The following is a 112,895-nucleotide window of genomic DNA, read 5'->3' as shown; positions in this document are numbered from 1 at the left end:
GTGGACGAGTACCCGCACCAGCTGTCCGGCGGCATGCGCCAGCGCGTGATGATCGCCATGGCGCTGGCCTGCCGCCCCGACATCCTGATTGCCGACGAACCCACCACCGCGCTCGACGTGACGGTGCAGGCGCAGATCTTCGACCTGCTGCGCGAGCTGCAGCGCGAGAAGGGCACGGCCATCCTGCTCATCACGCACGACATGGGCGCGGTCGCCGAGATGGCCGACCGCGTGATGGTGATGTACGCGGGCCGCGTGATCGAACAGGGCACCACCGAGCAGGTGCTGAGCGAGCCCGGCCATCCCTACACGCGCGGGCTGATCGACTGCCTGCCGGAACTCGGCAGCAGCGCCGCGTACGGCGACGGTGCGCGCGAAGACCTGGCCGAGATCGCGGGCGTGGTGCCGTCCATCTGGGAGCTGGGCACCGGCTGCGCGTTTCGCGAGCGCTGCCCGCGCGCCATGGCGCGCTGCGCGGTGGAAGTGCCGCCGATGTTCGCGGTGCATGGCGAGGTGGCGGCAGGCTTGCCGCACGGCGCGGCCTGCTGGCTGCATGCCGAAACGCCATCGCAGTCCCTCGATCGACGCGACAAGGTGGCCGCATGACATTCATCGGCAACACCGACACCTTGCTCTCGGTCGACGACCTGAAGGTGCACTTTCCGCGCGGCAAGGCCGGCTGGGGCCGCACACCCGAGGTGGTGAAGGCGGTGGACGGCGTCTCGTTCGAGGTGCGGCGCGGCAGCACGCTCGCGGTGGTGGGCGAATCGGGCTCGGGCAAGACCACGACCGCGCTGGCGGTGATGCGGCTCGCGCCCTTCACCTCGGGCCGCATGCGGCTGGGCGACACCGACCTGGGCGCGCTGCAGGGCGCGGCGCTGCGCCAGGCGCGCACGCGCATGCAGATCATTTTTCAAGACCCCTTCTCTTCGCTGAACCCGCGCGAGCGCGCGGGCGCCGCCGTGCGCGCGCCGCTCGACCTGATGCGCGTGGGCACGCCCGAGGAGCGCACGCGCCGCGTGGCCGAGCTGTTCGAGGCCGTGGGCCTGCGGCCCGAGCAGCAGCACCTGTTTCCGCACCAGTTCTCGGGCGGGCAGCGCCAGCGCATCAACATTGCGCGGGCGCTGGCCACCAACCCCGAGCTGGTGGTGTGCGACGAACCGGTGTCGGCGCTGGACATCGCCATTCGCGCGCAGATACTGAACCTGCTCGCACGGCTGCAGCGCGAGCTCGGGCTCACCTACCTGTTCATCTCGCACGACATGGCGGTCGTGGAGCACATCTGCGACGACATCGCCGTGATGTACCTGGGGCAGATCGTCGAACGCGCGCCGCGGCGCAGCTTCTTCGCGCGGCCGCTGCATCCGTACAGCGTGGCGCTGATGTCGGCGGTGCCGACCGTGAGCGGTGGGCGGCGTCGCGCGGCGCACCGCATCAAGCTGAGCGGCGATCCGCCGAGCCCCATCGACCCGCCCCAGGGCTGCCGCTTTGCCGGCCGCTGCCCGGTGGCGGAGCCGGCCTGCGCGGCCGAGCTGCCCCCGCTGCGCGAAGTCGCGCCCGATCATTGGGTGCGCTGCCGGCGCGTCGACGTGGTCGACGGCCTGGCGCGCCCGCCTCTTTCGCTTCCAGAATCGCCATGAGCCCCGACAACCACGCAACCACCACTGTCTACACGGCCCGCAAGGTGATCACCATGAACTCTATGCAGCCGCACGCCACGCACGTGGCGGTGCGCGACGGCCGCGTGCTGGCCGTCGGCACGCTCGCGGACATGCAGGCCTGGGGCACTTTCACGCTCGACGAGCGCTTTGCCGGCAAGGTGCTGATGCCCGGCCTCGTGGAAGGCCACTGCCACCTGAAGGAAGGCAGCATGTGGGACTGGACGTACCTCGGCTGGTTCGACCGGCGCGACCCGGCGGGCAAGGTGTGGAGCGGGCTGCGCTCCATGGACGAGGTGGTGTCGCGCCTGGGCGAAGTGGCCGCGAAGATGACCGCCGACGGCGTGCCGGACACCGAGCCGCTGATCGCCTGGGGCTTCGACCCCATCTACTTTGGCGGCGAGCGCATGACGGTGCGGCACGTCGACCGCGCGAGCGCCACGCGGCCCATCGTCATCGGCCATGCCAACGGGCACCTGATGAACGTGAACAGCGCGATGTTGAACATGGCGCAGATCACCAGCGACCACGAGGTCGAGGGCATGGTCAAGTTTGCCGAAGGCGCCAACGAAGGCGAGCCCACCGGCGAGCTGCAGGAGCCGGCCGCCATGTTCCTGGTGCTGCGCAAGATCGGCAACGCCGGCCTGCTCGCGCCGATGACCGAGGCCGGCGTGCGCTCCTTCGCCAGGCTGGCGTGCCTGCAGGGCGTGACCACCGCGACCGACCTCGTCAACAAGCTCACGCCCGAGGACTGCGGCGTGCTGGAGAGGACGACCAGCGACGACGGCTTCGGCGTGCGCATACTGCCGGCGTTCCAGGCCTTCCATGGCACGCACGGTGCGCCGCAGGGCGCCGAGCATGTGAAGGCGCTGCTGCCGCGCAACACCGACCGCCTGCGCTACGGCCTGGTGAAAATGATGCTCGACGGCTCGATCCAGGGCTTCTCGGCGCGGCTGCGCTGGCCCGGGCATTTCAACGGCGCGCCCAACGGCATCTGGGTGACCGCGCCCGCGCAGTACGAGGCCGATTTCGAAACGTACCACCGCGCCGGCCTCACGATCCACACGCACACCAACGGCGACGAGGCCAGCGAAGTGGCCATCGACGCCATCGAGCGCGTGCTCACGCGCGCACCGCGCCCCGACCACCGCCACACGCTGCAGCACGGCCAGATGATCGACGCGCCGCTGTTCCGCCGCATGGCGCAACTGGGCCTGTGCGCCAACCTGTTCGCCAACCACATCTGGTACTGGGGCGACCAGCACTACGAGATGACCATGGGCCCCGACCGCGCCAACCGGCTCGACGCCTGCGGCAGCGCGCTGGCGGCGGGCGTGCCGCTGGCCATTCACTCCGACGCGCCGGTCACGCCGCTGGGGCCGCTGTTCACCGCATGGTGCGCCGTGAACCGCGTCACGCCCAAGGGCCGGCTGCTGGGCGAGGCCGAGCGCATCACCGTGGCGCAGGCGCTGCGCGCCATCACGCTCGGCGCGGCATGGACGCTGAAGCTCGACGGCGAGATCGGCAGCATCGAATGCGGCAAGCGCGCCGACTTCTGCGTGCTGGAAGACGACCCGCTCGAGATGGACCCGATGGCGCTGAAGGACGCGCGCGTGTGGGGCACCGTGCTGTCGGGCCGCGTGTTCGAGGCACAGAGGGGTTGAAGGCCGCGTGACGACCGCAACCAAGAAGCGCCTGCCCCTCACCGTCATCGGCGGTTTCCTGGGCGCGGGCAAGACCACGCTGCTCAACCGCTGGCTGCGCGAGGCCAACGGGCTGCGCATGGCGGTGCTGGTGAACGACTTCGGCGCGCTCAACATCGACGCCGAACTGATCGCAGCCACCCACGGCGACACCACCGCGCTGACCAACGGCTGCGTGTGCTGCCAGATCGGCGACGACCTGGGCCGCGCGCTGGTCGGCGTGATCGAGGCGAGCCCGCCGTTCGACGCGGTGGTGATCGAGGCGAGCGGCGTGTCGGACCCCTGGCGCATTGCGCAGATCGGCATGGCCGCGCCGGAGCTGAGCCTGGAAGGCGTGATCGTGCTGGTCGATGCGAGCGCGGTGGCGCAGCAGGCGCTAGACCCGCTGCTGGCCGACACGCTGGTGCGGCAGCTGAAGTCGGCCGACCTCGTGGTGGTGAACAAGGCCGACCTGGCGTCAGCCGAGGCGCTGGCTGCCGCAACGGCCTGGGTCGAGGCGACGGCACCCGGCACGCCGTGCATTGAGACGCGCAACGCGGCGGTGCCACTGGCGCTGCTGTCGGGGTTGCCGCATGCGGAGCAAGCACCGCATGCCTGCGGCCCTGGCTGTCACGCGGACCACGGACATGACGCGCCCGACCACGGCGCGATGTTCCAGACCTGGAGCGCGAAACCCGAGGCCGTGATTCCCGCGTCCGCGCTGCGCGCCTGGCTGCGCCAGATGCCGCCGGGCGTGCTGCGGCTCAAGGGGCTGCTGCGCACCGCCCACGGCGAATGGTCGGAGCTTCAGTTCGCCGGGCGCCACGGCTCGCTGCGCAAGGCGGCGCCGCCTGCGGACGACGCGCGCGCCGGGGTGGTCGCCATCGGACTGCGGGGACGGTTGCCTGAAGGCGCACTGAGGGAATTCTTCGCTCGCTGAGATCGCCGCGGCACGCCACCGTTGAACTTCAACGCGCGGGCCATGGCCACCGGCCCGGCCCGGGCCATCGGTTGGCTTATTCGGCGACCTCGCCTCTTTCGGCGTAGCCGCCAAGAAACACCTGCACCGCGCGCCGCGTTGCCTCTCGGAGCTCCTTGCGGGTCAAGGGCCCCTGGATGCCCAGCAGGCTCGGCTTGACGGTCTCCGAATCCAGCAGGCTCATCAGATGATGCGCCGCCGAGATGGGGTCGGCCGTTCGCAAGCGGCCCCTTTGCATCTGCCGCGAAAGGAAGCCTGCCAGCGCGGTCACGCCCTTCTTGGGCCCGCCCTCGTAGAAGAGCCGCCCGATGTCGCTGCGGCCGGCCTCGGCGATCACGGCCCTGTGCCCCTGAACGACCTCCTGCGAGCACACCACGGCGAGCACCTTCTCGCCGAAACGCTGCAGCACCTGCGCCAGATCGTCTTCCCCTTCCTGCGCCAGCACCGAGAAGATGGGGTCGAAATGCTGGCTCGCCGAGGCGTGGATCGCCGCGACGAACAGTTCTTCCTTCGAGCTGAAGTACCCGTACAGGGTCGCCCTGGAGCCGCCCACGCGCGCGGCGATCTCCACCATGGAGGCGCCCTCGAACCCCAATTCCCTGAAGACCTCCGACGCCACCTGAACGATCGCGTCGCGCTTCGCTTCGGTTTTCACCCGCATGTCATTGCCTCCTATTTCTGTACACGTTTGATCATTATTGATTGACACGCCCTCGAAGTCAAAATACATTTCAGTACAGCACTGTCTATTTAACCGCCGATCGGGCCCTCCATGTCCCGTCGCTTTTCCCCCGGAGAACCGCCATGCGCCCCCCTCTCACCTACGGCCTGACCTGTGCCGCGGCCCTCGTCTCCACCTGCATGCTCGTGGCCTGCGGCAAGCCGCCGGGCGGGCCGGCGCCGGCGCCCGGCACGCCCCAGGTCGGCGTGGTCACGGTGCAGCCGCAGCGCGTGGCCCTCACGACCGAGCTGCCGGGGCGCACCGTGCCCTTCCTCATTGCCGACGTGCGCCCGCAGGTCGGCGGCATCGTGAAGGCACGCAAGTTCCGCGAAGGCAGCGACGTGAAGGCCGGGGAGGCGCTCTACCAGATCGATCCCGCCACATACAAGGCCACCTACGACAGCAACGTCGCCGCGCTGGCCAAGGTGCAGGCCAGCCTGGTCACCACGCGGCTCAAGGCCGAGCGCTACAAGGAGCTGGTGGCCATCAAGGCGGTGAGCCAGCAGGACTACGACGACGCCGCAGCCTCGTTGCAGCAGGGCGAGGCGGACGTCGCCGCGGCCAGGGCCAATGTGGAAACCAGCCGCATCAACCTGGCCTATTCACGCATCGATGCGCCGATTTCGGGCCGCATCGGCAAGTCGTCGGTCACGCCCGGCGCGCTGATCACGGCCAGCCAGTCGACCGCGCTGGCCACCATCCAGCAGCTCGACCCGATCTACGTGGACGTGAACCAGCCCAGCACGGCCATGCTCCGGCTCAAGCAGGCCATGGCGCGCGGCGACCTCGAGAAAAGCGGTGCCAATGCCGCCCGGGTGCGGCTGCTGCTCGAAGACGGCAGCACCTACCCGCTGGAAGGCAAGCTCGAGTTCTCCGACGTCACGGTCGACCAGAACACCGGCGCCATCACGCTGCGCGCGGTGTTCCCCAACCCCAACGCAGACCTGCTGCCCGGCATGTACGTGCGCGCGGTGCTGCAGGAAGGCGTGAAGGAACAGGCGCTGCTGGTGCCGCAGCAGGCGGTGTCGCGCGACGGCGCGGGCAAGCCGACGGCCTATGTGGTGGACGCCGGGCACAAGCTGCAGCAACGCGCGCTCGAGACCGATCGCGCCATCGGCGACCAGTGGCTGGTGCGCAGCGGCCTGCAGGCCGGCGACCAGCTCGTGGTGGACGGCCAGCAAAGCGCGGCGCCCGGAGTGCAGGTGAAGACGGTGCCATGGACGCCCAAGCCGAAGGCCCAGGCCGAACCCAAGGCGGGCACCGAGACCGCCAGGGCCGCCCAAGCCGCCCCCGCCGGTGCGGCCAACTGATCGGAACAGACCGCCATGGCACGTTTCTTCATCGACCGCCCCATCTTCGCGTGGGTTCTCGCCATCATCGTGATGCTGGGCGGCGTCATGTCCATTGCCAGCCTGCCGATCGCGCAGTACCCCAGCATCGCGCCGCCGGCCGTGGCCATCACCGCCAACTACCCCGGCGCCTCCGCCAAGACGCTGGAAGACACCGTCACCCAGGTCATCGAGCAGAAGATGAAGGGGCTGGACCGCCTGAGCTACATGGCCTCGACCAGCGAGTCGTCGGGCTCGGTCACCATCACGCTCACCTTCGAGAACGGCACCGACCCCGACACCGCGCAGGTGCAGGTGCAGAACAAGCTGTCGCTGGCCACGCCGCTGCTGCCGCAAGAAGTGCAGCAGCAGGGCGTCACCGTCACCAAGTCGGCCACCAACTTCCTGAACGTGCTGGCCTTCGTCTCCGAGGACGGCCGCATGAACGGCTCCGACCTGTCGGACTACGTGGCGGCGAACGTGCAGGACGCCCTGAGCCGCGTCGAGGGCGTGGGCGACACCACGCTCTTCGGTTCCCAGTACGCCATGCGCGTGTGGCTCGACCCGAACAAGCTCGCCAACTTCAGCCTCACGCCGCTGGACGTGAAGACCGCGATCCAGGCGCAGAACGCGCAAGTGTCGGCCGGCCAGCTCGGCGGCATGCCGGCGGCGGACAACCAGCAGATCAACGCGACCATCACCTCGCAGACACGGCTGAAGACCGCGCAGGAGTTCGAGGACATCCTGCTGCGCACGCAGACCAACGGCGCGCAGGTGCGCCTGCGCGACGTGGCCCGCATCGAGCTGGGCAGCGAGTCGTACAGCACGGTCGGCCGCTACAACGGCAAGCCGGCCGCCGGCTTGGCCATCAAGCTGGCCGCGGGCGCCAACGCACTCGACACGGTCAAGGGCATCGACGCGCGCGTGGCCGAGCTCGAGAAGTTCTTTCCGCCGGGCATGAAGGTGCAGAAGCCCTACGACACCACGCCCTTCGTGCGCATCTCCATCGAGGAGGTGGTGCGCACGCTGATCGAGGCCGTGGTGCTGGTGTTCCTGGTGATGTACCTGTTCCTGCAGAACCTTCGCGCGACGCTCATTCCCACCATCGCGGTGCCGGTGGTGCTGCTGGGCACCTTCGGCGTGCTCGCGGCCTTCGGCTTCACCATCAACACCTTGACGATGTTCGCCATGGTGCTGGCCATCGGCCTGCTGGTGGACGACGCCATCGTGGTGGTCGAGAACGTCGAGCGGGTGATGACCGAAGAAGGCCTGTCGCCGAAAGAGGCTACGCGCAAGTCGATGGGGCAGATCACCGGCGCGCTGGTCGGCGTGGCCCTGGTGCTGGCGGCGGTGTTCGTGCCGATGGCGTTCTTCGGCGGCTCCACGGGCGTGATCTACCGGCAGTTCTCGATCACCATCGTCTCCGCCATGACGCTGTCGGTGCTGGTGGCGCTGGTGCTCACGCCAGCCCTGTGCGCCACGCTGCTCAAGCCGGTGCACAAGGGCCACGCGATGGCGACCACCGGCTTCTTCGGCTGGTTCAACCGCAGCTTCGACCGCGGCAACCATCGCTACCAGGGCGTCGTGCGCCACATGGTGGGCAAGGGCTGGCGCTACATGGCCCTGTACGCCGTCTTGCTCGCCGTCGTGGTGTTCGCCTTCATGAAACTGCCGGTCGGCTTCTTGCCGGACGAAGACCAGGGCACGATGTATGCGCTGGTGCAGCTGCCGCCGGGCGCCACGAACGCGCGCACGGAAGAAGTGATCCGCCAGGTGGAGCACCACTTCCTGGTCGACCAGAAGGACGCCGTCTCGGGCATCTTCACGGTGGCGGGGTTCAGCTTCGCGGGCAGCGGGCAGAACACGGGCTTTGCCTTCATCAAGCTCAGGCCCTGGGACGAGCGCAAGGGTGAGGCACTGAGCGTGACGGGCGTGGCGGCGAAGGCCGGCGCTTTCTTCAACACGATCCGCGACGCGAAGGTGTTTGCCTTCGCGCCGCCGGCCGTGGCCGAGCTCGGCAACGCGACCGGCTTCGACCTGATGCTGCAGGACCGCGGCAACCTCGGGCACGCGGCCCTGATGCAGGCGCGCAACCAGCTGCTCGGCACGCTGTCCAAGGACAAGCGCCTGGTGGCCGTGCGCCCCAACGGCATGGAGGACACGCCCGAATTCAGGCTGGAGATCGATCCGCACAAGGCGCAGGCCCTGGGTCTTTCGATGAGCGACATCAACGACACCTTCTCGGCCGCATGGGGCAGCAGCTACGTCAACGACTTCATCGACAAGGGACGCGTGAAGAAGGTGATGCTGCAGGCCGACGCGCAGTACCGCATGCTGCCCGCGGACATCGACCGCTGGTATGTGCGCAACGGCGCAGGCACCATGGTGCCCTTCACCTCGTTCGCCAAGGCGAGCTGGAACTCGGGCTCGCCCCGCCTGGAGCGCTACAACGGCGTTCCGTCGGTGGAGATCCTGGGCATGGCCATGCCGGGTGCCGCATCGAGCGGCGAGGCGCTGGCCATCGTGGAAGCGGCAGTGGCGCAGTTGCCGGCGGGCATCGGCTACGAATGGACGGGCCTGTCGCGCCAGGAAAAGGCGTCGAGCGGGCAGACCGGCCTGCTGTACGGTCTGTCGATCCTGATCGTGTTCCTTTGCCTGGCCGCGCTCTACGAGAGCTGGGCCATTCCGTTCTCGGTGATCCTGGTGGTGCCGCTCGGGGTGCTGGGTGCGCTCATCGGCGCCATCCTCACCTGGAAGATGAACGACGTCTACTTCCAGGTGGGCCTGCTGACCACCATCGGCCTCGCTTCGAAGAACGCCATCCTGATCGTCGAGTTCGCGAAAGACCTGCATGCGCAGGGCAAGGGCCTGGTCGATTCGGCGCTGGAAGCGGCGCGCCTGCGCCTGCGCCCCATCCTCATGACATCGATGGCCTTCATCCTCGGCGTGCTGCCGCTGGTTCTGGGCAGCGGTGCGGGGGCCGGCGCGCAGCATGCGCTGGGCACGGCCGTGATCGGCGGCATGCTGTCAGGCACCCTGCTCGCGATTTTCTTCGTGCCACTTTTCTTCGTGCTGGTGCGCCGCCTGTTCAAGGGCACTTCCGCACCGGTCGCGCCGACCGCATCGCACACGCAACCGGCCGCGGCCGCATCCTGAGGTGTACGTCATGAACCTGTTCCGCTTCACACCCCTCGCGCTCTGCGCCCTCACGGCCCTGACGGCCGGCTGCAGCCTGATGCCCGCCTACCAGCAACCCGCGGCGCCCGTGCCGCTCAGGTTCGCTGGCGACGCCAGTGCCGACACGGCCGCCACGCCGGTCTCCGATCTCGGCTGGCGCGACGTGTTCACCGACGCGTCGCTGCAGCGCGTGATCGAGATGAGCCTTGCCAACAACCGCGACCTGCGCGTGGCGGTGCTGAACATCGAGAAAGCCCGCGCGCAGTACCGGGTGCAGGACGCGGCGCTGTTCCCCAGCGTCAGCGCCAGCGCCGGCGGCAGCGGCAGCCGCACCCCGGCCGACCTGTCGTCCACGGGCGCCGCGCTGACTGCCCACCAGTACAGCGCATCGCTCGGTTTCAGCGCCTACGAGATCGACCTGTTCGGCCGCGTGCGCAGCCTGAGCGCACAGGCACTGCAGCAGTTTCTGTCCACGGCCGAGGCGCGCCGCAGCACGCAGATCACGCTGGTGGCCGAGGTGGCGACCGCCTACCTCACACTCGCCGCCGACCAGGACCGCCTGCAGCTGGCACGCGACACGCTGCAGAGCCAGGGCGACTCGTACCGGCTCAACCAGCGCAGCTTCGAGCTGGGCGTGGCGTCGGCGCTCACGCTGAGCCAGGCGCAGACCAGCGTGGACGCCGCGCGTGTCGACGTCGAGCGCTACACCTCGCAGGTGGCGCAGGACCGCAATGCGCTCGTGCTGCTCGTGGGCGCCGACGTGCCGAACGAGCTGCTGCCCAAGGCCTTGCCGGACGGCACGACCGCGGCGGCGAACCCGCTGGCCACCATTCCGCCGGGGCTGCCTTCCGACCTGCTGCAGCGCCGCCCCGACATCGTGCAGGCCGAGCGCGATCTCAAGGCCGCCAATGCCTACATCGGCGCGGCGCGCGCGGCCTTCTATCCGAGCATCAGCCTCACCGCTTCGGCCGGCACGTCGAGCAGCCAGCTCTCGGGCCTGTTCAAGGGCGGCTCGGGCGCCTGGAGCTTCGCGCCGCAGGTCTCGCTGCCGATCTTCGACGGCGGTGCCAACCGGGCCAACCTGAAGATCGCCACCGTGAGCCGCGACATCTCGGTGGCGCAGTACGAGAAGGCGATCCAGACGGCGTTCCACGAAGTGTCGGACGCGCTGGCCCAACGCAACACGCTCGGGCGCCAGCTCGACGCACAGCAGTCGCTGGTCAATGCGACGGCGGAGAGCTATCGCCTGTCGCAGGCGCGTTTCCAGCGCGGCGTGGACAGCTACCTGAGCGTGCTCGACTCGCAGCGCTCGCTCTACACGGCCCAGCAAGACCTGATCGGCACGCGCCTGTCGCGCTTCACCAACCTGGTGACGTTCTACAAGACGCTGGGCGGAGGATGGCTAGCGACCACGGACACGCCGCTGGCTGCGCAGCCTTGGGTCAATGCCTCTTGACCCGGCACACGAAGCTTGAAGCAGGACTCGCACGCCTGCGGAATCCAGAGCACCGGGATGCAGCGACGCGATCGATGCGATCGCGGTGCAGGCGGGCGTTCAGCCGCGCGCAGGAAACACCGGCTCGCCCAGGTTCAGCATCAAACGGTTGGCCCAAGCGAAGATCGCCACCGCGTGCACGGTGTCCAGGATCTCGAGCGGCGTGAGGCCGGCGGCACGCACGGCCTGCAGTTGCGCCGCACCGAAGCCGCCCGGCTCGCGCGTGAGCGCGATCGACAGCTGCACGATGGCGCGTTCGCGCGCCGTGGTGCCGGCCGTTTCCGGGTCGGTGAAGACCTGCGCGATCACGTCGTTGCGCCGCGCCAGTTGCTCGAAGCGCTGCGCGTGCACCGAAGCGCAGTACACGCAGCCGTTGACGCGCGACACCACCGCGCTGGCCAGCTCGCGCTCGGCGCGCGACAGGCCGCCCGGCGCGTACATGATGGCGTTGAACACCGTGGCGCGCTCCTGCAGGATGCGCGGCTGGTGCACCAGCAGCAGGTAGTAGTCGGAACTGCGCGCCTTCGGGTGGCTGCTGTCGAGCACCCGCACCTGCTCGGGCGAGGCCTGCGCCAGGTCGATCACCGGCAGCCAGGCCTTCCAGCCCAGCGTCTCGCTGGTGTAGCCGTCGATGCGCAGCGGCTCGCCCGGCGGCGGCAGGTTGGCCGGGTGGACGAAGGGCGCCGCCTGGTCGTCCACCACCGGTGCGGCGCCGTCGCCGCCGTCGCTACCACGGAGGGCGGCCAGCGCCTGCAGGCCCGCGACCACGCGCACCTGGTAGGCCACGAAGGCGATCAGCTGCGCCAGCGCCACCACCTCGGGCGTCGAGAGGCCGGCCGCGGGCAGCTTCAGCAGCGCCTCGCGGTCGCCCTCCACGGGGCGGTCGGTCAGCGTGCGCGTGAACGCGAGCACCGCCTGCAGCCGCGGCTCAGCGCCGAGCGCTTCGACCGGCGCGCCATCGGCCGCCGCCTGCTGCGCCGCACTCAGCGGCGCCAGCGCATCGAGCCGCGCACGGTAGTGCGCCTGCAGCGCGGCGCTGCCCGCGCTGCGTGCGATGGCATGGGCGGCCAGCAGCCGCTCGGCCAGCGGCGGACCCGACAACTGCGGATCGAACAAGGCGTCGTAGCTGCCCTGCGTGGCGGCCACCACCTTGTCGCGCTGGTGGCGCACCGCATGCGCAGGGCTGCCGGCGACCAGCGGCACGCAGGCGTCCACGAGGTCGGCAATGTCGGCGAGGTCGACGGAAGGGCTTGAATCAGTCATGGGCGTTGTCTCCGAAGGATGTGTTGCGTGCGGCCACGGCCTGCTGCAGGAAGCGCAGCACGCCCTGCCAGGAGGCCTCGTCCGCATGCGCGTTGTTCGCGGGCGTGCCGCCCGAGGTGCTGCGCCGGCCCGACACCGGATGGGCATAGCCGAGCTGCGTGGTCGGCACATACGGAAACAGGATCGAATGGCCCGCGCCCTCGAAATCGAGGTGTTCCACCGCGTGCGGATGCGCGAACTGCGCGAGGCGCTCGGTCACCATGCGGCTGTACAGGCTCGACGGCCAGGAGCCGTCGTCGGTGGCCGACAGCAGCATCACCGGGCCGCGGATCTGCTCGACCTTGATGCGCGCGCGCTCCACGGCTTCGGGGTCCTGCAGCGCGGTGAAGAGCGCATCGGCATGGCGGCGCGGCTCCGGGCCTTCGTCCCAGGGCGCCCAGGTGGCCGTGCGGTTGTGCTCCCACACATGCGGCAGCGGCTGCCCACGGAAGATCCAGGCCGGGCCTTCGCGCCCCAGCGCCGGGTCGCAGGCGTTCTGCGCGCAATGCACCACGGCGCCGGGCACGTAGCCGATGACGGCCGACACCGATTCCGGAAACAGCGTGCCCAGCAGCAGCACCAGCTCGCCGCCGCGCGACTGGCCGCTCAGCGCGACGAAGCCATCGGCCGGCCGCACCGTGCGATGCAGCCACGCCAGCGCGGTCTCGAAGTATTCGAGCGGGGTGTTCGAGATGTAGTCCGACAGGCCCGGCGCCTTGAAGTACGCGAGCGCAAAGGCCGCGTAGCCGTGCGAGGCGTACAGCGCGGCGCGCGGCTCGTTGATGCCGCCACCGGAGCCGTTCAGGATCATCACGGCCGGATGCGGCCCAGGGCCCGCGGGCAGGTAGAGCGTGCCGACCAGGCCTTCTTCGCGCACTTCGCGGCGCGTCACGCCCTGCGCGGCAAGGCGCTGCACGAAGCCGCCATGGATTTCGCTCGCATCGCCGGCGCGGCGCACGGTGATGTCGGTGCGCAGCGCCGCGCCCGGCTCGGCGCCGAACTGCTCGCGCGCACCGGACGTGTCGGGCACCTGGGACCAGACCAGGCCCATTGCCGACACGCCTTGGTAGCTGCCCGAGAGCGGCGCGTCGCGTTGCAGGTCGACCGTGCCCTGCGCATCGGCCACGAAGCGCGCCGATGCGCGCCAGGGCACGGCCGCGCCGCGCAGCGTCGTGCTCGCAATCTCGATCTGCTCGCCCGGCGCCAGCCCTTCGACCGCGATGCGGCGCGGCACGTCGATCAGCGCGTCCTCCGGCGTGATGCTCAGCATGCGCGCACCTTCACTTGAGCTTGGTGACCTGCATCGCCGTCGTGCGGTCGCTCAGCAGCGGCTCGACCTTCAGGCCCTTCTTCGCGGCCCAGATGTTCTGGTAGTGGTACAGCGGGATCTGGCCCACGTCGTCGGTCACCAGCTTGGCGGCGTGGCGGAAGATGGCTTCGCGGCGCTTGGCATCGAACTCGACGGTGGCGGCGTCCAGCGCCTTGTCGACCGACTCGTTGCTGTAGCGGCCCCAGTTGTTCGAGCCGCGGCCGCGCTTGGCGTCGGGCGTGGTCAGCGTCTGCAGCAGGCCATAGCCGGCCTCGCCCGTGCCGTTGCCCCAGGCGATCACGCTGACGGCAAAGTCGTTCTTGTTCGCGCGGCTCGAGTACACGGCCCACGGCACCACCTCGACCTTGGTCTTCACGCCGATGCGGCTCCAGAACTGCGCCACCGCCTGCACCGTCTCGGGCGCCTGCGGGTAGCGGTCGCCCGGCACGTGGATCGCAATCTGGAAGCCCTGCGGAAAACCGGCATCGGCCAGCAGCTTCTTCGCCTGCTCGGGGTTGTAGGCGATGGCGGGCACTTCGGGGTTGTAGCCGAAGCTGTTCTTGGGCATCCACTGGTTGGCCTCGGTCACCGTGCCCTGCAGCACCCGGTCGACGATGGCCTTGCGGTTGATCGACAGCGACAGCGCCTGGCGCACGCGCACGTCGAGCAGCGGGTTCTTCTCCAGCGGCTTGCCCGCGTTGTCGGTGATGAACTCGTTGGGGCCCGCCTTGAAGCTCGGCTGCAGCAGCAGCACGCGCAGGCCCGGGTACGTGTAGACGCTGACCTTCGGGTCCTTGCGCAGCTTCTCGACGTCGGTGACGGCCACCTTGTCGATCACGTCCACGTCGCCGGCCAGCAGCGCCGCGGTGCGCGCCGCGCCGTTGTTGATGAAGCGGTAGTTGACCTTCTCCCACAGCGGCTTGGGGCCGTAATAGCCGGGGTTGCGCTCGAACACCGTGCGGTCGCCCGGCACGTAGGAGACGAACTTGTAGGGGCCGGTGCCGACCACGGCGCGGCCCGCGTTGTAGTCCTCGGTCTTCGACTTCTCGCCCACGTGCTTGCTCACGATGTAGATCGACGCGATCTCCAGCGGCAGCATCGGGTTGGGCGTGTTGGTCTTGATGACGAGCGTGGCCGGGTCCTTGGCGGTGGCCGACTCGACCGTGCGCAGCGCGCCCGAATATGAGGCCACGCTGCCCGGCACGTTGCGCGCGCGCTGGAAGGAATACACGATGTCCTCGGCCGTGAAAGGCGTGCCGTCCTGCCACTTGATGTCGGTGCGCAGCTTGAATTCCCAGGTCTTGTCGTCCAGCGTCCTCCAGCTCGACGCCAGCGCGGGTTCCAGCTTGCCGCCGTCGCGCGAGTTGACGATGGAGTCCCAGAAATGCAGCGCGAGCGAACGGTCGCCCGCATGGTTGTTGAGCTGCGGGTCGACCGAGGAGACCGGGTCGGCGAAGCCGATGGACAGGGTCTGGGCCGATGCGGCGGCGCCCGTGGCGAGCAGCGCGGCGGCAACGATGGGAAGCAGGCGGTTCATGAAAAATCCTTTAGCGAAATCAGGGGGCGGTAGAAGCAGGAAGTCAGTGCGCGTCGTACAGGTGGCACGCGGTTTCGTGCCGTATCGCGATGCCGCGCAGCTGCGGCGCCTCGGTACTGCAGCGCGGCATCGCCTGCGGACATCGCGGATGGAAGTGGCAGCCCGTGGGCGGCGCGATGGGGCTCGGAATTTCGCCGCGAATGGCGCTGAAGCTGGTGCGCCGCGCGTCGATGCTCGGAATCTCGGCCAGCAGCGCCTGCGTGTACGGGTGGGCGGGCCGCGCGAACAGCTCGGCCACCGGTGCGCTTTCCACCACGCGGCCCAGGTACATCACGACCACGCGGTCGCACAGGTGCTCGATCACCCCGAGGTCGTGGCTGATGAACAGGTACGCCAGCCCGAGCTGGTCGCGCAGATCCATGAAGAGGTTGAGGATCTGCGCCTGGATCGACACGTCCAGCGCGGCCACCGCCTCGTCGCACACCAGCATCGAGGGCTGCACCGCGAGCGCGCGTGCGATGCCGATGCGCTGGCGCTGGCCGCCGCTGAACTGGTGCGGGTAGCGATGGCGCAGCGCGGGGTCGAGCCCGGCGCGCCGCAGCTGGGCGCACACGTAGTCGTCCTGCCCGGCGGCATCGGTCAGGCCGTGCAGCAGCGCGGCCTCGCCCACGATGCGCGAGACGCGCAGGCGCGGGTTCAGGCTCGCATACGGGTCCTGGAACACCATCTGGATGCGCAGGCGCGCGGCGAGCTGTTCCTCGGCCGACAGGCTCGCCACCGGCTTGCCGCCGACGACCACCTCGCCCTCGGTCGGCGTGAGCAGGCCCGCGGCGATGCGGCCCAGCGTCGATTTGCCGCAGCCCGATTCGCCGACCAGCCCGACCACCTCGCCGGGCCGCACCGACAGGTCGACACCGTCGACCGCGTGCGTGACCACCGGCGGCTTGCCCAGGCCGATGCTGCGCAAGGTGCGGCCCACCGCGCCGGGCGGCGGCGTGGCGCCGAAGCGCTGCGCGACCTGGCGCAGTTCGATCAGCGGCACGTCCTGTTCCTGCGCCGGTGCGCGCGTCGTCGCGGGCAGCACGGCCGGCACCGCAGGCGCCAGCTTGCCCCGCTGCGGATGAAAGCAGCGCACCTCGTGCCACGGCGCATCGTGCCGCGGGCGCGACACCCCGGGCCGCTGCCCGCAGGCGGCGTCCGCATGCGGGCAGCGCGGCGCGAAGGCGCAACCGGCCGGCATGTCGAGCAGGCTCGGCGTCATGCCCTGGATCTGCCGCAGCCGCGCACCGCGTGCGTTGGCGCTCGGCAGGCTGTCGATGAGCCCGCGCGTGTACGGATGCTGCGGATGGTCGAGCACGTCGGCCACGGTGCCGTGCTCGACGATGCGCCCGGCGTACATCACGGCAATCTCGTCGGCCAGGCTCGCCACCACCGAGAGGTCGTGGCTGATCCAGATGAGCGAGGTGCCGGTCTCGCGCACGAGCTTCTGAACTTCCGAGAGGATCTGCGCCTGGATCGTCACGTCGAGCGCGGTGGTGGGCTCGTCCGCGATGATCAGGTCGGGCCCGTGCAGCATCGCGATGGCAATGGCCACGCGCTGGCGCATGCCGCCCGACAGCTGATGCGGATACGCGCGCAGCCGCTCTTCGGGGCTGGGAATGCCCATGCGCCCCAGCGTGTCGCGCGCATGGCGGCGCGCTTCTTCGGTGGACACGCGCTGGTGCGCCTTCACCGCCTCGATCATCTGCGTGTCGACCCGCAGCACCGGGTTGAGCGTGGCCATCGGGTCCTGGAAGATCATCGCGATGCGGTTGCCGCGCAGCTCGCGCCGCTCGGTGGCCGGCAGCTGCGTGAGCTCGCGGCCCTGGAACAGCACGTGCCCGCCCTCGACCCGTCCGGGCGGATCGACCAGGCCCATGATCGAGAAGCCGGTCACCGACTTGCCCGAGCCCGACTCGCCCACCAGCCCCAGCACCTTGCCGCGGCCCAGCGTGAACGAAACCCCGTCGACCACCGGCAGCACGCCGGCGCGCGTGTGGAAGCGCGTTTGCAGGTTGCGCACTTCGAGCGTCGGCACCTCGAGGTCTTGCACGGGTACGGCGCTCATTTCTGCAACCTCGGGTTCAGCACGTCGCGCAGCTGGTCGCCCACCAGGTTGATCGCGACGATGGCGGCCAGCAGGGCGACGCCGGGAAAGAAGCTGATCCAGTATTCGTTGGACAGCAGGTACTGGTAGCCGTTGGAGATCAGCAGCCCCAGCGATGGCTCGGTGATCGGCACGCCGAGCCCCAAGAACGACAGCGTCGCTTCCAGCGTGATGGCGCGCGCGATCTGCAGCGCGCCGATCACCAGCAGCGGCGGCAGGCAGTTCGGCAGGATGTGGCCGGTGACGATGCGCCAGCGCGCAATGCCCTGCCCGCGCGCCGCGTCCACGTACTCGCGCCGGGCCTCGACCAGCGCCTGGCCGCGCGCGGTGCGCGCGTAGTAGGCCCATTCGAGCAGCACCAGCGTGAGCATCACGTTGCCCACGCCCTTGCCGACGTACGCCAGGATCATCAGCGCCATCAGGATGGTGGGGAACGACAGCAGCAGGTCGACCAGCCGCATCAGCAGCGCGTCGACCTTGCCGCCGGCATAGGCGGCAATGAGGCCGACCAGCGTGCCGACCACCGCGGCGATCAGCGCCGAGCCCACGCCCACCGTCAGGCTGATGCGCAAGCCATAGACGATGGCCGAGTACAGGTCGCGGCCTTGCCCGTCGGTGCCGAGCCAGTAGGTGTAGCCGCCCTCGCTGCTGTGGGAGCCCGGCGGCAGGCGCGCGTCGAGCACGTCGAGCTGCAGCAGGTCGTAGGGGTTCTGCGGCGTGATCCAGGGCGCGAGCAGCGCGGCCAGCACCACGACGGCCAGCAGCACCAACCCGCCGACGGCGATGCGCGAGTGCAGGAAGTCGGCGGCCACGCGCCACCAGATCGAGCGTTCGTCGTAGCTTTTCGCTGCGCTCATTTCGCACCTTCCAGCCGCACGCGCGGGTCGAGCAATTTGTAGAGCAGGTCGACGACGAGGTTCAGCGTCACGAAGATCACGACGACCACCATCAGGTAGGCCACCACCACGGGCCGGTCGAGCGAATTGATGCTGTCCAGAATCAGCTTGCCCGCACCCGGCCAGGCGAAGATGGTCTCGGTGACCACCGCATAGGCGATGGTCGCGCCCAGCTCCAGCCCCAGCACCGTGACCAGCGGGATCATGGTGTTGCGCAGCACGTGCATCAGCACCACGCGCGTGGGCGTGAGGCCCTTGGCGCGCGCGAACTTCACGTAGTCCTGCGGCAGCACCTCGCGCACCCCGGCGCGCGTGAGCCGCAGCACCAGAGAGATCTTGAAGAGCGCGAGGTTGAACGCCGGCAGCAGCAGGTGCTGCCAGCCGTCGAGCGTGAGCCAGGACCACTGCACGCCGAACAGCTCGCGCGTGGCGCCGCGCCCGCTGGCGGGCAGCCAGCCGAGCTGCACGCTGAACACCATGATCAGCATCAGCGCCACCCAGAACGCCGGCAGCGAGAAGCCGACGATGCTGGTCGCCATGAGCACGCGCGACACCGGATGCTCGGGCTTCATGCCCGCGAACAGACCCAGCGGCACGCCCACCACGATGGCCATCAGCAGCGCCGCGAAGGCCAGCTCCATCGTCGCGGGCAGGCGCTGCAGGATGAGGCGCACGGCGTCTTCCTGGTAGACGAAGCTGCGGCCCAGGCTGCCGTGCAGCGCGCCGTCCACGAAGGCCAGGTACTGGCGCCACAGCGGCTGGTCGAGCCCGAGCCGGGCGATGGCGGCCAGGCGCTCCTGCTGGTTCATGTCCTCGCCGATGAGGATGTCGATCGGGTTGCCGATGGCGTGCAGGCCGACGAAGACGATCAGCGTCATCGCCACCACCACGAGCAGCGCCTGCAGCAGCCGGCGCAGCAGCCAGCCGGTCACGGCGTCACCTCGCGGCCGGGCGCGGCGTCATGCTCGACGGGCTCGCTGTAAGGCGGCAGCGCCGAGGGCGTCCATTCGTCGCCGTCGAGCTCGGGCTCGGCATAGCGCTGCATGGCGGCGAAGTGCTGGTCGGCGTCCTCGCTCAGCAGCTTGGCCGCAAGCCCGCGCGCCAGGCGCTGGGCGCCGTCGGTGATCTGCGGAATGTCGCCGGCCGCGGCACCGTGCGAGAGCGAGGCCGCGTAGTTGAAGCAGTGCACGCGCTCCAAGCCCGGGCAGGCGCCTGGCGTCTTCGGCTGGAACTCGAAGAGGGGCCCGAGGTCCGGCGATTCCGCGAGTTCGCTGTCGGCGGTGCCTTCGGGCGGCGTGAAGCGGTCCTGCCACACGCGCACCTGCGACGAAAAAGCAGCGAACTCGGGCCGCAGCGCCCAGTCGGTGCGAAAGCCCGTGCTGAACACGACGAAGTCCGCCGCCAGCGGTCCCTTGGCCGTGTCCAGGCGCAGCGCACCGTCGGCGCGCTGCGCGGCGCCCAGCACCGGCGTGCCGAGCTGGAAGTGCGCGTTCGCATGGCGCGACACGCGCAGCGTGCTGCCGTGCGGCGGCGGCACCTGCTGCACGTTGATGTAGTGGCGCATGCGCCATTTCCACTCGTCCGGCAGTTGCCAGAAACCGTGGACCATGCCCGGGTTGCCCGCGCCCTTGCCCTTGTTGACGCGCGGCAGGTCGGCGCGGCGGATCAGCAGGTCGACGCGCGCGGCGCCGGCCTCGAGCGCGGTCGCGGCGGCGTCCATGGCCGAGGCGCCGCCGCCGACCACCGCGACGCGTTTGCCGCGCAGGCTCGCGGCGTCCCAGCGCTCCGACGAATGGGCCCAGCGGTCGCGCGGCAGCGAAGCCGCCCAGTCGGGCACCCAGGCGCCGCCCAGGCCGTCGCGGCCGGTTGCGAGCACCACATGGCGCGCCTGCACGCTGTACGGCTTGCCTTCGGCAGCAAGATCGGCCAGGTCGAGCTGCACCACGCCGTCGGCGCGGGGCAGCACCGCCCTCACCTGCTGTTCGTTGCGCACGTCGAGGCCGAGCACGCGGCGGTACCAGCGCAGGTACTCGGCCCATTGCAGGCGCGGGATCTTGTCGAGCGCGTCCCAGGCCGCCAGGCCCCACTGCGCCTCGAACCAGGCGCGAAAGGTCAGCGCCGGCAGGCCCAGCGCAGGGCCGGTGAGTTCCTTGGGCGAGCGCAGCGTTTCCATGCGCGCGGTGGTGGCCCAGGGGCCTTCGAAGCCGGCAGGCGACCGGTCGTAGATGCGGGCGTGCAGGCCCAGGTGCGTGAGCGTGGCCAGCAGCGCCAGGCCCGCCATGCCGCCGCCGACGATCGCCACGTCAAGCGGCACCTCGCCTGGCGCCGAGGTCGACGGCACCCAGCGTTTGGCCGGCAGGCCGAGCCACGACAGGTCTTGCCGCAGGCGCGCCTCGAGCGCGGCCAGGCCGATGGGCGCGGCCGTGAGGGGTTGTTCGGTGGGGGCGTTCATCGCAGGGTTTTTCAGGAAGGGCTGTCGTCGCCGGCCACGGCATCGCCGTTGCCGGGATCGTCAAGGTCGGTGCCGTACAGGGTGCGCAGCAGCGCGGCATGGGCCGACGCGTCGTGCTGCACGAAATGCGGCAGCGCAAGGGCGGCGGCCAGCAGCGCGTCGATCAGCGCGCGCACCGGCGGCGTGATCGGCTTGGCCTGCGGCGTGACCACGCCGAAGACGAAGGGAATGTTGGTATCGAGCGGCCGCACGGCCAGGCCTTCGAGCGGCGCACCGCAGGCGGTCAGCGGCTCCAGCACCGCCACGCCCAGGCCGGCGCGCGCCAGCGCCTGTGCATTGACCGACGAATTGGTCTCGATCAGCGCTTCCCTGCGCGCCGGGCTGTGGCCGGCACGTGCCAGCGTCGCGTCGAGCCGGTGGCGCAGGCGGAAGGGGTTGCTCATGGTGATCAGGCGGCGCTGCGCCAGCGCCGCCAGCGGCACCACCGCGTGCGCGGCGAGCGGGTCGTCATGCGGCAGCACCGCCACGCACGGCATCTCACCGATCCAGTGCACCTCGAGGCCCCGGTGCTCCAGCGGCAGGCTGCTTGCGCCGAGCTGCACCGCGCCGCTGAGCACCGCATGCACCACCTGTTCGGGCGAGGCGCTGCGCAACTGGATGGGCACGGCGCCGGCCTGCGCCTCCACGCGCCGCAGCGCCTGCGGAAGCAGCCCGAGCGCCAGCGCGGAGGTGGCCGCCAGCAGCAGCGGCTGCGAACTGCCGCGCGCGATGTCGGCCGCGCGCAGGTGGATCTGCTGGAGGCTGCCCAGCGCGCGGTCGACGTCTTCATAGAGCAGGAAGCCCTGCTCGGTGGGCGTCACGCGGGGGCCGTGGCGGTTGAACAGCGCATAGCCGATCTCGGCTTCCAGTTCCTGCACCAGGCGGGAAACCGCGGGCTGGGAACGCGACAGCAACCGCGCAGCGCCGGTGACGCTGCCGGTCGACATGACGGCAGCGAAGGCCTCAAGCTGCCTGAGTTCCATCGGTTTCAGTATCCATTTTCATGATCATGGGGCATTGATCATGTAAATTGCAAATACTTCCTCCTCATAAGCTTAGTCAGAGGCCGTTGAAGCGGGCGCAAGCCGTGCGCCCGCCCACAGCGGTCAGTGGCCGCTGGCGCTCTGACGACACGTTCGGTCTGCGCCCAGATCGCAAGGCCGGCGTCTTCCATGTCCAGCGGATCGCCGTGGGGCTGGCTCACGCACCACGGCGTGTCGAGCGCGAAGTCCGGGCTGCCGATACCGTAAAGTTGCGCGTGCAACACCGATCGTCGCGTCCTCGCACTGCCGTTACCGAAAGACCTCGATGCTTGAACTTCTGACCGATCCTCAAGCCTGGATCGCCTTCGCCACGTTGACCGCGCTCGAGCTCGTGCTGGGCATCGACAACATCATCTTCATCTCCATCCTGGTCGACAAACTGCCGCCCGCCCAGCGCGAATTTGCGCGGCGGGCGGGCCTGTTCATGGCCATGTTCATGCGCATCGGGCTGCTGCTGGTGCTGGCCTGGATCGTCGGCCTGGTCACGCCGCTCTTCTCGCTGTTCGGGCAGGAGATTTCGGGCCGCGACCTGATCCTGATCGTGGGCGGGCTGTTCCTGATCTGGAAGAGCACCACCGAGGTCCATCAGTCGCTGGAAGGCGAGCACACTCAGAAGTCCGGCCCAGTCAAGGCGACCCTGGCCTCCGTGCTGCTGCAGATCATGGTGATCGACCTGGTGTTCTCGCTGGACTCGATCATCACGGCGGTCGGCATGGTGGACGACGTGCGAATCATGATTGCCGCGGTGATCGTGTCCGTGCTGCTGATGATGGTGTTCGCCGGCCCGATCGGGCGCTTCGTCTCGAACCACCCCACCATCAAGATGCTGGCGCTCTCGTTCCTGGTGGTGGTGGGCGTCGTGCTGGTGGCGGAGGGCTTCGAGCACCACGTGCCCAAGGGCTACGTGTACTTCGCCATGGCCTTCTCGCTGACCGTGGAGATGCTCAACATCCGCATGCGCAGGAAGTCGGCCAAGCGCGTGGCGCTGAATCCGCCCCACATGCCGGGGAGCTGAGCCGGGAGGCCGAAGGACCCGGCCCGGTGCCGTACCTGCTCCGGCCCTTCAACGCAACGCCGGTGTCGCGTGCTGTGCTCCCCTGAATACAGCTCCGTTGGACGGACCGAAGGCGGGTGTCGAGCAGCAGCTCGCAGTTCTTCTCAAGCCCTGCAAAGCCGCGCGCGACGATCCGGCGTCAGAGCGCCGGCCCCAGTCCGATGGGCGCGGGCACGCTGTTCACGATGCGTGTGAACAGCGCGTTGTAGGCCAGGTCGGGCACGTGCCCGGTCAGCGGGTCGCGGTTCTGCCCGAAGGCCTCGTCCAGCTCGCGCCAGTCGTCGTCGCTCAGCACACGTTCGGCCAGCGGCAGAATCTCGCGCTCTTCCATGGCCATGTGTTCGAGGTAGAAGTCGACGTACTTCCCCATCGCCGTCTCGAAGGCCTCGCGCCGCGGTTCGCCGAGCATCTCGAAGGCCAGCAGCGCGTGCTCGACATGGCGGATGCGGCGCTCGCCCCAGGCGTGGTCGTTGTCGAGCTTGTCCAGCAGGTCGCGCGACATGGGCGTGCGCGCGCGCAGCTTGGGAAACAGCAATTCGGTTTCCTTGCGGTGGTGCCGCTGCTCGGGAAATTCGTCCACGTAGAACAGCATGGCCCGCAGCACCGCGAAGTCGGGCAGGGTTCCCTTGCGGCGGTGCTGCTCCAGCAGCATGACGATGGAGCGCAGCATCGCCGCGAGCGCGGCATGCTCCTGGCGGATGATGCGCACGGCGGCGTGTGTCGCGAGGGGTGTGGCTTGCATGCCGCCAGCATCGCGCCTGGCGGGCTGCACGGGCTTGATCGATATCAATGCCGCGCCACAGCGCGCTCCCGATACTGGCATTCACACCCACTCGCCCCGGAGGCACGCCATGTACCAGCGAATCCTTGTTCCCATCGACGGCAGTTCGACATCCACCCGCGGCCTCGCCGAGGCGATCCGTCTGGCCCAGCTCACCGGCGGGCGACTGCGGCTGGTGCACGTGATCGACGAGCTCTCGTTCGCGCTTGCCATGGACGCCTACGCCGGCTACGCCGGCAACTGGCTCGAAGAGCTGCGCGCCAAGGCCTCGGCGCTGCTGCAGGAAGGCCGCGCGCAGGCTGCCTCGCAAGGCGTGGAAGCGGACGTGGTGCTGTGCGACAGCGTGAGGGGCGCGGTGCACGACCAGGTCATCGCGCAAGCCGTGGCCTCGCACGCCGAACTGATCGTGATCGGCACCCATGGCCGCCGCGGCCTGGGCCGCTGGGTGATGGGCAGCAGCGCGGAGCACATCCTGCGCATGTCGCCCGTGCCGGTGCTGCTGATCCGCGCGCCGGAGGAACTGGCCCGGGTCGAGTCCGAGCACTTCACGCTGCCGGTTGGCGAAGTCGCCAGCCAGTAGCCAGCCAGCGGCGAAGGCGCTTCGGGCCCGGCCGCAGGCTCAGGCGTAGGACCGCAGCCGCATCGAGAAGTCGGCCAGCGGTGCGATGCCGCTGTCTTCCGCGCGTTCGCACCAGTCCTGCAGGCGCCGCACGAGCTGGTCACCCGTGGCGCCCGAGCGAGCCCACAGCACCGTGAGCTCGCGCCGCATGGCGTACATGGTCGCCAGCGCATGCGAGGCGCCCAGCGCCGCCAGCATCTGTGCCTGCCGGGCGGCGTCGAGCGCGCGTTCGTCGGTGCCGAGCCAGCGCTTCACGCCGCGCAGCGCACGCGCCTCTTGCGGCGACGCTTCGCGCAGCCGGCCGAACTCGCGGGCATGGGCCGTCTTCAGCGAGCGCGTGTAGCTCGACAGCACGTCGTAGTGATGGCGAATGACCGCCTGCACGGTGTCGATGTCGACGACGGGCCGGGGCGCCACCAGCCGCGGCTTCGGCGCCAGGTGCTTGACCTTCGCCAGGCCCAGCGCCTGCAGCGTGCGGATGTAGAGCCAGCCGATGTCGAACTCGTACCACTTGCTCGACAGCTTGGCCGAGGTCGGAAAGGCATGGTGGTTGTTGTGCAGTTCCTCGCCGCCGATCACGATACCGATGGGAAAGATGTTGGTGCTGGCGTCGGCCGCCGGCCAGTTGCGGTAACCCCAACAGTGGCCGATGCCGTTCACCACGCCGGCCGCCCAGAAGGGAATCCACGCGATCTGCGTGAACAGGATCAGCGCGCCCGGCACCACGCCGAACAGCGCCATGTCTAGCACGCCCATCAGCACGATGCCCATGACCTGGTGGCGGGTGTACAGCCGGCGCTCGATCCAGTCGTCCGGCGTGCCGTGGCCGTAGCGCGCCAGCGTTTCCTTGTTGGCCGCCTCGCGCGCATACAGCGCCACGCCGCCCCACAGCACGCGGCTCAGGCCGTACACCTGGGGGCTGTGCGGGTCTTCGGGCGTCTCGCACTTGGCGTGGTGCTTGCGGTGCACCGCGGCCCACTGCCTGGTGACCATGCCCGTGGTGAGCCACAGCCAGAAACGGAAGAAATGGCTGACCGTTGGATGCAGGTCGAGCGCGCGGTGCGCCTGGTGGCGGTGCAGGAAGATGGTGACCGACGCGATGGTGACGTGCGTGAGCGCCAGCGCGACGAGCACGCAGCCCCACCAGGGAAGATCCAGAACGCCCGAAAAAAACAGTGAATGCATGCGTGCCTCTTGAACGAAGCGGCAATTCTGTGCAGCCGGGCGCGAGAGACCCTTGCGCCAGATCAAGCATGACGCCGCCGAAAACCGGCGCTGGAAACCTCGCCCCGCACAGGGGCTGCTTCCAAGGCATGCGTGCTACGCTCCCCCGGATTCCCGACGCCCCCTCTCGCATGAAACCCGCACCCCATATCGCGGTGCTCGACGACGAAGTCGACATCACGCAGCTCCTGGCCACCTATTTGCAGAGCCACGGCTTTCGCGTGACCCAGCTGCACAACGGCCGCGCCCTCATGGCGCTCATGGCGGCCGACCCGGCCGACCTGGTGCTGCTCGACCTCGGCCTGCCCGGCGAAGACGGTTTTTCCATTGCGCGGCGCATGCGCGAAAGCTGGCGCTGCGGCCTGGTCATCGTCACCGGGCGCGGCGACGCGGTGGACAAGGTGGTCGGCCTGGAAGTGGGTGCCGACGACTACGTGACCAAGCCCTTCGACCTGCGCGAGCTGGTGGCGCGCGTGAAGGCGGTGCTGCGCCGCACGACGCCCGAAGCGCCGGTCGCGGTCCTTGCAGCGCCCGTGGGCGCCGTCGAGCAGTTGCGCTTCGCCGGCTGGCAGCTGGACACCGCCGCGCGCCGCCTCACCGACCCGAACGGTCAGGACGTGGCGCTCACCGGCGGCGAGTTCGACCTGCTGTGCGCCTTTGCACGGCACCCCGGACGTGTGCTGTCGCGCGACTTTCTGCTGGAGCAGACCCGCGGGCGCGAAGCCGCCCCCTTCGACCGCACGATCGACGTGCAGGTCGGCCGACTGCGCAAGAAGATCGAGGCCGACGCGGACGAACCGCAGCTCATCAAGTCGGTGCGCGGCGCGGGCTACATCCTGGTGCCGCCCGTGTCCCATGGCTGACGCACCGCGCCCCCCTTTCCTGCTGTCGCTGCCGTCCGGCATCGAGGAAGGCAGCGTGTTCCGCTCGCTCTTCATCGCCTACCCCGACTCACTGCTGCTGGTCGACCAGGCCGGGGTCATCATGCTGGCCAACCCTTCGGCCGCCGCGCTGCTGGGCTATGCCGTCGAAGAGCTCATCGGGCTGAACGTCGACGTGCTGGTGCCCGACAGCATCCGCCCGCGCCATGCGTCCTACCGCGAGGCCTACGGCCGCGCGCCGCGCCCGCGTCCCATGGGCACGCACATGGAGCTGGTCGCCAAGTGCAAGGACGGCAGCGAGGTCATGGTCGAGATCGCGCTCAGCCCGCTGCAGGACCACGGCCTGCCCTTCGTGGTGGCCGCGATCCGCGACATCGGCGCCTACCCGCGCGTGAAGCAGGCGCTGCAGCGCGCACGCTACAGCGACCACCTGGCGCAGCTGGGCCGGTTGGCGGTGGACACGCGCGACCTGCAGGTGGTGCTCGAGCAGGTGCCGCACATCGCCGCCGCAGGCCTGGAGGTCGAGGTGGCGATGGTGCTGCTGCTCGAAGACAGCGGGCTCGAGTTCCGCGTGGCCAGCGGCGTGGGCAACGTGGCGGGCGAGGAGATCGGCGCGCGCATCGCCAACCGGCCCGACACGCCACCGGGCTACGTGCTGTCTCAAGGGCGCCCGGTGGTGATTGCGGACTACCGCAGCGAGCAGCGCTTCGCGGTGCCGCCCGCCTACCTGGCGGCCGGGCTGGTCAGCGCGCTCGCGGTGCCGCTGTCCGACCGAGGCCGGGTGATCGGCATGCTGTCGGTGCGCTCGCGGCAGGCCAAGCGTTTCGGCGACGAGGAGCTGCGGTTCCTGGAGTCGCTGTCCAACCTGCTGGCCACCAGCCTGCAGCGCGTGCGCACCGAAGAGGCGCTGGCCCACGCCCAGCGGCTCGAAAGCGTCGGCCAGCTCACCGGCGGCATCGCGCACGACTTCAACAACCTGCTCACCGTGATCATGGGCAACCTGCAGGTGCTCGAGGAGCTGCCCGCGCTGGCGCAGGACACCCATGCGCAACAGCTGGTGGGGGCGGCCATGCGCGCCAGCCGGCGCGGCGCCGAGCTCACCGGCAAGCTGCTGGCCTTCTCGCGCCGGCAGATGCTGCAGCCCGACGTGGTCGACACCCACGCCCTGCTCCATTCGCTGGCCGACATGCTGCGCCGCACGCTGGACCAGCGCATTCACATCGCCATCGACACCGGCCCGGCCTGCCCGCCGGTGCTGGCCGACCCGGTGCAGCTGGAGTCGGCGCTGCTGAACATCGCCATCAACGCGCGCGACGCCATGCCCGAAGGCGGCACCCTGCACTTTCGCTCCGAGGACTGCGGCCTGCTGCCGCTCGCCCTGCGCACGGAGCGCAACGACCCGAACATGCAGGGGCACGGCCGCTTCGTGGCCCTTTCCATTTCCGACAGCGGCACCGGCATGGCCGAGGACGTGAAGGAGCGCGCCTTCGAGCCCTTCTTCACCACCAAGGAGGCCGGCCGCGGCACCGGGCTGGGCCTGAGCACGGTGTACGGCTTCGTCAAGCAGTCGAAGGGCGCCATCGCGATCGAGAGCCAGCCGGGTGCGGGCACCACGGTCACGCTCTACCTGCCGCAGCTGGAACGCGGCAGCCGCGCCGCGCCGCCGGCCGCGGAAGAAGAGCGCGCCGATGCATCCGTCCCCGCCGGCCTGCGGGTGATGCTGGTCGAGGACGACGCCGAGGTGCGAAAGGTGGCGCACACCTTCCTGGTCACGCTGGGTTGCAAGGTGGCATCGGCGGCCAACGGTGAAGAGGCCCTGTCGGTGCTGCAGAACGCCACCGCCCCCTTCGACCTGCTGCTGAGCGACATCGCGCTCGGCGCAGGCATACGCGGCACGCAGCTCGCCACCGAGGCACAGCAGCTGTTCCCGCGCCTGGCGATCCTGCTGATGTCGGGCTTCTCGTCGGAGCTGCTGGACGCCGACCGCGACATGCCACCCAGCTGGGAACTGCTGCCCAAGCCCTACACGCGCGGCGAACTCGCGCGCGCCATCGCGCGGCTGCTGGCCTGAGGCCTCACTGCAGCATGGCGGGCGCCGGCACCGCCACCGGTGCCAGGCAGCGCTGCACGAAGGCCGACAGCGCGCCCACGTCGGGAATCTGCACGTCGCGCCGCCCCTTCTCGGCAAAGCCGATGACCTTGTCGCGCGCCAGCCGCGACAGCGCCCGGCTCACCGTCTCCAGCGTCATGCCCAGGTAGTTGCCGATTTCGGCGCGCGTCATGCGCAGCGTGATCTGGTCGGTGCGCATGCCGCGTTCGGCCAGCGACTCGGCCCAGTAGCGCAGGAAGTCGGCCACCCGTGCGTCGGCCGGCAGCGTGCAGACCGACATCAGCGAGTCGCGGTCGCTCGCAATCTCGCGGCTCATGGCGGCGTGCAGCACCTGCAGCAGGTCGGGGTGCACCCGGCTGGCCGCGATCAGCGCGTCGTAGGACACCACCCAGACCTCGCCCGTGTCCATGGCCACCGCGTCGCAGCCGTAGCAGCCGCCGGCAATGCCTTCGAAGCCGAGCCAGTCGCCGCGGAACTTCAGCCCCACCACCTGCTCGCGGCCGTCGGCCGTGAGGTTCACGATCTTGTAGAAGCCGGAGTTCAGGATGTACAGGTGCTCGAAGCGCTCCCCCGCCTGGTAGACCACGTCGCCGGTGTGCACCAGACGGCGCTCCGGCTGCAGCTGCGCGGCCAGGCGCTTCAGCGTTTCGGTGGTGTTCTCGGTGGCGGTGAAATCAGGCATCTGAAACTCCTTGGGCGCAACGGGGGTGTCGCGTGTCGATGGACCGATGCTAGGAAGCGCACGGCAACTCAGCGACAACGCTGCGCATCGGCGGGTAACGCTCGGTGAATGCCCGGTGTCCGGCATGTGTCCGGCGTGTATCAACGCCGGCGCGACACGCGGCCCTTGACGCGCATCAAGGGCCGCGCGCGGCGGCGAACTAGCCTTGGCGGCGTCACACACTTGTCGCACCATGCTCTTGCCATCCGAACCCACCGATCTGCGCACCTCGAATGTTCCGCCGCCGCAGGATACGGCCGAACTGCTCAGGCTGGCGCTGCGCCTGCGCCACCTTGCGCGCACGAATGCCCTGCCGCTGCTGCTGCGCGGCATGAACATCGGGCTGCTGCGCGCCGCCGCGGTGGTGGACGACCCGGCGCCGCTGCTGCGCGCCGCCGGCGAACTGGGCGCGCACGTGGCCACGGTGCGCTGGAACCTGTCGGGCGCCGGCGACCCGCGCGAGGTGCAGCACACCGGCCGCACGCTCGGGCGGCTGTACGACGCGGTGATCTGCCAGGGCATGCCGGCGGCGCTGGTGCGGCAGATCGGCCAGGCCGCCGGCATTCCCGTGTACGACGACATCGCCTGCGACACGCACGCCTCGGCGCGCCTGGCGGACAGCCTCGGCGAAGAGGCCGCGCCGGGCGACAACCGGCGCTTCATGCTGCAGGCCCTGTTGGTGGAAACGCTCGCCTGACGCTGCCGCCCCGACCCGTGGTGCGGCCAGACGTGCAGCCAGGGGTGCGGCCCGCCGTTCAGTGCGACATCAGCACCGGCAGCGTCATCGACTGCAGGATCGACAGCGTGGCGCCGCCCATCATCCACTCGCGCGCGCGGCTGTGGCCGTAGCAGCCCATCACCAGCAGGTCGGCGCCGAGGTCCGCGGACAGGGAAAGCAGCCGGTTGCCCACGTCGCCCTCGTCCTTGTCGCCGAAGTGCAGCGTCGGCTCGACGATGCCCTGGGCGCGCAGGTAGCCGCGCAGGCCCTCCAGCGATACCTCGGCCTCGCCGCCGTAGGACACCGCATGCACGCGCGACGCGGTGCGCAGCCAAGGCAGCGCCGCCGTCACCGCGCGCGCCGATTCGCGCGTTTCCTTCCAGGCCAGCAGCACCGTGTGGCCGATGGGGGCCACCGGGCCCACGCAGGGCAGCACCAGCGCGGGCCGGCCGCTGTCGACCAGCACGCCGGTGAGGAAGTCCGCTGGCAGCTCGGCGTCGAACGGGTCGTTGCGGTCGCGCTGGCCCATCACCACCAGGTCGGCGTAGAGCGCGCGCCGGGCGAAGCCCCAGGGCGCATCGGGCATCGGCTCCAGCCAGTGCATGCGACGCGAGCCCGCGCTTTGGACGGCGAAGGCCGCGTGCATGCGGTCGCGCGCTTCCTTGTCGAGCGACTGCATGATCGCCACCGCCTCGGCCGCGCCTTCCAGCGCGAGCGGATAGCGCATCAGCGACGACAGCGTGCACGGCTGCGCCGTGACCTGCGCGTCGAAGGTCTCGGCCAACTGGCGCGCGAGCCGGATGCGCTCCACCGCGCGCGCCGAGCTGTCGAGGTGAAGCAGGATGGATCTGGGGGTCTGCATGGAATAGCTCCTTGGGGAACTTGAGGCAAGGCCGGGAAGGCGGGGGCCGATGGCGCCACATGGCGCCACATGGCGCCACCTTAGGCCGCGCCCTCGGCGCGCGGCTTGCGCTGCGTCAAGCCCGCGACGCGCCCGCGTCCGTACGCTCGGGCGACACAGCGCTTGCGCCACCGCTTTCCCGAGGAACACCCCATGCCCCCTTTCACCCAGGCCACCATCGTCGGCAGCGGCATCGGGGCGCTGAGCGCGGCCGTGCTGCTGATTCGCGACGGCGGCATGCACGGCTCGCGCATCCGCATCCTGGAGGAGTCGCCGCTGCCCGGCGGCGCGCTCGACGGCGCGGGCGACGCGAAGCAGGGCTACGTGACGCGCGGCGGGCGCATGTTCACCGACGAGACCTACACCTGCCTGTGGAACGTGCTCGACAGCATCCCGTCGCTGAACACCCCCGCGCGCACGGTGCACGAGGAGGTGCGCGACTTCAACCGGCAGGTGCACTCCGACGCGAACGCGCGGCTGATCGACCGGCACCACCGCATCCTGGACGCCAGCGACCTCGGCTTCGACCTGCAGGACCGGCTGGAACTGATGCGCCTGCTGGCCATGCCCGAGCGCGTGCTGGGCACCCGGCGCATCGAGGAGTGGTTCTCCCCGCACTTCCTGGACACCAACTTCTGGGCCATGTGGCGCACCACCTTCGCGTTCCAGAACTGGCACAGCGCGGTCGAGCTCAAGCGCTACATGCTGCGCTTCCTGCAGGAGCTGCCGCGCATCCACACCCTGGGCGGCGTGCGCCGCACCGAGCTCAACCAGTACGACACCATCGTGCGGCCGATGGTGCGCTGGCTGCGCGCGCACGGCGTGCTGTTCGAGTTCGGCACGCGCGTGGTCGATGCGGACTTTGCCAAAACCGACACCCACGACGGCGCGGACGTCGGCTTGCGGCTGCGGACGCTGCACTGCGTGCGCGACGGCAGGCCGCTGTCGTACCCGCTGGGGCCGCAGGAGTGCGCCCTGCTCACGCTCGGCTCCATGACCGCCGACTCGCGCAACGGCAACGACCACCAGGCGCCCGAGCTCGTGCGGGTGCCGCACGACGGCGCCTGGACGCTGTGGAAGAACCTGGCGCGCAAGGCCCCGGGCCTGGGCCGGCCCGAGGCCTTCTGCGGCAACGTGGACGAGAGCAAGTGGGAGTCTTTCACGCTCACGCTGCGCAGCCCGTTGCTGCTGCAGCGCATCCAGGCCTTCTCGGGCAACGCGCCCGGCACGGGCGGCCTCATGACCTTCAAGGATTCGAGCTGGCTGATGTCGATCGTGGTGCCGCACCCGCCGCACTTCGACGCGCAGCCCGACGGCGTGTTCACGCTGTGGGGCTACGGCCTGCTGCTGGAAACGCGGGGCAACTTCATCGACCGCACGATGGCGCAGGCCACGGGGCAGGAAATACTGACCGAACTCATCCACCACCTGGGCTTCGAGGACATCCTGGACGAGGTGCGGCGCACCACCACCGTGGTGCCGGTGATGATGCCGTACATCACCAGCGAGTTCGAATGCCGCGCCCCGACGGACCGGCCAGCCGTCATTCCGCACGGCGCGAAGAACTTCGCGCTGCTGGGCCAGTACGTGGAGATTGCGGAGGACGTGGTCTTCACCGTCGAGTACTCGGTGCGCGGCGCCATGCATGGCGTGTACGGTCTCATGGGCGTGGACAAGGAAGTGCCGCCCATCTACCACGGCATCGCCGACCGGAAGGTCGCGCTGGCCAGCCTGCGCACGCTGATGGGCTGACGCCATGGCATGGCCGGGAGCGCGACGATGTGCATGAATCTCCTGCGGGCGCTGGCCGAGGCGCCGCCGCCTTGCACGGTGTCCGAGCCGGTGAGCATCGACCGGTTGCGGGTGCTGCAGGCTGCGGGTCTGGTCGAGGCCCGGATTCCGTGGCCTGGCAACGAGGTCCGGTTGCAGGTGCAGGATGCGGCCGCCGTGACGGCGATCACCGCGCGCGGGTGGAAGGCCGTTCGCAGCCCCGTCGTCGACGAGGCATTGCCGCCGAACTGGCTCGGTCTAGGCCTGAAGCCGCCAAGAGACGCAGAACTGCCTTGACAGACGAGTGACCCGGCGAAGCGCAGCTACCATCGCGCGATGCTGAACTCAGGCTCAACGAATCCCTCTGTCTCCTTCGACCGCGTTTCAGCCGACATGTTCGTGAGCGGCATCATCCTGCCGATCGTCGCAAAGGCTGTTGCCCCCGGCCTCTGGTCGAACACCCTCTGCGTCGTCGCCCTGCTGTGCTGGTTCGTGTTGCCGCTGTGGTATCCCTATCGCGCGATCAGGACGGGTGTCATCGGTGCCCGGTACGGGGTCTTCAGGAAGAAGGAACCGTTCAGGTTCTGGGTGGGGCTCGCGACCTACGAGGTGCTTCTTCTTGTTCTGAGCATCGTGATGGCGCTGGCTGTGTATGCCAGGTTCATGAAGGATTAGGCGCCGCGGCTGTTGCGTCACGCGCACTGCGCCGCAGCGAATGCGGAAGTGCCCAGCGCCCGGAAGGATACGATGCTTGAGCACCCTTGGACATTCGTGTTGCCCATGGAAGTCTCCAACCCCGAACGTCCTGGACCGTCACGGAGGTTGTAACCCGCACAGACCGTGTGCTTCGCACCGGCCCCAACCAAAGGTAGAGCCCATGGGCGCCCCCATCATCATCCGCGGCAGCTTCGACCTCTGGATCAGCAACGGCCTGAAAGACGCGTTCTGCGATGTACTCACGGCCGTTGCGACCCTGGAGGGCAAGGACATCATGGCCATCTACGAAGAGGCACCCGGCGTGGCCGGCACCTATGGAGTCTCCGGGTTGGGCATCGATCTCGAGGAATTTCACCTCTACCTCGGCGGCTCCGAGGGCGTCCGGCGCCACCTCGATGTCTGCCGCGCGCGACTGGATGAAGTTGCCGAGTCATGCGGCCTGTCGTCTGTTGGCTCCAGGTACATGGCACATGTACTCGCATGGGCGGCGCACACGATGGATGGGCACTCGATCCCCGAAAGCATCAACTTCTACGAGGAATGGCCGCCGGGCATGGCGGGTTGAAGCGACTGCGCATCGCTCGGTCGGCAAACCTTGCCGATGGCGCCGGCCAGACGCGACGACCCTCGTTCAACTGACGCACCCTCGCTGCTACAGTGCGTCAAAGGCTCTCGATGCGGATCGGCTTTCGCCGGCGATTGCAGAACTCATCGCACCGATGCACCCAGCTCTGCCCTTCGGTATTTCTGATCCCAGGCGCCGGTGCCGCCTTGCCGAGGCGATCCGCCTTCCGCGATGGCGGCATGACTGAGCACCCCGCACGATGGCGCCTGCCGCGTGTGGCCCGCATTGCGGGTACTGCCATCGGCAGCAGCATCAGCCTCTGGGTCCTGCTCGGTTACGCACTGGATGTGCCGGGCATGTGGCGCCCGGTCGCCAACCTGCCTGCCACCCACCCCGGCACGGCGCTGTGCCTGCTGCTGCTCACGATCGCGCTGATGCCCGGCAAGACGACCGGGCTTGCCCGAACGGTCGCTCGAATCGCCGTGGCGGCCGCCCTGTGCCTCGTATCGATCAGGCTGCTGGTCCCCCTGACGGGCGACCGGCTCTTCAACGCATTGACACCGTTTCGCGGCACGCTCGAAGCGCATCGGCAAGCCACGGGCAACCACATCGCGATGCCGCTGAATGTCGCCTGGACGTTGCTGCTGCTGTGCCTTGGCGAAATTGCGCGGCGCATGCGGCAGCCGCTGGTGTCGCAGCTCCTGGCTGCGGCTTCACTGGCAGTGCTCTTCGTGGCACTTGTGGGCTACCTCGGCGGGCTGCTGGCCTTCAAGGGCGCCATGGCGCCCTGGACCGTGGCGGGCACGGCATCGCTGGCGCTGGCGCTTCTGCTGGCGACCTCGCGCCGGTCTTTCATGCAGGCCCTGACCGCGGGCTCCGAGCCGGGCCGCCTGGCGCGCCGCCTGCTAGGCAGCACCACGCTGCTGCTGGCACTGGGGGTCTGGCTCATGTCGAGGTGGCTCGCCAACCCGGGCATGCAGCTGCCGCCGGACGGCGTGCTGCTGGTCTACCAAGGCGCCTTCATCATCGCGTTGATCTGGGCCGTGGTCACCATCGTTACCGTGCGCGCCCACGGCGTGGATCGGCTGCGTGGCATTGCCGAACGCCTGACGCGGCGAGCGGCCGACCACGACGCCCTGACGGGGCTGCTCACCCGCAACAAGATGATGGACCTGCGCCGAAGCGGGACGGCAGCCGCGGGCCCGGGTGCGAGCGAGGTGCTGATTGACCTGGACGGTTTCAGGGCGGTCAATGAGGCCTTCGGCCATGAAGAAGGCGACCGCGTGCTGGTCGAGGTGGCGACGCGGCTGCGTGCCGCGGCGAATGGCGCGCCGGTGGGCCGCATCGGCGGCGATGAATTCGCCATCTATTGCGCGGACCTGAGCCCCGGGGAGGCCGAGCAACTGGGCGCCGCGGTCAGCCGCTCGCTGGCCCGGCCTTACGAGGTGCGCGGACGAAGCTTCAGGCTGGTGGCAAGCGTGGGTACCGCGCATGCGCAGAAAGCCGCCGGCGCCAACCTGGCGCAGGCGGCCGACCAGGCCATGTACGTCGCCAAGGCCCGCGGCGGCAACCAGGCCGTGGCGTTCGCGAAAGCCATGCACGACACGCGCCAGCAGGAGGTCGAGCTCGAGCAGGACCTCCACCAGGCCTTGGCCAGCGACGATGAACTCTGGCTGGCGTTCCAGCCCGTGGTGGGCGTGGCCGACCGGAGGATCATGGCCGTGGAGTCGTTGGCAAGGTGGCGTCACCCGCGGCTTGGCGCCGTCCCGCCCGACCGGTTCATTCCGCTGGCTGAACGCAAGGGGTTGATCGCCGCGCTGGGGCGCAAGCTGCTCGGCCTGGCGGTCGACCAGGCGGCGGCCTGGGAGCGAACGGCGCCCGGCCAATGGCCGGTGATCAACCTGAACGTGTCACCCGCCCAGTTCGCCGCCGGCGATGTGGTGGCCGACCTGCTGGCGCTCCTGGCCCGGCAGGACCTGCCGGCCGGCCGCTTCTGCATCGAGGTGACCGAGGGCGTGTTCGCCGACGCGCACGCGGTCGCCGCGCTGGAGCGCGCGCGCCAGCACGGATTGAAGGTGGCGATGGACGACTTCGGCGTGGGCTACTCGACGCTGTCGCAGCTGCCTCGCATGCCCCTGACGTCGGTGAAGCTGGACCGCAGCTTCATCGTCAATGCCGGCGAGAGCGCGGGCGATGCCGCGGTGTTCCGGTCCATCGTCCAGCTCGCGCACGCGCTGGGGCTGCTGGTGGTCGCCGAGGGCGTGGAAACGCAGGAACAGTTCGACCTGACCGCCAGTTGCGGTTGCGACGGGGTCCAGGGTTACTTCATCGCGCGCCCGATGGCGCCACCGGACTTCGACCGATGGCGAACCGACGCTGCCACTGCTTGATCTGGCGCAACGCGCCGCGCCCACGGGCTGCCTAAGCTGGCACCTCACACCCGAAAGGCGCTTTCATGTTCAAGCACATCCTCGTCGCCACCGATGGCTCCGCGCTCTCGAAGAAGGCGGTCAAGGCCGCCGTTGCGCTGGCGGCCGGCAACGGCGCCGAGCTGGTGGCGCTGACCGTGGTGCCGCGCTACCCACAGAGCTACCTGGAGGGCGCGATGACCTTCTCGCCCGACGACATCGGCCGCGTCGAGAAGCAATGGGCCGACAAGGCGCAGGCGATGCTCGACGCCGTGCGCGAGCGCGCGCAGGCCAGCGGCGTGCAGGTGAAGACGGCACGCATCAGCTCCGACCTGGTGGCGGAGTCGATCATCGCGGCCGCGAAGAAGCACGGCAGCGACCTGATCGTGATGGCCTCCCACGGGCGCAAGGGCCTCAAGCGCCTGCTGTTGGGCAGCGAGACGCAGCATGTGCTGACGCACTCGGCACTGCCGGTGCTGGTGCTGCGCTGACGCACTGACTCGCTGAGGCACTGGCGCATCGGCAAGCTCGCGCGTCCGCGCGCCTCAGTCCGGCAGCGCCTCGAACCAGTCCCGCGCCGAGTGCCCCTGGTCGGGCCCCAGCATCGAGAAGCCGCCGTCGACCGGAATGTCCGCGCCGGTCACGAAGCGTGCCGCGTCCGAGCACAGAAACAGCACCACCTGCGCCACGTCGTCGCCGTCGCCCACGCGGCCCAGCGGGTGCATCGGCGCGCCGACGCGGTCGGCGAGTGCGCGGTCGGCGCCGGCCATGCGCGACAGGGCGTCCGACCAGGTCCACCCCGGCGACACCGAGTTCACCCGCACGCCGCGCGGCGCCAAGCTGGCGGCCTGGTTGCGCGTGAGCTGCAGGATGGCGGCCTTGGCCGCCGGATAGAGCGCCCTGCCCGCCGTGCCGAACTTGCCGCCCACGCTGCCCATATTCACGATGGCGCCACGCTGCGCCGCCAGCGCGTCGGCGGTCTTCTGCACCAGCATCGCGCCGGAAACCAGGTTGACGTTCAGCGCGCTCAGCCACTCGCCGCGCGCGGCGGCCAGGCCGGCGTCGCCATAGACCACCGCGTTGTTGACCAGGAAGTCGATGCGCCCCTCCACCCGCAGCACGTCGGCCACCAGCGCGTCGAGCGCGTCGTCGCTGGCGATGTCGCAGGCCACGAAGCGGCAGCGCGGCCCCAGTTCGGCGGCCAGCGCCTCGCCGCGCGGCACGTCGATGTCCACCGCCAGCACGCGCGCGCCGGCCTGCACCAAAGTGCGAACGATGGCGCTGCCGAGCATGGCGGCCGCGCCGGTGACGATGGCGACCTTGTCTTGCAACTTCATGGCGGGCCTTTCATTTGAGTGACCGCATCATCCACGCGAATCACCTGCGCCAGCAGCGCCAGGGTTTCCAGGCTGGCCGCATGCAGGTGCGCCTGCGCGGTGCTGCAGGCGTCGGCCACCACCGCCACGTCGTAGCCCAGGTCGCTCGCATGCCGCGCGCCGTGCTCGACCACATGGTTGGTCGCGATGCCCGCCACGTACAGCCGGCCCGCCCCGGTGGCGCGCACCGCCTCCTCGAGCCCGCTGGCCCAGAAGGGGTTGTTGCGCTTGTGGGTGACCACGGCTTCGCCCGGCAGCGGCGCCAGCTCGGCGTAGAACTCGGCGCCCCAGCTGCCGTCCTGCACGGCGCCGGTCTCGGCCACGCGGCGGAACAGCGTGCAGTTGCGCAGGCAGTCCGCATAGCCGGGCGCGAAGGCGATGCGCACGAAGATCACCGGCACGCCGCTCGCCCGCGCAGCCGCGATCAGGCGCGCGGCCGAGGCGATGAGCCGCGGGCGCGCCGGGTCGTCGGCGGCCACGCCCACGCGCACCTTGCCGTCGACGTGCAGCACGTCGTTCTGGTAGTGCATGGCCAGCAGCGCGGCCTTCACATGAACACCTGCAAGGCTTCGTGCGGTGCGTCGCAGTTGACGAGGTCGATGCGCTTGGTCTGGATGCGAAAGCCGCCGCCGGCCTGTTCCGCCTTGCGCAAGGTGTGCAACACGCTGCCGCCGAACACACGCTGCTCGGTCTTGCGCCACTCCAGCAGCATGAAGGTCGAGCGCACCGTGCAGCCCGCTTCGTCGCGCGATTCGAGCGCGATGTTGCCGACCACGTGCACGGTGCGCGTCACGGGCTGCTGCGAATAGGCGCGGGCCTGCTCGAGCCGGCGTGCGCGCATGGAGCGCAGCAGCGCGTCTTCGCAGAACAGCGAGGCATGGTTGAGGTGGTCGGTCTGGCCGTGCACCAGCGGCACCCAGTACAGCCCGTCGGGCGTGAAGAGCTTCTGCCATTCGTCCCAGCGGTGCTCATCGAGCAGGCGCGCCTCGTGGTGCAAGAACTGCACGACGTCCTGCTGCTCTTGCCAGTCGATGAAGTTCATGCCTTGTCTCCCGCCGGGGCATCCGCGCCGGCACCCATGTACGAAGCCCAGGCCGCGAACATGTTGCGCGAGGGCATCTCGCTGTTGCCGTTGGAGGCGCGCCCGCCCGGCAGCGGCTGGTCGCGCCCGGCCGCGCGGTGCATGCTGACCCAGTCGCCGCCGTCCGAACCCAGGCCTTCCTGCACGCGGTTGTAGGCCTCCAGGTCGTCGGGCATCACGTTGGACGAGGGCGAATTGACGATGTTGGTGTACTTCAGCGTGCGCTGGAAGGTGGCCTCCGGCGCGCCCTTCAGGCGGAAGCTGAAGATCTCGACCAGCGTGCGGTCCACCGACAGCGGCCGTATCACCCGGATCTGCTGGAACGAGGTGTGCGGCGAACAGCTCGGGTAGACGATGGTGTTGTGCCGGTTCACGCGCAGGATTTCTTCGGCGCGCTGTGCGCCGTGCGCGGCCTCCAGCGAGGCCACGTAGGCCAGGCTCACCGGGTCGGTCGGCGGCACGAAGATGCCTTCCATGAAGCCGTGGCCGTTGTCGTAGCCCTTGAGCTCCAGCTTCTCCCAGAAGTCCAGCGGCTCGCCGTTGCCGTCGACGATCACCACCTCGAAGGGCTTGGGCGTGCCCGCCGGCATGGCCTCGTACTCTTCCTTGGCCGCGCGCCACGACGACTCGTGCGTGGCCACCGCGTGGATGGTGTCGTGCAGGTTCTCGAAGAAGATCTTCCAGTTGTTGCGCTGGATCACGCGCTGCACGCCGCCGGCCACCTCCACCTCGCCCTCGGGCGCGCGGTCGCAGAAGTTGTCGAGCGAGGTGGCCACGCCGCCCAAAAAGTCTTTCAGCTCGGGGCCTTCGGCCGCGAGGCTCGCGAACACGAAGCCGCGGTGCGTGGCCACGCGCGCCACCTTGCGCACGCCGTACTGCGGGTCTTTCAGGTCGAGCGCGGTGTCTTCGTAACCGCTGCGCAGCGGCACCGAGAGCAGGCTGCCGTCGCACTTGAAGGTCCAGCCGTGGTACAGGCAGCGCAAGAACTTGCCCGCGCTGCCGCTGCCGTCGGGCACGATCTTGGCGCCCTTGTGCGGGCAGCGGTTGAACAGCACGTGCACGGCGCCGTCGGTGTGCCGCAGCATCACCACGGGCTCGCGGCCCAGCCGGGTGGTGAAGTAGTCGCCGGGCTTGGGCACCTGGCTCTCGTGGCCGACGTAGAGCCAGGCCTGGCCGAAGACGCGGTCCATCTCCAGCTCGAAGATGGCGGGGTCGGTGTAGACGCGCTTGTGCACGCGGTCGGGCTGCACGAGCGTGCTCGGATCGATGGTCATGAGTGGGTCTCCTGAAGCCTTGTCGTCAGATGTCGAGCACCAGGTGCGCCGTCTTCGCGCGCGACACGCAGGTGCAAAGGGTCTTGCCGCTCGCTTTTTCGCGGGCGCTGAGGTTGTGGTCGCGGTGGTCGGGCACGCCCTCCACCACGTCGACGGCGCACACGCCGCAGTCGCCCTGGCGGCAGTCGTACAGCGGGTCGAGCCCCGCGGCGATGAGCACGTCGAGCAGGCTGCGCTCGGGCGGAACGGTCAGCGTCCTGCCCGAGCGCAGGGTGCGCACCTCGAAGGCCGCATCGCCGGCCTGTTCGAGCGCGCCCGCGAAGAGCTCGAAGTGCACGTGGTCGCCGGGCCAGCCGAGGGTGCGGGCGCTGTCCGCCACGGACTGCACCAGGCCGCGCGGGCCGCACACGTGCAGGTGGCGCCCGGGGGCAGGCGCGGCCAGCAGCGTGCGCAGGTCGAGCCCGCGCGCAGGGTCGCCGCCGTCGTGCACCAGCGTGCCGCCGAGCGCACGCACTTCCTCCAGATAGGCCGTGGCGTCTTCGCTGCGCGTGGCGTAGAAAAAGTCGAAGGGCCTGTTTTCGGCCGCGAGCGATCGCGCCATGCACAGCAGCGGCGTGATGCCAATGCCGCCCGCGATCAGCAGCGGCGGCGCGCTGCCCGCGTGCAGCGCGAAGTCGTTGCGTGGCGGGTGGGCGGCCAGCACCGCGCCCGCAGCCAGCCCGTGCATCCAGGCCGAGCCGCCCGCCCCCTGCGGTTCGTGCAGCACCGCGATCTCGTAGCCCTGCGCGCCGTCGTGCGGTTTCACCAGCGAATACGCGCGCTGCCCGGTTCGTCCGTTGGGCTGCATCACCTGCACACCCAGGTGCGCACCCGGCGCGAACGGCGGCAGGGGCGCGCCGCTCGCGCTGCGCAGCACGAAGGCCTTGATGGCCGGGGTGAGCGGCGTGACCGACGCGACGACCAGTTCCAGCATGTGCGGAGCGCCCGTCATCCCAGCGGCAGCGCCGGGTCGGCGATGGTCAGCGCGGTCGATTTCGCCCAGCGCGGCATCAGCGTGTTCGACGGCAGCGTCTCGTCCACCAGCTTGCGCGCGGTCTCCACGCCGGCCACGGGCAGGCCCTTGGCGTCGAGCAGGCCGATCTGCACCAGCACGCTGGCCTGGTCCCAGTAGATGTGCTCGTGAAAAAGCTTGTCGCCGCGAAACTTCACGATGGCCACCAGCGGGATCTCCACCGCCTTGCCGGTGGGTGCGATGCCCGGCAGCATCCAGTCGATCTCCACCGTGTGGGTGAAGCAGAAGAGCATCTCGTCGACGATCTGCGTCGCGCCCACGGTGCGCGAGATGGGCGTGAGCCGCGTGTCCGGCGGCGTGGTCGGAATGAAGTGGTGCTTGTAGAAGCGCGACAGCTCCTTCGCGCCCACGCCGCCGGTCATGGTCGGAATGTGGTTGACGTAGGGCTCGCTCACCATCGTGGCCATGGTGGCGACCACGTCGCGCGTGGCGAACTCGTATTCGCAGTGCTTGTCCCACAGCGCCGACAGGTCGTAGACCGGGCCGATCGCTTCCTTGAACAGCGCCATGGAGCGCTGGTGCGCCATGAGCGTGGAAGGCTTGTCGAAATGGTCGCCGCCGGTGCGCGCAAAGGCATGGTCGACGCCGGGGTACACGTACATCTGCGCGCCCGGCTTGCCGGCAAAGGCCTCGAGCACCTGGGCACGCGCCTCGGGCGGGCAGAACTGGTCGAGCTCCGCAAAGTGCAAGGCGATCGGGCATTCGATCTTCGGTACCAGGTCGAGCGCACCCTCGATGCCCACGCCGTAGTAGCCCACCGCCGCATCCACGCCCGAATGCGCCGCCGCCAGGAAGGCCAGCTTGCCGCCCAGGCAAAAGCCCAGCGCGCCGACCTTGCCGGTGCAGGCCGGATGCGCGCGCAGCGCCTGCACGCTGGCCGTGACGTCCGCAATGCCGGCGTCGATGTCGAACTTCTGGAAGAAGCCGAAGGCGCGCTGCCAGTCTTCGGGCGAATAGCCCAGCTCGACGTTGGGCTCCATGCGCCAGAACAGGTCGGGGGCGAGCACCACGTAGCCTTCCTGCGCGTAGAGGTCGGCCACCTCGCGCACGTAGTCGTTGATGCCGAAGATCTCCTGGCACAGCACGATGCCGGGACCGCGCCCCGAGGCGGGCAAGGCCAGGTAGCCGCGGAAAGTCTGCGAGCCGTCTCCGGCCGGAATGTCGATGTAGTTGCTCATCGTGGTGTCTCTGGAGTGGTGGGGTTCGGCGGCGATTCTGTGGACCGCCCGCCCCTGCTGTCTGTCCATTTCGTGCAGCCCCCCTTGCTGCACGAAACGGATAGCGGCGTGCCGCGGCGGCCCACAGACTGCGGCCTGCATCGCACCCCACGTTCAACGAATTTCCCCTACCGAGGAGCTTGTCCACCATGTCGCAGGAATTCCCCAGAACCGCCCTGTGCGCGCTCGCCATCATGGCTTGCGCGCTGGCATTGCCCACACTGGCCCAGGCGCAGGCACAGACCGTGAAGGTCGGCCTCGCCATGGACCTCTCGGGCCCGTTCGCCGTCGGCGGCGCCGAGGCCAAGGCCGGTTTCGCCGTGGCGATGAAGCAGCTGGGCGGCAAGCTCGGCGGCGTGTCGGTGGAATACGTGGAGGCCGACACCGCCGGCAACCCCGAAACCGCGCGCCAGGCGGTCGACCGCATGCTGATGCGCGACAGGATCGACCTGTTCACCGGCCCGGTCGGCTCATCGGTGGCGCTGGCCGTGGGCCCGCCGCTCTTCGCGGCCAAGGTGCCCTACCTGTCGAGCAACACGGGCCCGAGCGACTACTCGGGGGCGCGCTGCAACGCCTACTTCTTCGGCGCTTCCTACCCCAACGACGCGTACCACGAGGCGGCCGGCAAGTTCGCCTCCGACAAGGCGTTCAAGAAGGTGGCGCTCATTGCGCCCAGCTACCCCGGCGGCAAGGATGCCATCACCGGCTTCAAGCGCACCTTCAAGGGCACGGTGGGCGACGAGCTCTACACCAAGCTCGGCCAGCTCGACTACTCGGCGGAGCTGGCGCAGATTCGCGCGTCCAAGCCCGACGCGCTCTACTTCTTCCTGCCCGGCGCCATGGGCGTGAGCTTCATCAAGCAGTTCGTGGGCGCGGGGCTGTCGAAGGACGTGGCGCTGATCTCCACCGCCTTCTCGGCCGACGAGGACATGATTCCCGCGGTCGGCGAGCCGATGCTCGGCCTGTTCAACACGGCGCACTGGTCCTTCGACCTGGACAACCCGGCCAACCAGCGCTTCGTGGCGGCCTTTCGCGAGCAGAACAACGGACGCAACCCCTCGTTCTACGCGGGCCAGGCCTACGACGTGCTGATGGCCATGGACGCTGCGGTGCGCGACGTGGGCGGCAAGGTGGCCGACCGCCCCGCGCTGCTGAAGGCGATCAAGGCGGCCAACTACAAGTCGGTGCGCGGCGACTTCCGCTACGGCGCGAACAACTTCCCCATCCAGAACTACTACCTGCGCGTGATCGGCAAGGACGCCAGCGGGCGAATCTCGAACAAGGTGATCGGCACCGTGCTGCAGAACTACCAGGACACATCGGCCGCGCAGTGCCGGATGAAGTCCTGAACGCTTCGGCGCCGGTCGCGCGCCGGGCGCTGCCCCGTCAGTGCCTGGCGACCGATGTGCGCGCGGCACCCGACGAGGTGTCGCGCGGCAGCTGCCCGAAGCGCTCGCGGTAGCAGGCGGCAAAGCGGCTCAGGTGTGAGAAGCCGCAGTTGAGCGCCACCTCGGTCACGCTGGCGCCGTCGTTGCGCGCCAGCTGCGCGTGCGCGGCGTCCAGCCGCATGTTGCGCAGCACCTCGCCGGGCGACAGCTCGCGGTAGCGCCTGAACAGCAAGGCCAGGCCGCGGCGCGTCAGGCCCGCGGCCTGCGCCACGTCTTGGAGCGCGATCGGCGTGTCGAGCCGCTCGCGCATGAACTCCTCGGCCCGGCGCAGCTGCCGCAGGCCGGCTTCTTCGGAGCCGCGCCGCACGGCGGCGTGCCGTTGCAGCACCGAGTTCGGCCGGTGGCACAGCAGGTAGAGCATCAGGTTGTCTTCGCAATGCGCGAGCCACCGGGGGTCGTAGGCCTCGAAGTCGCTCGACGGCAGCAGCGACGCCAGGCCCGCCACCATGCGGCACCACTGCGTGCCGGCGGCGTCGTCCAGGCGAAAGGGCATCTCGAAATCGATCTCGCCCACGGCGTCGGTGCCGCGCAGGGCGAAGGCATGGCGCGCCACCTCCTGCAGCCGGCTGAGCTCGATCTTCAGCATCAGCTGTTCGCAGTCGGCATGCCAGCGCAGCCGCACCGGCTTGTGCGCGGAAATGACCGCGCCCTGGCCGGGATGGATCTGCAGCGTCTGCCCGCCGGTGTGGATGTCGGCATGGCCGCGCAGCGGCATCTGCACCAGCACGAAGTTGCCGAGCGCATCGGGCTCGATGTCGACGTCGCAGCCGTAGCGCAGGATGCACAAGGACAGTGCGCTCAGCTCGGCGCGGCAGAAGACGGCGTCGACGTCGCCGCGCCCCCACACGCTGCGGTGCGGCTTGAGCTCGCGGGATACGCGCGCATGGGTCTCGTCCGCCTCGCGCGAGCGGAAGACCTCGCGTCCGTACAAGGGGGAAAGCTGCTGGCTCGACCATGCGTCCATGGACACTCCTGCGGATCAAGGTGGGGGAAGCGACTCTGGGGTCGATGCCGGAATCTACGTCCGTGCGCCGCCCGCCGCCATGGGGGTTGCCCGGGCGGCAAGGCCCCTGCCGCAAGAAGCTTGCCCGCGCTGCCGGCGATGTGCCGGCAACGGGAAAATCGCAGCGGTCAGGCCGGTTCGTCGCGCTGGTTCAAGTGCATGCGCCCCAGCCCTCTCGTGCGTTTTTCACGTTCTCCGGGGCGGATCGCTGTGTCGACAGGCTGTTGACCATTGTTTGCAAGGGTGCGCAAGCCACGGGCCGCAGACTTCCGGCCCGTCGTTCATCACACAGGCTCACCGCATGCACCCGTCCCCGTCCTCCTGCAGTCTCCCGACTGCCCATTCGTCCGATCGACCGATGTTCCCGGCCCCGCAAGGCGGTCGTCGACCCCTTCGAAGCCGGGGTCGCCCGGCATGAGCGCGCTTCTGCTCATCCAGTCCCATGACAAATGGCGCAAGGGCATCGGCGGTGCGCCGGCCGGCGTGACAGGCCAGAGCGACGGCAACGCCTATGCGGGGCTGGACCTGAACCTGATCACCTTCACCGCCAGCACGTTCAGCGGCAGCAGTTTCATTGCGACCTCGCTGCAAGACGCCGTGTGGACCGGCTGCCAGTTCAGCGGCTGTTCGTTCCGGCAATGCGACATGCGGCGCATTGCCATCAGCGGGTGCACTTTCGTCAATTGCACCTTCGCCGGCACGCAGCTCGACGCCAGCAGGCTCGGCAACTGCTCGTTCAGCCAGTGCAACTGGACAGACCTGAGCTTCGACGCCAGCACCTGGACGCAGGTGAACCTGCGCGACTGCACCGGCGAACGAGTGAACGCGACCGGCCTGCAGGGCGAACAGGTCGACTTCACCGGAAGCCAGTTCCAGGACATGCACCTGAGCGACGCGCGAATCAACTGACCGATGAAGCCGGAGCCACCGCCGGCCTGTGCCACGCGGCCATCCCGCTGCACGGCGGCGCATCGGCATGACCGAGGAATACGCGGTTGGCCGCTGCATGACCCCGGGGCCGCTCAAAGCCTGGCAGCCACCACCTGCCGCACCGCATCGATCAGGGCCCTGGCGGCCGGCGACGCCAGCGCGCCCTTGCGCTGCGTGATGCCGATGCGCCGCCGGGTGCTCTCCAGCGGATGGTTCAGCACCACCAGCGCGCCGGTGTCGATCTCGTAGTGCAGCTGGTGCGCCGACATGGCGGTCACCATGTCGCTTTGCAGCAGCAGGCCGCGCAGCAGGGCCAGGTCGCCTGTTTCCACCGTGGGCATGGGGGCCGGACGGCCCGCTTCGCGGAAGGCGCGCTCCAGCAGCTCGCGCGACGGCGAGCCGGGGCGCGACAGCACCCATTGGGCCCGCTGCAGCGCCGCCCGCCCGATGCGCGGCAGCCCGGCCAGCGGATGGCCGGCGCGCACGATGAGGGAGATGCGGTCTTCGAACAGCGGCTCCTGCACCAGGTCCCTGGCTTCTTCCGGCGGGCGCAGCGCGCCGATGATGAAGTCGATGTCTCCGCTGCGCAGCGCGGCGGCCAGCGCCTCGTACGGACTTTCGACCGTGCTCACGTGCAGCCGCGGATGCCGCGCCACCAGCGCCGCGATGGCCGACGGCAGGATCTGCGTGCGCGACAGCGGCAGCGCGCCCACCGCCACGCGGCCCTCGACCGCGCCGCGCAAGGCCGCGAGGTCCGGCCCGATGCTGCGCAGCTCGGCCAGCGCGCGCTTGCAGCGAAAGGCCAGCAGGCTGCCCGCGCGCGTGGGCGTGACGCCGCGCGCCGTGCGCGTGAACAGCGTGCGGCCGGTGCGCGACTCCAGCTCGCGCACCAGCGCACTGAGGGCCGGCTGTGTCACACCGAAGGCGGCGGCCACCGCGGGCATGTTGTGCAGCTCCGACAGGCTGGCGAACAACGCAAGCCGGCGCGCACTGAACATCGACGCCAGCAGGCTGCGCGCCTCGATGGCCTGTTTGGGCGCCGCGGCGTCGCTGCCCGCGAGCTCCAGGCAGGCCGCCGCGAACTCCTGCTCCACCCGCTGGGCGCGCACGCGCACGGCCTCTCCGTAGACGTTCATCAGCATGCCGCGGGCCTTGCGCTCGAACAGCGACACGCCCAGGCGTGCCTCCAGTTCCGCCACCGCACGGGTCACCGCCGAGGCGACGCGAAACAGGGCGTCCGCCGCCTGCGTGACGCTGCCGGCGGCGGCCACGGCCGAGAAGGCCTGGAGATGCCGCAGGTTGAGCTGCAATGCACCGCCCGCGTTCGCCGGCTTCTCGGTGTCGATAAGTTTCTTTGCCGCCATGCAGCGATTCTGCCAACCACTCCCGGATGCCATTCACTCATTCAGCAGCAAGGGTTAACCCTATATCGATAAACAGATGAGAACGCAGTGCGCGTGGAACTCAACCCGCCGGAGGCGCTGCGCGCCCACACTGGCCGCATGCCTTGCGAACCCTCCCCCGACCTGATTTCGCTGCCCTGCACATGGATGCGCGGCGGCACGTCGAAGGCGGCCTTCTTCCACGCGAAAGACCTGCCCGGCGAGCCCGCCGAAAGGGACGCCCTCATCCTCGCCGGCATGGGCCACACCGAGCCTCGGCAGATCGACGGCATCGGCGGCGGGCATCCGCTGACCACCAAGGTCGCGATCGTCTCGCCGTCCACCGACCCGCGCGCCGATGTGGACTACCTCTTCGGCCAGGTCGTGGCCACCGAGTCGCGCATCGACTACGCGCCGACCTGCGGCAACATCCTCTCGGCGGTCGGCCCCTTCGCGCTGGACGAGGGCCTGGCGCCGGCGCAAGACGGCCAGTCGGTAGTGCGCATTCGCATGGTGAACACGGCGTCGTATTGCGATGCGGTGGTGCAGACGCCCGGCGGCCGCGTGCGCTACAGCGGCGACACGGCCATCAGCGGCGTGCCCGGGCACGGCGCGCCGGTGGAGCTGCGCTTCTCCGACATCCTCGGGTCCAGCTGCGGCGCACTGCTGCCCACGGGTGAGGCGCGCGAACGCATCGACGGCGTCGAGGTGACCTGCATCGACAACGGCATGCCGGTGGTGCTGATGCGCGCGGCCGACATCGGCGCCACCGGGCGCGAGACGCCGGCCGAACTCGACGCCGATGCGGCGCTGAAGGCGCGCATCGAATCGATCCGCCTGCAGGCCGGGGAGCGCATGGGCCTGGGCGACGTCAGCGCCAAGGTGGTGCCCAAGATGACGCTGGTCTCGGCCGCGCTGGCCGGAGGCACGCTGAACACGCGCACCTTCATTCCGCGCAAATGCCATGACGCCATCGGCGTGCTGGGTGCGGTGTCGGTGGCGTCGGCCTGCGTGGTGCCGGGCACCGTGATGGAAGGGCTGTGCGTCATCGCACCCGATGCAGCGCCCAGCCCTGCGCAACGCCTGCACGACCTGTCGGTGGAACATCCCACCGGCGAATTCACCGTGCGCCTGCTGATGGACGCGAGCGGCCGCGGCATCGCCGGCGCCGCGCTGCTGCGCACCGCGCGGCCGCTGTTCCGCGGACACGTCCTGGTGCCCGGCGCAGCCCACCATTCAACCCCTACGGAGACCCCGTGATCATCGATTGCCACGGCCACTACACGACCGCCCCCGCCGCGCTGGAAACATGGCGCAAGCGCCAGATCGCCAGCCTGGGCAACCCGGGCGAAGCGCCCTCTGCAGCGTCACTGCGCATCAGCGACGACGAACTGCGCGAATCCATCGAGCAGAACCAGCTGCACAAGATGCGCGAGCGCGGCAGCGACCTGACCATCTTCTCGCCGCGTGCCAGCTTCATGGCGCACCACATCGGCGGCTTCGAGACCAGCGCCACCTGGGCCGCCCTCTGCAACGAGCTGTGCCACCGCGTGGCGCAGCTGTTTCCCGACCACTTCGTGGGCGCCGCCATGCTGCCGCAGTCGCCGGGCGTGGACCCGCGCACCTGCATTCCCGAACTGGAACGCTGCGTGCAGGACTACGGCTTCGTCGGCATCAACCTGAACCCCGACCCCTCGGGCGGGCACTGGACCTCGCCGCCGCTGTCCGACCGCCACTGGTACCCGCTGTACGAAAAGATGGTGGAACACGACATTCCGGCCATGGTGCACGTGAGCACCAGTTGCAACGACTGCTTCCACACCACTGGCGCGCACTACCTGAACGCGGACACCACCGCCTTCATGCAGTGCCTGAGCTCCGACCTGTTCACCGACTTCCCCACGCTGCGCTTCGTGATTCCGCACGGCGGCGGCGCGGTGCCCTACCACTGGGGGCGCTTCAGGGGCCTGGCACAGGAGATGAAGAAGCCGCTGCTCAAAGACCACCTGCTGCACAACATCTTCTTCGACACCTGTGTGTACCACCAGCCGGGCATCGACCTGCTCACGCGCGTGATTCCGGTCGACAACATCCTGTTCGCGAGCGAAATGATCGGCGCGGTGCGCGGCATCGACCCCGAGACCGGTTTCCCCTACGACGACACGCGCCGCTACATCGACGCCGCCACCACGCTGGACGCCGCCGCGCGCCACCAGATCTACGAAGGCAACGCGCGCCGCGTCTACCCGCGGCTGGACCGCGCACTCCAAGCCAAGGGCCTCTGACATGACCACGACTTCCAACCTTCAACAGCTCGGCGTCGTGCATCGCACCATCGAGCGCGCCGACCCGGCCGCCGTCGAGAAGCTCTCGCGTTTCGGCGTGTCCACCGTGCACGAGGCACTGGGCCGGCTCGGGCTGATGCAGCCGCGCATCCGCCCGATCCACCCCGACGCACGCTTCTGCGGCCCGGCCGTCACCGTGCTGCTGCAGCCCGGCGACAACTGGATGCTGCATGTGGCGGCCGAGCAGATCCGCCCCGGCGACGTGGTGGTGGCCGCGTGCACCAGCGACAGCACCGACGGTTTCTTCGGCGACCTGCTCGCCACCTCTTTCAAGGCGCGCGGCTGCATGGGCCTGGTGATCGACGGCGGCGTGCGCGACGTGCGCGACCTCCACGCGATGAACTTCCCTGTGTTCAGCCGCGCCATCCACGCCAAGGGCACCATCAAGGCCACGCTCGGCTCGGTCAACGTGCCGGTGGTGTGCGCGGGCGCGCTGGTGCACCCGGGCGACGTGATCGTGGCCGACATCGACGGCGTGGTGGTGGTGCCGGCCGCCCGCGCGCAGGAGGTGGCCGATGCGGCCGAGGCCCGCGAAGCCAACGAAACCACCAAGCGCGCGCGCTTCGCGGCAGGCGAGCTCGGGCTGGACATGTACGGCATGCGCGAGCCGCTGGCCAAGGCCGGACTGCGCTACGTCGACTGAAGCCCAGGCACAGGACACACACCATGGCTCGCATCATCGGCGCCGTCGCGTGCTCGCACACGCCCACCATCGGCTTTGCCTACGACAGGAACAAGCAGCAGGACCCGGTGTGGGCGCCGATCTTCGAGGCCTTCGCGCCGGCGCGGCGCTGGCTGGAGGACAACAAGCCCGACGCGCTGTTCTTCATCTACAACGACCACGTCAGCTCGTTCTTCTTCGACCACTATTCGGCGTTCTCGCTCGGCGTGGGCGCGCAGCATGCGGTGGCCGACGAAGGCGGCGGCGCGCGCGACCTGCCCGCGCTGGCGGGCCATCCGGCGCTGGCGCAGCACATCGGGCGCTCGCTGGTGGCGGACGAGTTCGACATGTCCTTCTTCCAGGACCGCGCGCTGGACCACGGCGTGTTCTCGCCGCTGTCGCTGCTGTGCGCGCACGCGCCCGCGTGGCCGGTGCCGGTGATTCCGCTGCAGGTGGGCGTGCTGCAGTCGCCCGTGCCCTCGGCGCGGCGCTGCTGGCGCCTGGGGCAGGCGCTGCGCCGCGCCATCGAAAGCTACCCCGAAGACCTGAAGGTGGCCATCGTGGCCACCGGCGGGCTGTCGCACCAGGTGCACGGCGAGCGCGCGGGCTTCAACAACCCCGCCTGGGACGCGCAGTTCCTGGACCTGGTCGAGAACGACCCGGTGCGCCTGACCGAGATGACCCAGGCCGAGCTGGCCACGCTGGGCGGCATGGAAGGCGCCGAAGTGATCATGTGGCTGGTGATGCGCGGCGCGCTGTCGTCGAACGTGCGCAAGATGCACCAGAGCTATTACCTGCCGTCGATGACCGGCATTGCCACCGCCATCTACGAGAACCTGGCGAGCCCGCCGGTGGCGGGCGAGGTGCAGCGGCACCTTCGCCACATGAGCGAGCAGTTGGCCGGCGTCGAGGCGCTGGAGGGCAGCTACCCCTTCACGCTGGAGACCAGCGTGCGTGCCTACCGGCTCAACAAGTTCCTGCATGGCATGACGCGGCCGGCCCACCGCACGGCCTTCCTGGCGGACGAGGAATCCGCCTTCGAGGCGGCCGCGCTCACGCCGCAGGAACGCGAACTGGTGCGCCGGCGCGACTGGCGCGGCCTCATTCACTACGGCGTGATCTTCTTCATGCTGGAGAAGCTGGGCGCGGTGCTGGGCGTGTCGAACCTGCACATCTACGCCGCCATGCGCGGCCAGTCGCTCGAAGACTTCCAGCAGACGCGCAATGCGCCCGGCGCGCTGTATTCGGTGGCCGGCAAGGACGCGGCACCCCAGGCATGGGACACGGCCCCTACAACGCCGGCCCGTTGAACACACGACACACAAGGAACCGACCATGAGACAACTTCTTCGCACCGCCGCATGCGCCCTCGCCGGCCTGCTGGCACTCTGCGCCCTGAACACGGCGGCAGCCGCCGACGCCTACCCCTCGAAACCGGTGAAGATCCTCGTCGGCTACAGCGCCGGCGGCGCGGTCGACGCCATCGCGCGCTCGGTCGGCCAGCGCATGACGGCCACGCTGGGCCAACCCGTCATCGTGGAGAACAAGCCAGGCGCGGGCACCAACATCGCGGTGAAGGCGCTGACCAGTGCCGCGCCCGACGGCTACACGCTGCTGCTGGCGGCCAACGCGCTGGCGGTGAACCCCTCGCTGTTCGAGCCCGCGCCCTATGACCTGGACCGCGACGTCACACCGGTGGCGCTGGTCGGGCGCGTGCCGGTGGTGTTCACCGTGCGCGACGGCTCGGCCATCAGGACCGTGGCCGAACTGGTGGCCGCCGCCAAGGCCAAGCCGGGCAACGTGACCGTTGCCACGCCGGGCAACGGCTCGACGCCGCACCTGGCGATGGAGCTCTTCCAGCACACCGCCGGCCTGCAGCTGCGCCATGTGCCCTACAAGGGCGGCGCGCAGGCGATCACCGATGTGCTCGGCGGGCATGTGGACGTGGTCGCGGTCAACGCGCTGGAGGTGTTGCCTCTGGTCAAGGCCGGCAAGCTGCGCGTGCTGGCGGTGATGAGTGCCGAGCGCTCCGCCGTGCTGCCCGGCGTGCCGACGGTGGCGGAGTCGGGCTACCCCGGCTTCGAGGCCAGCGTGTGGTACGGCTTCGTGGCACCGGCCGGTACGCCCAAGCCGGTGCTGGCGGCGGTGCACGACGCGGTGCAGAAGGCGCTGGCCTCGACCGAGGTGCGCGAACAACTGGCCGCGGCGGGCGGCGTGACGCTGGCCGGTCCGCCGGAGCAGTTCGCCAGGTTGCTCAAGAGCGACGCGGCGCGCTACGGCAAGTTGATTCGCGACGCCGGCATCAAGCTCGACTGAAGGCCGGCAGGCTGCTCACAGAAAAGAAGAACCGGGAGGCGCGGGCCGTGCTCAGCCGCCGAAGAACGCCAGCAGCCGCGCGCTGACCTCGTCGGCACGCTCGTACTGCGCCCAGTGCCCGGCGCCGTCGATCACCGCGCCCTCGCGGTGCGGCCCTTCGGCCACCAGCTGCGCCACCAGCGGGCGCGGGTCGGCGGTGACGTCGTATTCGCCCCAGAGCAGCAGCGTGGGCAGGCCGAGCGCATCCAGTGCCTGCTGCAGGCCGCCCGACTGCGACACCTCCTTGCTGCGAAAGCGCGTGCCGTGGCATGAGACGTCGTGGATCTCGAAGGCCAGCGCGTCGATGGCGGCGGGGTCGTGCAGCATCAGCGCGGCCAGGTTGTTCAGCAGGGCGGCGCGTTCCGCCTCGCGGTCGGGCGCGGCGCGCCAGTTGATCATCTGCGCCGTCATGCGGCGCATCGTGCCGTGGCCGCCGCTGCCCACGAGCGCCAGGCGGCGAACGGCGCCGCGCTGCACCGCGAAGCGTGCGGCCGTCAGGCCTCCGAAGGAAAAGCCGCCCAGGTCGATGGGCGTGCCCGCGCCGATGAGCTGGTCCAGCGTGCCGCCCAGCGCGGCCAGCAAGGGCGGCAGCGAGTCTTCGCCGGGTGCCACGCGCGGCGGCGTGCCGGACTCGTTGAAGCCCGGCATGTCGGGCAGCCACAGCGTGCGGCCGGCCGACAAGGCCTGCGCGTTTCGCAGCCAGTGCATCCAGCTGCCGTGGCCGCCGTGCAACAGCACCAGCGGTGGGCGGGCGGTGTCGGTGCCGAAGCGGCGCCAGCGCACGCGCACGCCCTCGTGCACCGGGTCGTGGTGGGTGGACAGCGCGTCGATGCGCGCGATGGCCTCGCGGGCCTCTTCGCTGCGTTGCGCGGTCACGGCCACATCCGCTGCAGTTCGCGCTCACCGTCGAGAAACTGGTGCTTGAGCGCGCCCAGCACGTGCAGCGCGAAGATCACGTACAGCACATAGCCCGCCCAGGTGTGCACCCCGCCCAGCACGGTGTGCCAGGTTTCCTTGACCGCCGGCTCGATGGCCATGATCCAGCCGATGCGCGGCCATTCGAACAGGCCGAAAAGGAACATCGGGTTCGCGCCGGCGTCCTTCCAGGCCGAGTCGTGCATCCAACCCGACACCGGCAGCAGGATCATCAGCGCATACAGCGCCCCGTGGGCCGCATGGGCTGCCAGCCGCTCGAGCGCGCCGAAAGAGCCCGGCATGGCCGGCGGCTTGTGCGTCAGGCGCCACAGGATGCGCAGGAGCACCAGGCCCAGCACCGTGATGCCGATCGACTTGTGGGTGTCCACGGCCGGGCGCACCCAGTCGTCGGGGTACCGCTCGACGAGCAGGATCAGGGCGATGTTGACGGCCATCAGCACGGCAATCAGCCAGTGCAGCGCGATGGCGGTTCGGGTGTAGCGGGTTTGTGCGAGCATGCGGGGAATTTTCGGGCGAGAGCCGACTCAGTCAGTGGCGCATGCGATTGTCCCGGGTTTGTTGGGGCCTTTCGAAACCGCAGGCCGAGTTTTTGCGTATCAACGACCAGTCGCCCGGGCACCTTCTCTTGAACGATCCACTCCACAGCGCCTTCCTGGCCGCGTCGCCGCGCCTGACTCCCCCCCGCACCCCCCTGCGCAGCTGGCTCATTCACGGCGGCGTGCTCGTGCTGTGGGTGCTGCTGTTCGCCATGGCGTTCAAGCTCGGCAACGTGCGGGCCTGGTCGGTGGGCGTGGCCTATGTGGTGTACGACACGGTGCTGCTGCTGTTCGTGGCGTGGATGACGCTGCCGATCCTGCGCGCCCGGCCCCTGCCCGCCGGCACGTCCGCCGCGGGCACACGGCGCACCACGCTGGGCGTGATCGTCGCCTCGCACAACGAGGCCGCCGTGCTGCCCGTCACGCTGGCCGCCCTGCTCGGCCAGAGCGACGTGCCCGACCGCATCGTGGTTGCGGACGACGGCTCCAGCGACGGCACGGCCGAGCTGCTGGCCACGCGCTACGGGCTGGTCGCGCCTGCGTTGGGCGAACTGAGCGCGGCCAGCACCACGCACCCCTCGCTTTACTGGCTGCGCCTGCCGCACGGCGGCAAGGCGGTGGCGCTGAACGCGGCCATCCTGTGCATCGACACCGACACGGTGCTGACCGTGGACGGCGACACGCTGCTCGACAGCCAGGCCATCGGCGCGGTGCGCCGGGCCTTCACCGAAGAGCCCGACCTGGTGGCCGCCACCGGCGTCATCACCCCGGTGTGCAGCCGCACGCTGGCCGGGCGCTGCTTCCAGTGGTTCCAGACGTACGAGTACATCCGCAACTTCCTGTCGCGCTACGCGTGGATGCGGGTCAACGGGCTGCTGCTGATCTCGGGCGCCTTCGCGGGCTTTCGGACCGACGCGGTGCGCACGGTGGGCGGCTTCGACACCGACTGCCTGGTGGAAGACTACGAGCTCATTCACCGCCTGCACCACCACGCCCGGGTGCACGGCCTGCCGTGGACGGTGCGCGTGCTGGGCGACGCGCAGGCGCACACCGACGCGCCCAGCAGCACCGGCGCCTTCCTGCGCCAGCGCCGCCGCTGGTTCGGCGGCTTTTTGCAGACCCAGTACTGGTACCGCGCCATGGTCGGCGACCGGCGCTACGGCTGGCTCGGCGTGGCGATGCTGCCGGTGAAGGCCATCGACACGCTGCAGCCGCTGTACGGCCTGGCGGCTTTCGGGCTGTTGCTGATGTACCTGGTGCGCGGCAACTTCGGCGTGCTGGCGCCGGTGGCCGGGGTGATCGGCGCGAAGATCGTGCTCGACCTGGTGTTTCACCTGTGGTCGGTGTACCTGTACCGCCGCTGGATCGGCCAGGCCAGCGAGGCCAACATGGCGCAGGCCTTCCTGGCCGCGCTGGTCGAACCCTTCACGTTCCAGATCCTGCGCCACACCGGCGCGGCCTGGGGCTGGTGGACCTTCCTGACCGGGCGCGGCACCTGGGGGCGGCAGACGCGCGTCGGGCTGGTCGACGCCGACGGCGTGCAGCGGCGCAACAGCTGAAGCTCAGCCCCTGAATTTCAGCCGCTGAAGTTCAGCGGCTGAGCTTCACAGGCCGAAGCCGCTGCGCCCGCGCAGCGCGGCACTGGCCTCGCCGGCCAGCACCTCGACGAACGCGGCCGCAAGCTCTGGCGCCTGCGCGCGGCTGCACACGGCCGCGGTGTACACGGTGCTCAGCGCATGCTCGGCGGGCAGTTCGCCCACCAGCCGCACGCCGGGCGTGTACATGATCTCCGTCACCTGCGTGCAGCCGAGCATGCCCTCGCCCTCGCTGCGCGCAAGCTCGCGCATGGCGGTGGCGCCATTCGGAAACTCGTGGATCCGGCCGGCCAGCGCCTCGACGAGCCCCAGCGCCTTCAGCATGCCGGCGATGTGGATGCCCGCGCTCGACCGGGCCATGTCCGGCACGTAGACGCCGCGCGCGGCCGAGAGCGTGGCCTTGAGCGCCTCGCCGTCGCCGACCGCCACCCCGGGCGTGCCGTTGCGCACCGCGATGCCCGTGGCCACCGGGCCGAGCGCCCGCGCGCTGCCGGCCACCACGTGGCCCTGCGCGGTGAGCTGCTCGATCAACGACGCGGAAAGCACCAGCAGGTCGCAGGGCTCGCCGGCGAGCAGCTTGTCGCGCATGGTGCCCACGGCACCGAAGGTCGGCGCGAGGGTGCAGCCGTGCGCCTGTTCGAAGTCCTGTTGCAGGCCGGTCACCACGGCCTGCGCGGCGCCGCCGCTGAAGAGGGTCAGTTTCATTGTTGTTCCATCGATATCAAAAGAAAGGGAAACACAGGCGCCGCCAGTTTCAGGCGTCCATGCCTTCCATGGCCTGCACGATGCGCTCGGGCCGCATCGGCAGGTCGCGCACGCGCACGCCCAGCGCGTCGAACACCGCATTCGCGATGGCCGCGGCGGTCGGGCCCAGCGAGGCCTCGCCCGCGCCGAGCGAGGCGAAGCCGTCGGCCGGCAGCAGCTGCACGTCGATGTGCGGCACATCGGGAAAGCGCAGGATCGGGTAGTCCTCCCAGCCGGGGTCGCGCATGCGCATGCGGTCGAAGTGCGCGGCTTCCATCAACGCCCAGCTGGCGGCCTGCAGCGCGCCGCCCTCGATCTGCTGGCGCACGCCGTCGGGGTTGACGGCCAGGCCCACATCCACCGCGATGTGCAGCCGCCGCACGTGCACGCGCTCTTCGACATCCACCTCGGCGACGACGGCGCAGTAGGCGCCGGTGTTCTTGTAGCGGGCGAAGCCGATGCCCCGGCCGCGGCCCCCGCCGGCCGGCACCTCGCGCGGCTGCCACCCGGCCTGCGCCGAGACGGCCCGCAACACCGCCACGGCGCGCGGGTCTTCGAGCTGGGCGATGCGGCAGTCCAGCGGGTCGGTGCCGCTGCACAGCGCCAGCTCGTCCATGAAGGACTCGATGGCGAACACGTTGGCGAAGGCGCCGAGCGCGCGCAGCGCCGACGTGCGCATGGGCACCTCCAGCACGCGCCGGCAGACGACCTCGAACCCGGGAAAGGCGTAGATCGGGTCGGCATTGCGGTCGCCGCCACCGCCCGCCGCACGCGGCGCGTCGGTCGATGCCACGCGTTCGAAAGGCTGCGCGAGGTACCAGCTGCCCAGCAGCGTCGGCGTGGCGCCGCGCCCGGGGCGCAGCCCATGGCCCGGGCTCCAGGACTGGTGCCGCCAGGCGACCACGCGGCCCGCCGCGTCGAGATCGGCCTCCAGGTCGACCGCCATCGCCGGGCCGACGGGCGACCAGCACAACTCGTCCGCGCGCGACCATTGCACCCGCACCGGCCTTCCGGCACAGGCACGCGCGAGCCAGGCGGCGTCGAAGGCCACGTCGTCCGCGCCGTTGTGGCCGTAGCAGCCGGCGCCCTGCACGTGCTGCACGCGGATGCGTTCCGGCGGCAGGCCGAAGGCCACGGCAAGGTCCTTGCGCAGGTTGTAGATGCCCTGGCTGTGGCTCCAGACCTGCAGCCCGTCGTGCGCCGACAGCGCGAGCGCGCACGAAGGACCGATGGACGCATGGCGGATGAAGGGCTTCGAGTACGACGCGCGCACGGTGCGCGCGGCAGGCGCCGGCGTCTTGTCCGAACGCGCGCCGAGTTCGAGCGCGGTGGACGGCAGCGATTGCAGCCAGGGCCGCAGCGCCGCTTCGTCGGGCAGCCGCTCGGCCTCGGTCCACACCGCCAGCGTGGCGATCCGCGCGGCGGCGCGCTCCGCCAGCGATTCGGTCTCGGCCACCACGCCGAGCTGCGAGCCGTCGCGCAGCACCGCGAGCACGCCGCCCCAGGCGCGCACTTCGTCGAACGGGCACGCCACGAGCTCGGCATGCGGCGACGGCGGCCGCACGATGCGCCCGTGCGCCATGCGCGGCAGCACCATGTCGTGGATGAACATGAATTCGCCGAAGACCTTCTCGGCGATGTCGTCGCGCGGCTGCACACGCCCGACGATGCGGTAGTCGCCCGCCCGCTTGGGCATGGCGCCGGCGGTGGCGTCCACGTCGAGCAGCGCCGGGCCTGCGAGCGCGGCGATCTCCCAGTAGTCCGAGATGCGCCGCTCGCCATGGAAGATCTCGCCGCCGGCCACGCGCAGATCGGCGGCGGCGATGCCATGCAGCGCCGCCGCCCATTCGACATGGAGGGCACGCGCCTGCGCGCACACCTGACGCAGCGCGGCGCCCGAATGCTGCACCGACAGGCTGCCCGAGGTCATGGCCTCGTCGGGGCTGAGGCCGGTTGCGGCGGGCACCATGCGCACCTGCGCAAGGTCGAGGTCGAGTTCTTCCGCCACGATCTGCGCCAGCGCGCCGAGGATGCCCTGGCCAAGCTCGACCTTGCCCGAGTGCACCGCGACATGGCCCACATGGCCTACATGGCCCGCGCCGTCGATGCGCAGCCAGGTGGACAGCCGCGGATTGGCCTGCAGGCTCGGCGGCAGCACGGGCGTGCCGCTCATGCGGCGCGCCCCTGGCCCATTGCCGCAGCCGCACGGACGATGGCGCGCATCACCCGCGGGTGCGTGCCGCAACGGCACAGGTTGCGCGCCATGCCTTCGCGGATGTCGGCATCGCCGGGGCAAGGGTTGCACTCCAGCAGCGCCACCGCCGAGACCAGCATGCCCGAGGTGCAGTAGCCGCATTGCGCCGCCTGCTCCGCCACGAAGGCGCTCTGCACCGGGTGCGGCGCGGCGCGCGTGCCCAGGCCCTCGGCGGTCCGCACGTGCTTGCCGGCGGCCGACCACATCGGCGTGTCGCAGCTGGGCAACGCGCGGCCGTCGAGCAGCACCATGCAGGCGCCGCACTCGCCGGCGCCGCAGCCGAAGTGGCTCGCGCGCAGGCCGAGGTCGTTGCGCAGCACGTCGAGCAGCGTGCGGTCGGGCTCCACCGCCAGCACGCGCGGCACACCGTTGACGGTGAGTGCGATGGCGTCGCCCTGCGTCATCAGTCCACCGTGATGTGGGCCGACTCGACGATCTTTCGCCACTTCGCGATGTCCTGGTTCAGGTACTGCGTGAACCCCGAGGGCGACATCGCCATGCCGTCGATGCCGCTCCTGGCCCACAGCGCGCGCGTGGCCGGGTCTTGCACCACCTTGGCGATCTTCTGGTTGAGCAGGTCGACGACCGGCTGCGGCGTGCCCTTGGGCGCGAGGATGCCGAGCCAGATCGTCGCGGTGTAGTCGGGCAGGCCCAGCTCGGCCATGGTGGGCACGTCGGGCATCACGCTGGAGCGCGTCTTGCCGGTGGTGGCCAGCGCACGCACCTTGCCGGTGGCGATCAGGTCGGTCATGGTGCCGACGGCGTCGAACATCATGTCGACCTGGCCGCCGAGCACGTCGGTGCGTGCGCCGCCGCTGCTCTTGTAGGGAATGTGCACGATGTCCACGCCCGCCATGCTCTTGAAGAGCTCGCCGGCCATGTGGTACGGCGTGCCCGTGCCGGAAGAGGCGTAGTTGAGCTTGCCCGGGCTCGACTTGGCCTGGCGGATGAGTTCGGGCAGCGTCTTCGACGCGAGGCCCGAGCGCACCACCAGCACCAGCGGCGCCTCGTTCACCGGCGCCACCGCCGTGAAGTCGCGCATCAGCTCGTAGGGCTTCTGGCGCAGCAGCGACTCGTTCACGGTCTGCGTGTTCGACATCATGAGCAGCGTGTAGCCGTCGGGAGCGGCCTTGGCGACGAACTGCGTGCCGATCACCGCGCCCGCGCCGGGCCGGTTCTCCACGATGAACGACTTGCCGGTTTCACGGCCCAGCTTTTCAGCGAGCACGCGGGCATACACGTCGGCCGAGCCGCCCGGCCCGAAGGGCACGACGATGGTCACGGTGCGCGACGGGTAGGCCGACGCGTCCTCGGCATGCGCCGCGGCGCCCTGCCCCAGCGAAAAGGCGGCGAGCGCCAGCGCGGCGAACCCGCGCACCGATCCTTGCTTCCACATGGCTTGTCTCCTTGTGTTCTTGTGTGTGTTGTCTTGCAGGGGCGTTCAGCCGACCGTGTTTTCCAGCACGCCGATGTGCTGGATCTCGATGCGCACGGTGTCGTGGGTCTGCAGGAACTTCGGCGGGGTGAAGCCGATGCCCACGCCGGCCGGCGTGCCGGTCGCGATCAGGTCGCCGGGCATCAGCGCGATGCCGGCCGAGAGGGTCTCGATGAGCGTGGGAATGTCGAAGATCAGCTGCGCGGTGTTGGCGTTCTGCCGCAGCTCGCCGTTGATCCAGCACTTCACGTCGAGGTTGGCCGCGTCGAGTTCGTCGGCCGTCACCAGGTACGGGCCCATCGGGCAGAAGCCGTCGAGCGCCTTGCCCAGGAACCACTGGCGGTGCAGCTTCTGCAGGTCGCGTGCGGTGACGTCGTTGACGATGGTGTAGCCGAACACGTGGTCCAGCGCGTCGGCCTTGCGGATGCCGCGGCCGCCCTTGCCGATGACGACCGTGAGCTCGGCCTCGTAGTCGAGCTGCTTCACCACGTCCTTGTGCGGCGGAATGGTGTCGCCGGGGCCGATCACCGAGGTGAAGGGCTTGGTGAAGACCACCGGCGCCTCGGGCGCGTGCTCGCCCTCCTTGGCACTGCTGTCGAAACCCGACTTGCTGAACTCGGCCGCGTGCTCCGCGTAGTTCTTGCCCACGCAGAAGATGTTGCGGCGCGGGTGCGCAATGGGCGCCAGCAGCCTGGCACCGGCGAGCGGCTGGCCCTCGCCCTTGGCGACCAATTGGTTCTTCAGCTCGCCGAAGCGTTCGATCAGTTCGACGAGGTCGCCGGCGAAGCCAGGCACCAGGTCGGCGAGCGGCCAGAAGCGCTGCGCCTGCGTATCGACGAGCACGGGAACGGCGCGATCGGCCAGGGAAACGGATGCGAATTTCATGGGAATGGAGGCGTCGTCGCGACGGCAGAATAGGACAGTTGCGGGAAGCGCAATGTAGAACCAAAATGAACCATCATCAATACCAATTCCTCAAATTTAAGGACCAATTGGTACTACTAACAACATCTGCCGGGAGCAGCGAATGAGCGAGCACGAGGCCATGACGGCAGCGCCCGGAGCGTCCGCCCTGCAGCCCAAGGCCGAAGGGGCGAAGGCGCTGTCGCGCTACCTGCGCGAAGGCATCGCGAGCGGCACGCTGCAGGCGGGCGTGAAGCTGCCCGCCGAGCGCGAGCTGAGCGAGCGTTTCGGCGCCTCGCGCGGCGCTGTGCGGCGCGTGCTGTCAGGGTTTCGCGAACGTGGGCTGATCACGCAATCGGTCGGCAGCGGCACCTTCGTGGCGGCAACCGCCGCGCCCGCCGCCACGCCGGCAACGGCGCCGCTGTCGGTGCCCTCGCTGCACGGCAACGTGAGCCCGGCCGAGTTGATGGTGGCGCGCCGGCTGATCGAGCCGTTGATGCCGTCGCTGATCACGCGCAACGCCACGGCGGCCGACTTCGCGGCGATGCAGCACTGCATCGAGCAATCGGAGGCGGCCCAGACCATCGAGGGCTTCGAGCACTGGGACGGCGAGTTGCACAAGGCGCTGGCGGTGGCCACGCACAACGGCTTTTTCGTGCACATCCTGGAACTGACGCAGCGCGTGCGCGACCAGGGCGAGTGGGGGCGGCTCAAGGCCAAGTCGCTCACCGGGCCGCGGCGCGCGCAGTACGAGCAGCAGCACCGCGCGCTGGTCGAGGCGCTGCGCGACCGCGACGAAGCCGGTGCGCAGCGCGTGCTGGTCCAGCACCTGGACCAGATCCAGCGCAACCTGTTCGGGGACTGAACGGGCCGCGCGTTTTTCTTCGCGTTCTTACGCGGCTGCCGCGCCGAAGCGGAAGCTGGAGACGACGAGGCCGCCCATGAAGGCGTCCTCGTGGTAGATGCGCTCGCCGGCCTCGGCCTCGGCCGCGCCGACAGCCACCATCAGCGGGATCAGGTGCTCTTCGCGCGGATGCGCCATGCGCGCCGCCGGGGCCGACGCCCAGTCGAGCAGCTGCGCGCTGCGCTCGGCCGTCGAACCCTTGACCACCGCGGCGTCGAGCCAGTCGTCGAAGGCCTTCGACACGCCGTGCGCCTGCGGGCCGAAGTTGCGCAGGTTGTGATAGCTCAGGCCGCTGCCGACGATCAGCACGTTTTCATCGCGCAGCGGCGCGATCGCGCGGCCCAGCGCCAGGTGCTCCGCCGGGTCGAGCCCGCGGCGCAGCGACAGCTGCACCACCGGTACCTCGGCCTTGGGGTAGATGGCGGCCATCGGCGAGAACATGCCGTGGTCGTAGCCACGCTCGGGGTCGATCTGCACCGGCAGGCCGGCCGCGGCAATGAGCGAGTGCACGCGCTGCGCGAGTTCGGGCGAGCCGGGCGAGTCGTAGCGTACTTCGTAGGTGTGCGCGGGAAAGCCGCCGTAGTCGTACATCATGGGCGGCCGGGGGTTGCCCTGCACCGCGAAGGCCGGCGCCTCCCAGTGGGCCGACACCATCAGGATGGCGCCGGGCGTGCGGCCGATCTGGCGCGGCATGTCGGCCAGCGAGGCGGCAAGCTGGTCGTAGGTGGCGCCCATTTCCTTCTTCATCCAGGGCCAGGGGCCGCCGCCGTGCGAAATGAAGTACGTGGGCAGTCGCGATGCGTTCGTGTTGTCGGGGGTCAAGTCGATGCTCCTTGAAAGCGTTGCATCGACTGTAGACATTTCCTCCAAGGAAATCGACAAGCTACGATGCATCGAATCAGTTCTTTGCAGGAAACCTTGAAGGATGTTCACATGGACCGAATGACCAGCCTGCGGGTGTTCCGCGAAGTCGTCGAGGCCGGCAGCTTCGTGGCCGCGGCCGAGCGCCTGGGCATGTCGCCGCCGATGGCCAGCAAGCACGTGGCGCAGCTCGAGAAGTCGCTCGGCGCGCGGCTGCTGCACCGCTCCAGCCGCCACCAGAGCCTGACCGAGGCCGGCACCGCCTGGTATGAGCAGAGCCGCCGCGCGCTCGACCTGCTCGATGCGGCCGAGGCCGCCATCGGCCAGACGCACGACACGCCGCGCGGCCAGCTCAAGGTGAGCGCGCCCGTGTGGTGCGCCACGCCGCGCTTTGCGCGCGTGCTGGCCGACTACCGAGAAAAGTACCCCGAGGTGCTGGTCGACATGCACCTGGAGAACCGCAAGGTCGACCTCGCGGCCGACGGCTACGACCTGGCGCTGCGCGCCACGCAGGAACCCTCGCCCGCGCTGATCGCCCGGCCGCTGTGCCGCGTGCCGTTCTACCTGGCGGGCACGCCGGCCTACATCGAGCGCATGGGCGGCCCGCCCGCCCTGCCTGCCGACCTGGCGAAGCTGGGCGCCATCGTGCCAAGCTACGTGAACCTGGAGAACCTGGCGCTGAAGGGCCCGGGCGGGCGCATGTTTCCGCTGCGGCTGGCGCCGGCCATGCGCTCCGACGACACCACGCTCACGCTGCATGCGGTGCACGCGGACATGGGCATCGCCTTCATGCCGCTGTGGCTGATCGACGAGGACATCGCGCGGGGCCGGTTGCTGCGACTGCTGCCGGAGTTCGAGTCGACGCCGGTCACCTTGTTCGCGGTGTACACGAGCCGGCAGTACATGTCGCCCAAGCTGCGCACCTTCATCGACTTTCTGAGCGAGCGGCTGAAGGTGCCCCATGAACGAAGCCCGAGCGCGCCGCCCCGGGGTGCCACGCGGGTGCGGCATCATGGCGAGCTGCCGCCACCCTGAAGCACACACGCGAGGACCTGCTTGATGATCATCGGTATCGACCTGGGCACCACCCACAGCCTGGCCGCCGTCTGGAAGGACGGCCGCCCTCACCTGGTGGTGAACGCGCTGGGCGCCTACCTCACGCCGTCGTGCGTGAGCATCGACGAAGACGGCAGCGTGCTGGTCGGGCAGGCCGCGCGCGACCGGCTGCAGACGCACCCCGCGGTGACGGCCTCGCTGTTCAAGCGCTACATGGGCAGCGACAAGGGCTTTCAGCTCGGCGCGCGCAGCTTTCGCGCCGAGGAACTGTCGTCGCTGGTGCTGCGCTCTCTGAAGGCCGACGCCGAGGCCATGCTGGGCGAGCCCGTGAGCGAAGCGGTGATCACCGTGCCCGCCTACTTCTCCGACGGCCAGCGCAAGGCCACGCGCATCGCGGGCCAGCTCGCAGGACTGCAGGTGGAGCGCCTGGTCAACGAGCCCACGGCCGCCGCACTGGCCTACGGGCTGCACCAGGACGAAGACGCGACCCAGTTCCTGGTGTTCGACCTGGGCGGCGGCACCTTCGACGTCTCGATCCTCGAGATGTTCGAGGGCGTGATGGAGGTGCGCGCCACGGCGGGCGACAACTTTCTGGGCGGCGAAGACTTCGTCAACGAGATCGTCCAGCTGTTCTTTGCCGAGACCGGCCTGCCCGAGGCCGCGCGCGCCGACGGCGGATTCATGCAGCAACTGGTAGCACGCGCCGAGCAGGCCAAGCGGGCCCTGTCGGACAGCGAGAGCGCCACCCTCACGCTCCACTGGCAGGACCGCGAGCACACGCTGGCGCTGACGCAGGAGCGCTTTCGCGCCATCAGCGAGCCGCTGCTGGCCCGGCTGCGCGGGCCGGTCGAGCGCGCGCTGCGCGACGCCAGCATTCGCGCGGGCGACATCGACAACGTGGTGCTGGCCGGCGGCGCGACCCGCTCGCCTGTGGTGCGGCAGATGGTCACGCGCATGTTCGGCCGCTTTCCCGCGATGGACATCAACCCCGACGAGGTGGTGGCGCTAGGCGCCGCCGTGATGGCCGGCCTGAAGGCGCGCGACGAAGCGCTCAAGGAAGTGGTGATGACCGACGTCTGCCCCTACACGCTGGGCGTCGAGACCGTGCACCGCATGCCCGGCGGCGGTGAGGTCGACGGCTATTTCTCGCCCATCATCGAGCGCAATACCGTGGTGCCGGCCAGCCGCGTCAAGCGCTACGTTCCGGTGCGCGAAGGCCAGCGTGTTCTCGCCCTGGAGATCTTCCAGGGCGAGGCGCGGCTGGTGCGCGACAACATCAAGCTCGGCGTGCTCGAAGTGCCGCTGCCCCCCGGCCCGCGCGCCGAAGCCAGCGTCGAGGTGCGCTTCACCTACGACGTGAACGGTCTGCTGGAGGTCGAGGCGACCGTCGTGGCCACGCGCGAAGTGCACCGGCTGGTGATCCAGGGCAACAGCGGCGTGCTGAGCGAACTGGAGATCGCCGCGCGCCTCGGGCAGCTGGCCGAGCTCAAGATCCACCCGCGCGACAAGGCCGAGAACCGCGCGCTGGTGGCACAGGCCGAGCGCGTGTTCCAGCAGTTGCGCAGCGATGCCCGCGAACGGCTGGGCGACGAAATATCCCGCTTCGAACTCTCGCTCGAATCGCAGGACGAGCGGCAGATTCGTCCGGCGCGCGAGCGGCTGCGCAAGGCCGTGGGCTTTTTCGAGCGCGACAGCCACTTCGATCCGGACTTCGTGTTTTGAGCACGGTGACCGCCGCTTTCGAGCGCCTCGGCATCGCGCCGACCCGCGACGTCAAGACCATCAAGCGCGCCTATGCCGTGGCGCTGAAGGCCATCGACCAGGCCGGCGAGCGCGAGGCCTTCGAGCGTCTGCGCCAGGCCTATGAACAGGCGCTGGCCTGGGCCGCGCGGGAGGATGAACCGGAGGACGAGGAGGACGAGGAGGACGAGGAGGACGAGGAGGACGAGCAGGACGAGCAGGAAGAAGAGCCGGAAGACGGCCAGCGCGATCCTCACGGGCCCGACACCCCAGAGCATGGACTGCCCGATGCGCCGCCGGCAGCCCCGCATCGCATGGACGGTCCGTCGCCATTCACGTCACCGTCCGTCCGCCCCCCCGCGGCGCCAGCGGCACCGGCAGCACCCGCGACCATCGCGCCAAGCCCCAACGAAGCACACCAGGCCCTGCGCGACTGGACGGAGCAGTTGCGCGCCGCGCCACCCGACGCCGTCACGGCGGTGTTCGAAGCGGCGCTGGGCGACCCGCGGCTGCTGCACCTCGACAGCCACGCGCAGCTCGAGGCCCGCATCGCCGATCTGCTGCACGCCAGCCCGGCCGGCCGGGCCGTGCTGTTCGACGCTGCGGCCCTGCGCTTCCATTGGACCGATCGCAACGCCCGACCGGTCGCCAGCCCTGCGGCCGCGCACTGGATTTCACGCGTGGTCAACCAGGGCCTGCAGTGGCACGCACAGGCGCCGGCAGCCGTCGCCCTGCAGCAGGAGGCGCTGGCCACCGCCACGCGCGTGGCCTCGCCCGGGCCTGAGCAGACGCGCCGCTTTGCGGAGCCCCTCGCCGACATGGCGCGCGACTTTCCGGACTGGTTTGCGTTGCACCTCGGCGCGCAGGGCCACGCCCATCTGCCGGCGTGGCTGGCGTTGCATGCAAAGCTCGCGCCCCGGTGGGCACGCCAGATCGAGCGAAGGCAACGCTATTTCGGCACGCGCGGCAAGACCCTGCGCACGCTGTTGGGCGGTTTTTTCGTGCTGCTGCTGGCAACCGCCGTGCTGTCTGGCGTGATGAACCGCATGCTGGCCAACCATGCGCCTACAGACCTGGCCGCGGGCAACAGCAACGGCAAGGTCGGCGTGGGCGCGCCTCCCGCCACGCCCGAACCGGTGCTGGCGTACGAGTTCACCGGCGCCGTGACGCGCGACAGCTGCGAGAGCGCCGAGGAGTTCGTGCACGAGTCCAACTGGTTGCAGGTCGGCGACAGCGATGCGGTCGCCCTGCTGGCCACCCGCGCCATGCGCTGCCAGGACAAGGGCCTCTGGTCGCGCAAGGACGACACGCTGATGGCCTGCCTGCGTGCCGAGCGCGCCGCCGCGCTGGGCGCCGGCCGGCCCGAGGAGGCCCAACGCTGCCTTCGGCCCGAAGCGGGAGGTCGGTAGACGCAAAACGCACCTTTCCGGGGCAAGGTCATGCCGCCACGGCTAAAGTCCTGAGCTCTCTGGGAGACCGTCTACTTGTTCCGCTTCTTCGAAAAACTACTTCACCCCTACCCCGCCGCCGAACCCACCCTCCCGCCGCAGGGCTTCCTGGCCTTCCTGTGGGCCTGCACGCACGGCGTGCGCGGCAAGATCGCGGCAATGGCGGCGCTCACCGCCGTCATGTCGATCTTCGAAGCGGCGCTGTTCGCCATCCTCGGGCGCGTGGTCGACTGGCTCGGCGGCCAGGTGCCGTCGCGCCTGTGGGCCGAACGCGGCGACACCTTGCTGTGGCTGGCCGCGTTCCTGGTGATCAGCATCGGCGTGGTGGCGCTGCAGACCATCGTGAAGCACCAGACGCTCGCGGTGAACCTGCCGATGCGCCTGCGCTGGAACTTCCACCGGCTGATGCTCGGCCAGAGCATGTCCTTCTACCAGGACGAGTTCGCCGGCCGCATCACCGCCAAGGTGATGCAGACGGCACTCGCGGTGCGCGACACGGTGTTCGTGCTGGCCGACGTGCTGGTGGCCATGGGCGTGTACGTGGCCACCATGATCATCCTGGTGGGCGTGCTCGACGCGCAGCTGGTGTGGCCCTTCGTGATCTGGCTGGCGCTGTACATCGCCGCGCTGGTGTACTTCGTGCCGCGCCTGGGCAAGGTCGGCAAGGCCCAGGCCGACGCGCGCTCGCTGATGACCGGGCGCGTGACCGACGCCTACACCAACATCGCCACCGTCAAGCTGTTCTCGCACACGCAGCGCGAGGCCGGCTTCGCACGCGACGCCATGCGCGAATTCATGCACACGGGCTACGGCCAGATGCGCCTGGTGAGCGCCTTCGAAATCGTCAACCACACGCTGAGCATGGGCCTCACGGCCGGCATGGCGGGCATGGCGCTGTGGCTGTGGTCGCAGGGCGCGGTCGGCGTGGGCGCGGTGGCCGCGGCCACCGCGATGGCGCTGCGGCTGCAGGGCATGTCGCACTGGATCATGTGGGAAATGACCAGCCTGTTCGAGAACATCGGCACGGTGCAGGACGGCATGAAGACGCTGTCGCGCCCGCGCACCGTGCTCGACGCGGCCGACGCCAAGGTGCTCGAGGTGCCGCGCGGCGAGGTGCGTTTCGACCACGCGAGCTTCCGCTACGGGGACGCGGGGCGCCGCGTCATCGAGGACCTGAACCTCACGGTGAAGCCCGGCGAGAAGATCGGCCTGGTCGGCCGCTCGGGCGCGGGCAAGTCGACGCTGGTGAACCTGCTGCTGCGCTTTCATGACCTGGAGAGCGGCCGCATCCTGATCGACGGGCAGGACATCGCGCACGTCACGCAGGACTCGCTGCGCAGCCACATCGGCATGGTCACGCAGGACACCTCGCTCATGCACCGCTCGGTGTCCGACAACGTGGCCTACGGCCGGCCCGACGCCACGCAGGCGCAGATCGAGGCAGCGGCCCGGCGCGCCGAGGCGCACGACTTCATCCAGACGCTGGGCGACGCGAGCGGACGGCGCGGCTACGAGGCGCATGTGGGCGAACGCGGCGTGAAGCTGTCGGGCGGCCAGCGCCAGCGCGTGGCCATTGCGCGCGTGATGCTGAAGGACGCGCCGATCCTGCTGCTCGACGAAGCCACCAGCGCGCTCGACTCCGAGGTCGAGGCGGCCATCCAGCAGAGCCTGTACACGCTGATGGAAGGCAAGACCGTGATCGCCATTGCGCACCGGCTGTCGACCATCGCGGCGATGGACCGGCTCATCGTGCTCGACGAAGGCCGCGTGGTGGAAGAAGGCGACCACCGCACGCTGATGGCACAGGGCGGGCTGTACGCGCGGCTGTGGGCGCACCAGAGCGGCGGGTTCCTGGGCGAAGACCTGGGCGAGGGAGAGGCGCTGCGGGCCTGAGCCCTGCGTCAGGTCGGCAGCGCGCCGGGCTCGTACTGCGCCGCGAACTCCGCGCTCGGCGGGATCGGCTTGATGATGTCGATCAGCACGCCGTTCGGGTCGCGCGTGATGAAGTGCCGCTGGCCGAAGGCCTCGTCGCGCAGGGGCAGCAGGATCGGCAGGCCGGCCGCCTTGAAGCGCTCGTGCACCGCGTCGGGGTCGTCCACCTCGAAGTTCAACAGAAGCCCGCCCGCCACCTGCCCGCGCGCGACGGCGGGAATGGTCTCGTGGCGACCGTCGAGCACGGCGAGGTTGACCGACGGATCGTCCGCCAGCTGCAGATGCACATACCAGTCGCTCGTGAACAGCGGCGTGAATCCGAGATGCGAACGGTAGAAGCCGGCGGTGCCCGCCACGTCTTCGGTCATGACGACGGGGTAGTAGCTCGTGACTTTCATGGGTCGTACCTTTCCATAAAACATACAGACTGCATGCATTTAAATACTAACCTACAGACAGCCTGCATGTAAATTACCGCGCATGGCCACCAACCGCGAACGCACCGAAACCACCCGGCTGGCCTTGCTCGAGGCCGCCCGCGTCCTGTTCGTCAGCAAGGGCTACAGCGACACATCCACACCCGAAATTGCCGTGGCCGCGGGCATCACCCGAGGCGCGCTCTACCACCACTTCGCGGACAAGCGCGACCTGTTCCGGCAGGTGCTGGTGCGCGAAGCCATGGCGGTCGCGGCCGACATCGAGGCCGCGGCGCCCGCGCAGTTGGAGCCGCGCAAGGCCTTGCTGGAAGGCAGCGAGGCCTACCTGAACGCCATGACCGTGCCGGGCCGCACCCGGCTGCTGCTGGTCGACGGCCCCGCCGTCTTGGGCATGGCGGAAGTGATGGCCATGGACGACGCCAACGCGGCGCACTCGCTGCGCGAAGGCCTGAAACGCGCCGGCATGGGGCGCGGCGAAGTCTGCGTCGATGCGCTGTCGCAGTTGCTGTCGGCGGCGTTCGACCGCGCCGCGCTGGAAATCGATGCGGGCGGCGACGCGAAGGAGGTTCGCGCGGCCATGCGCTGGCTGATCGAGCAGGCGCTGGGGCCCGTCAAGAAGCGCTGAAGCGCACAGCCCGCCGTCAGACGATGCCCCGCCCGCCCATGCGCACCGGCCACTTCGCCACCGTGCCGCGCTGCATCGACTCGAGCACCGTCTGCGTGAACACGTTGATGCTCACGTGCCGCGCGAGGTAGTGCTCCAGCACCAGGCCCAGCAGGTAGGGGCTGGTGCCCGAAAAGCCTTCTTCGTCGACGCTCAGCGTGCATTGCACGCCGCGCCCGTAGATCAGCGGCCCCGCGCCCGGCAGGCGCCGCGTCACCGGTTCGATGCGCGAGCCGACGAGGCTGTCGATCTGGCGGCCCAGCACGTCGTTGTCGGCGGTGACGAACAGCCGCAGCATGCCGCGCAGCGCCTGGGCGCCCTCGCGGTGCGGCATGTCGGCCAGCGGCAGGTGGTTGAAGCCCAGCTGGCGAATCAGGCGCCAGGCGATTTCGCGCTGTGCGAACGGCGACTTGGGCGTGCTCGGCGGGCGAATGAGGCCCACGGCCGAGACCGGCACGGAGTCGGCCACCGCCAGGTCTGAATGCCCGTTGCGCGGCACCAGGCACGGCAGGTCGCGGTTCGTGAGCATCGCCTTCACCGACAGGTAGCGCAGGCTGCCGGGGTAAGGCGCCTCGTGCTGGTCGACCAGTGACAGGAACACCTCGGTGCCGATGTACGGCGTGCGCGTGCCGTACTTGCGCGCGGTGTCGGACGCGAGCCTCTGCTCGCGGCGCACCGAGAAGTAGCGCCCGTGGTTGCCCTCGTCTTCATTGAGCGTCTGGTAGAGCGGGCGAAACTCCAGCTCGGCCGTGGTCTGCGCCTGCTGCCCCGCGATGCGCTGCACCGAATAGACCTCGAAGTCGAGCGGGCGCGAACGGTCGGGCACCAGGTGGAACTCGGGTTGCGCCTCGTCGAGTTCGATGCGGTCGGTGCGCCGCTCGAACAGGTTGACCACCGGCGTGCTGAACAGCGCGAACTGGCCCGCGTCGACCAATGCGCCCAACGCACCCGGCGGCTTGCTCAGCAGCACCACGATCTCGACTTCCTTGCCGTGTGTGCGCGCCAGGCCGGGTGCCAGCTGCGTCAGCGTGAAGAAATAGAAGCGCTCGGGGCATGCGAAGTATTCGTGCAGCAGGTTGTGGCCGTGAAAGGTGTTCCATTCCAGCGGCAGCAAGCCCTCGCCGGGCGCCAGTCCTTCGTGCACCAGCGCGCCTTCGGTCACCACGTGCGGCCGGTCTGCCAGCTTGCCTGGCTCGCCGACGAAGGTGGCCACGGCCGAGGTGTGCAGCAGCTCGAACAGGTGCGAAGCCACCTGCTCGTTGCCGCGCAGGTAGATGGGCAGCCGGTCGAGCCCCACCAGCGCGCTGAAGTTCATTTCGCCCACGATGCGCAATCGAAGGCGCAGCGCGCCCGTCACCTGCACGTGCGGCGGCAGGTAGCGCTCCAGCGCGGGAATGTCGGGCGGCGCGCCCGTCAGCCTGGCGTCGACGATCTCGAAGGGCCACAGCGTCACGTCCTGGCTGGAGCGGAACTCGCACGGCGTTTCCTCGCCGGTGGGCACCCGCGCATGGAAGGCCGTGCCGCGCGGCACCACGAAGCCGCGCGTGAAGTCGCCCTCCTTCACGCTGGGATGCAGCTGCGCCACAGCCATCGACGGCGTGGGGCTCAGGTAGTTGGGGTACAGCACCTCGAGCAGGCGCTGTGTGAACCGCGGAAACTCGGCGTCCAGCTTGATCTGCATGCGCGCCGAAAGGAAACTGAAAGACTCGATCAGCCGCTCCACGTAGGGGTCGGCCACCTCGATGCCGTGCATGCCCAGGCGCCGGGCGATCTTGGGGTGCGACTGAGCGAACTCGCCGGCCGCCTCGCGCATGTAGACCAGTTCTTTGTTGTAGTAGTCGAGGAGTTGGGGGTCCATGGCATCCGGGTCCCTGAAGTGAAGAAGAAGGAAACGCGTCAGCGCGCGACGCGCAGCACGCTCATGCGGTTGGTTTCGAGATCGACCGCGCTCTGCACCATGAACTCCAGCGGGTAGGGCCGCAGATGGATCATGGCGCGGATCTCGAACAGCAACACGTTGTATTCCTCGGCCGCGCCGCCGCCTTCCTTCATGAGCGGCACCACCGACACCGTCTCGGGAATCAGGCGCGGCTCGTAGTCATGCACGGCGCGGCGGATGATGCGTTCGATGTCCGCCCACTTGCGCTGCGACAGGTAGCTGCCCGCCAGCGGCGGCACGCCGAAGTTGAGGGTCGACGCGGCCGCTTCGGCATGGCGCTCGCGGTCGATCAGGTCTTCGGCATTGGTGGTGTTGAGCAGGAAGGCCAGGTCGCGCTGCACGATGTCGCGCATCTGCGCGGGCGTGACGGTGTAGTCCGAGGGCAGCTCCGAGGTGCGGCTGGGCGCCTCGTCGCGCAGGCGGTCGAAAAGCGTGGGAAGCAGGTGCGCATTGACGCGCGTCGGGGCGGCACCAGCTGCGCGCGGCGAACGTGCGCCGGGGTGGGCGGGATGCCCTGGTCGGGGGCCGGAAACAGGGGGGTGCTCGGTGGGTCGCATGGCCGTGCCTTTGCTGGAAGGGCCAGAGTCTTGCGTGGATGCACGCGGTCTATTGCAAACAATGGTCACATCTGGTGCACGCCCCCGAGAAAAACCAACAAACCGGGGAAATGTCATGGCAATGCGCTTCGCGAGTCCTACACCACACGCCGCCCCTTGCCGACAGTCAGGAAGCCCCTGCACAACGAAGCTGTATGCATATCAACACACAGGAGCCCTCGCGTGAATTCCATCATCTACATCGTCGGTCTGGTCGTGGTCGTGGTTGCCGTTCTTTCGTTCTTCGGCCTTCGCTGAGACCTGGCACACGCCACCGACTCTTTGCACCCTGGGAAACGGGGCCGCTTGCGGCCCCGTTTCTCATGGGGGCGCACGGTGCGGCGGGCATAATTTGCGCGCCCTGACCCTGCGCGGGGCCTCCTCAGCGAAGGGCCCCTGTTGACCGACACCGCGTTGCGCGAATCTGCTTTTTCCGATGCGGTGATCACCGAGGCCATTCGATGGGCCGAGCAGAACGGCCCGCTGGACGACGCGCAAGCCATGCGCGCTGCGGCTTCGCACGCTACCGGCAGCCACGCGCAAATCACCGAGCGTGCGCTTCGCCTCGGCGAACGCCTCGGCCTCCAACCCGAACTGACCCGCGCCCGCCTCTGGGCGCCGTGGGTGTTGCTGGGCATGGTCGCGCTCATCGTGCTTGCAGGCCTCAGCCTTGCGGGCAACGTCGTTGGCGGCGGCGAGCGCCATATCAACGTGATCGTCGCGCTGGTCAGCCTGCTGGGCCTGCATGCCCTCACGCTGCTGGCCTGGCTGGCCGGCCTGTGGCTGCCGGCGGGCTTATTGGGCAGCGCGTCGCTCGGGTGGATCTGGCTGTCGCTGACCGCGCGGGTGGCGGGCGGCAAACGCGGACAGGCGCCGCTGCTGGTGCGCGCCGCCACCGGGCTGCTGTCCCGCGCCAGGCTGCTGCCATGGGCTTTCGGCCTGGTGAGCCACGGCATCTGGTCGCTGTCGTTCGCGGTGGTGCTGGCCGCGATGCTGTTCGCGCTCGCCTTTCGCAGCTACACGCTGAGCTGGGAGACGACGATCCTCGATCCCGCATTCTTCGTGCAGGCCGTGCAGGTGCTGGGCTGGGCGCCCTCGAAGCTCGGATTCCCGGTGCCCGACGCCGCCACCATCCTGGCCGCCGCCCCCGGCGCAACCCACGCGGGAGGCCAAAGCAACTGGGCGCTGTGGCTCACGGGGTGCATCGTGGTCTACGGCCTGCTGCCGCGCGTGGCCCTCATGCTGTGGAGCGCCGCCATGTGGCGCAGCCGCCGCAAGGCGCTGCAGCCCGACTGGCGCGAGCCCTACTACCGCCAACTGCTCGCCCGCTTCGCCGCGATGGCACCGGCGGCCATCGTCGACGCCGACCCCGGCCGTACGCAGGGTGCCACGCCCGCGGGCCTGTCCGATTCGCAACTGCAGGACCTGCTCTTCGTGGTCGGCTTCGAGCTGCCACCTGATACGCCCTGGCCGCCGTCGGCCCTGCCCGCCACTGAGGCCGCGCAGGTGCAGCGCATCGACGGCAGTGCGCCGTCACGCCGCGCCCTGCTCGACCAGTTGGCCCGCGTGCGTCCGCGCACCGTGCTGCTGGTGTGCCACGCCGCGTCGAGCCCCGACCGCGGCACCGAGCGCTTCCTGCGCGAAGTGCTGGCGCATTGCGGCGAATGCCGCCTCTGGCTGGCCGATGCACCCAACGCCGGCGCCACGCAGCGCTGGCTCGATTGGCTGCAAGGCACCGGCCTGCAACGCATCGCGGCCGGCGACAGCCTGGCCACCGCCCTGCGCCCGACCGCCGCCGCGATCGCCACCGCGCCATGACACAGCCGCCCATCCGCATCGCCGTCGTCGGCCACACCAACGCGGGCAAGACCTCGCTGCTGCGCACGCTCACGCGGCGCGTGAACTTCGGCGAAGTGTCGGACCGCCCCGGCACCACGCGCCATGTCGAATCGGTCGACCTCGAGGTGGACGGCGCGGCCGCCGTGCGCTTCTTCGACACGCCCGGCCTCGAAGACGCCGTTGCACTGCGCGAGCACCTCGCCGGTTTCCACCTGCAGGGCACGCAGGCCACGCCGCCCGAGCGCATCCGCCAGTTCCTGCAAGGCCCCGAGGCCCACGGCGTGTTCGAGCAGGAGGCCAAGGTGCTGCGCACCATGCTCGACATCGACGCTGCCTTTCTGGTCATCGATGTGCGCGAGCCGGTGCTGCCCAAGTTCCGCGACGAGATCGAGTTGCTCAATTCCTGCGCACGCCCCGTGCTGCCGGTGCTGAACTTCGTGCGCGACGCCGCCAGCCGCGAGCCGGCGTGGAAGGCGCTGCTGTCGGCCTACGGCCTGCACGTGCAGGTGCGCTTCGACGCGGCAGCCCCCTTCGTCGGCGCCGAGCAGGACCTGTACAACGACCTGGCCACGCTGCTGCGCGAGCGCCGCGAGGTGCTGCGCGGCGTGGTCGATGCGCTGAACGCCGAGGCGGCCCGGCGCCGGCAGTCGGCCTGCACGCGCATCGCCGAACTGCTGGTCGATGCCGCGGCGGTGCGCCGTACCGTGTCGGCCACCGAATTCGCCGACACGGCACGCCGGCAGGCCCTCGTGGCCGCCCTGCAGAAAGCGGTGTTCGACAAGGCCCAGCGTTGCACCGACGACCTGCTCGCGCTCTACGGCTTCCGCCAAGGCGACGCCGACGAGGCGCCGCTGCCCCTGGTCGAAGGCCGCTGGACGCTCGACTTCTTCAGCCCCGAAGCCATGAAGGACGCGGGCCTGCGCCTGGGCAAGGGCGCGGCCATCGGCGCGGCGGTGGGGGTGGTGGCCGACCTGGCCGTGGCCGGCATCTCGCTGGGCGCCGGCGCGGCACTGGGCGGCGCCATCGGCGGCGCGGTGTCGCAGGGCTGGGGCCCGCTCGGGCGCAAGATTGCCAACAAGCTGCGCGACATGCACGAGCTCACGGTGGAAGACGGCGTGCTGTTCGCGCTGGTCGCGTGGCAGCTTCAGCTTGCGCAGGCGCTGGAGCAGCGCGGCCATGCGGCCACGCAGCGCATCGGCGCGGACGCGCCCGCCGGCGGCGACGCGCAGACCCAGGCCGCGGCCGCCGCCGTGCGGGCCGCGCAGCCGGCGCGCAACCATCCCGACTGGGAAACAGGCACGGGCTCGGTCGCCGGCCGCATCTTCTGGCGGCCGTCACCGCAGCGCGAGGCGCTCGTTGCCGACCTGTCGCACGGGCTGCGAAGCGCTTTCGGGCCCGCCTGACAGCAGCCAGGCCCGCGCCGCGTCACGTCAGTGGGCGCCGGAGGCCAGCGCCTGCAGCCGGGCATAGTCGCCCGGCCGCGCGCCCAGCTGCTCGGGCGTGGAGCGCTTGACGATGCGCTCCTGGAACAGCTGCCGGTTGACCGTCGACACCGTCATGCCCTTGCCGCGCAGGAACTGCTCGTCTTCCAGCTCGCCGGCAATCACGCCGACGTTGGTCCATCGGGCGGTGTCGGCGAGCACCTTCTCGAGCATCGCCTGCTGCGGCGGCGCCAGCCGGGCCCAGGCGGCCTTGCCGATCACGATGCCCAGCGTGTCGTAGACGTGCGCCGTCAGCATCACGTACTTCTGCACCTCGTAGAGCTTCTTCGACCTGACGATGCCCAGCGGGTTGTCCTGCGCCTCGACTTCGTTCTTCTTCAGCGCGCCGTACAGGCTCATGAAGGGCAGCGTCACCGGCCTGGCGTCGAGCGCGGTGGCGAACAGCTGGTAGGCCGCAGCGTCGGGCACGTACAGCTTCAGGTCGCGGAAGTCGTCGGGCCTGGCCAGCGGCCTGGCGGACGTGACCTGGCGCGCGCCGTAGTACACGGCGGCCACCATGCGGTTGCCGCTCTTCTCGTTGTAGCCCTTCATCAGCTCCGCCAGCAGCGGGCTGGCCAGGTACTTGCGCACATGGTCGAGGTCCTTGAACGCGAAGGGGTAGCTCGCCAGGTTCAGCGGCGCATAGCCCTCGGCCAGCGTGGCCTGCCCGACGTAGGCGATCTGCACCGAGTCGTTGGCCAGCATCAGCGGAAAGTCGGACTCCTGGCCCAGCTTCGAGGAGGGCATGACCTCGACCAAGATCTTGCCTTCGGACTGCTCGGCGATCTTGCGCGCCGCCATTTCGGCCTGCTGGTGGAAGATGCTCGTGGGCTCGTAGACATGCGCCCACTTGAGCTGCAGCACCTGGGCCTGCGCGGCGACGGCGCTTGCCAGCGCCAACAGGAACAGGCCGGCGCGGTGCCACGGCAAGAAGCTTTTCATCGACTCTCCCTCGGGTTGAGAACAGTCCGCCGCATGCAAGATCGACGCCATGGCCGCGGGCAGACACCGCGTCGCGCCCGGCGGGGCAAGCCTACGGATGCGGGCCGGAACCCGGAAGCGGGTTTGCCCGCGCGAGATTGAAGCGGTCAGCCGCCGCGCGAGGCGGTCGCCCGGCGCGCGCGTGCCCGCTTCAGCGCGCGGACCAGAACCCAGGCGGCCAGCAACAGGCAGCCGAAGGCCGGCAACGCCCAGACGAAACCGCTGGTGGTGTAGACGGTCTGCGTGTCGGCGTCGTAGTGCCGGCCCAGGTCGTTGAAGTCCCGGCTCAGGTAACGGTCGTACCAGGCCCAGAAGAAGAAGGCCGAGGCGGCAAGCGACAGGGTCAGGGCGGCGGCGGTGGCGAGGTGTTTGGGCATGGTGCGCAGGCATTGTCGGGGCGTGTGACGCACGGCAGCGTCGGCCCGCCGTACCATGCCGGACCCACAGGAACCGGAGGACCCCATGCAGCAGCTGCGCGCCATCCGCGCCGACATCACGACCCTGCAGGTCGACATCATCGTCAACGCCGCCAACTCCTCGTTGCTGGGCGGGGGCGGCGTGGACGGCGCCATCCACCGCGCCGCAGGGCCGGACCTGGTGCACGAATGCCGCTTGCTCGGCGGCTGCAAGACCGGCAATGCCAAGCTGACCCAGGGCTATCGGCTTCCCGCAAAGTTCATCGTTCACACGGTCGGCCCCGTGTGGCGCGGCGGTGCTTCGGGCGAACCCGGACTGCTTGCGTCGTGCTACCGGCGTGCGATGGCGCTGGCGGCGGGGCAAGGGGCACGCAGCATCGCGTTTCCGAGCATCAGCACGGGCATCTACGGCTATCCCGTCGCGCTGGCGGCGAGCGTCGCGGTGGACACGGTGCGCGCCGCGGAGCAGGACGCGACCTCGGTCCGGGAGGTCGTGTTCTGCTGCTTCTCGCCCAGCGACCTCGCCGTGTACGAAACTGCATTGCGCGGCACCCCCGCACAATGACCGCATGACCGCATGACCGCTGACCGCTTTCGACGACGAAGGCCGGGGCGCGCACTGCGAGCTGGGCTTCTTCTTCGTCACCGAAAACCTCGCGACGCGGGGCTGGAGAACGTGCGGCGCATCGACGGCGCATTCTTCCAGCCGGTGCTGGTGGGCACGCGGCCCGCGCGCTAGCCGGCAGGGCAAAAGGCGGTCCGGCCCTGCTACGATCCGCCTCCCCGGGGCCTCAGCCTCCCGGTCTGCAAAGTCAGACGGTGTCCCGTCCAAGTGCTGGCAACCCGACCGGAGCTTTCCGTGGACACCGCACGCACCGACGCATCCCCCGCACCCCTCGCACCCCTGCAACCCGTTTCCTTCGGCGAAGCCTTCCGCTTCTGGCTCAAGCTCGGCTTCATCAGCTTCGGCGGCCCGGCGGGGCAGATCGCCATCATGCACACCGAGCTGGTGGAACGCCGGCGCTGGATTTCGGAGAAGCGCTTCCTGCATGCGCTCAACTACTGCATGCTGCTGCCCGGCCCCGAGGCGCAGCAGCTGGCCACCTACATCGGCTGGCTCATGCACCGCACCTGGGGCGGCGTGGTGGCCGGCGCGCTGTTCGTGCTGCCGTCGCTGTTCATCCTGATCGCGCTGTCCTGGGTCTACATGGCCTACGGCAACGTGCCCGTGGTGGCGGGCATCTTCTACGGCATCAAGCCGGCGGTGACCGCGCTGGTGCTGCACGCGGCGCACCGCATCGGCACGCGGGCGCTGAAGAACCCGTGGATGTGGGGCATCGCGGGCGCGGCCTTCCTGGCGATCTTCGCGTTCGACACGCCGTTTCCCGCCATCGTGATCGCGGCCGGGCTGATCGGCCACTTCGGCGCACGCTGGGCGCCGGGCGTGTTCGCACTGGGCGGCGGCCACGGCAGCGCCAAGGCGGGCTACGGGCCGGCCCTGATCGACGACGACACGCCCACGCCGCCGCATGCGCGCTTCACCCGCGGCCGGCTGGCCAAGGTGCTCGCCGTCGGCCTGGTGCTGTGGGCGCTGGCCATGGGCGGCCTCGTCGCCACGCAGGGCTGGCACGGCACGCTGGCGCAGATGGGCGCGTTCTTCACCAAGGCGGCGCTGCTAACCTTCGGCGGCGCCTATGCCGTGCTGCCCTACGTGTACCAGGGCGCGGTGGAGCAGCACCACTGGCTCGACGGCAGGCAGATGATCGACGGCCTCGCCCTCGGGGAAACCACGCCGGGCCCGCTGATCATGGTGGTGGCCTTCGTCGGCTTCGTCGGCGGCTGGCTGCAGCAGGTGGCAGGGGCGGGCGCACCTTTCATGGGGGGTGCGCTCGCGGCCACGGTGGTGACCTTCTTCACCTTCCTGCCCTCCTTCGTCTTCATCCTCGCGGGCGGCCCGCTCATCGAGGCCACGCACGGCAAGCTCGGGTTCACCGCGCCGCTCTCGGCCATCACCGCGGCCGTGGTGGGCGTGATCCTGAACCTGGCGCTGTTCTTCGCCTACCACGTGCTGTGGCCCCAGGGCTTCGGCGGGCACTTCGACGCCATCTCGGCCGTGATCGCCGTGGCGGCGACCGTGGCGCTGTTCAGGTTCAAGGTCGGCGTGCTGCCGCTGCTCGGTGGCTGCGCGGCCGTTGGCCTGCTGGTGACGCTGGTGCCCGGACTGCGCTGAGCGCCGGCTTCGGCGCGCAGTTCACTGCGGTGCGCGTGGCGCTCGTGGTGCGCGTCCGGCACATGCGGATGCGCAGGGCGCTGCGGCAAGTGCCGGTGCGGATGCCTGCGCCCGCGCATGCGGACAACCCGGTCACCGTCGCGTCACGGGCCAAACCTAGCATCCGGCGGCTTTCGATCTCCTTCCAACACACACGCGAAGACCGCCCATGACACAGACCGTTCCTGCTCCCGCTCCCCGCCCGGGTCGCGCCGTCCTTGCGGCCATGGCCTCGATCGGCGGCTGCCTCGTGATCGCCGCCTGCGGCGGCGGCAGCGACAACGGCGCCGTGTTTCCGGTGCTTCCGCCGGCCCCGGCGCCTGCGCCGGCACCGGCGCCCCCAGCGCCCGCACCCGCGCCGCTGGGCACGCTCGACGGCTCGGTGCCCCTCGTCATCGGCCACCGCGGCCTGCCGGGCCTGTATCCCGAGGAAACGAAGACCGCCTACGAAGCCGCGGCCGACGCCGGTGCCGATTCGCTGGAAACCGACCTGCACCTCACGAAGGACTGCGTGCTGGTGGCGCGCCACAACCCCTGGCTCAGCGACAACACCAACGTGGCCGACGTGGCCGCGACCAACGCCGCCGTCGCGGCCCGCAAGCGCACCGTGCCGGGCGTGCTGGTCAATGTGAAGTACCCGGCCATCGCAGAGAACGGCCCGGCCCAGTACAAGAGCGACCTGACGGACCCCAGCGATCCGAAGTCGGTGCTCAAGTCGCTCATCGTCGACGGCGAGGACCACACCAACGACTGGTCGATCACAGACTTCACCATGGACGAGCTGCGCCAGTGGATTCGCGGCACCACCTACGACGCCAGGGACCAGCGCCCGACCGAGCTGAACGGCAAGCTGCCGATCCTGAGCTTCCAGGAGGTCATCGACATCGCCCGGGCCAAGAGCGCCGCCACCGGCCGCGCGCTCAGCGTGTACCCGGAAACCAAGAACCCGATCTGGAACAACGCGCAAGCCATTGCCAACGGCTGCGGCCCGGCGGGCAGCCATCCGCTGGAAGACGCGCTGCTCAAGGTCATGAACTTCAACGACCTCAACCGCAAGGACGCACCGATCTTCGTGCAGAGCTTCGAGCCCGAGAGCCTGAAGTACCTGCGCTCGGCCGGCCTGAAGGCGCGCGCGGTGCAGCTGGTGGACGGCAACGACGTCAACTACCAGACCGGCGAGATGATCTACGTGACCAACGACGTCTACACCTTCGTCGACGGCCGCCCCTACAGCTGGACGCTGGCCGGCAACCCGAAGTGGTTCGGCGAGATGCTCACGCCCGCGGGCCTGGCCGAGGTGAAGACCTATGCCGACGGCATCGGCCCGTGGAAGCCGCAGGTCATGGCCCACACCGTCGTGCCGTTCGTCGCGGGCAAGGGCCTGGCGGACGTGAACAGCGTGAAGCCCACCGCCCTGATCGCCGACGCGCACAAGGCCGGCCTGTTCGTGCACAGCTACACCTTCCGCAACGAAGCCAAGTACCTGGCCGGCGTGTACAAGGGCGACCCGGCGGCCGAGTACCTCGCGTACTTCCGCGCCGGCATCGACGGCGTGTTCTCGGACTTCGCGAACACGGCCTTCGCCGCGCGCAAGACCTACCTGAAGGAAACGGGCCGCTGAGGCCACGCCCCGCACGCACAAGCACACGCAGCAGGCAGCAGGCAGCACACGACATGTACCCCGGCGAACGACTCAACGGCTACAGCCACCTGCTCGGCCTGCTGCTCGCGCTGCCCGCGGCGGCAGCGCTGCTGCTGAAGACCGTGCCCACCGGCGACCCCGCGCGCATCGCGGGGGCGCTGGTGTTCTCGCTCTCCGCCGTGGCCCTGTACGCGGCCTCCACCCTGTTCCACAGCACGCGCGGGCGCCTGAAGCGCGTGTGGGAACGGGCGGACCACTGCGCCATCTACCTGCTGATCGCGGGCACCTACACGCCGTTTGCGCTGGTCACGCTGCACGGTGCGTGGGGTGGCGTGCTGCTGGCGATCATCTGGGGCGCGGCGCTGTTCGGCATCTGGCGCGAGCTGAGGCCGGCCAGGGGCGATGCGCCGCAGAAGCCGCCGCTGTGGCTCTACATCGGCATGGGCTGGCTCGGCGTGCTGGCCGCCGTGCCGCTGGCCGCGCGGCTGGACGCCGCCGGGCTGGTGTGGCTGCTGGTTGGCGGCGTGCTGTACACGGCGGGCACGGTGTTCTATCGCAACCGGCAAGGCTTTCGCCATGCGCACGGCGCCTGGCACCTGTTCGTGCTGGCGGGCACGGCGAGCCACTACGTGGCGGTGGGCTGGTTCGTGCTTTAAGGCAAGAGTCCTTCCGTGTCAGCCGTGCCTGGCACGCGCTGCACCTGCCGGCGGCATGCAGACCCGAGCGGCTCAGCCTTCGCCCGGCGGGAAATCGGCGCCCAGCGTCGTGGCCTCCCACGCATCGAAGTCGCCACGCATGAACTCGAGCTTCTTGCGCGCCAGGTCGAGCGCCGCCTTGCCCAGCACCAGGCGCAGCGGCGGCTTGTCGGACAGCGCGGCGTCGATGATGGCCTGCGCGGCGCGCACCGGGTCGCCGGCCTGGTTGCCGCTGCGCGCGGCCGTCTGCCTGCGGCGCTCGCCCGCGGTGGCGTCGTAGGCCTCGATGCGCGTGGCCGACTGCTGGATGGAAGGCCCCGCCCAGTTCGTGCGGAACGGACCCGGCTCGACGATGAGTACGCCGATGCCCAGCGGCTTGAGTTCCACCGCCAGCGATTCCGAGAGGCCTTCCACCGCGTACTTGGTGCCGTGGTAGTAGCCGGTGGCCGCAAAGCTCGCGAGCCCGCCGATGGACGACACGTTCACCACCAGGCCGTTGCCCTGCGCGCGCATCACCGGCAGCACGGCCTTGGTCATGTCGATCAGGCCGAAGACGTTGGTCTCGAACATGTCGCGCACTTCCTTGTCGTCGCCCTCCTCGATGGCGGCCAGGTAGCCGTAGCCCGCGTTGTTGACGAGCACATCGATGCGCCCGAAATGCTGCCGTGCCTGCGCCACCGCCTGCTCGATCTGCTCGCGTTGCGTCACGTCCAGCGGCAGCACCAGTGCGCGGTCTCCATGGCCCTCGGCAATGTCGGCCACCTGCGCGGGATTGCGCGCGGTGACCACGGCGCGCCATCCGCGCGCCAGCACGAGCTTGGCAAGTTCGCGGCCGAAGCCGGTGGAGCATCCCGTGATCAGCCAGACGGGGTCGGTTCGATTCATCATCTTTGAAACTCCATGAAACAACAGGTGTGGATGGGAACGCTTCGCGGCCGCACAGGCTACGCCGGATCGATGACCCTGTCCGGTGTGCGAGAACGAGGCCGGGTCGGCGTTCAGGGCGCGGCTCCGCGCCATCGACACCTGCACCCCGAGCGCGCCAGCTGTCAGAAGGGCTGCAAGCGCATCTTCACGAACACCCGCGACAGGCCGCGCACGATGCGCGGGCGTGAGGTGTCAGCGAAGCGCCGTGCTGCGATACGGGCTGCGTGCGTCGCTCAGCAAGAGGCGGTTCGTGCGCAGCAGGTTCTCCTCGCGCTCGTCCGAATACCGCCAGACCAGGCCGCCCGCGATGTAGGCGGCGCTCACCTGCGCCCAGTCGGCGTACGCCTGCTGCACCTGGGGCTTGAGGCCGCCTGCAAACCGCGCGAACTCCGCGCGCTCGATGAAACCCAACTGGACCGCCCAGCGCGACAGGCTCGCCAGGCGCACGGCGTCCCATGCCACCAGGCTGGCGATCTGCGCGGGTTGAACCTTGAAGTGCTTTCTCAGTTCGTCCACCCAGGACCGGCTGTTCGTCACCAGCTGCGAAACCTCGGAGAACGAATGGCCGCTCTGCGCCGCCAGCGCCTTGTAGTCGAGGCTCTTGCGCGCCTTGATCTGGAAGAAGGCGGGGAAGGACGTGTCCACCAGCGCGCGCAACAGCGGGTGGGTCGTCTGCACGGCGTCGTCGACCGCCGCGATGGCCTGCCACACCGAGGCGTAGGCCGTGCGTTGCCCCTCCTGCACGAGCCAGCGGGCCTTCTCCTCGAAGCTCGCGCGGTCGTGCACGCCCCACACCTGCGCGATGCCCTCGCGCAGTTCGTCGTCGTCCTTGCCCGTGGGCACCGAATTCACGTAGTCGCCGTTGAAGGCGCTGAGCGGTGCACTCAATGTGACCAGCCACGCTTCCTCGGCGGTGGCGTCGGGCGCCGGGTCGAAGTGAAGCTTGTCGTTGTCCAGCAGCGCGTGGCCGATGATGTCCCTGATCCCCATACCTTGACCTCCTGAGTTTTGAAAGGCGCCGGCAGTGACGGCGCGAAGCGAGCAAACCGAAAGGCGCAGGCATTCTATGCAGCGGTCCGTGTCGACCGGCGGGGTTGCGCGGCCGCGCTTGCCGCGTTGCCTGACGTCCGTGCGCGGGAGGGCGGGGGGCGAGAGAGCCGCGGCTTTGCGCGACAATCCCCCGTTTATTTCCGCCTCCTGGGCCGCACATCCGGATGATGTTTCGCTTCTTCGCCCAAGGGACCGACACTTTAGCCACACACCGGGCCGTCAGCGGCCACCCTCTGCGCCAATGGCCCCTGTGGATCGTTGCCCTGGTCGCGCTGTTCCTGTCCGCGCTCGCCACCGCGCAGCCCTCACAGTCCGAAGGGCCCACGCAGGCGCAGCGGGAACCGTTGCAGATCGCGCGCCAAGCCGACGGACTGCCGGCCGTGCAGCACCTGCAGGTGCTCGACGACACCACGCGCTCGCTCACCATCGAGCAGGTGCGCACGCCGCAGCATGAAGTGCGCTTCGGCTTTCCGGCCGATCCCCTGAAGGGCAAGGAAGCCGACCGCGTGCTGTGGTTCAAGCTGCAGATGCGGCTGGTCGACCCCGCCGATGCAACGCGCGAATGGCTGCTGCTGGTGCCCACCGTGTCCACGCGCGACCTGCGCTTCTACGGCCCCTTCGACGAGAACGGCCATGCGCTGGCAGACCCCGTCGTCACCGGCATGCGCCATCCCTGGGCGACTCGACCGGCCGCCTCCGAGCAGATGGCGTGGCGCTTCCGGCTGCCGGGTCCGGGCACGTATACCGCCTACTTCCGGGTCGAGTCCACTTTCGCGCGCATCTACGACGTCAAGATCTGGGACCCGGCCGATTTCCTGGAGTCGACGCAGGACAAGCGCATGTTCGACGGCGTGAGCTACGGATTGCTGTTCGGCCTCATGGTGTACGGCCTGGTGCTGTTCCTGGTGTTCGGCGAAGGGCTCTATGCGTACTACATGCTCTCGTGCGCGTGCGGCGTGCTGGCGCTCGCCAGCATCAACGGCCACGCGCTGCGCTACCCCTTCGCGCACTGGCCGGCGGTGGCCGGCATCGCCTATACCGCGGGGCCTGCGCTGTGGGCGATCTGCAAGCTGCAGTTCGGCAGGCGGCTGCTGCGGCTGCGCCACTTCGCGCCGTGGCTCGACCGGCTGGTACAGGTCTTCACGCTGACGCTGGCGCTGGCAATTCCATACGCCTACTGGGGCTCGCACCCGTTGCTGACGTTCCAGCTGGTACAGGTGTCGGTGGTGGCGTCGACCGTGGTGATGGTGGTCGGCGCGCTGGTCGCGATGCGTCGGCGCTACTGGCCCGCCGTGCTCTATTTCTTCGGCATCGCGCTGCTGCTGGCCGGCGTCGGCACCATCGTGCTTCCGAGCTGGGGCTGGATGGCATGGGCGCCGAACCAGATGAACGTGTCGCAGGGTGCGCTGGTCGCGGAGCTGATCGTGTTCGCCGTGGCGATGGCGTCGCGCCTGCGGCTGGTGCTGCGCTCCGAGCAGGCGCTCACCACGCGCACCCAGCAGCTGGTGGAGGCGCTGGGTACCGATGCGCTCACGGGCGCCACCAGCCGCACCGGCTTGGAGAGCCGGGGCGAGGAATGGCTGGGCACGGGCGAGCCGTTCGCACTGATGCTGCTGGACCTGGACGGCTTCAAGGGCGTGAACGACGCGCACGGCCATGCGGCCGGCGACGCAGTGCTGATCGCCACAGCGAAGCGGTTGCGCCAGCAACTGCGCGCACACGACGTGGTGGCACGGCTGGGCGGCGACGAGTTCGCGATCCTGGTACACGGCACCCCTTCGCCGCAGACGCTGGGCGTGATGGCTCAGCGCATGATCGAGGCCTGCGCGGGGCCGGTCGACTACGAAGGCCGCAGCGTCACGGTCGGCATGAGCCTGGGCATCGCATGCCACCCGAACGACGGCAACACGCTGGCCCAGTTGCTGCGCGCGGCCGACCTGGCGATGTACAACGTCAAGCAGCGGCGCACAGGGCCGGCGTTCACCTTTGCATCGGCGCTCGGTGGGCGCGGCCCCGGTGGTACGGCAACGCCTTCTATGCGGACCCAGCCCTTGCAAACTCCACCGGCAGCTCCTTGAACTGCTTCTTCACCGCCGCCACGGGCGCGCCGCCCACCACGATGCGCGCGAACGCATCCAGCGGGCTGAAAAAAGCCGGCCGCAACTTGCCGAGCTTGCTTTCGTCGACGATGAGAAAGCTCTCCGACGCGCTGCGTATCGCCGCCTGCTTCACCGGCACTTCATGAAAGTTGGAGCAGCTCGCGCCGCGCTCCAGGTCCAGCCCACCGGCCGAGATGAAGGCCTTGTTCACCCCCAGCTTGTTCAGGTACTGCAGGCCTTCGTCGGAGAAGAAGGTGGCCGATGAGGGGTGGTACAGGCCGCCCATCAGCATCAGTTGGGTGTGGGGACGGCGGCTCAGCACCGCCGCGATGTTCGTGGAGTAACACACCACGCTCAGCGGCATGTCCGGCGGCAGCGCTTCGGCGAAATGGACCATGGTCGTGCCGCAATCGATGAACAGGCTGTCGTGCGGCTGCACCCACGTGGCGGCACGCTCGCAGGCCAGCCGCTTGTTGGCCGCGTGCTGGTCGCTGGCCTCGTCGAGCGAGTAGCGATCGGCGCCCGGCAGCGTGGTCGCCAGCACATAGCCGCCGAGGGCGGAGAGCGGTGAATCGGCCGACGACAGGTCGCGCCGGATGGTCATCTCGGTCACGTCCAGCCGCTGCGCGGCCTGCTTGATCGGCAACGGCCCGCCGGCCTCGACGAGCTCCTGCATCTTTGTCAGGCGCACGGCCCGCGCTTCGGCTCCGGCGGTTTTTCGCATGTTCGGGTTCCTTGGGTCCAAGGTTTGGAGTATCGGGCATCGGACGGCCTCAAAATGTTATTGAAAAAACATCTTGCCTAAATAAATGTTGTTGCCATAACATTCAATCCAACACGCCGCCGGCACTGCACGGCAGCACGCTCGACACGGACCACCGCTGCATCGCACTGCAACGCCAAGCCACGGAGACAACAGACATGCCCTTTGCCTGCCTGCCGCACCAGCGGCCCCTGCGCGCCACGGCGCCTTCCACTCCATGACTTCCACTTCACTCGTTCGCGCCAGCGGCGCGGTGCGCTCGCGTCCGGCACCGCCCGCCACCGCCGTCGCCGCAGCCGCAAACCCGGCACCCGCACCCGCTGCACAGCCCCACACGGCCGCGCGCAACACCGCGCAGCCTTTCGACAGCGGCTGGTTCGACAGCATCCGCGTCAACCTCTCGGCCGCCGAGCGCCGCGTGGCCACCTTGCCGGGCCGCCGCTCGGTCAAGAAAGACGCGCAGGCCGGCTGGCTGCTGAAGGCCATCACCTGCATCGACCTGACCACGCTCAACGGCGACGACACGGCCGAGCGCGTGCGCCGGCTCTGCGCCAAGGCGGTGACGCCGGTGCGCCCCGACCTGCTGGCCGCGCTGGGCTTCGCAGACCGCACGCTGCACACGGGGGCGGTGTGCGTGTACCACCGCTTCGTGTCGACCGCGATCGAAGCGCTCGCGGGCACGGGCATTCCGGTGGCGGCGGTGTCCACGGGCTTTCCGGCGGGGCTGATTCCGCACGAGCTCAAGCTCAAGGAGATCGAAGCCTCGGTGCGCGACGGCGCGGCGGAGATCGACATCGTCATCACCCGCGAGCACGTGCTCACCGGACAGTGGCAAAAGCTCTACGACGAGATGCGCGACTTTCGCCTGGCAGCGGGCGATGCGCACGTGAAAGCCATCCTGGCCACGGGCGAGCTGAAGACGCTGCGCAACGTCGCCAAGGCCTCGATGGTCTGCATGATGGCCGGCGCCGACTTCATCAAGACCTCCACCGGCAAGGAAGGCGTGAACGCCACGCCGCTGGTCACGCTGGTGATGCTGCGCATGATCCGCCAGTACGAGGCCCGCACCGGCTTTCGCGTGGGCTACAAGCCGGCCGGCGGCGTGTCCACCGCCAAGACGGCGCTCGACTACCAGGTGCTCATGAAGGAAGAGCTGGGCCGCCCCTGGCTGGAGCCCGAGCTGTTCCGCATCGGCGCCTCCACGCTGCTGGCCGACATCGAGCGCCAGCTGGAGCACCACGTGACTGGCCGCTACTCGGCCTTCAATCGCCACCCGATCGGATGACCCGATGAGCAGCCAGAACCACCCCACGACCACCCCCAGCGTCGCACGCTATTTCGACACCATGGACTACGGCCCCGCGCCCGAGAGCGATACCGACGCGCGCCAGTGGCTCGCACGCCATGCGGAGGGCTTCGGCCACTTCATCGACGGGCGCTTCACTGCGGCAGGCGCCGGCGCGCATTTCGAGACGGCCGAGCCCGCCACCGGACAGCGCCTGGCCCGCATCGCCCAAGGCTCGGCACAGGACGTGGATGCCGCCGTGGCCGCCGCGCGCGCCGCGCAGCCCGGCTGGCTCGCACTCGGCGGACACGGCCGCGCACGGCACCTGTACGCACTGGCGCGCATGGTGCAGCGCCATGCGCGCCTGCTCGCCGTGGTCGAGGCGCTGGACAACGGCAAGCCCATTCGCGAGACCCGCGACCTCGACGTGCCGCTGGTGGCGCGCCACTTCTATCACCACGCCGGCTGGGCGCAGCTGCAGGAACGCGAGTTCGCGGACCAGGTGCCGCTGGGGGTGGTCGGCCAGATCATTCCGTGGAACTTTCCGCTGCTGATGCTCGCGTGGAAGATCGCGCCCGCGCTCGCGCTGGGCAACACGGTGGTGCTCAAGCCCGCCGAGCTCACGCCGCTGAGCGCCCTGCTCTTCGCCGAACTCGCCGCGCAGGCCGGCCTGCCGCCGGGCGTGCTGAACGTGGTGACCGGCGATGGCGCCACCGGCGCGGCACTGGTCGCGCACGAAGGCGTCGACAAGATCGCCTTCACCGGCTCCACCGACGTGGGCCGCCTCATCCGCGAGGCCACCGCCGGCTCGGGCAAGTCGCTCACGCTGGAACTGGGCGGCAAGTCGCCCTTCATCGTGTTCGACGACGCGGACATCGACGCCGCCGTGGAAGGCGTGGTCGACGCCATCTGGTTCAACCAGGGCCAGGTGTGCTGCGCCGGCTCGCGGCTGCTGCTGCAGGAAGGCATTGCCGACGACTTCATCGAGCGCCTGAAGCGCCGCATGCGCAGCCTGCGCGTGGGCTCGCCGATGGACAAGGCCGTCGACATGGGCAGCCTGATCGACCCGACGCAGCTCGAGCGCGTGCGGACGCTGGTGGCCACCGGTGTGCGCGAAGGCGCGAGCTGCTACCAGGCGCCAGGCGCGCTGCCGCCGGGCGGCAGCTTCTTCCCGCCCACGCTGCTGACCGGCGTGCACCCCGCATCGAGCGTGGCCACCGAAGAAATCTTCGGCCCCGTGCTGGTGACGATGACCTTCCGCACGCCCGACGAAGCCGTGGCGCTGGCCAACAACACGCGCTACGGCCTGGCCGCCAGCGTGTGGAGCGAGACCATCGGCCTGGCACTGGGCATTGCGCCGCAGCTGCAGGCCGGCGTGGTGTGGGTCAACGCGACCAACCTGTTCGACGCGGGCGTGGGTTTCGGCGGCTACCGCGAATCGGGCTACGGCCGCGAGGGCGGGCGCGAGGGCTGCTACGAATACCTGAAGCCGCGCACATGGGCCGAGCGCAAGCCGCGCGCCGCGCAAGTGAACGCACAAGCCGCGAACGAAACGAACAAGGCGCAGGCCAAGCCTTCGTCCACGCTCCCGGCCATCGACCGCACCGCCAAGCTGTTCATCGGCGGCAAGCAGGTGCGCCCGGACGGCGAACTGTCGCACCCGGTGCTGGCGGCCAGCGGGCAACGCGCGGGTGAAGTCGGCACGGGCAACCGCAAGGACATTCGCAACGCAGTCGCCGCCGCACGCTCGGCCGCCGGCTGGTCGAGCGCCACGCCGCACCGCCGCGCACAGGCGCTGTACTACCTCGCGGAAAACCTCTCTGCCCGCGCCGACGAATTCGCCGCGCGCATCGCCAGCCTCACCGGCGTGGCCTCGCGCGCCGCGCAGGCCGAAGTCGATGCATCGGTCAGCCGCCTCTTCGCCTACGGTGCATGGGCCGACAAGTACGAAGGCACGGTGCACATGCCGCCGTTGCGCGGCGTGGCGCTGGCCACCGTCGAGCCCATGGGCGTGGTCGGCGTGGTGTGCCCGGACGAGGCGCCGCTGCTGTCCTTCGTGAGCCTGTTCGCGCCGCTCATGGCCATGGGCAACCGCACGGTGGTCGTGCCGAGCGAAAAGCACCCGCTGATCGCCACCGACTTCTACCAGGTGCTCGAAACCTCCGACCTGCCGGCCGGCGTGATCAACCTGGTGACCGGCCCCGCCGCGAGCCTGGGCCAGACGCTGGCCGAGCACGACGACGTCGATGCGCTGTGGGTCTTCGGCGCAAGGGAGCTGTCGCGCAACGCCGAGCGCCTGTCGGTGGGAAACCTCAAGCGCACGCTGGTCGACCATGGCCTGGCCACCGACTGGCACGACGCGGCGTCGGCCGAAGGCCCGCTGTTGCTGCGGCATGCCACGCAGGTCAAGAACATCTGGATTCCCTTTGGTGAATGAACGTGCGAATGAACGTGGCGCGCACGCCGAAACCAAGGGAAATCCCCGAATAGCAAACGTTTGCGCAAACGTTTTCCTTCCTTAAGAATTACCGCCACAAGAACAGGTCCATTTGCTGGAGACAACATGCTGAAGTCCATCCATCCGCTGCTCAACGCCGACGTGCTGTACGCCCTGCGCGCCATGGGCCATGGCGACGAACTGGTGCTGTGCGACGCCAACTTTCCGGCCGACTCCGTGGCACGCCAGACCACGCTGGGCCGGCTGCTGCGCATCGACGGCGTGGGCACGGCCGAAGCCGCGCGCGCCATCCTGTCGGTGCTGCCGCTCGACGAGGCGGTGGACGATCCGGCGCGGCGCATGGAAATCATGGGCCAGCCCCACGAGATCCCGCCGGTGCAGCAAGAGATGCAACGCGAGATCGATGCAGCCGAAGGCCGCTCGCGGCCGCTGGGCTCCATCGAGCGCTTTGCGTTCTATGAAGCCGCGCGCCGTGCGTACTGCGTGATCGCGACCGGCGAGCGCCGCTTCTACGGCTGCTTCGTGTTCAAGAAGGGCGTGCTCGCCCCCGAGGCCTGACGCCATGGCTGTCGCACCTTCACACGCCGCACAGGCTCCGCACCAGCACGGCGTGGCCGTGCTCGGCATCTTCGTGGCCGACCTCGCGTTCCGGGCGGCCAACCTCCCCGGCGTGGGCCAGACCATCGCGGGTTCCGGCTTTGCCATGGGCCCCGGCGGCAAGGGGTCGAACCAGGCCGTCGCAGCGGCACGGGCGGGCGCGGAGGTGACGTTCATCTCCAAGCTCGGGCAGGACGCCTTCGGCGCCAACGCACTCGCGCTGTGGGCGCAGGAAGGCATCACGCCGCGCGCGCCCCAGGTGAGCACGCAGCCGACCGGCGCGGCCTTCATCTACGTGCACGAGGTCACCGGTGCCAACGCGATCATCGTGGTGCCCGGTGCCGCGGCCCTCATCGACGCGAACGACGTGGACGCCGCTGCCGATGCCATCCGCGGCGCGCGCGTGTTCGTCACGCAGCTGGAGCAACCCGCGGGCGCCGCGCAACGCGGGCTCGAGCTGGCGCGCGCCGCCGGTACGGTCACGGTGTTCAACCCCGCGCCCGCCCTGCCCTTCGACGACGCGCTGTACCCGCTGTGCGACTACATCACGCCCAACGAGCACGAGGCCGCGGCGCTCAGCGGCATTGCGGTGGAAACCATCGACGACGCACGCCGCGCAGGCGACTTCTTCCTCGCCAAGGGCGTGGGCTGCGCCCTCATCACCCTCGGCGACAAGGGCGCGCTGCTGCACAGCGCCAGCGGCTCGGTGCACCTGCCCGTGTTCCACGCCGGTGCCGTGAAGGAAACAGCCGGCGCGGGCGATGCCTTCAACGGCGGCTTTGCGGCGGCGCTCGCCGAAGGCGCCTCGCCGCTGGAAGCCGCGCGCTTCGGCTGCGCGGTGGCCGCCATCTCGGTCACGCGCGCAGGCACTGCACCCTCGATGCCCATGCGCGCCGAAGTCGACGCGCTGATGAACCGCGCCGTCGGAAGGGCCCTTGCATGACCTCCCGGTTCTCCGACCGCGAACTCAATTTCCTGGTCGCCATCAACGTCGTGATCCTCGTGGTCGCGACCGTGCTCTCCAGGGGCGACTTTCTCGACGTCTACAACTTCCAGTCCATGGGCGGCCAGCTGCCCGAACTCGGCCTGCTGGCCATGGGCGTGGCGCTGTCGATGATCTCGGGCAACGGCGGCATCGACCTGTCGGGTGTGGCCCTGGCCAACCTGGCCGGCGTGGTGGCCGCCACCGTGGCGCCGATGCTCGTGGCGTCCGATGTGTCGCCCTGGCTCTACACGGGCTGGTTCGCGGTCATCGCGCTGGCGGTGGGGCTGGCAGGCGGGCTGCTCAACGGCTTGCTCATTGCGCGCGCCGGCCTCACGCCCATTCTCTGCACGCTGGGCACGCAGCTGCTCTACACGGGGCTCGCGGTCGTTCTCACCGGCGGCTCCAGCCTGCGCGTGGGCAGTGCCGAGCCGCTGTCGGCCATCGGCAACGAGATGGTGCTGGGCGTGCCCATTCCGTTCGTGATCTTCCTGGTCATGCTGCTCGGCGTGGGCTGGCTGCTCAAGCAGAGCCCGTTCGGCATCCGACTGTTCCTTCTGGGCACCAACGCCAAGGCGGCGCGCTACGCGGGCATTTCGCAAAGCCGCATGCTCATTGCCACCTACGCGCTGTGCGGCGTGCTGGCGGCGGTGGCGGGCGTGATCATCGCGAGCCGCACGGCCAGCGTGAAGTCGGACTACGGCAACTCCTACCTGCTGATTGCCATCCTCATCACCGTGATGGCCGGCGTGCGGCCGCAGGGCGGCTACGGGCGCATGGTGTGTCTCTTCTTCTCGGCCGTGGCGCTGCAGTTGCTGTCGAGCACCTTCAACCTGCTGGGCATTTCCAACTTCTTCCGCGACTGCGCCTGGGGCCTGCTGCTGCTGTTCTTCCTGGCATCGGCGCGGTTCAGCCTGGGCGACCTGCGCAGCTTCATTTCCGTTTCGCGCACCAGCGCACCGCCGCATCAGCCCCCTCCTGGCGCGACGCAACACAGAACCACCGAGGGCTAGGAGACAACAATGCTGAAGAAAACCAAGATCGCCTGCACCGCACTGGCCCTGGGCACCGTGGCCTTCGCCTCGGCGCTGCACGCGCAAGGCAAGCCGCAGGACATCGTCACCGTGGTGAAGATCACCGGCATCAGCTGGTTCAACCGCATGGAAGTGGGCGTGAAGGAGTTCGGCGCCAGCACCCCCGGCGTGGCCACGCGCCAGATCGGCCCGGCCCAGTCGGACGCCGCACAGCAGCAGCGCCTGGTCGAAGACCTGGTGGCCAAGAAGGTCGACGCCATCGCCGTGGTCTCGATGGACCCGCCCACGCTGGAGCCCGTGCTCAAGCGCGCGATGGAGCGCGGCATCAAGGTGGTGACGCACGAGGCCGACAACCAGAAGAACACCATGGTCGACATCGAGGCCTTCGACAACACGGCCTACGGCGCGCGCATCAACGAGCGCCTGGCCGCCTGCATGGGCCAGCAGGGCAAGTGGACCTCGCTGGTCGGCTCGCTGGGCAGCCAGTCGCAGGTGCAGTGGGCCGACGGCGGCGCGACCAACGCCAAGAAGTACCCCAAGATGACGCTGGTCGACGCCAAGAACGAGTCGCTCAACGACGCCGAGAAGGCCTACGGCAAGGCCAAGGAAATGCTGCGCAAGCACCCCGACCTGAAGGGCTTCCAGGGCTCGTCGTCGCTCGACGTGCTGGGCATCGGCCGCGCCGTGGAAGAGGCGGGCCTGCAGGGCAAGATCTGCGTGTACGGCACGGGCCTGCCGAGCGAAGCGGCCAAGTTCCTGGAGTCGGGCGCGGTCGGCGGCATTGCCTTCTGGGACCCGAAGGACGCCGGCATCGTCATGAACAAGGCGGCCAAGATGCTGCTCGACGGCAAGACCATCACCGACGGCGCCGACATGGGCGTGCAGGGCTACAACAAGGTCTCGGTCAAGAAGGGCCCGGGCGTCGGCATCATCGTCACGGGCCAGGCCTGGGTCGAGGTCGACAAGCAGAACTACAAGAAGTACGCCTTCTGATCTTCGCGAAAGCCTCGAGCGCATGACCTCTTCCGTGATCCCCGCGCCTTCCACGCAAGCCACGGCTCCGGCGACCGGGCGCCGCGTCTTCCTCGAAGTGCAGGACGTGCACAAGCGCTTCGCGGGCGTGCACGCGCTGCGCGGCATCGACCTGAGCATCGAGGCCGGCGAGATCTACCACCTGCTCGGCGAGAACGGTTGCGGCAAGAGCACGCTGATCAAGATCATCTCGGGCGCGCAGCCGCCGAGCCAGGGGCGCATCGTGATCGACGGGCGCCCCCACGAATCGCTGTCGGCGCTGGAGGCGCTCACGCTCGGCATCGAGACGGTGTACCAGGACCTGTCCTTGCTGCCGAACATGAGCGTGGCCGAGAACGTCGCGCTCAGCGAGCAGCTGGTCGCCACCGGCGGCAAGCTGGCGCGACGTTTCGACCGCAAGGCGGTGGCCGCCACGGCGGTGCGCGCGCTGGCCACGGTGAAACTGCCGACCGATGCGGCCTTTCTGGCGCGGCGCGTCGACGAGCTGCCCATCGCCACGCGGCAACTGGTGGCCATTGCGCGCGCCGTGGCCACGCGCGCGCGCATGGTCATCATGGACGAGCCCACCACCTCGCTCACGCAGAAAGAGGTCGACAACCTCGTGCACGTGGTGGAGGCACTGCGCGCGCAGGACGTGGCCGTGCTGTTCGTGAGCCACAAGCTCGACGAGTGCATCGCCATGGGCGGCCAGGCCATCGTGTTCCGCGACGGCACCAAGGTGGCGCAGGGCCCGATCCGCGATTTCACCAAGGCCGAGCTCGCGCACTGGATGACCGGCAAGCAGCTCGACGGCGCGCGCTACCGCCACCAGACGCACGGCGGCGACGCCCTGCTCGAGGTCGATGCGCTGGGCCGCGGCGCGCAGTTCAGCGACGTGAGCTTCACGCTGCACAAGGGCGAGATCCTGGGCATCACCGGTCTGCTCGACTCGGGCCGCAACGAGCTGGCGCTGGCGCTGGCCGGCGTGCAGGCCGCGGACCGCGGGCGCATCGCGCTCGACGCGCAACAGATCGTTCTGAAAACGCCCTCCGACGGCATTCGCCAGGGCATCGGCTACGTGCCCGAAGACCGCCTGAGCGAAGGCCTGTTCCTCGACAAGCCCATTCGCGACAACATCGTGACGGCCGTGCTGAGCCGCCTGCGCGGACGCTTCGGCGCGCTCGACGGCAAGCAGTGCCAGGCACTGGCCGAGCGCACCGTGCGCGAACTGCAGATCGCCACGCCGGACGTGGACCGCCCGGTGCAGTCGCTGTCGGGCGGCAACCAGCAGCGCGTGCTCATCGGCCGGTGGCTGGCCATCGACCCGCGCGTGCTGATACTGCACGGCCCGACCGTGGGCGTGGACGTGGGCTCCAAGGACACCATCTACCGCATCGTGCAGCGCCTGGCCGAGCAAGGCCTGGGCGTGATCCTGGTGAGCGACGACCTGCAGGAGCTGCTGCAGAACTGCGACCGCATCCTGCTGATGCGCAAGGGCCGCATCGCCAACGACTTCGACGCGCAGGGCCTGGCCGAGAGCGAGCTCTACCACGCGCTGGTTTCAGACACCCCCTCCCCCGCATTCTCATGACGGCTTCCACCATGCAAGCGCATTCCACGCCGGCACCTTCTCCCTCGGCAGTGGCCGCGCCCAAGCCGCCGGCCTCCTGGCGTGGCTGGCTCGCGCAACGCCCTTCCGTCTTCACGCTCGCGCTCATCGTGCTGGTGTGCCTGGCGGTGGGCGCCATCAACCCGAGCTTCTTCCAGCTGCCTGTGCTGTTCGACATCGTGCGGGCCTGCACCGTGGTGGGCCTGTTCGCGCTGGGCGTGCTGATCGTGCTGGCCGCGGGCGGCATCGATGTGTCGTTCGCGGCCATTGCGGCGCTCACGATGTACAGCATCACCAAGCTGGTGCTCAACTATTTTCCGGAGACGCACATCGCGGTGCTGCTCGTCGCAGGCGCGGCCAGCGGCGCGGTACTGGGCGTGCTCAACGGGCTGCTGGTGCACTGGCTGAAGGCACCGTCGCTCATCGTGACCATCGGCACGCAGTACCTGTACCGCGGCATTCTTCTCACTTTCGTGGGCACCGTGTTCTTCATGAACGTGCCCGCGCCCATGGACGCCTTCGGCAAGCTCGCGCTGTGGCGCTTCGACACGCCGCAGGGCCTGCACGTGGTGCTGCCCGCCACGGTGCTGGTGCTGGCCGGCGCCGCGGTGCTGACGTGGTGGCTGCTGAACCGCACGCTCATCGGCCGCGCGGTGTACGCCATTGGCGGCAGCTTGGCCATTGCGGAACGGCTGGGCTACAACCTGCGCACGGTGCACGTCTTCGTGTTCGCGTACGCGGGTTTCCTGTCGGGGCTGGCGGGCATCGTGCACGTGTCGAGCACGCGGCTGGCGAACCCCTTCGACCTGGTGGGCAACGAACTGGACGTGATTGCAGCCGTGATCCTCGGCGGCGCGCGCATCACCGGCGGCAGCGGCACCGTGGGCGGCACGCTGCTGGGCGTGGTGCTGGTCACGCTGATCAACAACGTGCTCATTCTGGCGGGCGTGCCGAGCACCTGGCAGAAGGTGATCATCGGCGCGTTCATCCTGGTGGCGGGAGCCTGCTTCGCGATGCGCAAGCAGGGCTGAGGGCCCCCGCGAAGAGCCACGAAAACGGCTTACTTGACGATCTTGCCGCTCGCAACGTCCGTCACCGTGCCGTCGACCAGGCTGATGCGGTAGATCTCGCGCGTCACGTTGCCCGCAAAGGCCAGCTCGACGATCGACACGTCGCGAAAGGTGGTGTCGATGCCTTGCGGCAGCACCGCGTTGAATCTGGCGGCCACCTGGTTCATCGACGCCTGCAGCGCGGGGGTGAACGGTGCCATGCTGTAGACCAGCGTGTTGTGCGGGTTGTGCGAACGCAGTTCCTTGCCGTCCCTCACCACGTTCACGCCGCTCACGCCCACCGTCTTCACCAGGTCCTTGCCGGCGTCGCCCATCCGGGCGTAGACCGGGCCGGTGACGCGCGGCAGCGGGCCGTCGCGCAGCGGCGCCATGGCGGCGGTGGCCACGGTGTTGTAGGCCATCATGTCCTCGAAGCCCTGGCCGGTCTTCACGATGCCGAGGTCCAGCCACCAGGGGCGGCCCGCGTCCTTCGCGGCTTCGGTCGTGTAGAAGTTCTTCAACGTGAGCCTGATCGGCGCCGGCGGCTTCGGCAGGGCCTTGAGCATCTTCTGCGGCGTGGTCGTGTCGGCGCTGTGGATGTGCACCACCGTCACATGCGGAATGTTGAAGGTCTGTGCTTCGGCCTGCAGGCCGAGCCGCACCAGGTCTTGCCGCAATGCCGGGTACACGCGCGCGTCGAGCACGTCGTTCACCTCCTTCGGCAGCCTGTAGACGACACCGTAGGTCGTCTTGTGCGCACGGAATTCGGGCTGTCCGATGCTGCTGTTGTCGATGGCGGTCGCCGACGGGGCGGTGGTGCCGCACGCCGTGACGAGCGAGCCGAGGGCGATGGCGCAGGCCAGGAGCCTGAGTGTCTTGAAGGGGCGGATCATTGCAATTCCATTTTCAGAAAAACATCATGACGACGACGAGCCGTCACGACAAGGCACGGCCAGGCTGCAGGTGAACCGGGCACTGGCCGCACAAATGGGATGGAACGGATCGCGGGGTTTCAGCGACGGTCGCAAAGCATTGCGTCGGCGCGTGTGTAGTTATTGCAACGATTTCCACAATCACCATTTATGCCACCATCGTGCGCGACGGACATGACGTTTCCTTGACACCCTGAACACGGCCCCTGAGCTTTGTCAGCCCGCGAGCGCCGCCACCGCGATGCGCGTTGCCGACGCGATGACGTCGTTGCGACCCTTGGCGTCTTTCTGCGGAAACGTCAGGTAGACCGAAAGCACCAGCGGCGCACCGGCCGGCGGCCAGAGCACGCCGGTGTCGTTGGTGCTGCCGTACGAGCCCGAGCCCGTCTTGTCGCCGACCTTCCAGCCCGCGGGAACGCCCGCCAGGAATCGCTCGGTGCTGGTGGTGTTGCCCAGCAGCCAGGTCTTCAACTGCTCGCGCTGGGCCGCACCCAGTGCATCGCCGAGCGCCAGCCGCTGCACGCTGTCGGTCATGGCCGCGGGCGTGGTGGTGTCGCGCAGATCGCCGGGAATGGCGGTGTTGAGCTCGGGCTCCGTGCGGTCGAGCCTGAAGGTGGCGTCGCCGATGCGGCGCGAGAACGCCGTGACCTCGGGCGGCCCGCCGAGCAGTTTCAGCAGCACGTTGGCGGCCGTGTTGTCGCTGTACTGGACGGTGGCGGCGCACAGGGCGGCCACGCTCATGCCCGTGCCCACGTGCTTCTCGGTGACGGGTGAATAGGCGACCAGGTCGCTCTTGCCGTAGGTCAGCTGGCGCGACAGCAGGCCGGCGTCTTTGGCGCTGCGTTCGAGCACGGCGGCCGCGAGCATCAGCTTGAAGGTGCTGCACAGCGGAAAGCGCTCGTGGGCCCGGTGATGGATGCGCGCGCCGCTGCCCGTGTGCAGGCCGGCCACGCCGAGGCGGCCGCCGCAGGCGCGCTCCAGTTCGGCAAGTTGCGCTTCGCCTGAAGGCTGCGGGCCGTTGCGAGACCAGGCAGTGCATGCACTGGCCAGCGGCAGCACGGAAGCGGCAAGCAGCAGGGTGCGGCGTTGTACGGATGAATTCATGTCGTTCTTCTTTCTTTCGGCGAGTGGATGGGACGACACGCATCGTAGGAGCGCGGCCTGCGATGTTCCAGCGAGCCGGCCGTGCTCGGCGTCCCGGGTGTATCCGCTGTAACGGCGCGCGCGAACGGCGAAGGGCACTCGCACTGTCAAAGCGCTGTCACTTGAGGCCAGCAAGATCTGAGGCATTCAAGGTATTTGTGCTTTTTCTTGCAAATAGTTGCAAGACCGCAAGCGCTCACCGCCAAACGCTTCCGGGAGCGCGGCCCTGCGGGCGCATTCCACATTCTTCGGGAGAACCACATGATCAGAGGAACGACCGCGCGCGGCGCGTCGGCGGCGGCCAGCATCTGCGCCCTGCTGCTGCTCGCAGCCTGCGGGGGCGGCGGGAACGGCGCCGGCTTCTCGCCCGTCGGCGCGCTGCCGACGGGCAGCACGTCCAACCAGGCGCCCAGCGCCAATGAGGGCAAGAGCGGCCCCAAGGTGCTCGTGGTCGAGATCGACGGTCTCACCCATGTCGCGCTTCGCGACGCCATCGCGCAAAAGAAAGCCACCGCGCTGCAGTCATTCCAGCTCGCGCCCGCCTGGACCGGCGGCGCGAACGGCACGCGCACCGAGCAGCGCCCTACGGACGGCCCAGGATGGGCCACGCTGCTCACAGGCACCTGGGTCGATCGCCATGGCGTGCGCGGCGACACCCGCGACCAGCGCATCGACGCCAAGCGCGCGCCGTCGATCTTCGCCATCGCAAAGCAGAAGGCCGAGGCCGGCTACAAGACCGGCGCGGTCACGGCCAAACCGCTGTACCCCGCGTTGCTGGCCAACGAGCCGGGCAGTGTCGACACCGCGCTCGACTGTGCTGGCTCCGACGCCTGCGTGACCGAGCGCACCGCGCAACTCATCGATGCGGGCCATGACCTGGTCGTGGCGCAGTACGGTGCGCCGGCCGCCGTGGCATCCGCCGGCCTGAAGAGCGACACCTACCAGCGCGCCGTGCAAGACACCTCGGCGGCCATTGGCCAACTGCTGGCACGCATAGCGCTGCGCACCGCCAACGACGCCAAGGAAGACTGGCTCGTGATCCTCACCACGGGCCACGGCCTGGACGCCTTCGGCAGCAACACGGGGCTGCAGACGGCAGAAAACAAGACCGTCTTCATCGCCAGCAACAAGCCGCTTGCGGGCCTGCCAGGCACAGGCTCGGCCGCGCCTGCCGACAACGCGCTGCTGCAGCTCGCCGCGGCCACGGACATCGCGCCCACCGTGCTGCGCCACCTGGGCGCCATGCCGGCGGCGCAGGGCTACGGCCTGAATGGCATGGCACTGCAGGGCACCACGAGCATCCGCGAGTTCGCTGCGAAGACCGGCGCCGACAAGGACAACATCGAACTCGCCTGGAAGCTCGCCGGCAACACCAACCTGCCGGTGCAGGTGCTGCGCGACGGCCGGCTCATGGCCACGCTGGCGGCGGGCAGCACCTCGTACACCGACTACATCGCCGCCACGAGCGACGGCAACTACAGCTACCTCTACACGCTGGTGGCCGGCGACACGATGGTCGCGCTGACTGCGCAGATCGCATACCTGAAGCCGGTGCCGCTGGCGCCCACGCTGCTCAACGGCCTGGCCAGCTACTACCCGCTCGATGCCCTGCCGGGCGTGGACAGCAAAGCTGGCGCCTCCACGCTCGCGCCCTGGGCCACCGATGCGGACGGCGGCTCGCTGGTGGCCGACGACGGCATGAGAACGCGTGACCGCGCCAAGGCGCTGCGCGTGGACAGCCGCGTTGCGAACGCCAGCGGCATGGCCGGCTACCGCCTCAGGCAGACCACCGACGTGACCACGGACGCGGGCACCACCGCCTTCACCATCGGCTTCTGGGTGCGCACCGACGCCACCTGCAGCCAGGGCGTGGGCAACGGCGCATCGGTCATCGCCAACAAGAACTACGACACCGGCAACAACGAAGGCCTTGCCATCGGCCTGTTCGGCAGCTGCGAGCTGCGGTTCAACACGGGCACCGGCAGCGCGCGCGGCGAGATCAAGGGCGCGCACTACCTGAGCGCCGGCCAGTGGGCCTACGTGGCCATGGTCATCGACAAGGCCGGGCTCACGATGGACGGCTATGCCGTCGATCCGGTGCGCGGCGTTCAGACCGGCCGCGTGGCGCTCTCGCCGGCACTGGTCGCCAAGCTCGGCGGCCTGAAGAACGGCATCGGCCTGAACGAAGACGGCTCCGGCCTCTACTACAAGCGCCAGTCCGCCTCGCCCCGCGGTGCGATGGACTTCAACGAATTCGCGATCTGGAACCGCGCGCTCACCGCGGACGAGATCGCCAGCCTCTACAAGGCGGCCCGCCCGCTGTCGACGCTTTCTCCCTGAACCCCTTCCACAAACACTGCACAACAAAGGATAGACCCATGAAATCTGCATCCAAGAGCGCGCGCCTGCTGGCCGCGCTGACCGTGGCCTGCGCGCTTTCCGCCTGCGGCGGCGGCAGTGGCGGCGGTGGCGTCACCGGTGGCCTGCCCACCGCGCCCGCGACACCGACCACACCCACCCCCGACAACGGCGCCGCGCCCGTGAAAAGCTGCGCACCCTGAGGCCCACGACATGAACGACAAGACCCACAAGCCCATGAACTCGCGCCGCAAGTTCCTCACCGGCACCGCCACCACGGGCGCCGCCGCGCTCGCCATCTCCGCGTTCCCGCCCAGCATTCGCCGCGCGCTCGCCATTCCCGCCAACAACAGGACGGGCACGATCATGGACGTCGAGCACGTCGTGATCCTGATGCAGGAGAACCGTTCGTTCGACCACTATTTCGGCATGATGATGGGCGTGCGCGGGTTTGGCGACCGCTTCACCATTCCGCTGCCCAACGGCCTGAATGTCTGGCAGCAGAGCGACGTCAACGGCAAGCCGGTGCTGCCCTACCACCTCGACCAGAGCCAGGGCAACGCGCAGCGCGTGAGCGGCACGCCGCACAGCTGGAGCGACGCACAGAGCGCCTGGGACGGCGGGCGCATGAACCAGTGGCCGCGCTTCAAGACCACGGCGTCCATGGGCTACTTCAAGGAAGCCGAAGTCCCGTTCCAATACGCGCTGGCCAACGCCTTCACGGTGTGCGACAGCTACCACTGCGGCATGCACACAGGCACCAACTCGAACCGCCTGTTCCATTGGACCGGCACCAATGGCCCCTCGGGCCAGACGAGCAGCGGCCTGGCGGGCGTCTCGTCCATCGACAACACCTGGGAGAACCTGAGGTCCCCCTGGAACCCGACGACGAACCCCGGCGTCGATTCGACCCAGTACGGCTGCAACTGGAAGACCTACCCCGAGCGCCTGCAAGAGGCCAAGGTCAGCTGGCTCGTCTACCAGAACCTGCCCGACAACTACACCGACAACCCGCTGCACGGCTTCCAGCAATACCGCGTCGCAAACAAGCTTTCGGGCAAGAACGACATGCGCTACGACGGCGACGCCAGCCCACCCGCGGGCGTGACCGTGCCGGCCTACGACGCAGCCAGCGACGACCCGGGCAACCCGCTGTACAAGGGCGTGGCCAACACCATGCCCGACGGCGGCTTCCTCGGCACCTTCAAACAGGACGTGCTCAACGGCAAGCTGCCCCAGGTGTCGTGGATCGTGGCGCCCGCCACCTACTCCGAGCACCCCGGGCCATCGAGCCCGGTGCAGGGCGGCTGGTACATCCAGGAGGTGCTGAACGCGCTCACCGCCTCGCCCGACGTCTGGAGCAAGACGGTGTTCATCGTCAACTTCGACGAGAACGACGGCTACTTCGACCACATGCCCTCGCCGTCGGCGCCGTCGCTGCTCAACCCCACCGACCCGAACAGCGCCGCCGCAGGCAAGACCACGCTGTCGGATGCCGACGTGGCCTTCGAGCGCCATACCTATCCGCTGGTCGGCAGCACCACGCCGCCCGCCGACGGCCGCGTGTACGGCCCCGGCCCGCGCGTGCCGATGTACGTGATTTCGCCCTGGAGCCGCGGCGGCTGGGTCAACTCGCAGGTGTTCGACCACACCTCGGTGCTGCGCTTCCTGGAAGCGCGCTTCGGGGTGAAGGAGCTGAACATCTCGCCGTTCCGCCGCGCGGTAAGCGGTGACCTGACGAGCGCCTTCAACTTCGCCACGCCCAACACCGAAGTGCTGCCCACCTTCGCCGGCACCCGCACCAAGGCCGACGCCGACAAGCTGCGCGCCGACCAACAGGCGCTGGCGCAGATCGTGCCGCCGGCCAACGCGACGCTCCCCAAGCAGGCCACCGGCGCGCGGCCCTCGCGCGCGCTGCCCTACGAACTGCATGTGAGCGCGCGTGCGGATGCACTCAACGGCGCGATGCGCCTCATCTTCTCCAACACCGGCAAGGCAGCCGCCGTGTTCCACGTGTACGACAAGCTGCACCTCGACAGGCTGCCGCGCCGCTACATGGTCGAGCCCGGCAAGATGCTGGACGACGTGTGGAGCGGCACCGCCGACAGCGCGGGCAACTCGTACGACCTGTGGGTGCTCGGGCCCAACGGCTTCCACCGCCACTTCAAGGGCAACCTCGACGCGCTGCGCGCCAGCAACGCGCCCAACCCCGAGGTGCGCGTGTGCTACGACGTGGCCAACGGCAACGTGTACCTGGAGATGCTCAACGGCGGCACCAACGCCTGCGGCTTCACGGTGCGCGCCAAGGCCTACCGCAACGACGGCCCGTGGGGAGCGAGCGTGAACGGCGGCGCCAAGGCCGAGCAACTCTGGAAGCTGGACAGCAGCGGCCAGTGGTACGACTTTGCCGTCACCTGCGACGCCGACCCCACCTTCTACCGCCGCTTTGCCGGCCGCGTGGAAACCGGCAAGCACTCGGTCAGCGATCCGGCCATGGGCCTTGCCGATCTCTGACATCGGCAAAATGGCGCGAGTTGCGCGCCTGTTCAAGGCCTGTTTCCGGCCCTGAACATGCAGACCGGGGCGGCCGTCGCACTGAGGCCGCCCCTTTTTCCGTTTACCCGCCCGCATTCATTCATGCTCCAAGACGAACGATTCCTGCGCATCCGCAGCCTGCTGGCCACCTTCTCGCGCCTGAGCGTCGAGCGCATCGTGCAAGACCTGGCGGTGTCGCGCGAGACGGTGCGGCGCGACCTGCTCGAGCTCGAAGGCCTGGGCGAGCTGCGCCGGGTGCACGGCGGCGCCATTGCCACCAGCGCCGAGCCCGAGCCGCCGCTGGCGGTGCGGCTGGTGGCGCGGCAGCGCGAGAAGCGCGCCATCGCCAAGGTCGCCGTGGCGCTGCTGCGCCCTGGACAGACGGTGTTCATGGACGCGGGCAGCACCATGTCGATCTGCGCGGAAGAGATCGCCTCGCTCAGCGGCATGACCGTCATCACGAACTCGCTGAACATTGCGCTCAAGCTCGCAGGCGCGGGCGAGGGGCGGCTCACCGGCAACCGGACCATCCTGCTGGGCGGAGAGATCGACGTGAAGGCGCAGGCCACCTGTGGCGACACCACGGTCGAGGCCATCCGCCGCTACCGCGCCGACGTGGCGCTGCTGTCGCCGGTGGGCCTGCATGCCAAGCATGGCGCCATGAGCTTCGAGCACCACGAGGCCACGGTGGCGCGTGCCATGGCCGAGCAGGCGCAGCAACTGATCCTGCTGGCCGACCACGCCAAGATCGGCCAGGCCAGCCGCGTGAGCTATGCGCGCGCGGCAGACATCGGCGTGGTGGTCACCGATGCGAAGGCACGCGACCTGCCGGGCATGGCGGCACTGCGCAAGGCATGCGAGCGGGTGGTGCTGGCCTGAAGCGCTCACGCTGAAGGCTAGCGGGCACGGCAATCAGCGGCCGTCCTACAGCGTTTGCGCGGGGCGCGGCCGAGATTGCAGCCTCCCACTCGCCACGCGCACGCTGACCCTTCATGACCGCCCCACCCTCCAAGACCGAGCCGAAGATCAAGCCCTATCCCTTTGCCGCCGGGGGCTGGGGGTCTTTGAAAGCCGTCACCACCAGCCTGCTGCACGAGCACGCCGGCCTGGCCGGCGCGCGGGCGCTGCTGCACCAGAACAAGACCGACGGCTTCGCCTGCGTGAGCTGCGCCTGGGCCAAGTCGGCGCACCCGCACACGGCCGAATTCTGCGAGGCCGGCGCCAAGGCCACCGCCTGGGAGCTCACGGCCAAGCGCGTGCCGGGCGCCTTCTTCGAGCGCCACACGGTGGGCGAACTGCTGCAGTGGAGCGATCACGAACTGGAAAGCGCCGGCCGGCTCACCGTGCCGCTGCGCTGGAACCGAGACACCGACCGCTACGACGAAGTCGGCTGGGAAGAGGCCTTCGAAGGCATCGGCGCCGAGCTGCGGACGCTGCGCGCCGTGGACGCAGAGTCGGTCGTGTTCTATGCCTCCGGGCGCGCGTCGCTGGAAACCAGCTACATGTACCAGCTGCTGGCGCGCCTGTACGGCAACAACAACCTGCCCGACAGCTCCAACATGTGCCACGAGAGCACCTCGGTGGCGCTGCCGCAGACCATCGGCGTGCCGGTGGGCACGGTGACGCTGGACGACTTCGAGCACACCGACGCCATCTTCATCTTCGGCCACAACACCGGCGTGAGCAGTCCGCGCATGCTGCACCAGCTGCAGGACGCCCGAAAGCGCGGCGTGCCCATCGTCACCTTCAACCCGCTGAAAGAGCGCGGGCTGGAGCGCTTCGCCAACCCGCAGTCGCCGCTGGAAATGCTCACGCCGGTGGAAACCGCCGTGAGCACGCAGTACCTGCAGTTGAAGATCGGCGGGGACATCGCCGCGCTCACCGGCCTGTGCAAGGCGCTGGTGGCGATGGACGACGCTGCGGTGCAAGCGGGCCGGGCCCGCGTGGTGGCGGCCGACTTCATCGCCGCGCATGCGCACGGCTTCGAGGCGTTCGCGGACTCGGTGCGCGCGGCGCCCTGGGAAGCCATCGAGGCCGAGTCGGGCCTGGAACGCGCGGCGCTGGAAGAAGCGGCGCGCGTGTTCGCGGGCGCCAAGGCCGTCATCGGCATCTACGGCATGGGCCTCACCCAGCACCGCAAGGGCGTGCAGAACGTGCAGATGCTCAGCAACCTGCTGCTGCTCGGCGGCCACATCGGCCGCGTGGGCGGCGGCATCTGCCCGGTGCGCGGGCACTCCAACGTGCAGGGCCAGCGCACCGTGGGCATCAGCGAGAAGCCCGAACTGGTGCCGCTGGACAAGCTGGCGCAGTTGTACGGCTTCGAGCCGCCGCGCAAGAAGGGCTTGAACACGGTGGAGACCTGCCAGGGGGTGATCGATGGTTCGGTACGTGCCTTCATCGGGCTGGGCGGCAACTTTGTGCGGGCGGTGCCGGAGACACGGCGCGTGGAAGCGGCTTGGCAGCGCCTGCGGCTCACGGTGCAGATAGCCACCAAGCTCAACCGCAGCCACCTGGTGCACGGCGAGGTGTCTTACCTGCTGCCCTGCCTGGGCCGCATCGAGATCGACGTGCAGGCGGGCGTCGAGCAGAGCGTGGCGGTGGAAGACTCCACCGGCTTCATGCACGCCTCGCGCGGGGTGGCGCAACCGGCGGCGCACACGCTGCGCTCCGAGGCGGCCATCGTCGCGGGCATCGCCAAAGCCACGCTCGCGCCCAACCCGCTGGTGCCGTGGGACGCATGGGCGGGCGACTATGCACAGGTGCGCGATGCCATCGAGGCGACGTGGCCCGACATATTCCGCGACTTCAACGCTCGCTTTCGCATGCCCGGCGGCTTCCAGCGGCCCGTGCCCGCACGCCAGCGGGTGTGGAAGACGAAGAACGGCAAGGCCAACTTCATGAGCTTCGACAGCCTGGTGGCCGACCCCGACACGCCCGAGACCGGCCCCGATGTGCTGCGCCTGATGACGCTGCGCAGCGACGACCAGTTCAACACCACCATCTACAGCCTGGACGATCGCTTCCGCGGCGTGTACGGCTCGCGCATGGTGATCTTCATGAACCGGGGCGACATGGCCCGGCTGGGCCTGGAAGAAGGCGCGCGCGTGACCGCATCGACCGCCGTGGAAGACGGCACACCGCGCGCCGTGCAGGGCCTTCGCGTCACCGGCTACGACATTCCCGCCGGTTGCGTGGGCGGCTACTACCCCGAGTGCAATCCGCTGGTGCCGCTGGCGCACCATGCGCTGCAGAGCATGGTGCCGGCGTCGAAGTCGATTCCGGTGCGGCTGCGCGCCGAGGCCGTGGGCTGAGCGCCCATCGAGAGCACGGGACCGTGCCGGGCGATGGCACGCGCAACCTCATCTGGGGCCGAGCAACTTGCCGCTCGCGATCATCTGGACCGTGCGAACCGTCAGGACCGCAATCAGGCCGCTGAGAAACACCAGCAGCGCAACCGCCAGTGCCGTCACCGGTGCATACCGTGCGTGCTCTGCATACCGGAGCGCCGCATTGCAGAGCGCGGCGATCGGGAAGCTCAATGCCCACCATCCGGCCGCAAAGGGAATGCCGCGCCTGAAGACCTTGAAGACCAGCGAGAAAAAAACGAAGAGCCCGAAATAGAAAAGCATGGCCGCGAAGGTGTCGACCCGCTCGAAGAAGCTGGTGTACGCCAGGAACCCGACTTCGAACGGCGCAATCAGGATCATCAGGGACGGCACCATCTCGGTTGCCAGCTTCTCGTGGTGATGGATGAGCCTGGACACGATCATGGTGAAGAAGACCAGCGCGACCATCGTGCCCACCGCCATCGAGAACAGGTTGACCTCGTTCGCCCAGGCCATCGGCATGGCGCTGCCGGCCACCGTGATGTCCAACGTGGCCACGCCGGGAATCAGCCACGCCGGCACGGCGTGGCCGGCATCGACCTTTCCGCGCAACAGCCGGCTGACGATGGTGAACGCGAGTGCAATCGTCGCCACCGCGCCGATGCTCCAGAGCACCTGCGACGCGCGCGCGCTGACCGGGGCCACGACCGACGAGATCAGCAGCGTGGCAATGGTCACCGTGCCGAAGAAGTTGCCGGCGATGGGGTGCAGGAACTCGTTGCGCACCACCTGCGGATGGCGAACGGCCTTGCAGGCATAGGCCACGCACAGCAGCACGAAGATTGCAACGGCAACGCTCCCGATCGCACCCTCGACCAGAGGACTGGTGCCGAACTGGTGGCTGGCCTGCCGCCACGCCGACGCCAGGCCCGAAATGCCCATGACCGAGGCGAACAGATTGACGGGAAGGTACTGAATGGATGCCTGCCGCGGGTGGCCCGCCGGGCTCAGCGTGTGCGTGGTGTTGATACGTGCTCCTGGATTGACGCGGTCGCGCCGCCTGCGAATTCGCGTTCGCTGCGGCGACCCCGAAAGTCTAGGGACGGCGGGTCAGGCGCGGTCTTCGGATGCGGCCGGTTTTGAGCCATTCACGTCCGTTTTCAGGACAGCGGAACGGCGGGCGCGCGGCACTGCGGCCTCCACACCCCGAAAGCGCTCCCGAAAGCGCTCCCTGTAGGCCCGGGGCGTGGTGTCGAGCCGCTTCGCGAAGATCACCCGCATGTGATTGGCGCTGTGAAAGCCGCATCGAAACGCCACCGTCTTCAACGGCAGGTCGGTCTCTTCCAGCAGCTTGCGGCAGAACTCGACGCGCACCTGGTCCACGAACGCCGAGGGCGTCATGTGGGCGTCCTTGGCGAAGACGCGCGAGAACGTTCGCCGGCTGACCCCCACGGCATCGGCCAGCTGCTCGATGGACAACGGCTCGCTGAGATGGTCCGTGACATGGCGCAATACCTTCGCCACGATGGTCTCTTCCTTCGGGCCGACCGCCAGGTAGGGGCTGTATTGCGACTGGCCGCCATCGCGCCGGATGTACACAATCAGCCGCTTGGCAATGCGCAGCGCCATCTCGTGGCCCCAGTCCTCCGTGACCAGGGCGAGGCACAGGTCGACGCCGGCAGCGACACCGGCGGAGGTGAACAGCTTGCCGTCTCGCACGAAGATCTTGTCGGGCCGCACCAGGGCCCGCGGAAATTGCGCGACGAGACGGTCCACGTCGTGCCAATGGGCAGTCACCTGCTTGCCGTTCAGCAAGCCGGCATGCCCCAGCGGAAACGCGCCGTTGCACACGGAGCCGAAGCGCCGCGAGCCCGCGGCCTTGTCGGCCAGCCACTGCAGGAAGCTGGGCGCGTAGGTCTGTACCTCGTACAGCTTCGGGCCACCGGCCACAAGCAGCAGGTCGGGCTGGTCTTCGTAGTGAAGGTAGTCGGTCTCGACATGGAGCGCCATGCCGTTGGCGCAACGCACGCTGCCTGCGCGCAGGCCCACCAGCGTGATCTGGTAGTGCTGGTGCGGGGCAAGAAAGTTGTTGGCCTCGGCGAAGACATCCATGGGGCCTGCAACGTCCAGCGCCTGCACCCCTTCGAAGACGACGATCACCAGCTTCATGATTTCAGCTTTTCGTTCTTGCGCGGGTCCGCACCTGAAGCTCGCCTGCAACCGAGCCGACGCATTCTAGGACGGCATGTCTTCATCGGAGCGCACGGCGGGCGGTGCGCCCGTGCGTGGCCTGAAAACGTCGCAGTTTGGCCGGGAAGCACGACATTCGGCGGCATGCGCCTCCAGGCGCCAACCTAGACTGGCTGCATGAGTGACGCACCCCCGGTTCCGAAGCGCGCCGCGGCCGAACCATTCATGCGGCACCAGCCGGGCACCGAACTGCCCGGCATCGCGCCTGTGGGGCTGCCCGAGCTGTTGCGGCCAGGGCTGGAGATCGTCTTCTGCGGCATCAATCCGGGCCGACGCGCGGCTGCGTCCGGTCGCCATTTCGACGGCAGAGGCAATCGGTTCTGGCGCGTGCTGCATCTGGCCGGGTTCACCGCGACGCTGATGACGCCCGAGCAAGGGCCACTGTTGATGGCGCTGGGCTATGGCCTGACGACGGCCGTCGATCGGGGCACCGCACGCGCGAGCGAGGTGGCGGCACATGAGTTTCTCGCTGCGGCCGAGCACTTCAACCGAAAGATCGTTGCGTGCGGCCCGCGTCGGCTTGCGTTCCTGGGCAAGGCGGCCTATGCAGGCATGACGGGCCAGAAGCACATCGCGTGGGGTAGCCAGGCCGCGCGCTGTGCCGGCGCCGAAACCTGGATTCTTCCCAATCCCAGCGGGCTCAATCGCGCGTTCTCGCTCGACGATCTGGTGGAGGCTTACAGGGCGCTCCGCGACGCCGCGGTGTTCGACGCGCGAGCGTCATGAAGCGCTGCGTCGTTGCCTGACCCAGCGGCGATGCGACCGACACGCTAACGCGTGCGCGGCACCGCACTCGTCAGCAGCCCCAATGCCTGGTTCAGCGTAGAGGTGGCGAACCGCTCGCCCTTGGAGTAGCCGATCCGCACAACGACAAGGTCATGCGATGGCACAACGACCACGTACTGACCCGCGGCGCCCAGCATGTAGTAGGCGGAGGTGGGCACGGCCAGCGCGCCGGTGCCATTGATCCAGAAGAAGCCGCCGTAGATGGGGCGCTTGTCCGCGGCCCATGCGGGAGCGACGGTACTCACGAATTTGACGAATCCTTCGGGAAGGATTCGCTCGCCGTTCCACACGCCATCCTGCAGATACAGGTTGCCCAGCCGCGACCAATCTCGCGCAGACATGAAGTCATAGCCCTGGGTCAGAAAGTTGCCGTAGGGATCTGTCTCGATCACCATCGACCGAATGCCTATCTTGTCGAAGATGCTTCGCTGCGGGAACGAAAGGTATTCCTCGCCGCGCTTCTCCACCGCAAGTCGCACCAGGTAGTTGGCGAGCACCGGATCCGTGTTGCGGTAGCGCCCGACCGTGTTCGCGGGCCATTGCTGCGGCCGTGTCGCGGCGTAGTTGAACGCATTGATCCTGCCGGTGTAGAAATAAATGTGGTCCGGGTAGGTTCCGTTCGGGTCGAAGTCCGGGTCGTCCGGCGCCTTGATCCGCAGGCCGCTCGACATGTGCAGGATGTCGGAAATGCGGATCTGCTTTCGGCCGTCTCCTTCGCCCTGCCACTCGGGAATCGGGGCAGGCTGATCGAGCTGATAGACACCCTGCTGCATGAGCACGCCAAGCATCGTGGCGGTCACGCTCTTGCCCATCGACCATGATTCGAGCGGCGTCGTCACACCCACACCGGCCTGGTACCGTTCACCGACGATGCGCCCCTTGTGCGTCACCACGACCGCGGAGGTGTAAGCCTCCGGGTTTCCAAAGGCGGCGTCGAGCGCCTGCGTGACCTTGGAAACGTCGACCTCGGCGGGCAGCGGATCGGACGGCAAGACGTCCCCCATGGGCCAAGGCAGGGTGTTTGCGGCGGCCAACGCGCTCTTGACTTCGACGGGCTTGAAGAAGACATCGTCCTTGCCCGCGGGCAGCGTGATGCAGCCCTGGGAACCGAAGTAACGCGCCACCAGCGTCGGTCCACTGGGAATCGAGATACGCACTTCCTTCTTGCTGCGGTCGACGACGGGCGTGCCCACCAACTTTCGCTGCGCATAGGGCCCGACGAAGTACCCGAGGCTTTCGGCAGCGACCGCGGGATCGATGCCGGAAATGAACACGGCCGAACACATGCTCTTGGCGTAACCCGAGGTGTTGTGCTCGAGAACATCGCCCGGCGGCGGCACATAGGGGGTGTTCAGCTCCAGGCACTTGGCCCGCGCATTCAGCGCGCTGGCGGCCGGCAGCTGCGACGTGATCGCCGGTGCGTCGCACGACGGGGCGGCTTCGCTGGTGCTGCTGGAACCGGCGACCGGAAGGACGGCGCCGATGCCGACACCTCCACCACCACCTCCTCCTCCGCCGCCCCCACCGCCGCATGCGCCCAGTGCCACAGTCAAAGCGAAGGCCACGGCATTCGCGTATCTCTTGGTGTGTGTCATATGGCCTTTGTTCGAGGTCTTCGATTGCCTGTGGAGCGTGTTGACAACGCTTCGACGGCCTGCCCAGATGAAGTTTGGCCGGACTTGTTCCCCGCAGTAATGAAACTGATCGAAATTAATTGAATTGCGCGCTCATACGCTTTCGGTTACCCGTTCAATTGATCGACGCAACACACGAGAACGGTGCAGGTAAAAGAATTGATGCCGTTGAATTTCGAATACGGATTGATTACCCGTAAAGCCAGAAGGCGCCGACGTGCAGGCACGGCACGCGAAGGCCGCCCCGACCGGCATATGGCTGGATTGTTTGATCGACGCCACATCGATGTGCCGGTTCACGGCACCGGCAGAGCTCGATCACTTTGGCAACGGCTGCCTTGGCCACGCGCGGCACTGGTTGGCTGGATTCCGCCAGCGTGCGCCGCGGATTGGAGCGTCCCCGCACAGCTATGCTCGCGCCACATGCCGCCTTCCAACAAGCTCCCTCGCGCGTCTCCCGGCCGCCTGCCCCTGCTGGCGTGCACCCTCTGGCTGGCCTTCTCGGGCCCGGCCTTCGCTGCCCCAATCTGCACCGAAACCGCTAACCAACGCCCCTCCCCCTCTCGCGCCCTCGCCATGGCGACCTTCGCCGTGCAGGAGCACCAGGCTTTCGGCGCCCAAACCATGGATGCCGAAGGCCGCATGACCGAAGCCGGCGACTCCGAGGCCGAGGACACGCGCCACACCGTCCCGGGGCTCGCGCCCTGGCAGCGGGTGCTCGGCTACTGGGAGGCCGTCGACCCGCGGCTGCCCACGCAGGTGCGCTACGGCGCGCTGCGCCCCGCCAACCGGCACCTGCTGATGCAGGCGTTGAACGAGGCGACATCCGGACGGCTGCAGGGCATGGGCGTGGGCCCGGACGAGGGGCTGGAGTCCACCGAGCTGCGTGCCGTGCAGGTCGCGCTGGCCCGCGCCTCCGTCATCGACACGCCCTGGTCCGCCGCGTTCATCAGCTGGCTCGCACGCCAGGCCGGCCTGGCCGAAGAAGAGTTCGTTTTCTCGGAGGCACATGTCGACTACGCCGGGGCGGCGTGGCAGGCGGGCGTTGAAGAGGCGGCAGGCCGGCCCACGCGCTATGCCCTGCGCGCGTGCGACCTCACGCGCACGACGCCGCGCGTGGGCGACCTGGTGTGCCAGGCACGCGGCGCGGGCGCCGGGCTGGACACCTTCGACAAGATCGGCGAGGTGCTGGCCACGCGCGACGTCGGCGGCGAGGCGCTGCCGATGCATTGCGATGTGGTGGTGAGCGTCGATGCCTCGGGCTTCGACACGGTGGGCGGCAACGTGCTGCAGTCGGTCACGCGGCGCCGGCTCGACTTTGCGCCGGGCACCCTGGTGCTGGACCCGAGCTACCTGCCCGAGGGATGCGCGCCGACGCCTGGCGTGG

Annotated in this window: 96 protein-coding genes and 1 pseudogene (2 of these 97 cut by a window edge); 54 read left to right on the top strand and 43 right to left on the bottom strand. The window is 69.3% G+C overall.

Annotated elements, in window-relative coordinates; all coding sequences use genetic code 11:
- The 4 genes in view from AC1DJH_RS15350 to AC1DJH_RS15335 are tightly spaced (at most 7 nt apart) and all read left to right on the top strand, a layout consistent with a single transcriptional unit that may run on beyond the window.
- Positions 1 to 606, top strand: the 3' portion of a protein-coding gene (locus AC1DJH_RS15350) for an ABC transporter ATP-binding protein (protein ID WP_478186223.1). Its footprint begins 465 nt before the window's first position; only the last 606 of its 1,071 coding nucleotides appear in the window; the start codon falls outside the window, past its left edge; the stop codon is at positions 604 to 606.
- Positions 603 to 1,640 carry an ABC transporter ATP-binding protein gene (locus AC1DJH_RS15345; RefSeq protein WP_478186222.1) on the top strand — a complete coding sequence of 346 codons (1,038 nt, stop codon included), beginning with the start codon at positions 603 to 605 and terminating at the stop codon, positions 1,638 to 1,640. The genes AC1DJH_RS15350 and AC1DJH_RS15345 overlap by 4 nt, the downstream gene beginning before the upstream one ends.
- Entirely contained in the window at positions 1,637 to 3,322 is a 1,686-nt protein-coding gene (locus tag AC1DJH_RS15340; protein WP_478186221.1) for an amidohydrolase, read from the top strand. Before AC1DJH_RS15345 ends, AC1DJH_RS15340 begins: the two co-directional genes overlap by 4 nt.
- 7 nt (positions 3,323 to 3,329) lie before the next feature.
- Positions 3,330 to 4,280 carry a CobW family GTP-binding protein gene (locus tag AC1DJH_RS15335; RefSeq protein WP_478186220.1) on the top strand — a complete coding sequence of 317 codons (951 nt, stop codon included), beginning with the start codon at positions 3,330 to 3,332 and terminating at the stop codon, positions 4,278 to 4,280.
- A 76-nt stretch (positions 4,281 to 4,356) separates the two neighbouring features.
- Here AC1DJH_RS15335 and AC1DJH_RS15330 read toward each other — a convergent pair whose 3' ends face one another.
- Positions 4,357 to 4,980: a TetR/AcrR family transcriptional regulator gene (locus AC1DJH_RS15330; protein ID WP_478186219.1), complete on the bottom strand. Its 624-nt coding sequence runs from the start codon at positions 4,978 to 4,980 to the stop codon at positions 4,357 to 4,359.
- Between the two features lie 143 nt (positions 4,981 to 5,123).
- Between AC1DJH_RS15330 and AC1DJH_RS15325 the strand changes: the two genes are divergently transcribed.
- Genes AC1DJH_RS15325 through adeC form a run of 3 tightly spaced genes read left to right on the top strand, consistent with a single transcriptional unit; the run spans position 5,124 to position 11,001 of the window.
- Positions 5,124 to 6,350 carry an efflux RND transporter periplasmic adaptor subunit gene (locus AC1DJH_RS15325; protein ID WP_478186218.1) on the top strand — a complete coding sequence of 409 codons (1,227 nt, stop codon included), beginning with the start codon at positions 5,124 to 5,126 and terminating at the stop codon, positions 6,348 to 6,350.
- A gap of 15 nt (positions 6,351 to 6,365) precedes the next feature.
- Entirely contained in the window at positions 6,366 to 9,524 is a 3,159-nt protein-coding gene (locus AC1DJH_RS15320; protein WP_478186217.1) for an efflux RND transporter permease subunit, read from the top strand.
- A 10-nt stretch (positions 9,525 to 9,534) separates the two neighbouring features.
- A complete protein-coding gene (gene adeC, locus AC1DJH_RS15315) occupies positions 9,535 to 11,001 on the top strand; it encodes an AdeC/AdeK/OprM family multidrug efflux complex outer membrane factor (RefSeq protein ID WP_478186216.1) in 1,467 nt (488 codons plus the stop codon).
- 99 nt (positions 11,002 to 11,100) lie between these two features.
- Here adeC and AC1DJH_RS15310 read toward each other — a convergent pair whose 3' ends face one another.
- The 9 genes and pseudogenes from AC1DJH_RS15310 to AC1DJH_RS15270 form a co-directional block, all read right to left on the bottom strand.
- Entirely contained in the window at positions 11,101 to 12,303 is a 1,203-nt protein-coding gene (locus tag AC1DJH_RS15310) for a CMD domain-containing protein (protein ID WP_478186215.1), read from the bottom strand.
- On the bottom strand, positions 12,296 to 13,612 hold the full coding sequence (locus AC1DJH_RS15305) for an acyl-CoA thioester hydrolase/BAAT C-terminal domain-containing protein (protein ID WP_478186214.1): 1,317 nt from the start codon (positions 13,610 to 13,612) through the stop codon (positions 12,296 to 12,298). Before AC1DJH_RS15305 ends, AC1DJH_RS15310 begins: the two co-directional genes overlap by 8 nt.
- Positions 13,613 to 13,622: 10 nt before the next feature.
- Positions 13,623 to 15,188: an ABC transporter substrate-binding protein gene (locus tag AC1DJH_RS15300; RefSeq protein ID WP_478186213.1), complete on the bottom strand. Its 1,566-nt coding sequence runs from the start codon at positions 15,186 to 15,188 to the stop codon at positions 13,623 to 13,625.
- Positions 15,189 to 15,231: 43 nt separating this feature from the next.
- Entirely contained in the window at positions 15,232 to 16,230 is a 999-nt protein-coding gene (locus tag AC1DJH_RS15295; RefSeq protein WP_478186307.1) for an ABC transporter ATP-binding protein, read from the bottom strand.
- A gap of 12 nt (positions 16,231 to 16,242) precedes the next feature.
- Positions 16,243 to 17,295 (bottom strand): annotated as a pseudogene (locus AC1DJH_RS15290) (ABC transporter ATP-binding protein); the annotation flags it as partial.
- A complete protein-coding gene (locus tag AC1DJH_RS15285) occupies positions 17,292 to 18,191 on the bottom strand; it encodes an ABC transporter permease (RefSeq protein WP_435439175.1) in 900 nt (299 codons plus the stop codon). The gene AC1DJH_RS15285 and the pseudogene AC1DJH_RS15290, both read right to left, overlap by 4 nt.
- On the bottom strand, positions 18,188 to 19,162 hold the full coding sequence (locus AC1DJH_RS15280; protein ID WP_478186212.1) for an ABC transporter permease: 975 nt from the start codon (positions 19,160 to 19,162) through the stop codon (positions 18,188 to 18,190). The genes AC1DJH_RS15285 and AC1DJH_RS15280 overlap by 4 nt, the downstream gene beginning before the upstream one ends.
- On the bottom strand, positions 19,159 to 20,682 hold the full coding sequence (locus tag AC1DJH_RS15275) for a SidA/IucD/PvdA family monooxygenase (protein WP_478186211.1): 1,524 nt from the start codon (positions 20,680 to 20,682) through the stop codon (positions 19,159 to 19,161). Before AC1DJH_RS15275 ends, AC1DJH_RS15280 begins: the two co-directional genes overlap by 4 nt.
- Positions 20,683 to 20,693: 11 nt before the next feature.
- Positions 20,694 to 21,704 (bottom strand): LysR family transcriptional regulator, encoded by a 1,011-nt coding sequence (locus AC1DJH_RS15270; protein WP_478186210.1) that lies wholly within the window; start codon positions 21,702 to 21,704, stop codon positions 20,694 to 20,696.
- A 325-nt stretch (positions 21,705 to 22,029) separates the two neighbouring features.
- On the opposite strand from AC1DJH_RS15270, the gene AC1DJH_RS15265 reads away from it, so the two are divergent.
- The gene (locus AC1DJH_RS15265) at positions 22,030 to 22,779 is read left to right on the top strand and encodes a TerC family protein (protein ID WP_478186209.1); all 750 of its coding nucleotides are present in this window, start codon (positions 22,030 to 22,032) and stop codon (positions 22,777 to 22,779) included.
- A 178-nt stretch (positions 22,780 to 22,957) separates the two neighbouring features.
- Here AC1DJH_RS15265 and AC1DJH_RS15260 read toward each other — a convergent pair whose 3' ends face one another.
- Positions 22,958 to 23,560 (bottom strand): hemerythrin domain-containing protein, encoded by a 603-nt coding sequence (locus AC1DJH_RS15260; protein WP_478186208.1) that lies wholly within the window; start codon positions 23,558 to 23,560, stop codon positions 22,958 to 22,960.
- Positions 23,561 to 23,669: 109 nt separating this feature from the next.
- On the opposite strand from AC1DJH_RS15260, the gene AC1DJH_RS15255 reads away from it, so the two are divergent.
- Entirely contained in the window at positions 23,670 to 24,179 is a 510-nt protein-coding gene (locus AC1DJH_RS15255) for a universal stress protein (protein ID WP_478186207.1), read from the top strand.
- A 39-nt stretch (positions 24,180 to 24,218) separates the two neighbouring features.
- On the opposite strand, the gene AC1DJH_RS15250 is transcribed toward AC1DJH_RS15255, so the two are convergent.
- Complete coding sequence (locus AC1DJH_RS15250; RefSeq protein ID WP_478186206.1) at positions 24,219 to 25,403, bottom strand: DesA family fatty acid desaturase; 1,185 nt, start codon at positions 25,401 to 25,403, stop codon at positions 24,219 to 24,221.
- Between the two features lie 170 nt (positions 25,404 to 25,573).
- Between AC1DJH_RS15250 and AC1DJH_RS15245 the strand changes: the two genes are divergently transcribed.
- The gene (locus tag AC1DJH_RS15245) at positions 25,574 to 26,305 is read left to right on the top strand and encodes a response regulator (RefSeq protein WP_478186205.1); all 732 of its coding nucleotides are present in this window, start codon (positions 25,574 to 25,576) and stop codon (positions 26,303 to 26,305) included.
- On the top strand, positions 26,298 to 28,394 hold the full coding sequence (locus AC1DJH_RS15240; protein WP_478186204.1) for a PAS domain S-box protein: 2,097 nt from the start codon (positions 26,298 to 26,300) through the stop codon (positions 28,392 to 28,394). Before AC1DJH_RS15245 ends, AC1DJH_RS15240 begins: the two co-directional genes overlap by 8 nt.
- Before the next feature lie 4 nt (positions 28,395 to 28,398).
- Here the strand turns inward: AC1DJH_RS15240 and AC1DJH_RS15235 are convergent, their stop codons facing one another.
- Positions 28,399 to 29,115, bottom strand: a complete 717-nt coding sequence (locus AC1DJH_RS15235; protein WP_478186203.1) for a Crp/Fnr family transcriptional regulator — start codon at positions 29,113 to 29,115, stop codon at positions 28,399 to 28,401.
- A gap of 232 nt (positions 29,116 to 29,347) precedes the next feature.
- On the opposite strand from AC1DJH_RS15235, the gene AC1DJH_RS15230 reads away from it, so the two are divergent.
- Positions 29,348 to 29,851 (top strand): ornithine carbamoyltransferase, encoded by a 504-nt coding sequence (locus AC1DJH_RS15230; RefSeq protein WP_478186202.1) that lies wholly within the window; start codon positions 29,348 to 29,350, stop codon positions 29,849 to 29,851.
- A gap of 58 nt (positions 29,852 to 29,909) precedes the next feature.
- Here the strand turns inward: AC1DJH_RS15230 and AC1DJH_RS15225 are convergent, their stop codons facing one another.
- Complete coding sequence (locus AC1DJH_RS15225; protein ID WP_478186201.1) at positions 29,910 to 30,734, bottom strand: universal stress protein; 825 nt, start codon at positions 30,732 to 30,734, stop codon at positions 29,910 to 29,912.
- Positions 30,735 to 30,926: 192 nt separating this feature from the next.
- Between AC1DJH_RS15225 and AC1DJH_RS15220 the strand changes: the two genes are divergently transcribed.
- From AC1DJH_RS15220 to AC1DJH_RS15195, 6 genes are all read left to right on the top strand, one after another.
- Entirely contained in the window at positions 30,927 to 32,525 is a 1,599-nt protein-coding gene (locus tag AC1DJH_RS15220) for an oleate hydratase (protein ID WP_478186200.1), read from the top strand.
- Positions 32,526 to 32,552: 27 nt separating this feature from the next.
- On the top strand, positions 32,553 to 32,840 hold the full coding sequence (locus AC1DJH_RS15215) for a hypothetical protein (RefSeq protein WP_478186199.1): 288 nt from the start codon (positions 32,553 to 32,555) through the stop codon (positions 32,838 to 32,840).
- A gap of 39 nt (positions 32,841 to 32,879) precedes the next feature.
- A complete protein-coding gene (locus AC1DJH_RS15210) occupies positions 32,880 to 33,218 on the top strand; it encodes a hypothetical protein (protein ID WP_478186198.1) in 339 nt (112 codons plus the stop codon).
- 202 nt (positions 33,219 to 33,420) lie between these two features.
- On the top strand, positions 33,421 to 33,825 hold the full coding sequence (locus AC1DJH_RS15205) for a hypothetical protein (RefSeq protein ID WP_478186197.1): 405 nt from the start codon (positions 33,421 to 33,423) through the stop codon (positions 33,823 to 33,825).
- Between the two features lie 239 nt (positions 33,826 to 34,064).
- Complete coding sequence (locus AC1DJH_RS15200) at positions 34,065 to 36,215, top strand: putative bifunctional diguanylate cyclase/phosphodiesterase (RefSeq protein ID WP_478186196.1); 2,151 nt, start codon at positions 34,065 to 34,067, stop codon at positions 36,213 to 36,215.
- Positions 36,216 to 36,280: 65 nt separating this feature from the next.
- Positions 36,281 to 36,724, top strand: coding sequence for a universal stress protein (locus AC1DJH_RS15195; protein ID WP_478186195.1), 444 nt, complete (start codon positions 36,281 to 36,283; stop codon positions 36,722 to 36,724).
- A gap of 54 nt (positions 36,725 to 36,778) precedes the next feature.
- Here AC1DJH_RS15195 and AC1DJH_RS15190 read toward each other — a convergent pair whose 3' ends face one another.
- The 6 genes from AC1DJH_RS15190 to AC1DJH_RS15165 are packed head-to-tail and all read right to left on the bottom strand — an operon-like array spanning position 36,779 to position 42,214.
- Positions 36,779 to 37,570 (bottom strand): SDR family oxidoreductase, encoded by a 792-nt coding sequence (locus AC1DJH_RS15190; RefSeq protein WP_478186194.1) that lies wholly within the window; start codon positions 37,568 to 37,570, stop codon positions 36,779 to 36,781.
- On the bottom strand, positions 37,567 to 38,160 hold the full coding sequence (locus AC1DJH_RS15185; RefSeq protein ID WP_478186193.1) for a cysteine hydrolase family protein: 594 nt from the start codon (positions 38,158 to 38,160) through the stop codon (positions 37,567 to 37,569). Before AC1DJH_RS15185 ends, AC1DJH_RS15190 begins: the two co-directional genes overlap by 4 nt.
- On the bottom strand, positions 38,157 to 38,651 hold the full coding sequence (locus AC1DJH_RS15180; protein ID WP_478186192.1) for an aromatic-ring-hydroxylating dioxygenase subunit beta: 495 nt from the start codon (positions 38,649 to 38,651) through the stop codon (positions 38,157 to 38,159). Before AC1DJH_RS15180 ends, AC1DJH_RS15185 begins: the two co-directional genes overlap by 4 nt.
- Positions 38,648 to 39,964 carry an aromatic ring-hydroxylating dioxygenase subunit alpha gene (locus AC1DJH_RS15175; RefSeq protein WP_435439204.1) on the bottom strand — a complete coding sequence of 439 codons (1,317 nt, stop codon included), beginning with the start codon at positions 39,962 to 39,964 and terminating at the stop codon, positions 38,648 to 38,650. Before AC1DJH_RS15175 ends, AC1DJH_RS15180 begins: the two co-directional genes overlap by 4 nt.
- A gap of 25 nt (positions 39,965 to 39,989) precedes the next feature.
- Entirely contained in the window at positions 39,990 to 40,955 is a 966-nt protein-coding gene (locus tag AC1DJH_RS15170; protein ID WP_478186191.1) for a PDR/VanB family oxidoreductase, read from the bottom strand.
- Complete coding sequence (locus tag AC1DJH_RS15165) at positions 40,952 to 42,214, bottom strand: dienelactone hydrolase family protein (protein WP_478186190.1); 1,263 nt, start codon at positions 42,212 to 42,214, stop codon at positions 40,952 to 40,954. The genes AC1DJH_RS15170 and AC1DJH_RS15165 overlap by 4 nt, the downstream gene beginning before the upstream one ends.
- Before the next feature lie 188 nt (positions 42,215 to 42,402).
- On the opposite strand from AC1DJH_RS15165, the gene AC1DJH_RS15160 reads away from it, so the two are divergent.
- Positions 42,403 to 43,602 (top strand): ABC transporter substrate-binding protein, encoded by a 1,200-nt coding sequence (locus AC1DJH_RS15160; protein ID WP_478186189.1) that lies wholly within the window; start codon positions 42,403 to 42,405, stop codon positions 43,600 to 43,602.
- A 37-nt stretch (positions 43,603 to 43,639) separates the two neighbouring features.
- Here the strand turns inward: AC1DJH_RS15160 and AC1DJH_RS15155 are convergent, their stop codons facing one another.
- Positions 43,640 to 44,665: an AraC family transcriptional regulator gene (locus tag AC1DJH_RS15155; RefSeq protein WP_478186188.1), complete on the bottom strand. Its 1,026-nt coding sequence runs from the start codon at positions 44,663 to 44,665 to the stop codon at positions 43,640 to 43,642.
- A gap of 453 nt (positions 44,666 to 45,118) precedes the next feature.
- Here AC1DJH_RS15155 and AC1DJH_RS15150 point away from each other — a divergent pair, with 453 nt between their 5' ends.
- On the top strand, positions 45,119 to 45,613 hold the full coding sequence (locus tag AC1DJH_RS15150; RefSeq protein WP_478186187.1) for a pentapeptide repeat-containing protein: 495 nt from the start codon (positions 45,119 to 45,121) through the stop codon (positions 45,611 to 45,613).
- Between the two features lie 113 nt (positions 45,614 to 45,726).
- Here the strand turns inward: AC1DJH_RS15150 and AC1DJH_RS15145 are convergent, their stop codons facing one another.
- Entirely contained in the window at positions 45,727 to 46,998 is a 1,272-nt protein-coding gene (locus AC1DJH_RS15145) for a LysR family transcriptional regulator (protein WP_478186186.1), read from the bottom strand.
- Positions 46,999 to 47,091: 93 nt separating this feature from the next.
- Between AC1DJH_RS15145 and AC1DJH_RS15140 the strand changes: the two genes are divergently transcribed.
- Genes AC1DJH_RS15140 through AC1DJH_RS15120 form a run of 5 tightly spaced genes read left to right on the top strand, consistent with a single transcriptional unit; the run spans position 47,092 to position 52,338 of the window.
- Positions 47,092 to 48,276, top strand: a complete 1,185-nt coding sequence (locus tag AC1DJH_RS15140; RefSeq protein ID WP_478186185.1) for a 4-oxalomesaconate tautomerase — start codon at positions 47,092 to 47,094, stop codon at positions 48,274 to 48,276.
- Complete coding sequence (locus AC1DJH_RS15135) at positions 48,273 to 49,301, top strand: amidohydrolase family protein (protein ID WP_472115593.1); 1,029 nt, start codon at positions 48,273 to 48,275, stop codon at positions 49,299 to 49,301. Before AC1DJH_RS15140 ends, AC1DJH_RS15135 begins: the two co-directional genes overlap by 4 nt.
- Before the next feature lies 1 nt (position 49,302).
- Positions 49,303 to 50,004 (top strand): 4-carboxy-4-hydroxy-2-oxoadipate aldolase/oxaloacetate decarboxylase, encoded by a 702-nt coding sequence (gene ligK, locus AC1DJH_RS15130; protein WP_472115596.1) that lies wholly within the window; start codon positions 49,303 to 49,305, stop codon positions 50,002 to 50,004.
- Between the two features lie 23 nt (positions 50,005 to 50,027).
- Positions 50,028 to 51,332 carry a gallate dioxygenase gene (locus AC1DJH_RS15125; RefSeq protein ID WP_478186184.1) on the top strand — a complete coding sequence of 435 codons (1,305 nt, stop codon included), beginning with the start codon at positions 50,028 to 50,030 and terminating at the stop codon, positions 51,330 to 51,332.
- Between the two features lie 25 nt (positions 51,333 to 51,357).
- Positions 51,358 to 52,338, top strand: a complete 981-nt coding sequence (locus tag AC1DJH_RS15120; protein WP_478186183.1) for a tripartite tricarboxylate transporter substrate binding protein — start codon at positions 51,358 to 51,360, stop codon at positions 52,336 to 52,338.
- Positions 52,339 to 52,389: 51 nt separating this feature from the next.
- Here the strand turns inward: AC1DJH_RS15120 and AC1DJH_RS15115 are convergent, their stop codons facing one another.
- Both AC1DJH_RS15115 and AC1DJH_RS15110 read right to left on the bottom strand, forming a co-directional pair.
- Positions 52,390 to 53,253 (bottom strand): alpha/beta fold hydrolase, encoded by an 864-nt coding sequence (locus AC1DJH_RS15115; RefSeq protein ID WP_478186182.1) that lies wholly within the window; start codon positions 53,251 to 53,253, stop codon positions 52,390 to 52,392.
- Positions 53,250 to 53,810, bottom strand: coding sequence for a cytochrome b (locus tag AC1DJH_RS15110; protein WP_472115608.1), 561 nt, complete (start codon positions 53,808 to 53,810; stop codon positions 53,250 to 53,252). Before AC1DJH_RS15110 ends, AC1DJH_RS15115 begins: the two co-directional genes overlap by 4 nt.
- Before the next feature lie 128 nt (positions 53,811 to 53,938).
- On the opposite strand from AC1DJH_RS15110, the gene AC1DJH_RS15105 reads away from it, so the two are divergent.
- Positions 53,939 to 55,408, top strand: coding sequence for a glycosyltransferase family 2 protein (locus AC1DJH_RS15105; protein WP_478186181.1), 1,470 nt, complete (start codon positions 53,939 to 53,941; stop codon positions 55,406 to 55,408).
- 45 nt (positions 55,409 to 55,453) lie between these two features.
- On the opposite strand, the gene AC1DJH_RS15100 is transcribed toward AC1DJH_RS15105, so the two are convergent.
- Genes AC1DJH_RS15100 through AC1DJH_RS15080 form a run of 5 tightly spaced genes read right to left on the bottom strand, consistent with a single transcriptional unit; the run spans position 55,454 to position 60,762 of the window.
- Complete coding sequence (locus AC1DJH_RS15100) at positions 55,454 to 56,149, bottom strand: substrate-binding domain-containing protein (RefSeq protein WP_478186180.1); 696 nt, start codon at positions 56,147 to 56,149, stop codon at positions 55,454 to 55,456.
- Between the two features lie 49 nt (positions 56,150 to 56,198).
- A complete protein-coding gene (locus tag AC1DJH_RS15095) occupies positions 56,199 to 58,361 on the bottom strand; it encodes a xanthine dehydrogenase family protein molybdopterin-binding subunit (protein ID WP_478186179.1) in 2,163 nt (720 codons plus the stop codon).
- A complete protein-coding gene (locus AC1DJH_RS15090; RefSeq protein WP_478186178.1) occupies positions 58,358 to 58,846 on the bottom strand; it encodes a (2Fe-2S)-binding protein in 489 nt (162 codons plus the stop codon). Before AC1DJH_RS15090 ends, AC1DJH_RS15095 begins: the two co-directional genes overlap by 4 nt.
- A complete protein-coding gene (locus AC1DJH_RS15085) occupies positions 58,846 to 59,838 on the bottom strand; it encodes a tripartite tricarboxylate transporter substrate binding protein (protein ID WP_478186177.1) in 993 nt (330 codons plus the stop codon). Before AC1DJH_RS15085 ends, AC1DJH_RS15090 begins: the two co-directional genes overlap by 1 nt.
- Before the next feature lie 45 nt (positions 59,839 to 59,883).
- On the bottom strand, positions 59,884 to 60,762 hold the full coding sequence (locus AC1DJH_RS15080) for a fumarylacetoacetate hydrolase family protein (RefSeq protein WP_478186176.1): 879 nt from the start codon (positions 60,760 to 60,762) through the stop codon (positions 59,884 to 59,886).
- Between the two features lie 142 nt (positions 60,763 to 60,904).
- On the opposite strand from AC1DJH_RS15080, the gene AC1DJH_RS15075 reads away from it, so the two are divergent.
- A complete protein-coding gene (locus AC1DJH_RS15075; RefSeq protein WP_478186175.1) occupies positions 60,905 to 61,645 on the top strand; it encodes a FadR/GntR family transcriptional regulator in 741 nt (246 codons plus the stop codon).
- A gap of 27 nt (positions 61,646 to 61,672) precedes the next feature.
- On the opposite strand, the gene AC1DJH_RS15070 is transcribed toward AC1DJH_RS15075, so the two are convergent.
- Complete coding sequence (locus AC1DJH_RS15070; RefSeq protein ID WP_478186174.1) at positions 61,673 to 62,506, bottom strand: DODA-type extradiol aromatic ring-opening family dioxygenase; 834 nt, start codon at positions 62,504 to 62,506, stop codon at positions 61,673 to 61,675.
- Positions 62,507 to 62,617: 111 nt separating this feature from the next.
- Between AC1DJH_RS15070 and AC1DJH_RS15065 the strand changes: the two genes are divergently transcribed.
- The 4 genes from AC1DJH_RS15065 to AC1DJH_RS15050 all read left to right on the top strand — a co-directional run bounded on the left by AC1DJH_RS15065 (position 62,618) and on the right by AC1DJH_RS15050 (position 68,682).
- On the top strand, positions 62,618 to 63,580 hold the full coding sequence (locus AC1DJH_RS15065) for a LysR family transcriptional regulator (RefSeq protein ID WP_478186173.1): 963 nt from the start codon (positions 62,618 to 62,620) through the stop codon (positions 63,578 to 63,580).
- A 24-nt stretch (positions 63,581 to 63,604) separates the two neighbouring features.
- Positions 63,605 to 65,323: an Hsp70 family protein gene (locus AC1DJH_RS15060; RefSeq protein ID WP_478186172.1), complete on the top strand. Its 1,719-nt coding sequence runs from the start codon at positions 63,605 to 63,607 to the stop codon at positions 65,321 to 65,323.
- On the top strand, positions 65,320 to 66,750 hold the full coding sequence (locus AC1DJH_RS15055; RefSeq protein WP_478186171.1) for a J domain-containing protein: 1,431 nt from the start codon (positions 65,320 to 65,322) through the stop codon (positions 66,748 to 66,750). The genes AC1DJH_RS15060 and AC1DJH_RS15055 overlap by 4 nt, the downstream gene beginning before the upstream one ends.
- 75 nt (positions 66,751 to 66,825) lie before the next feature.
- Positions 66,826 to 68,682 (top strand): ABC transporter ATP-binding protein, encoded by a 1,857-nt coding sequence (locus tag AC1DJH_RS15050; protein ID WP_478186170.1) that lies wholly within the window; start codon positions 66,826 to 66,828, stop codon positions 68,680 to 68,682.
- An 8-nt stretch (positions 68,683 to 68,690) separates the two neighbouring features.
- Here AC1DJH_RS15050 and AC1DJH_RS15045 read toward each other — a convergent pair whose 3' ends face one another.
- The gene (locus AC1DJH_RS15045) at positions 68,691 to 69,119 is read right to left on the bottom strand and encodes a VOC family protein (protein WP_478186169.1); all 429 of its coding nucleotides are present in this window, start codon (positions 69,117 to 69,119) and stop codon (positions 68,691 to 68,693) included.
- A gap of 82 nt (positions 69,120 to 69,201) precedes the next feature.
- Here AC1DJH_RS15045 and AC1DJH_RS15040 point away from each other — a divergent pair, with 82 nt between their 5' ends.
- Positions 69,202 to 69,783 carry a TetR/AcrR family transcriptional regulator gene (locus AC1DJH_RS15040; protein WP_472115652.1) on the top strand — a complete coding sequence of 194 codons (582 nt, stop codon included), beginning with the start codon at positions 69,202 to 69,204 and terminating at the stop codon, positions 69,781 to 69,783.
- Positions 69,784 to 69,799: 16 nt separating this feature from the next.
- On the opposite strand, the gene tssF is transcribed toward AC1DJH_RS15040, so the two are convergent.
- Complete coding sequence (gene tssF / locus AC1DJH_RS15035) at positions 69,800 to 71,680, bottom strand: type VI secretion system baseplate subunit TssF (protein WP_478186168.1); 1,881 nt, start codon at positions 71,678 to 71,680, stop codon at positions 69,800 to 69,802.
- 38 nt (positions 71,681 to 71,718) lie between these two features.
- Complete coding sequence (tssE, locus tag AC1DJH_RS15030) at positions 71,719 to 72,318, bottom strand: type VI secretion system baseplate subunit TssE (protein ID WP_478186167.1); 600 nt, start codon at positions 72,316 to 72,318, stop codon at positions 71,719 to 71,721.
- A 438-nt stretch (positions 72,319 to 72,756) separates the two neighbouring features.
- Here tssE and AC1DJH_RS15025 point away from each other — a divergent pair, with 438 nt between their 5' ends.
- Together AC1DJH_RS15025 and AC1DJH_RS15020 are read left to right on the top strand one after the other, a co-directional pair.
- On the top strand, positions 72,757 to 74,175 hold the full coding sequence (locus AC1DJH_RS15025; RefSeq protein WP_478186166.1) for a DUF2868 domain-containing protein: 1,419 nt from the start codon (positions 72,757 to 72,759) through the stop codon (positions 74,173 to 74,175).
- A complete protein-coding gene (locus tag AC1DJH_RS15020; RefSeq protein ID WP_478186165.1) occupies positions 74,172 to 75,599 on the top strand; it encodes a GTPase/DUF3482 domain-containing protein in 1,428 nt (475 codons plus the stop codon). Before AC1DJH_RS15025 ends, AC1DJH_RS15020 begins: the two co-directional genes overlap by 4 nt.
- A gap of 27 nt (positions 75,600 to 75,626) precedes the next feature.
- Here the strand turns inward: AC1DJH_RS15020 and AC1DJH_RS15015 are convergent, their stop codons facing one another.
- Positions 75,627 to 76,619, bottom strand: coding sequence for a sialic acid TRAP transporter substrate-binding protein SiaP (locus AC1DJH_RS15015; RefSeq protein ID WP_478186164.1), 993 nt, complete (start codon positions 76,617 to 76,619; stop codon positions 75,627 to 75,629).
- A 146-nt stretch (positions 76,620 to 76,765) separates the two neighbouring features.
- A complete protein-coding gene (locus tag AC1DJH_RS15010) occupies positions 76,766 to 77,035 on the bottom strand; it encodes a hypothetical protein (RefSeq protein WP_478186163.1) in 270 nt (89 codons plus the stop codon).
- A gap of 85 nt (positions 77,036 to 77,120) precedes the next feature.
- Here AC1DJH_RS15010 and AC1DJH_RS15005 point away from each other — a divergent pair, with 85 nt between their 5' ends.
- The 4 genes from AC1DJH_RS15005 to trhA all read left to right on the top strand — a co-directional run bounded on the left by AC1DJH_RS15005 (position 77,121) and on the right by trhA (position 81,641).
- Positions 77,121 to 77,639: an O-acetyl-ADP-ribose deacetylase gene (locus tag AC1DJH_RS15005; protein ID WP_478186162.1), complete on the top strand. Its 519-nt coding sequence runs from the start codon at positions 77,121 to 77,123 to the stop codon at positions 77,637 to 77,639.
- A 294-nt stretch (positions 77,640 to 77,933) separates the two neighbouring features.
- Entirely contained in the window at positions 77,934 to 79,304 is a 1,371-nt protein-coding gene (chrA, locus tag AC1DJH_RS15000) for a chromate efflux transporter (RefSeq protein WP_478186161.1), read from the top strand.
- Between the two features lie 208 nt (positions 79,305 to 79,512).
- Entirely contained in the window at positions 79,513 to 80,964 is a 1,452-nt protein-coding gene (locus tag AC1DJH_RS14995) for a glycerophosphodiester phosphodiesterase family protein (RefSeq protein ID WP_478186160.1), read from the top strand.
- Positions 80,965 to 81,017: 53 nt separating this feature from the next.
- Entirely contained in the window at positions 81,018 to 81,641 is a 624-nt protein-coding gene (gene trhA / locus AC1DJH_RS14990) for a PAQR family membrane homeostasis protein TrhA (protein ID WP_478186159.1), read from the top strand.
- 72 nt (positions 81,642 to 81,713) lie between these two features.
- Here trhA and AC1DJH_RS14985 read toward each other — a convergent pair whose 3' ends face one another.
- Both AC1DJH_RS14985 and AC1DJH_RS14980 read right to left on the bottom strand, forming a co-directional pair.
- A complete protein-coding gene (locus AC1DJH_RS14985) occupies positions 81,714 to 82,568 on the bottom strand; it encodes an oxidoreductase (RefSeq protein WP_472115683.1) in 855 nt (284 codons plus the stop codon).
- 231 nt (positions 82,569 to 82,799) lie between these two features.
- Positions 82,800 to 83,597 (bottom strand): DUF1266 domain-containing protein, encoded by a 798-nt coding sequence (locus AC1DJH_RS14980; protein WP_472115686.1) that lies wholly within the window; start codon positions 83,595 to 83,597, stop codon positions 82,800 to 82,802.
- A gap of 224 nt (positions 83,598 to 83,821) precedes the next feature.
- Here AC1DJH_RS14980 and AC1DJH_RS14975 point away from each other — a divergent pair, with 224 nt between their 5' ends.
- Positions 83,822 to 85,735, top strand: a complete 1,914-nt coding sequence (locus tag AC1DJH_RS14975; RefSeq protein ID WP_478186158.1) for a diguanylate cyclase domain-containing protein — start codon at positions 83,822 to 83,824, stop codon at positions 85,733 to 85,735.
- Here AC1DJH_RS14975 and AC1DJH_RS14970 read toward each other — a convergent pair.
- Positions 85,692 to 86,480: a DeoR/GlpR family DNA-binding transcription regulator gene (locus AC1DJH_RS14970; protein WP_472115692.1), complete on the bottom strand. Its 789-nt coding sequence runs from the start codon at positions 86,478 to 86,480 to the stop codon at positions 85,692 to 85,694. The genes AC1DJH_RS14975 and AC1DJH_RS14970 overlap by 44 nt on opposite strands.
- 256 nt (positions 86,481 to 86,736) lie before the next feature.
- On the opposite strand from AC1DJH_RS14970, the gene deoC reads away from it, so the two are divergent.
- From deoC to AC1DJH_RS14930, 8 genes are all read left to right on the top strand, one after another.
- The gene (gene deoC / locus AC1DJH_RS14965) at positions 86,737 to 87,804 is read left to right on the top strand and encodes a deoxyribose-phosphate aldolase (RefSeq protein WP_478186157.1); all 1,068 of its coding nucleotides are present in this window, start codon (positions 86,737 to 86,739) and stop codon (positions 87,802 to 87,804) included.
- A gap of 4 nt (positions 87,805 to 87,808) precedes the next feature.
- Positions 87,809 to 90,241, top strand: a complete 2,433-nt coding sequence (locus AC1DJH_RS14960) for an aldehyde dehydrogenase family protein (protein ID WP_478186156.1) — start codon at positions 87,809 to 87,811, stop codon at positions 90,239 to 90,241.
- A 126-nt stretch (positions 90,242 to 90,367) separates the two neighbouring features.
- Positions 90,368 to 90,820 carry an RbsD/FucU family protein gene (locus AC1DJH_RS14955; RefSeq protein WP_478186155.1) on the top strand — a complete coding sequence of 151 codons (453 nt, stop codon included), beginning with the start codon at positions 90,368 to 90,370 and terminating at the stop codon, positions 90,818 to 90,820.
- Positions 90,821 to 90,824: 4 nt separating this feature from the next.
- Positions 90,825 to 91,802, top strand: a complete 978-nt coding sequence (locus tag AC1DJH_RS14950) for a ribokinase (RefSeq protein ID WP_478186154.1) — start codon at positions 90,825 to 90,827, stop codon at positions 91,800 to 91,802.
- Entirely contained in the window at positions 91,799 to 92,854 is a 1,056-nt protein-coding gene (locus AC1DJH_RS14945; RefSeq protein WP_435439274.1) for an ABC transporter permease, read from the top strand. Before AC1DJH_RS14950 ends, AC1DJH_RS14945 begins: the two co-directional genes overlap by 4 nt.
- Positions 92,855 to 92,863: 9 nt before the next feature.
- Positions 92,864 to 93,868, top strand: a complete 1,005-nt coding sequence (locus tag AC1DJH_RS14940; protein WP_478186153.1) for a substrate-binding domain-containing protein — start codon at positions 92,864 to 92,866, stop codon at positions 93,866 to 93,868.
- A gap of 22 nt (positions 93,869 to 93,890) precedes the next feature.
- The gene (locus AC1DJH_RS14935) at positions 93,891 to 95,477 is read left to right on the top strand and encodes a sugar ABC transporter ATP-binding protein (protein WP_478186152.1); all 1,587 of its coding nucleotides are present in this window, start codon (positions 93,891 to 93,893) and stop codon (positions 95,475 to 95,477) included.
- Positions 95,474 to 96,526, top strand: a complete 1,053-nt coding sequence (locus AC1DJH_RS14930; RefSeq protein WP_478186151.1) for an ABC transporter permease — start codon at positions 95,474 to 95,476, stop codon at positions 96,524 to 96,526. The genes AC1DJH_RS14935 and AC1DJH_RS14930 overlap by 4 nt, the downstream gene beginning before the upstream one ends.
- A 29-nt stretch (positions 96,527 to 96,555) precedes the next feature.
- Here AC1DJH_RS14930 and AC1DJH_RS14925 read toward each other — a convergent pair whose 3' ends face one another.
- On the bottom strand, positions 96,556 to 97,437 hold the full coding sequence (locus tag AC1DJH_RS14925; protein WP_478186150.1) for a hypothetical protein: 882 nt from the start codon (positions 97,435 to 97,437) through the stop codon (positions 96,556 to 96,558).
- Positions 97,438 to 97,692: 255 nt separating this feature from the next.
- Positions 97,693 to 98,580 (bottom strand): class A beta-lactamase, encoded by an 888-nt coding sequence (bla, locus tag AC1DJH_RS14920; RefSeq protein ID WP_478186149.1) that lies wholly within the window; start codon positions 98,578 to 98,580, stop codon positions 97,693 to 97,695.
- Between the two features lie 300 nt (positions 98,581 to 98,880).
- Between bla and AC1DJH_RS14915 the strand changes: the two genes are divergently transcribed.
- From AC1DJH_RS14915 to AC1DJH_RS14895, 5 genes are all read left to right on the top strand, one after another.
- Complete coding sequence (locus AC1DJH_RS14915; protein ID WP_478186148.1) at positions 98,881 to 100,959, top strand: LamG-like jellyroll fold domain-containing protein; 2,079 nt, start codon at positions 98,881 to 98,883, stop codon at positions 100,957 to 100,959.
- A gap of 38 nt (positions 100,960 to 100,997) precedes the next feature.
- Positions 100,998 to 101,180 (top strand): hypothetical protein, encoded by a 183-nt coding sequence (locus AC1DJH_RS14910; protein WP_478186147.1) that lies wholly within the window; start codon positions 100,998 to 101,000, stop codon positions 101,178 to 101,180.
- A 34-nt stretch (positions 101,181 to 101,214) separates the two neighbouring features.
- Positions 101,215 to 103,491: a phosphocholine-specific phospholipase C gene (locus AC1DJH_RS14905; protein ID WP_472116144.1), complete on the top strand. Its 2,277-nt coding sequence runs from the start codon at positions 101,215 to 101,217 to the stop codon at positions 103,489 to 103,491.
- A 123-nt stretch (positions 103,492 to 103,614) separates the two neighbouring features.
- On the top strand, positions 103,615 to 104,391 hold the full coding sequence (locus AC1DJH_RS14900) for a DeoR/GlpR family DNA-binding transcription regulator (RefSeq protein ID WP_472115721.1): 777 nt from the start codon (positions 103,615 to 103,617) through the stop codon (positions 104,389 to 104,391).
- A gap of 113 nt (positions 104,392 to 104,504) precedes the next feature.
- Positions 104,505 to 106,823: an FdhF/YdeP family oxidoreductase gene (locus tag AC1DJH_RS14895; RefSeq protein WP_472115724.1), complete on the top strand. Its 2,319-nt coding sequence runs from the start codon at positions 104,505 to 104,507 to the stop codon at positions 106,821 to 106,823.
- A gap of 48 nt (positions 106,824 to 106,871) precedes the next feature.
- Here the strand turns inward: AC1DJH_RS14895 and AC1DJH_RS14890 are convergent, their stop codons facing one another.
- Positions 106,872 to 107,867 carry an SLAC1 anion channel family protein gene (locus AC1DJH_RS14890; RefSeq protein WP_472116147.1) on the bottom strand — a complete coding sequence of 332 codons (996 nt, stop codon included), beginning with the start codon at positions 107,865 to 107,867 and terminating at the stop codon, positions 106,872 to 106,874.
- An 81-nt stretch (positions 107,868 to 107,948) separates the two neighbouring features.
- Positions 107,949 to 109,007: a GlxA family transcriptional regulator gene (locus AC1DJH_RS14885; protein WP_472115726.1), complete on the bottom strand. Its 1,059-nt coding sequence runs from the start codon at positions 109,005 to 109,007 to the stop codon at positions 107,949 to 107,951.
- A gap of 198 nt (positions 109,008 to 109,205) precedes the next feature.
- Between AC1DJH_RS14885 and mug the strand changes: the two genes are divergently transcribed.
- Positions 109,206 to 109,814, top strand: coding sequence for a G/U mismatch-specific DNA glycosylase (mug, locus tag AC1DJH_RS14880; RefSeq protein WP_472115728.1), 609 nt, complete (start codon positions 109,206 to 109,208; stop codon positions 109,812 to 109,814).
- Positions 109,815 to 109,858: 44 nt separating this feature from the next.
- Here the strand turns inward: mug and AC1DJH_RS14875 are convergent, their stop codons facing one another.
- Positions 109,859 to 111,469 (bottom strand): serine hydrolase domain-containing protein, encoded by a 1,611-nt coding sequence (locus tag AC1DJH_RS14875; RefSeq protein ID WP_472115731.1) that lies wholly within the window; start codon positions 111,467 to 111,469, stop codon positions 109,859 to 109,861.
- Between the two features lie 615 nt (positions 111,470 to 112,084).
- Here AC1DJH_RS14875 and AC1DJH_RS14870 point away from each other — a divergent pair.
- Positions 112,085 to 112,895, top strand: partial view of a DUF2272 domain-containing protein gene (locus AC1DJH_RS14870; RefSeq protein WP_478186146.1) — the 5' portion only. The gene runs 62 nt beyond the window's last position; the window shows 811 of its 873 coding nt (coding positions 1-811); the start codon lies at positions 112,085 to 112,087; its stop codon lies beyond the right edge, outside the window.

It is taken from the genome of Variovorax sp. 10N412 (assembly GCF_056394985.1).
The sequence above is the reverse complement of the archived record's forward strand: the minus strand, read 5'-3'. Positions and strand labels throughout refer to the sequence as shown.

Coding starts and splice junctions, on each gene's coding strand:
- AC1DJH_RS15345 (WP_478186222.1), top strand. CDS start 603: ATGACATTCATCGGCAACACCGACACCTTGCTCTCGGTCGACGACCTG.
- AC1DJH_RS15340 (WP_478186221.1), top strand. CDS start 1,637: ATGAGCCCCGACAACCACGCAACCACCACTGTCTACACGGCCCGCAAG.
- AC1DJH_RS15330 (WP_478186219.1), bottom strand. CDS start 4,980: ATGCGGGTGAAAACCGAAGCGAAGCGCGACGCGATCGTTCAGGTGGCG.
- AC1DJH_RS15325 (WP_478186218.1), top strand. CDS start 5,124: ATGCGCCCCCCTCTCACCTACGGCCTGACCTGTGCCGCGGCCCTCGTC.
- AC1DJH_RS15320 (WP_478186217.1), top strand. CDS start 6,366: ATGGCACGTTTCTTCATCGACCGCCCCATCTTCGCGTGGGTTCTCGCC.
- adeC (WP_478186216.1), top strand. CDS start 9,535: ATGAACCTGTTCCGCTTCACACCCCTCGCGCTCTGCGCCCTCACGGCC.
- AC1DJH_RS15310 (WP_478186215.1), bottom strand. CDS start 12,303: ATGACTGATTCAAGCCCTTCCGTCGACCTCGCCGACATTGCCGACCTC.
- AC1DJH_RS15305 (WP_478186214.1), bottom strand. CDS start 13,612: ATGCTGAGCATCACGCCGGAGGACGCGCTGATCGACGTGCCGCGCCGC.
- AC1DJH_RS15300 (WP_478186213.1), bottom strand. CDS start 15,188: ATGAACCGCCTGCTTCCCATCGTTGCCGCCGCGCTGCTCGCCACGGGC.
- AC1DJH_RS15285 (WP_435439175.1), bottom strand. CDS start 18,191: ATGAGCGCAGCGAAAAGCTACGACGAACGCTCGATCTGGTGGCGCGTG.
- AC1DJH_RS15275 (WP_478186211.1), bottom strand. CDS start 20,682: ATGAACGCCCCCACCGAACAACCCCTCACGGCCGCGCCCATCGGCCTG.
- AC1DJH_RS15270 (WP_478186210.1), bottom strand. CDS start 21,704: ATGGAACTCAGGCAGCTTGAGGCCTTCGCTGCCGTCATGTCGACCGGC.
- AC1DJH_RS15265 (WP_478186209.1), top strand. CDS start 22,030: ATGCTTGAACTTCTGACCGATCCTCAAGCCTGGATCGCCTTCGCCACG.
- AC1DJH_RS15260 (WP_478186208.1), bottom strand. CDS start 23,560: ATGCAAGCCACACCCCTCGCGACACACGCCGCCGTGCGCATCATCCGC.
- AC1DJH_RS15255 (WP_478186207.1), top strand. CDS start 23,670: ATGTACCAGCGAATCCTTGTTCCCATCGACGGCAGTTCGACATCCACC.
- AC1DJH_RS15250 (WP_478186206.1), bottom strand. CDS start 25,403: ATGCATTCACTGTTTTTTTCGGGCGTTCTGGATCTTCCCTGGTGGGGC.
- AC1DJH_RS15245 (WP_478186205.1), top strand. CDS start 25,574: ATGAAACCCGCACCCCATATCGCGGTGCTCGACGACGAAGTCGACATC.
- AC1DJH_RS15240 (WP_478186204.1), top strand. CDS start 26,298: ATGGCTGACGCACCGCGCCCCCCTTTCCTGCTGTCGCTGCCGTCCGGC.
- AC1DJH_RS15235 (WP_478186203.1), bottom strand. CDS start 29,115: ATGCCTGATTTCACCGCCACCGAGAACACCACCGAAACGCTGAAGCGC.
- AC1DJH_RS15230 (WP_478186202.1), top strand. CDS start 29,348: ATGCTCTTGCCATCCGAACCCACCGATCTGCGCACCTCGAATGTTCCG.
- AC1DJH_RS15225 (WP_478186201.1), bottom strand. CDS start 30,734: ATGCAGACCCCCAGATCCATCCTGCTTCACCTCGACAGCTCGGCGCGC.
- AC1DJH_RS15220 (WP_478186200.1), top strand. CDS start 30,927: ATGCCCCCTTTCACCCAGGCCACCATCGTCGGCAGCGGCATCGGGGCG.
- AC1DJH_RS15215 (WP_478186199.1), top strand. CDS start 32,553: ATGTGCATGAATCTCCTGCGGGCGCTGGCCGAGGCGCCGCCGCCTTGC.
- AC1DJH_RS15210 (WP_478186198.1), top strand. CDS start 32,880: ATGCTGAACTCAGGCTCAACGAATCCCTCTGTCTCCTTCGACCGCGTT.
- AC1DJH_RS15205 (WP_478186197.1), top strand. CDS start 33,421: ATGGGCGCCCCCATCATCATCCGCGGCAGCTTCGACCTCTGGATCAGC.
- AC1DJH_RS15200 (WP_478186196.1), top strand. CDS start 34,065: ATGACTGAGCACCCCGCACGATGGCGCCTGCCGCGTGTGGCCCGCATT.
- AC1DJH_RS15195 (WP_478186195.1), top strand. CDS start 36,281: ATGTTCAAGCACATCCTCGTCGCCACCGATGGCTCCGCGCTCTCGAAG.
- AC1DJH_RS15190 (WP_478186194.1), bottom strand. CDS start 37,570: ATGAAGTTGCAAGACAAGGTCGCCATCGTCACCGGCGCGGCCGCCATG.
- AC1DJH_RS15180 (WP_478186192.1), bottom strand. CDS start 38,651: ATGAACTTCATCGACTGGCAAGAGCAGCAGGACGTCGTGCAGTTCTTG.
- AC1DJH_RS15175 (WP_435439204.1), bottom strand. CDS start 39,964: ATGACCATCGATCCGAGCACGCTCGTGCAGCCCGACCGCGTGCACAAG.
- AC1DJH_RS15170 (WP_478186191.1), bottom strand. CDS start 40,955: ATGACGGGCGCTCCGCACATGCTGGAACTGGTCGTCGCGTCGGTCACG.
- AC1DJH_RS15165 (WP_478186190.1), bottom strand. CDS start 42,214: ATGAGCAACTACATCGACATTCCGGCCGGAGACGGCTCGCAGACTTTC.
- AC1DJH_RS15160 (WP_478186189.1), top strand. CDS start 42,403: ATGTCGCAGGAATTCCCCAGAACCGCCCTGTGCGCGCTCGCCATCATG.
- AC1DJH_RS15155 (WP_478186188.1), bottom strand. CDS start 44,665: ATGGACGCATGGTCGAGCCAGCAGCTTTCCCCCTTGTACGGACGCGAG.
- AC1DJH_RS15150 (WP_478186187.1), top strand. CDS start 45,119: ATGAGCGCGCTTCTGCTCATCCAGTCCCATGACAAATGGCGCAAGGGC.
- AC1DJH_RS15145 (WP_478186186.1), bottom strand. CDS start 46,998: ATGGCGGCAAAGAAACTTATCGACACCGAGAAGCCGGCGAACGCGGGC.
- ligK (WP_472115596.1), top strand. CDS start 49,303: ATGACCACGACTTCCAACCTTCAACAGCTCGGCGTCGTGCATCGCACC.
- AC1DJH_RS15125 (WP_478186184.1), top strand. CDS start 50,028: ATGGCTCGCATCATCGGCGCCGTCGCGTGCTCGCACACGCCCACCATC.
- AC1DJH_RS15120 (WP_478186183.1), top strand. CDS start 51,358: ATGAGACAACTTCTTCGCACCGCCGCATGCGCCCTCGCCGGCCTGCTG.
- AC1DJH_RS15110 (WP_472115608.1), bottom strand. CDS start 53,810: ATGCTCGCACAAACCCGCTACACCCGAACCGCCATCGCGCTGCACTGG.
- AC1DJH_RS15100 (WP_478186180.1), bottom strand. CDS start 56,149: ATGAAACTGACCCTCTTCAGCGGCGGCGCCGCGCAGGCCGTGGTGACC.
- AC1DJH_RS15095 (WP_478186179.1), bottom strand. CDS start 58,361: ATGAGCGGCACGCCCGTGCTGCCGCCGAGCCTGCAGGCCAATCCGCGG.
- AC1DJH_RS15090 (WP_478186178.1), bottom strand. CDS start 58,846: ATGACGCAGGGCGACGCCATCGCACTCACCGTCAACGGTGTGCCGCGC.
- AC1DJH_RS15085 (WP_478186177.1), bottom strand. CDS start 59,838: ATGTGGAAGCAAGGATCGGTGCGCGGGTTCGCCGCGCTGGCGCTCGCC.
- AC1DJH_RS15080 (WP_478186176.1), bottom strand. CDS start 60,762: ATGAAATTCGCATCCGTTTCCCTGGCCGATCGCGCCGTTCCCGTGCTC.
- AC1DJH_RS15075 (WP_478186175.1), top strand. CDS start 60,905: ATGAGCGAGCACGAGGCCATGACGGCAGCGCCCGGAGCGTCCGCCCTG.
- AC1DJH_RS15065 (WP_478186173.1), top strand. CDS start 62,618: ATGGACCGAATGACCAGCCTGCGGGTGTTCCGCGAAGTCGTCGAGGCC.
- AC1DJH_RS15060 (WP_478186172.1), top strand. CDS start 63,605: ATGATCATCGGTATCGACCTGGGCACCACCCACAGCCTGGCCGCCGTC.
- AC1DJH_RS15045 (WP_478186169.1), bottom strand. CDS start 69,119: ATGAAAGTCACGAGCTACTACCCCGTCGTCATGACCGAAGACGTGGCG.
- AC1DJH_RS15040 (WP_472115652.1), top strand. CDS start 69,202: ATGGCCACCAACCGCGAACGCACCGAAACCACCCGGCTGGCCTTGCTC.
- tssF (WP_478186168.1), bottom strand. CDS start 71,680: ATGGACCCCCAACTCCTCGACTACTACAACAAAGAACTGGTCTACATG.
- tssE (WP_478186167.1), bottom strand. CDS start 72,318: ATGCGACCCACCGAGCACCCCCCTGTTTCCGGCCCCCGACCAGGGCAT.
- AC1DJH_RS15020 (WP_478186165.1), top strand. CDS start 74,172: ATGACACAGCCGCCCATCCGCATCGCCGTCGTCGGCCACACCAACGCG.
- AC1DJH_RS15015 (WP_478186164.1), bottom strand. CDS start 76,619: ATGAAAAGCTTCTTGCCGTGGCACCGCGCCGGCCTGTTCCTGTTGGCG.
- AC1DJH_RS15010 (WP_478186163.1), bottom strand. CDS start 77,035: ATGCCCAAACACCTCGCCACCGCCGCCGCCCTGACCCTGTCGCTTGCC.
- AC1DJH_RS15005 (WP_478186162.1), top strand. CDS start 77,121: ATGCAGCAGCTGCGCGCCATCCGCGCCGACATCACGACCCTGCAGGTC.
- AC1DJH_RS14995 (WP_478186160.1), top strand. CDS start 79,513: ATGACACAGACCGTTCCTGCTCCCGCTCCCCGCCCGGGTCGCGCCGTC.
- trhA (WP_478186159.1), top strand. CDS start 81,018: ATGTACCCCGGCGAACGACTCAACGGCTACAGCCACCTGCTCGGCCTG.
- AC1DJH_RS14985 (WP_472115683.1), bottom strand. CDS start 82,568: ATGATGAATCGAACCGACCCCGTCTGGCTGATCACGGGATGCTCCACC.
- AC1DJH_RS14980 (WP_472115686.1), bottom strand. CDS start 83,597: ATGGGGATCAGGGACATCATCGGCCACGCGCTGCTGGACAACGACAAG.
- AC1DJH_RS14975 (WP_478186158.1), top strand. CDS start 83,822: ATGATGTTTCGCTTCTTCGCCCAAGGGACCGACACTTTAGCCACACAC.
- AC1DJH_RS14970 (WP_472115692.1), bottom strand. CDS start 86,480: ATGCGAAAAACCGCCGGAGCCGAAGCGCGGGCCGTGCGCCTGACAAAG.
- deoC (WP_478186157.1), top strand. CDS start 86,737: ATGACTTCCACTTCACTCGTTCGCGCCAGCGGCGCGGTGCGCTCGCGT.
- AC1DJH_RS14960 (WP_478186156.1), top strand. CDS start 87,809: ATGAGCAGCCAGAACCACCCCACGACCACCCCCAGCGTCGCACGCTAT.
- AC1DJH_RS14955 (WP_478186155.1), top strand. CDS start 90,368: ATGCTGAAGTCCATCCATCCGCTGCTCAACGCCGACGTGCTGTACGCC.
- AC1DJH_RS14950 (WP_478186154.1), top strand. CDS start 90,825: ATGGCTGTCGCACCTTCACACGCCGCACAGGCTCCGCACCAGCACGGC.
- AC1DJH_RS14945 (WP_435439274.1), top strand. CDS start 91,799: ATGACCTCCCGGTTCTCCGACCGCGAACTCAATTTCCTGGTCGCCATC.
- AC1DJH_RS14940 (WP_478186153.1), top strand. CDS start 92,864: ATGCTGAAGAAAACCAAGATCGCCTGCACCGCACTGGCCCTGGGCACC.
- AC1DJH_RS14935 (WP_478186152.1), top strand. CDS start 93,891: ATGACCTCTTCCGTGATCCCCGCGCCTTCCACGCAAGCCACGGCTCCG.
- AC1DJH_RS14930 (WP_478186151.1), top strand. CDS start 95,474: ATGACGGCTTCCACCATGCAAGCGCATTCCACGCCGGCACCTTCTCCC.
- AC1DJH_RS14925 (WP_478186150.1), bottom strand. CDS start 97,437: ATGATCCGCCCCTTCAAGACACTCAGGCTCCTGGCCTGCGCCATCGCC.
- bla (WP_478186149.1), bottom strand. CDS start 98,580: ATGAATTCATCCGTACAACGCCGCACCCTGCTGCTTGCCGCTTCCGTG.
- AC1DJH_RS14915 (WP_478186148.1), top strand. CDS start 98,881: ATGATCAGAGGAACGACCGCGCGCGGCGCGTCGGCGGCGGCCAGCATC.
- AC1DJH_RS14910 (WP_478186147.1), top strand. CDS start 100,998: ATGAAATCTGCATCCAAGAGCGCGCGCCTGCTGGCCGCGCTGACCGTG.
- AC1DJH_RS14905 (WP_472116144.1), top strand. CDS start 101,215: ATGAACTCGCGCCGCAAGTTCCTCACCGGCACCGCCACCACGGGCGCC.
- AC1DJH_RS14900 (WP_472115721.1), top strand. CDS start 103,615: ATGCTCCAAGACGAACGATTCCTGCGCATCCGCAGCCTGCTGGCCACC.
- AC1DJH_RS14895 (WP_472115724.1), top strand. CDS start 104,505: ATGACCGCCCCACCCTCCAAGACCGAGCCGAAGATCAAGCCCTATCCC.
- AC1DJH_RS14885 (WP_472115726.1), bottom strand. CDS start 109,007: ATGAAGCTGGTGATCGTCGTCTTCGAAGGGGTGCAGGCGCTGGACGTT.
- mug (WP_472115728.1), top strand. CDS start 109,206: ATGAGTGACGCACCCCCGGTTCCGAAGCGCGCCGCGGCCGAACCATTC.
- AC1DJH_RS14875 (WP_472115731.1), bottom strand. CDS start 111,469: ATGACACACACCAAGAGATACGCGAATGCCGTGGCCTTCGCTTTGACT.